This window comes from Kitasatospora sp. NPDC059408, from assembly GCF_042751525.1.
In the GTDB taxonomy this organism is placed as follows: domain Bacteria; phylum Actinomycetota; class Actinomycetes; order Streptomycetales; family Streptomycetaceae; genus Kitasatospora.
The window spans coordinates 55,896-150,596 of the sequence record NZ_JBHYWI010000012.1 but is presented as its reverse complement, the minus strand read 5'-3'; the positions used below and the strand labels follow the sequence as shown (position 1 = coordinate 150,596).

81 protein-coding genes and 2 pseudogenes (1 of these 83 cut by a window edge) are annotated in these 94,701 nt (G+C 74.2%); 58 read left to right on the top strand and 25 right to left on the bottom strand.

The window, feature by feature from the left end:
* Positions 1-125 precede the first annotated feature (125 nt).
* Complete coding sequence (locus tag ACFXDE_RS11320) at positions 126-2,066, bottom strand: helix-turn-helix domain-containing protein (protein WP_380493100.1); 1,941 nt, start codon at positions 2,064-2,066, stop codon at positions 126-128.
* Positions 2,067-2,410: 344 nt separating this feature from the next.
* Here ACFXDE_RS11320 and ACFXDE_RS11315 point away from each other — a divergent pair, with 344 nt between their 5' ends.
* Together ACFXDE_RS11315 and pabB are read left to right on the top strand one after the other, a co-directional pair.
* A complete protein-coding gene (locus ACFXDE_RS11315) occupies positions 2,411-3,028 on the top strand; it encodes a methyltransferase domain-containing protein (protein WP_380493108.1) in 618 nt (205 codons plus the stop codon).
* Complete coding sequence (gene pabB / locus ACFXDE_RS11310) at positions 3,025-5,133, top strand: aminodeoxychorismate synthase component I (RefSeq protein WP_380493098.1); 2,109 nt, start codon at positions 3,025-3,027, stop codon at positions 5,131-5,133. The genes ACFXDE_RS11315 and pabB overlap by 4 nt, the downstream gene beginning before the upstream one ends.
* 104 nt (positions 5,134-5,237) lie before the next feature.
* Here the strand turns inward: pabB and ACFXDE_RS11305 are convergent.
* Positions 5,238-6,071: pseudogene (locus tag ACFXDE_RS11305) on the bottom strand (helix-turn-helix transcriptional regulator); the annotation flags it as partial.
* Positions 6,072-6,179: 108 nt separating this feature from the next.
* On the opposite strand from ACFXDE_RS11305, the gene ACFXDE_RS11300 reads away from it, so the two are divergent.
* Positions 6,180-7,664, top strand: a complete 1,485-nt coding sequence (locus tag ACFXDE_RS11300) for an MFS transporter (protein WP_380493096.1) — start codon at positions 6,180-6,182, stop codon at positions 7,662-7,664.
* A 145-nt stretch (positions 7,665-7,809) separates the two neighbouring features.
* Here ACFXDE_RS11300 and ACFXDE_RS11295 read toward each other — a convergent pair whose 3' ends face one another.
* Positions 7,810-8,769, bottom strand: a complete 960-nt coding sequence (locus ACFXDE_RS11295; RefSeq protein WP_380493094.1) for a pirin family protein — start codon at positions 8,767-8,769, stop codon at positions 7,810-7,812.
* A 94-nt stretch (positions 8,770-8,863) separates the two neighbouring features.
* Positions 8,864-9,547, bottom strand: coding sequence for a ribulose-phosphate 3-epimerase (gene rpe, locus ACFXDE_RS11290; protein ID WP_380444613.1), 684 nt, complete (start codon positions 9,545-9,547; stop codon positions 8,864-8,866).
* A gap of 208 nt (positions 9,548-9,755) precedes the next feature.
* On the opposite strand from rpe, the gene ACFXDE_RS11285 reads away from it, so the two are divergent.
* Entirely contained in the window at positions 9,756-10,610 is an 855-nt protein-coding gene (locus tag ACFXDE_RS11285) for a hypothetical protein (protein WP_380493092.1), read from the top strand.
* Here the strand turns inward: ACFXDE_RS11285 and ACFXDE_RS11280 are convergent.
* The 4 genes from ACFXDE_RS11280 to ACFXDE_RS11265 form a co-directional block, all read right to left on the bottom strand.
* Positions 10,600-11,292, bottom strand: coding sequence for a C39 family peptidase (locus ACFXDE_RS11280; protein ID WP_380493090.1), 693 nt, complete (start codon positions 11,290-11,292; stop codon positions 10,600-10,602). The genes ACFXDE_RS11285 and ACFXDE_RS11280 overlap by 11 nt on opposite strands.
* 102 nt (positions 11,293-11,394) lie before the next feature.
* Entirely contained in the window at positions 11,395-12,381 is a 987-nt protein-coding gene (locus tag ACFXDE_RS11275; RefSeq protein ID WP_380493088.1) for an aldo/keto reductase, read from the bottom strand.
* 100 nt (positions 12,382-12,481) lie between these two features.
* A complete protein-coding gene (locus tag ACFXDE_RS11270; protein ID WP_380493086.1) occupies positions 12,482-13,300 on the bottom strand; it encodes an ABC transporter permease in 819 nt (272 codons plus the stop codon).
* Entirely contained in the window at positions 13,300-14,280 is a 981-nt protein-coding gene (locus tag ACFXDE_RS11265) for an ATP-binding cassette domain-containing protein (protein ID WP_380493084.1), read from the bottom strand. Before ACFXDE_RS11265 ends, ACFXDE_RS11270 begins: the two co-directional genes overlap by 1 nt.
* A gap of 106 nt (positions 14,281-14,386) precedes the next feature.
* Here ACFXDE_RS11265 and ACFXDE_RS11260 point away from each other — a divergent pair, with 106 nt between their 5' ends.
* The 4 genes from ACFXDE_RS11260 to ACFXDE_RS11245 all read left to right on the top strand — a co-directional run bounded on the left by ACFXDE_RS11260 (position 14,387) and on the right by ACFXDE_RS11245 (position 18,743).
* Entirely contained in the window at positions 14,387-15,136 is a 750-nt protein-coding gene (locus ACFXDE_RS11260; protein WP_380493082.1) for a TetR/AcrR family transcriptional regulator, read from the top strand.
* A gap of 233 nt (positions 15,137-15,369) precedes the next feature.
* Complete coding sequence (locus ACFXDE_RS11255; RefSeq protein ID WP_380493081.1) at positions 15,370-16,884, top strand: glycosyl hydrolase family 18 protein; 1,515 nt, start codon at positions 15,370-15,372, stop codon at positions 16,882-16,884.
* A gap of 159 nt (positions 16,885-17,043) precedes the next feature.
* Complete coding sequence (locus tag ACFXDE_RS11250) at positions 17,044-18,189, top strand: serine hydrolase domain-containing protein (protein WP_380493079.1); 1,146 nt, start codon at positions 17,044-17,046, stop codon at positions 18,187-18,189.
* The gene (locus ACFXDE_RS11245; protein ID WP_380493077.1) at positions 18,186-18,743 is read left to right on the top strand and encodes a hypothetical protein; all 558 of its coding nucleotides are present in this window, start codon (positions 18,186-18,188) and stop codon (positions 18,741-18,743) included. The genes ACFXDE_RS11250 and ACFXDE_RS11245 overlap by 4 nt, the downstream gene beginning before the upstream one ends.
* Before the next feature lie 87 nt (positions 18,744-18,830).
* Here the strand turns inward: ACFXDE_RS11245 and ACFXDE_RS11240 are convergent, their stop codons facing one another.
* Positions 18,831-20,213, bottom strand: coding sequence for an alpha/beta fold hydrolase (locus tag ACFXDE_RS11240; protein ID WP_380493075.1), 1,383 nt, complete (start codon positions 20,211-20,213; stop codon positions 18,831-18,833).
* Positions 20,214-20,371: 158 nt separating this feature from the next.
* Here ACFXDE_RS11240 and ACFXDE_RS11235 point away from each other — a divergent pair, with 158 nt between their 5' ends.
* A complete protein-coding gene (locus tag ACFXDE_RS11235) occupies positions 20,372-21,364 on the top strand; it encodes an ArsR/SmtB family transcription factor (protein ID WP_380444630.1) in 993 nt (330 codons plus the stop codon).
* A 42-nt stretch (positions 21,365-21,406) separates the two neighbouring features.
* Here the strand turns inward: ACFXDE_RS11235 and ACFXDE_RS11230 are convergent, their stop codons facing one another.
* Positions 21,407-22,216 carry an alpha/beta fold hydrolase gene (locus tag ACFXDE_RS11230; protein WP_380444632.1) on the bottom strand — a complete coding sequence of 270 codons (810 nt, stop codon included), beginning with the start codon at positions 22,214-22,216 and terminating at the stop codon, positions 21,407-21,409.
* A 263-nt stretch (positions 22,217-22,479) separates the two neighbouring features.
* On the opposite strand from ACFXDE_RS11230, the gene ACFXDE_RS11225 reads away from it, so the two are divergent.
* The gene (locus ACFXDE_RS11225) at positions 22,480-23,250 is read left to right on the top strand and encodes a hypothetical protein (protein WP_380493073.1); all 771 of its coding nucleotides are present in this window, start codon (positions 22,480-22,482) and stop codon (positions 23,248-23,250) included.
* 60 nt (positions 23,251-23,310) lie between these two features.
* On the opposite strand, the gene ACFXDE_RS11220 is transcribed toward ACFXDE_RS11225, so the two are convergent.
* Positions 23,311-23,907 (bottom strand): DUF2867 domain-containing protein, encoded by a 597-nt coding sequence (locus tag ACFXDE_RS11220; RefSeq protein ID WP_380493071.1) that lies wholly within the window; start codon positions 23,905-23,907, stop codon positions 23,311-23,313.
* 132 nt (positions 23,908-24,039) lie between these two features.
* Between ACFXDE_RS11220 and ACFXDE_RS11215 the strand changes: the two genes are divergently transcribed.
* The 11 genes from ACFXDE_RS11215 (at position 24,040) to ACFXDE_RS11165 (ending at position 32,971) form a co-directional block, all read left to right on the top strand.
* Positions 24,040-24,597, top strand: a complete 558-nt coding sequence (locus tag ACFXDE_RS11215) for a TetR/AcrR family transcriptional regulator (RefSeq protein ID WP_380493069.1) — start codon at positions 24,040-24,042, stop codon at positions 24,595-24,597.
* A gap of 96 nt (positions 24,598-24,693) precedes the next feature.
* Entirely contained in the window at positions 24,694-25,587 is an 894-nt protein-coding gene (locus ACFXDE_RS11210; protein WP_380493067.1) for an aminoglycoside phosphotransferase family protein, read from the top strand.
* Between the two features lie 192 nt (positions 25,588-25,779).
* Positions 25,780-26,106, top strand: a complete 327-nt coding sequence (locus tag ACFXDE_RS11205; RefSeq protein WP_380493066.1) for a hypothetical protein — start codon at positions 25,780-25,782, stop codon at positions 26,104-26,106.
* Between the two features lie 157 nt (positions 26,107-26,263).
* A complete protein-coding gene (locus ACFXDE_RS11200; RefSeq protein ID WP_380493064.1) occupies positions 26,264-26,893 on the top strand; it encodes an alpha/beta hydrolase in 630 nt (209 codons plus the stop codon).
* A gap of 165 nt (positions 26,894-27,058) precedes the next feature.
* On the top strand, positions 27,059-27,685 hold the full coding sequence (locus ACFXDE_RS11195; RefSeq protein WP_380493063.1) for a hypothetical protein: 627 nt from the start codon (positions 27,059-27,061) through the stop codon (positions 27,683-27,685).
* A 76-nt stretch (positions 27,686-27,761) separates the two neighbouring features.
* Positions 27,762-28,118: a DUF6204 family protein gene (locus ACFXDE_RS11190; RefSeq protein WP_380493061.1), complete on the top strand. Its 357-nt coding sequence runs from the start codon at positions 27,762-27,764 to the stop codon at positions 28,116-28,118.
* A 71-nt stretch (positions 28,119-28,189) separates the two neighbouring features.
* Positions 28,190-28,705, top strand: a complete 516-nt coding sequence (locus ACFXDE_RS11185; protein ID WP_380493059.1) for a MarR family winged helix-turn-helix transcriptional regulator — start codon at positions 28,190-28,192, stop codon at positions 28,703-28,705.
* A gap of 83 nt (positions 28,706-28,788) precedes the next feature.
* On the top strand, positions 28,789-31,032 hold the full coding sequence (locus ACFXDE_RS11180) for a hypothetical protein (RefSeq protein WP_380493057.1): 2,244 nt from the start codon (positions 28,789-28,791) through the stop codon (positions 31,030-31,032).
* Positions 31,033-31,262: 230 nt separating this feature from the next.
* Positions 31,263-31,961: a class I SAM-dependent methyltransferase gene (locus ACFXDE_RS11175; protein WP_380493056.1), complete on the top strand. Its 699-nt coding sequence runs from the start codon at positions 31,263-31,265 to the stop codon at positions 31,959-31,961.
* A gap of 105 nt (positions 31,962-32,066) precedes the next feature.
* On the top strand, positions 32,067-32,387 hold the full coding sequence (locus tag ACFXDE_RS11170) for a sulfurtransferase TusA family protein (RefSeq protein ID WP_380493054.1): 321 nt from the start codon (positions 32,067-32,069) through the stop codon (positions 32,385-32,387).
* A gap of 98 nt (positions 32,388-32,485) precedes the next feature.
* Positions 32,486-32,971: a hypothetical protein gene (locus tag ACFXDE_RS11165; protein ID WP_380493052.1), complete on the top strand. Its 486-nt coding sequence runs from the start codon at positions 32,486-32,488 to the stop codon at positions 32,969-32,971.
* Between the two features lie 112 nt (positions 32,972-33,083).
* Here ACFXDE_RS11165 and ACFXDE_RS11160 read toward each other — a convergent pair whose 3' ends face one another.
* The 3 genes from ACFXDE_RS11160 to def form a co-directional block, all read right to left on the bottom strand.
* Positions 33,084-34,517, bottom strand: coding sequence for an RsmB/NOP family class I SAM-dependent RNA methyltransferase (locus ACFXDE_RS11160; protein WP_380444654.1), 1,434 nt, complete (start codon positions 34,515-34,517; stop codon positions 33,084-33,086).
* A gap of 138 nt (positions 34,518-34,655) precedes the next feature.
* Positions 34,656-35,594: a methionyl-tRNA formyltransferase gene (fmt, locus tag ACFXDE_RS11155; protein WP_380493050.1), complete on the bottom strand. Its 939-nt coding sequence runs from the start codon at positions 35,592-35,594 to the stop codon at positions 34,656-34,658.
* Positions 35,595-35,636: 42 nt separating this feature from the next.
* Complete coding sequence (gene def, locus ACFXDE_RS11150; protein WP_380444658.1) at positions 35,637-36,182, bottom strand: peptide deformylase; 546 nt, start codon at positions 36,180-36,182, stop codon at positions 35,637-35,639.
* A gap of 345 nt (positions 36,183-36,527) precedes the next feature.
* On the opposite strand from def, the pseudogene ACFXDE_RS11145 reads away from it, so the two are divergent.
* Positions 36,528-36,998, top strand: a pseudogene (locus tag ACFXDE_RS11145) (hypothetical protein); the annotation flags it as partial.
* 378 nt (positions 36,999-37,376) lie between these two features.
* Here the strand turns inward: ACFXDE_RS11145 and ACFXDE_RS11140 are convergent.
* Positions 37,377-39,464, bottom strand: coding sequence for a primosomal protein N' (locus ACFXDE_RS11140; RefSeq protein ID WP_380444660.1), 2,088 nt, complete (start codon positions 39,462-39,464; stop codon positions 37,377-37,379).
* A gap of 979 nt (positions 39,465-40,443) precedes the next feature.
* Between ACFXDE_RS11140 and ACFXDE_RS11135 the strand changes: the two genes are divergently transcribed.
* From ACFXDE_RS11135 to ACFXDE_RS11035, 21 genes are all read left to right on the top strand, one after another.
* The gene (locus ACFXDE_RS11135) at positions 40,444-41,871 is read left to right on the top strand and encodes a sugar transferase (protein ID WP_380444987.1); all 1,428 of its coding nucleotides are present in this window, start codon (positions 40,444-40,446) and stop codon (positions 41,869-41,871) included.
* Positions 41,872-41,974: 103 nt separating this feature from the next.
* Positions 41,975-43,312, top strand: a complete 1,338-nt coding sequence (locus ACFXDE_RS11130; RefSeq protein WP_380493047.1) for a nucleotide sugar dehydrogenase — start codon at positions 41,975-41,977, stop codon at positions 43,310-43,312.
* Positions 43,302-44,567, top strand: coding sequence for a glycosyltransferase family 4 protein (locus ACFXDE_RS11125; protein ID WP_380493045.1), 1,266 nt, complete (start codon positions 43,302-43,304; stop codon positions 44,565-44,567). Before ACFXDE_RS11130 ends, ACFXDE_RS11125 begins: the two co-directional genes overlap by 11 nt.
* Positions 44,564-45,928, top strand: a complete 1,365-nt coding sequence (locus tag ACFXDE_RS11120; RefSeq protein WP_380493043.1) for a Wzz/FepE/Etk N-terminal domain-containing protein — start codon at positions 44,564-44,566, stop codon at positions 45,926-45,928. The genes ACFXDE_RS11125 and ACFXDE_RS11120 overlap by 4 nt, the downstream gene beginning before the upstream one ends.
* Positions 45,925-47,460 (top strand): Wzz/FepE/Etk N-terminal domain-containing protein, encoded by a 1,536-nt coding sequence (locus ACFXDE_RS11115; RefSeq protein WP_380493041.1) that lies wholly within the window; start codon positions 45,925-45,927, stop codon positions 47,458-47,460. Before ACFXDE_RS11120 ends, ACFXDE_RS11115 begins: the two co-directional genes overlap by 4 nt.
* A 2-nt stretch (positions 47,461-47,462) precedes the next feature.
* The gene (gene asnB, locus ACFXDE_RS11110) at positions 47,463-49,370 is read left to right on the top strand and encodes an asparagine synthase (glutamine-hydrolyzing) (RefSeq protein WP_380444992.1); all 1,908 of its coding nucleotides are present in this window, start codon (positions 47,463-47,465) and stop codon (positions 49,368-49,370) included.
* A gap of 60 nt (positions 49,371-49,430) precedes the next feature.
* Positions 49,431-51,617, top strand: a complete 2,187-nt coding sequence (locus ACFXDE_RS11105; protein WP_380493039.1) for a bi-domain-containing oxidoreductase — start codon at positions 49,431-49,433, stop codon at positions 51,615-51,617.
* Positions 51,614-53,563 carry an alginate lyase family protein gene (locus ACFXDE_RS11100; RefSeq protein WP_380493037.1) on the top strand — a complete coding sequence of 650 codons (1,950 nt, stop codon included), beginning with the start codon at positions 51,614-51,616 and terminating at the stop codon, positions 53,561-53,563. The genes ACFXDE_RS11105 and ACFXDE_RS11100 overlap by 4 nt, the downstream gene beginning before the upstream one ends.
* Positions 53,564-53,573: 10 nt before the next feature.
* Positions 53,574-55,091: a right-handed parallel beta-helix repeat-containing protein gene (locus tag ACFXDE_RS11095; protein WP_380493035.1), complete on the top strand. Its 1,518-nt coding sequence runs from the start codon at positions 53,574-53,576 to the stop codon at positions 55,089-55,091.
* Positions 55,084-56,334, top strand: coding sequence for an O-antigen ligase domain-containing protein (locus ACFXDE_RS11090; protein ID WP_380493033.1), 1,251 nt, complete (start codon positions 55,084-55,086; stop codon positions 56,332-56,334). Before ACFXDE_RS11095 ends, ACFXDE_RS11090 begins: the two co-directional genes overlap by 8 nt.
* On the top strand, positions 56,334-57,608 hold the full coding sequence (locus ACFXDE_RS11085) for a glycosyltransferase (protein WP_380493031.1): 1,275 nt from the start codon (positions 56,334-56,336) through the stop codon (positions 57,606-57,608). Before ACFXDE_RS11090 ends, ACFXDE_RS11085 begins: the two co-directional genes overlap by 1 nt.
* A complete protein-coding gene (locus ACFXDE_RS11080) occupies positions 57,605-58,837 on the top strand; it encodes a methyltransferase domain-containing protein (protein ID WP_380493029.1) in 1,233 nt (410 codons plus the stop codon). Before ACFXDE_RS11085 ends, ACFXDE_RS11080 begins: the two co-directional genes overlap by 4 nt.
* Positions 58,834-59,637, top strand: a complete 804-nt coding sequence (locus ACFXDE_RS11075; RefSeq protein WP_380493027.1) for a glucose-1-phosphate cytidylyltransferase — start codon at positions 58,834-58,836, stop codon at positions 59,635-59,637. Before ACFXDE_RS11080 ends, ACFXDE_RS11075 begins: the two co-directional genes overlap by 4 nt.
* Complete coding sequence (locus ACFXDE_RS11070; RefSeq protein WP_380493025.1) at positions 59,634-60,296, top strand: PIG-L deacetylase family protein; 663 nt, start codon at positions 59,634-59,636, stop codon at positions 60,294-60,296. The genes ACFXDE_RS11075 and ACFXDE_RS11070 overlap by 4 nt, the downstream gene beginning before the upstream one ends.
* A gap of 4 nt (positions 60,297-60,300) precedes the next feature.
* The gene (locus ACFXDE_RS11065; RefSeq protein ID WP_380493023.1) at positions 60,301-61,326 is read left to right on the top strand and encodes an NAD-dependent epimerase/dehydratase family protein; all 1,026 of its coding nucleotides are present in this window, start codon (positions 60,301-60,303) and stop codon (positions 61,324-61,326) included.
* Positions 61,314-62,597 (top strand): DUF4910 domain-containing protein, encoded by a 1,284-nt coding sequence (locus ACFXDE_RS11060; RefSeq protein WP_380493021.1) that lies wholly within the window; start codon positions 61,314-61,316, stop codon positions 62,595-62,597. The genes ACFXDE_RS11065 and ACFXDE_RS11060 overlap by 13 nt, the downstream gene beginning before the upstream one ends.
* Before the next feature lie 5 nt (positions 62,598-62,602).
* Positions 62,603-63,940, top strand: coding sequence for a hypothetical protein (locus ACFXDE_RS11055; RefSeq protein ID WP_380493019.1), 1,338 nt, complete (start codon positions 62,603-62,605; stop codon positions 63,938-63,940).
* Entirely contained in the window at positions 63,937-64,884 is a 948-nt protein-coding gene (locus ACFXDE_RS11050) for a glycosyltransferase family 2 protein (protein WP_380493017.1), read from the top strand. The genes ACFXDE_RS11055 and ACFXDE_RS11050 overlap by 4 nt, the downstream gene beginning before the upstream one ends.
* A complete protein-coding gene (locus ACFXDE_RS11045) occupies positions 64,881-66,089 on the top strand; it encodes a polysaccharide pyruvyl transferase family protein (RefSeq protein ID WP_380493015.1) in 1,209 nt (402 codons plus the stop codon). Before ACFXDE_RS11050 ends, ACFXDE_RS11045 begins: the two co-directional genes overlap by 4 nt.
* Positions 66,086-66,637 carry a dTDP-4-dehydrorhamnose 3,5-epimerase family protein gene (locus ACFXDE_RS11040; RefSeq protein ID WP_380493013.1) on the top strand — a complete coding sequence of 184 codons (552 nt, stop codon included), beginning with the start codon at positions 66,086-66,088 and terminating at the stop codon, positions 66,635-66,637. The genes ACFXDE_RS11045 and ACFXDE_RS11040 overlap by 4 nt, the downstream gene beginning before the upstream one ends.
* Positions 66,638-66,644: 7 nt before the next feature.
* Entirely contained in the window at positions 66,645-67,988 is a 1,344-nt protein-coding gene (locus tag ACFXDE_RS11035) for a glutamate-1-semialdehyde 2,1-aminomutase (RefSeq protein ID WP_380493011.1), read from the top strand.
* Positions 67,989-67,995: 7 nt separating this feature from the next.
* On the opposite strand, the gene ACFXDE_RS11030 is transcribed toward ACFXDE_RS11035, so the two are convergent.
* From ACFXDE_RS11030 to ACFXDE_RS11020, 3 genes are all read right to left on the bottom strand, one after another.
* Positions 67,996-68,631, bottom strand: a complete 636-nt coding sequence (locus ACFXDE_RS11030) for a phosphatase PAP2 family protein (protein ID WP_380493009.1) — start codon at positions 68,629-68,631, stop codon at positions 67,996-67,998.
* Complete coding sequence (locus ACFXDE_RS11025) at positions 68,624-69,055, bottom strand: hypothetical protein (RefSeq protein ID WP_380493007.1); 432 nt, start codon at positions 69,053-69,055, stop codon at positions 68,624-68,626. Before ACFXDE_RS11025 ends, ACFXDE_RS11030 begins: the two co-directional genes overlap by 8 nt.
* Positions 69,056-69,240: 185 nt before the next feature.
* Positions 69,241-70,020 (bottom strand): hypothetical protein, encoded by a 780-nt coding sequence (locus ACFXDE_RS11020; protein ID WP_380493005.1) that lies wholly within the window; start codon positions 70,018-70,020, stop codon positions 69,241-69,243.
* A gap of 570 nt (positions 70,021-70,590) precedes the next feature.
* Between ACFXDE_RS11020 and ACFXDE_RS11015 the strand changes: the two genes are divergently transcribed.
* Positions 70,591-75,171 carry a polymorphic toxin-type HINT domain-containing protein gene (locus ACFXDE_RS11015; protein WP_380493003.1) on the top strand — a complete coding sequence of 1,527 codons (4,581 nt, stop codon included), beginning with the start codon at positions 70,591-70,593 and terminating at the stop codon, positions 75,169-75,171.
* On the top strand, positions 75,171-75,809 hold the full coding sequence (locus ACFXDE_RS11010) for a hypothetical protein (RefSeq protein WP_380493001.1): 639 nt from the start codon (positions 75,171-75,173) through the stop codon (positions 75,807-75,809). Before ACFXDE_RS11015 ends, ACFXDE_RS11010 begins: the two co-directional genes overlap by 1 nt.
* A 207-nt stretch (positions 75,810-76,016) precedes the next feature.
* Here the strand turns inward: ACFXDE_RS11010 and ACFXDE_RS11005 are convergent, their stop codons facing one another.
* Entirely contained in the window at positions 76,017-77,408 is a 1,392-nt protein-coding gene (locus tag ACFXDE_RS11005) for an amidase (RefSeq protein ID WP_380493000.1), read from the bottom strand.
* Positions 77,395-77,604 carry a hypothetical protein gene (locus ACFXDE_RS11000; protein WP_380437759.1) on the bottom strand — a complete coding sequence of 70 codons (210 nt, stop codon included), beginning with the start codon at positions 77,602-77,604 and terminating at the stop codon, positions 77,395-77,397. Before ACFXDE_RS11000 ends, ACFXDE_RS11005 begins: the two co-directional genes overlap by 14 nt.
* A gap of 326 nt (positions 77,605-77,930) precedes the next feature.
* Here ACFXDE_RS11000 and ACFXDE_RS10995 point away from each other — a divergent pair, with 326 nt between their 5' ends.
* The gene (locus tag ACFXDE_RS10995) at positions 77,931-78,245 is read left to right on the top strand and encodes a hypothetical protein (protein WP_380492999.1); all 315 of its coding nucleotides are present in this window, start codon (positions 77,931-77,933) and stop codon (positions 78,243-78,245) included.
* 53 nt (positions 78,246-78,298) lie between these two features.
* Complete coding sequence (locus ACFXDE_RS10990) at positions 78,299-79,024, top strand: hypothetical protein (RefSeq protein ID WP_380492998.1); 726 nt, start codon at positions 78,299-78,301, stop codon at positions 79,022-79,024.
* 10 nt (positions 79,025-79,034) lie between these two features.
* On the opposite strand, the gene ACFXDE_RS10985 is transcribed toward ACFXDE_RS10990, so the two are convergent.
* Positions 79,035-79,940 (bottom strand): LysR family transcriptional regulator, encoded by a 906-nt coding sequence (locus ACFXDE_RS10985; protein ID WP_380492996.1) that lies wholly within the window; start codon positions 79,938-79,940, stop codon positions 79,035-79,037.
* 502 nt (positions 79,941-80,442) lie between these two features.
* Here ACFXDE_RS10985 and ACFXDE_RS10980 point away from each other — a divergent pair.
* The 11 genes from ACFXDE_RS10980 to zapE all read left to right on the top strand — a co-directional run bounded on the left by ACFXDE_RS10980 (position 80,443) and on the right by zapE (position 91,328).
* Positions 80,443-81,063: a DUF4142 domain-containing protein gene (locus ACFXDE_RS10980; protein WP_380492994.1), complete on the top strand. Its 621-nt coding sequence runs from the start codon at positions 80,443-80,445 to the stop codon at positions 81,061-81,063.
* Between the two features lie 80 nt (positions 81,064-81,143).
* On the top strand, positions 81,144-82,622 hold the full coding sequence (locus ACFXDE_RS10975; protein WP_380492992.1) for a DUF1996 domain-containing protein: 1,479 nt from the start codon (positions 81,144-81,146) through the stop codon (positions 82,620-82,622).
* Positions 82,619-83,584 carry a hypothetical protein gene (locus ACFXDE_RS10970; protein WP_380492990.1) on the top strand — a complete coding sequence of 322 codons (966 nt, stop codon included), beginning with the start codon at positions 82,619-82,621 and terminating at the stop codon, positions 83,582-83,584. The genes ACFXDE_RS10975 and ACFXDE_RS10970 overlap by 4 nt, the downstream gene beginning before the upstream one ends.
* Positions 83,581-85,014 (top strand): NADH-ubiquinone oxidoreductase-F iron-sulfur binding region domain-containing protein, encoded by a 1,434-nt coding sequence (locus ACFXDE_RS10965; RefSeq protein WP_380492988.1) that lies wholly within the window; start codon positions 83,581-83,583, stop codon positions 85,012-85,014. The genes ACFXDE_RS10970 and ACFXDE_RS10965 overlap by 4 nt, the downstream gene beginning before the upstream one ends.
* Positions 85,015-85,127: 113 nt before the next feature.
* Positions 85,128-86,183 (top strand): SCO0930 family lipoprotein, encoded by a 1,056-nt coding sequence (locus tag ACFXDE_RS10960; RefSeq protein WP_380492986.1) that lies wholly within the window; start codon positions 85,128-85,130, stop codon positions 86,181-86,183.
* Positions 86,184-86,227: 44 nt separating this feature from the next.
* Positions 86,228-86,668, top strand: a complete 441-nt coding sequence (locus ACFXDE_RS10955; protein ID WP_380492984.1) for a hypothetical protein — start codon at positions 86,228-86,230, stop codon at positions 86,666-86,668.
* 539 nt (positions 86,669-87,207) lie between these two features.
* Positions 87,208-88,029, top strand: coding sequence for an RNA polymerase sigma factor (locus tag ACFXDE_RS10950; protein WP_380492982.1), 822 nt, complete (start codon positions 87,208-87,210; stop codon positions 88,027-88,029).
* Between the two features lie 203 nt (positions 88,030-88,232).
* On the top strand, positions 88,233-88,895 hold the full coding sequence (locus ACFXDE_RS10945; RefSeq protein ID WP_380492980.1) for a hypothetical protein: 663 nt from the start codon (positions 88,233-88,235) through the stop codon (positions 88,893-88,895).
* Positions 88,888-89,262, top strand: coding sequence for a hypothetical protein (locus ACFXDE_RS10940; protein ID WP_380492978.1), 375 nt, complete (start codon positions 88,888-88,890; stop codon positions 89,260-89,262). Before ACFXDE_RS10945 ends, ACFXDE_RS10940 begins: the two co-directional genes overlap by 8 nt.
* Before the next feature lie 132 nt (positions 89,263-89,394).
* On the top strand, positions 89,395-89,931 hold the full coding sequence (locus ACFXDE_RS10935) for a hypothetical protein (protein WP_380492976.1): 537 nt from the start codon (positions 89,395-89,397) through the stop codon (positions 89,929-89,931).
* A gap of 320 nt (positions 89,932-90,251) precedes the next feature.
* Entirely contained in the window at positions 90,252-91,328 is a 1,077-nt protein-coding gene (gene zapE, locus ACFXDE_RS10930; protein ID WP_380492974.1) for a cell division protein ZapE, read from the top strand.
* 59 nt (positions 91,329-91,387) lie between these two features.
* Here the strand turns inward: zapE and ACFXDE_RS10925 are convergent, their stop codons facing one another.
* From ACFXDE_RS10925 to ACFXDE_RS10910, 4 genes are all read right to left on the bottom strand, one after another.
* Entirely contained in the window at positions 91,388-92,101 is a 714-nt protein-coding gene (locus tag ACFXDE_RS10925; protein WP_380492972.1) for a hypothetical protein, read from the bottom strand.
* Positions 92,102-92,229: 128 nt separating this feature from the next.
* The gene (locus ACFXDE_RS10920; protein WP_380492970.1) at positions 92,230-93,054 is read right to left on the bottom strand and encodes a M55 family metallopeptidase; all 825 of its coding nucleotides are present in this window, start codon (positions 93,052-93,054) and stop codon (positions 92,230-92,232) included.
* A 110-nt stretch (positions 93,055-93,164) separates the two neighbouring features.
* Positions 93,165-94,022 carry a TIGR03943 family putative permease subunit gene (locus ACFXDE_RS10915; protein ID WP_380492968.1) on the bottom strand — a complete coding sequence of 286 codons (858 nt, stop codon included), beginning with the start codon at positions 94,020-94,022 and terminating at the stop codon, positions 93,165-93,167.
* Positions 94,019-94,701: the 3' portion of a permease gene (locus tag ACFXDE_RS10910; protein WP_380492966.1), read on the bottom strand. The gene runs 328 nt beyond the window's last position; the window shows 683 of its 1,011 coding nt (coding positions 329-1,011); the start codon falls outside the window, past its right edge — the gene reads right to left on this strand; its stop codon occupies positions 94,019-94,021. The genes ACFXDE_RS10915 and ACFXDE_RS10910 overlap by 4 nt, the downstream gene beginning before the upstream one ends.

The following is a 94,701-nucleotide window of genomic DNA, read 5'->3' as shown; positions in this document are numbered from 1 at the left end:
TGGCGGTCCGTCGGCCGCCCCCCGGCGCCCCCGGGAACCCCGCTCACACGCCCCCCCCCTAAACCGCCCCGCCGGCGGCGGGCGGGCCGGACCCCCCCCCCCCGCCGGCCGGACCCCCGCCCCCGCTACGGCGCCAGCACGGTGTCCCGCTGCCGCCACAGGACCTCCCGGGCCCTCAGCAGGCGCAGCGCGAGCTGGACTTCGAGCGTGCGTCCGGGCTGCTGCCAGGCTGGGCCCAGGAGTTCGGTGATCCGGTCCAGGCGGCGGGCCACCGTGTTGGGGTGGACGTGCAGGTCCTCGGCCGCCCGGGTGGGACTGCCACCCGAGGCGAAGTAGGCCTCCAGGGTGGCGATCAGACTGGTCGCGCGCTCGGTGTCGTGCTCCAGCAGCGGGCCGAGGAGCGAGGCCACGAACCCCTCGACGTCGTGGTCGTCGGAGAGCAGCAGCCCCAGGAAGCCGAGGTCGGCCATCGCCGCGGCGCTCCCCGTGCCGTCCAGCGCCGTCAGCGCGTCCAGGCAGCGCACCGCCTCCTGGTGCACCCTGGCGACCGACGCGAGCCCGGTGGCCGGACCGGCCGCGCCGACGGTGACGGGCTGCCGCAGCAGCGGGGAAAGCTCCTTGGAGACCGAACGGGCGGCGGCCGAGGCGTCCGTACCGGGCAGCAGCAGCACGACGCAGCCGTCGCGCACCGTCTTGAGCCCGGACCGCCGGTACGCGTACGACGCGGCCCACACCGCGGCCTTCCCGTGCTCGCCGCCCTCCGGCCGGGCCACCACGACGACATGCGGGCCCTCCGGGTCGATCCCGAACTGTCCTGCCTGATAGACGAGTTGACTCGAAGGCTGGAGGGGTGTCGCGAGCAGGACGTCGAAGAACTCGTCCCGTCCCGGCCCGGCCGTCGCGGGCACGCTGCGCTGCCCCACGAGTTGCAGCGCGACCGCCCGTCCGACGAAGGCGAGGAAGCTCTCCTCGTCGGGGCCGAGCGGTCGCGCGAACCGGGCCACCACCACCCCCAGGTCCTCGACGCCGGCACCGACCGGGGCCACCCAGACGTCCTGCGCCGGGCTCACCGGGGCCCTCGCCGCGTGCGCCTCCAGAGCCGCCCGGCCGGTCAGCACCTCGGCGAGGCCGGGCACCTCCCCGGTGGAGGAGAGCACCTGCCCGTGCGCGTCACCGACCGCGAGCGTGGCGCCCAGCACCTCCCCTGCCGTCCTGGCGACCACGTGCAGGTCGCAGCCGTTCAACACCTGGTCGGCCAGCCGGATCCGGGCGTCGGCCAGCTCACGGGTCCGCGCGATCGTGTCGCGCGCGCGGGCACCCGCCGACTCCAGCTCCGCGATCTCCAGCCGCGTGCGGTCCAGCAGCCTGGCCCGCTCCAGCGCCACCGCCGCGAAGTCCGCCAGGGAGCGCATCAGGCTGATCTCGTCGGGCGTGAAGTGCCGCACGACGCGGTCGGCGCCGTAGAGGGCGCCGATGGAGTCCGCCCCCACCTGGATCGGCACCGCGATCACCGCGCGCAGCCCTTCGGCGCGGACCACCTCGTCGATCTGCTCGCTGTGCGGGATCCGGTCGTCGTTCAGGTAGTCCGGCGACCAGAACGCGCCGCCCTGCCCCTGCGCCATCTGGCCGAGGCCGTGGTGCTCCTCGACCACCAGGCCCACGTTGAGCGTCGTGGTCTGGCCCTCCGAGCAGTGGACGTACGACCCGCCCCGGGGCAGCGGCAGGCTGATGTAGGCCATGTCGAAGCCCAGCAGCCGACGGGTCCGGCTGGTGATGACCTTCAGCAGGGTGTCCGGGTCGTACGGGGCGGTCATGTCGTGGATCATGTCCACCAGGGCCGCCGTGGCCGCCTCCCGTTGCCGGCGCTGGTCGAGCGAGGCGTGGATCCTCAGCCCCAGCCGGACGGCCCGTTCGAGCTCCGCGCGCCGGTCCGGTGGCATCCCCTCCCCGCCCGGATCCGCGGCGCGGTACAGCAATTCGTGGAAGCGGCCCAACGGCGCCTCCGCGGCGAGCAGTTCGAGAATCGCCAGGGCAGGCGCGTCCGCGAACCCGGAATCCAACGGCATGGTTCCCCCTCCACAGCCGGTGAAGATCATCTACACCGAGAGTAGGCGCCACGCAAGAGGGGGGTCAAGGCGCTGGCCTGCGATTTAACACGCCCGTAGTGACCGGGACACCGCACCGAACACGGCACGCTGTCACCCCGCCACCTTCCCGGAAGCGGCCGGCGAGGGGAACAATTCCAGGCGGGCACCGCGGGAGCGGTGCCCGCTCGCATGACAACGGGGGACATATGAATAGGCTCACGGACTACGGGCGTTCACTCGCCCGCAGCCGGGCCGCGCGGCTCCACGCCGACCGGCGCAACACCTTCACCCTGGCCGGGCGCGAATGGGACCTTTTGGACGAGGTGTTCGCGCCGCCTTTTTCGGTGTCGTCCGGGATCGCCCTGGAACTGCTCGGTCTGGGCGGGACGCCCGGAACGTCCGGGACACCCGAAACATCCGGCCCCGGCTCGTTCCTGGAGGTCGGCTGCGGCACCGGCATCATCGCCGTGTCCGCCGCACTGGCGGGCTGCGAACGCGTGACGGCCCTGGACATCAGCGAACCGGCCGTCCGGAACACCGTGATGAACGCCGAACGGCACGGCGTGGCGGACCGGCTGACCGTCGTGCACAGCGACCTCTTCGAGAACGTTCCGGCCGGCCGGAAGTTCGACACCGTCTATTGGCACTCCAATCTCGTACTGGCCCCGCCGGAATACCGGCACAAAACGATCCACGAACGCGCCTACGTGGACCCCGGTTACCGGGACCACCGCAGATTCCTGGCCGACGCCCCGTCATTCCTGACCGAGAACGGGAGAATCCTGCTGCATTTCAGCAATCGCGGGAACACCGCCCGACTGAATGCGATCGCCGCCGAAAACGGCCGGGAAGTCCGTGAACTCCGCAGCCTCCGGGTGCACGAAGGGGACGACCTGGTCGAGCACGTTCTCCTGGAGATCTCCGTCGCCGCACCGTCATGAGAACTCTACTCGTCGACAATTACGACTCCTTCACCTTCAACCTCTACCACTGCCTGGCCCGGGTGAACGGCTCCGAGCCGGTGGTGATCCGCAACGACGACCCGTCCTGGCACCTGTCCCGGCTCTCCGGGTTCGACAACGTCGTGCTCTCCCCCGGACCGGGCGATCCGGCCCGGGCGGCCGACTTCGGAATCTGCCGCGACATCGTCGAGCAGGGCGACATCCCGCTGCTCGGCATCTGCCTCGGCCACCAGGGGGCGGCGCTGCTGCACGGCGGCACCGTCACCCGCGCCCCGGAACCACGGCACGGCCGCACCTCGCCCGTCCTGCACGACGGCCGCGGCCTGTTCCACGGACTCCCGTCCCCGTTCGAGGCGGTGCGTTATCACTCACTGACCGTGTCCGAACTGCCGGACGAAATGGAGGCCGTCGCCCGGACGCCCGACGGCGTGCTGATGGGACACCGGCACCGGCACCGGCCGATCTGGGGACTGCAGTTCCACCCCGAGTCGGTCCTCACCCGGTTCGGCCATGAACTACTCGCCAACTTCACCCGGCTGAGCCGGGAGTGGCACGCGGCCCGGGGCACGGCGGTCCGCCCGTCGCCGCCTGCTCCCGCGCCGCGCCCGGCGGACCCGGCGGACCCGGCGGACCGGGGCGGCACCCGACGGCTCCGGGTCCTCGTGGACCGCCTCCGGACCGACTGGGTCGACGAGGTCGCGTTCCAGCGGCTCTTCGGCGCCGCCGACACCGCGTTCTGGCTGGACAGCAGCCGGTCGGACGGCGACGCTGGCCGGTTCTCCGTCCTCGGGGACGCCTCCGGCCCGCTCGCGCGGATCGCCGAGGCCGACGTCCGGAGCCGGACCGTCACCGTGCGCTCCGCCGCCGGCTCACGGACCGTCACCGGCGACTTCCTCGACTGGATCGACCGCGACCTCCGCGGCATCCGCACCGAACTCCCCCGCCTGCCCTTCGAGTTCGCGCTCGGCTGGGTGGGATACCTCGGGTACGAGCTGAAGGCCCAGTGCGGTGCCGGGGCGGCCCACCGGGCCGAGGACGCCGACGCCGCCATGGTGTTCGCCGATCGCGCGGTCGTCCTGGACCACCTCACCCGCACCACCTACCTGCTGGCGCTGGCGGAGGACGAGGACGAGGCCCCGGCCAGGTCCTGGCTGGAGACCACCGCACGGGCCCTGGCCTCCGTGGCCGGCCGCCCGGCCGCGGACCCCGTCCCACCCGCTCCGCGGTCCGCCGTCCGGCTGCGCCACGACCGCGACGCGTACCTGCGGCTGATCGGGTCCTGCCACGAGGAGATCGCCGCCGGAGAGACGTACGAGGTCTGCCTGACCAACGTCGCCGAGGCCGAGGACGACCTCGACCCGTGGGAGGGCTACCGCGTGCTGCGCCGCTTCAGCCCCGCCCCGTACGCGGCACTGCTCCGCTTCGGCCCGCTCGCGGTGCTCAGCACCTCGCCGGAGCGCTTCCTGCGCGTGGGGGCGGACGGCGTCGCGGAGTCCAAGCCGATCAAGGGCACCCGGCCGCGCGGCGCGACGCCCGAGGAGGACGCCGCGATCGTGGCGGGGCTGCGGGCGGACGAGAAGGACCGCGCGGAGAACCTGATGATCGTCGACCTGGTCCGCAACGACCTCGGGCGGCACGCCGAGATCGGCTCGGTCGAGGTCGCGGGCCTCTTCGACGTCGAGACCTACGCGACCGTCCACCAGCTGGTGAGCACGGTGCGGGCGCGGCTCCGGCGGGACCGCACCGCCGTGGACTGCGTGCGGGCCGCGTTCCCCGCCGGCTCGATGACCGGCGCCCCCAAGCTGCGGACCATGGAGGTCATCGACCGGCTGGAGGCCGGGCCGCGCGGCATCTACTCCGGCGCCATCGGCTACTTCTCGCTGTCCGGCGCGGCCGACCTGAGCGTCGCGATCCGCACGGCGGTCGTCACACCGGGGCGCGTGCGCTACGGGGTCGGCGGGGCGATCGTCGCACTGTCGGACCCGGAGGCCGAGTTCGAGGAGACGGCGGTCAAGTCGGCCCCGCTGCTCCGGCTGACCGGATCCGCGTTCCCCGGCCGCCGGCCGCCCTCGCCGCACGGCTGAGCCGGCGCGCCCCCGGGGTCGGGCGCGCCGCGGCCGGTGCGCCGTCCGGCGGCCAGCAGCGCGGCGGGGCCCGCCTCCCGGTACCGGCCGACCAGGTCCTCCAGCAGCCGCCTGGTCTCCGGGCCGTCGGGCGTGTGGATCCACATCTTCGTGTCGGGCGCGGAGGCCGTCGTGAACGCGTTGGTGATCACGCTCAGCCGCTCGCCGTCCACGCTCCAGAACGACTTGCGCCGGGTGTTCGACGCGGCGACCTCGTGCCTGGCCCACAGCTCGGCGAAGCGCGGGCTGGCCTCCCCGAGCTGCCGCACGAAGTCGCCCCAGTGCGGGTCCTTGAGCCGGTGGCCGAACTCGGCCCGCAGCTGGGCCACCATGACGGCCGTCTCGTTCTCCCACTCCACGAGCGGCTGGAGCCGCCGCTCGACCGTGAACAGGTGCCACAGCACGTTCCGCTCCCCCGGCGGCAGCAGCACGATCGCCGGATCGAGCGCCCCGTACGCGTCGTTGAACGCGAGCACGTCGTAACGCGCGGTCACGATGCAGGCCGGCAACGGGTTCAGCGCGTCCAGGATGGCCTGGTTCTCGGCCGGGTCGGCGAGCCGCGCCGAGGCGTCCAGCGGCACGGCCGGCACGGCCGCGAGCCGGTAGAGGTGACCGCGCTCGGCCCGGTCGAGCCGCAGCGTGCGCGCGATCGCGTCGAGCACCTGGACGCTCGGGTTGATCCGCCGCCCCTGCTCCAGCCAGGTGTACCAGGCCGCACCGATCCCCGAGAGCTCCGCGACCTCCTCGCGGCGCAGGCCTGGCGTGCGCCGCCGCGGGCCGGGTGACAGTCCGACGTCCTCGGGCTTGATGCGCTCGCGTCGGAGCCGCAGGAACGCGCCCAGCTCCGCGCGTCGCTGGGCCTCGGCGGTCGGAGGGGGGCCGTCGGTCGGTCGGGTCACCGCACGATTCTGCTGGACAACGGGCCGATCCGGGTAGCCGGGTACTCCCGGTTCCAGGATCACTGGATATCTGGTACCCCCCACGGGGCCGCCGGGATCATCGCTGCCATGACCGAGAAGACTCAGGAGCGGGCGGCAGCCGCCGCCCCGCCCACGCCCCCCGCAGAGCCGGAGACCGCGCTCCCGGCCCCCGACGCGGCCGCACAGACCCGCCGGAACAACCAGATGCTGGTGGTCCTGCTGGGTGCGGTCTTCATGGCCCTGCTCGACTCGACGATCGTCAACGTCGCCACCCCGACCATCCGGACCGACCTCGGCACCACGGGGTCCGCCCTCCAGCTGATCGTCTCCGGCTACACGATCGCGTACGCCACGCTGCTCGTCACCGGCGCCCGTCTCGGTGCCCGCAACGGCTTCCGGACGGTCTTCCTGGCCGGACTCGTCACGTTCACCGTGGCCTCGCTCGCCTGCGGACTGGCGCCCGACGAGGGCACCCTGATCGCTGCCCGGGTGGTCCAGGGCGTCGGCGCGGCGATGATGATGCCGCAGATCTACAGCCTGATCCAGCTGAAGTTCGAGGGCGCCGCCCGGGCCCGGGCGCTGAGCCTGTACGCGGCCACCATCGGCCTCGGCGTCGTGGTCGGCCAGGTCGCCGGCGGACTGCTGGTCAGCGCCGACCTGTTCGGTACGGGCTGGCGCCCGGTGTTCCTGATCAACGTGCCGGTCGGGGTGGTCCTGGTGGCCGCCGGGCTGCGCGTGCTGCCGAAGGGCCGGCCCGAGAACCCCAAGGGCCTCGACATCCCCGGGCTGATCACGCTGACCGCCGCGCTGTTGCTGCTGGTCATCCCGCTGGTGCTCGGCCACGAACAGCACTGGCCGGCCTGGATGGTGGTCTCCCTGGTCCTCTCCGTCCCGGTGTTCGCCGCGTTCGCGATCGTCGAGCGCTCGGTCGCGCGGCGTGGCGGTTCGCCGCTGATTCCCGGCCGGGTCCTGAAGACGCCCGGCCTGCTGCCCGGGGCCAGCGCGATGTTCCTCGCGATGGCCGGCTACGCGGGCTTCCTGTTCTCCTTCTCCCAGCACATGCAGTCGGGGCTCGGCGAGTCCGCCACCCGCACCGGCCTGACCTTCGCGCCGCTCGCGCTCGGCGTCGCCACCGGCAGCCTCACCTGGCAGAAGGTCCCGGCCCGGTGGCACCGCCGGATGATCGTCATCGCGTGCACCGTCACGGCCGTCGGCCACTTCGGCATCGGCTTCGCCGTGCGCTCGGGCGGGCACGGCGGCGTCGCGCTGCCGCTGCTGCAACTGGTGGTGGGCCTCGGCATGGGCTACATCACCAGCCCGCTGCTGACCGTCTCGCTGGCCCGGGTCGTCCCCGCCGACGCGTCGGACGCCAGCGGCGTGATGACCACCTCGGCCCAGATCGCCCAGGTCCTCGGCATCGCGACCTACGGCAGCGTGTTCCTGGGCACCGCCGACGGCCAGGGGGCGAACCCGTCGGCCCACGCCATGTTCGTCACCGCGATGCTGGTGGCTGCGGGCGCCCTGCTCAGCGCCGTCGCGTCGATGAAGCTGCCCCGCCCCCGGAAATCCTGAACCCAGCGGTCCCCGGGGGTCGTTGCCGCGCGAGCGGCCGATCCGGCCGGACCGCGGCGGGTTCGTGCGGAATGCTCGGCCGGGACTTCCCGTCCGAGCGTTTCGCATGCGCCCCCTGGGACCGGGACGGAACGGCCGGCCCGGCTCACCGCTCGCGCCCCCTGGGCTTCAACGGGGTGGCGGGCAGTTCCGGGGCGGGCAGGCGGTCGCCGGCGTAGCCGTGGACGGTGCCGAAGCGGTCGGTGGTCATCCAGTCGGCGCGGGCCCGGGCGATGTCCTCGGTGGAGCGGCCGATGAAGTTCCACCACATGACGATCTTCTCGTCGAAGGGCTCGCCGCCCAGCAGCAGGACGGCGGCGTCGGTGCGGGCGAGCAGCGGGAGTTCGGGGCGGCCGCAGCCCAGGTAGAGCATCGAGCCGGGTTCGACGCGGACGCCGTCGACGTCGACGCCGCCGGACATCGCGAGGACGGCGTACTCGAAGTCCGGGACCAGCGGAAGCCGGAGGTCCGCGCCGGCGGTGAGGGCGAGGTCGGCGCCGACGAGCGGGGTGTACGTGGTGCCGGGCGAGGTCGCGGTGTCCAGGGTGCCGAGGACGACGGTGGCGTTCAGGCCAGGGGCCGTGACGACCGGCAGGTCCGGGTGGTGCTCGAAGGCCGGGGCGGTGTGCCGGTGTGCGTCGGGCAGGGCCACCCAGAGCTGCGCGCCGTGCAGGTGGCGGGCGTGCGGGCGGGGGGACTCCTCAGAGTGAGAGATGGCCCGGCCGGAGGTCATCAGGCCCAGTTCGTACGGGCGGACGGTCTGCAGGCTGCCGAGGCTGTCGCGGTGCAGCACCTCGCTCTGGTGCAGCCAGCTGACCGTCTGCAGGCCCATGTGGGGGTGGGGCGGGACCTGCATGCCGGGCTCGTCGGCGATGTCGTCGGGGCCGTAGTGGTCGACGAAGCACCAGGCACCGACCATCCGGCGGCCCAGGTTGGGGAGCAGGCGCCGCACCACGGTGCTCTCGCCGAGGGGGACGCGGCGCCCGGTGAGGAGTTCCCTCACCGGGCCGCCGCCGGCCTCCCGGCCGCAGGCGGTCGGGACGGGCTTGCGGTCGAGGTTGCTCATGTGCGGGTCCACCACCGTACGGAGAGGGGCGATGAGAGACGTTCGTCAGTGATCGTCCCTCAGTGCACCCGGTATCCGCGCCCGCGACGCGGACTCAGTGCGCGCAGGCCCACCAGGCGTCGGTGGTGGCGGCGGTCGCCAGGTCGCGCAGCTTGCGGACGGCCTCGGCCGGGTCCTGCGCGCCGTAGACGGCCGAGCCCGCGACGAAGACGTCCGCGCCGGCCTCGGCGCAGCGCTCGATGGTGCTCGCGGACACGCCGCCGTCGACCTGGAGCCACAGTTCGAGGCCGTGCTTGGCGATCAGCTCCCGGGTGCGGCGGATCTTCGGCAGCATGATGTCCAGGAAGGCCTGGCCGCCGAAGCCGGGCTCGACGGTCATGATCAGCAGCATGTCGAGCTCGGGCAGCAGGTCCTCGTAGGGCTCGATCGGGGTGGCGGGCTTGAGGGCCATGGAGGCGCGGGCGCCCTTGGCGCGGATCTCGCGTGCGAGGCGGACGGGCGCGGCGGCGGCCTCGGCGTGGAAGGTGACCGAGCCGGCGCCGGCCTCGACGTACTGCGGGGCCCAGCGGTCCGGGTCCTCGATCATGAGGTGGCAGTCGAGCGGGATGTCGGTGGCGCGCGCGAGCGACTCGACGACGGGGACGCCCAGGGTGAGGTTGGGCACGAAGTGGTTGTCCATGACGTCGACGTGCAGCCAGTCCGAGCCCCGGACGGCCTCGGCCTCCTCGCCGAGACGGGCGAAGTCCGCGGACAGGATGCTGGGGTTGATCTGCGCCATTACCAATACCTTCACACGAGGGCTCGGGCGCCACCGTGCCGGGCACCCCGCCCCATCATCTCGCGCGCCGGCACCGGCCCGCGCACCGCGCGGTCGCCCGCGTGACCGTCATCACACCCGGGGCGGGGTTACCGCGGCCGCCGCCGTGGTCATCAGCACTGGAGCGACGCCCCGACCCGTCCCACCCCCGTTCAAGGAGGGTCTCCCGATGGCCGATCTCGTCCACCCCGCCCGTTCTCTCTGGTGGCTCTTCGAACCGGTGCACTCCCTCACGTACTTCTCGCCCGAGGGCCAGGCGGCCTTCGAGGCGGCCGGACTGCGGGGCGGGTGGCGCGGCTACTTCGCCGGCCGGGCCGCGCCGCTGGGCGCGGTGGACGCGCCGCCCGTGATCGCCGCCTTCTTCAGCTTCGCGCCGGCGGTCGTCGAGCGCGCGGTGCCCGAGGTGTGGAGGCACGCCGGCCCGGAGAAGGCCCTGGCCGCGCGGGCCGAGGGGTCGTCCGCGGCGCTGGCCCGGGTACTGGAGCACGTGGACCCGGCCCAGGTCGAGCTGGCCGCCGACGCGTTGGAGCGGGCGGCGGCACGGCTGGACTGCGCCGGGCGCGTCCTGGCCGCCGCCAACGCCGCGCTCCCCCGGCCGGCCGACCGCTACGGGCGGCTGTGGCAGGCCGCGACCGTCATGCGCGAGCACCGCGGCGACGGCCACGTCGCCGCGCTGGTCACGGCCGGGCTGGACGGCTGCGAGGCGCTCGTCGTCCGCTGCGCGCTGGACGTGCGGCGCGAGGACCTCCAGCCGCGGCGCGGGTGGACGGACGAGGAGTGGGAGGCCGCCGCGGAGCGGCTGGTCGAGCGGGGCTGGCTGACGGCGGACGGCGCGGTCACCGAGCTCGGCCGGATCCGGCACCAGTCCCTGGAGGCCGCGACCGACCTGGCCGCCGCCCGGGTGTGGGAGGACTACCCGCGCCGGGAACTCGACCGGCTGGCGGCCGCGTTGAAGCCGATCTCGGCGCTGTGTCGCGGCGAACTGCCGGTCGACCTGCTCGGGCTGCCGAGCATCAGGCCCTGACGCCCTCGGACTCACCGGGCTCACCGGGCTCACCGGGCGGGCCGGACGCACCGGACTCGCCCGGCGGGCCGAGGACGATCCCCCGTCCGGCGAAGAAGCGTCCGAAGTCCCGCCACGGCACGTGCGCGAAGGACTGCGACCCGCCCGGGAACCCGGACGGGTTGTGGATCACCAGCGCCGTGCTCGTGGCCCCCACCGCCAGCACCAGGTGCCCGCCGCGGCGGACCGGGTCCGGCCCCTCCGGCTCGCGGATCGACGGGTGCACCGACAGCATCGGCAGCCGCCCGCCGGCCACCTCGGCCGCGATCTCCCCGGGCGCCAACTCCCGCGCCTCGGCGGCCAGTCCCCACCGTTCCCGGACGTGGGTGGCGAACGGTACGTGGATCAGCCCGCGCAGGCCGTCGCCCTCCCGGACGTACGCGCCCGCCGCCTCGCACTCCCGGGCGAGCACGAGCGCCGGGGGCGCGAGGCCCCACCAGAAGTCGAGCGCCATCCGCAGGCAGGCCACCCCGCACAGCCGCCACGACCACCAGCCGTACTCCTCCGGCGTGGCCGCCCCGGACTGCCCCCACCGCGGATCGTCGGCGGCGTCCAGCGCCCCGCCGACGATCTCCCGCACGAGCTCCGCCGACTCCCACTGCGCGTAGTACGGCACGTCGTGCACAACCGCCTCGTCACCCATCCCCCGACGCTCTCACGCCCCACCGCCCCACGCGAGCGCCACACGCGAGGCCGCACCGTCCCGCCCCGGCCGCCACGACCGGGGCGGGACCGCGCCGAGCGCCTACCAGGCGTAGTCCTCCGGGGCCGGGCGGTGGCCCGGGAAGAGGTCGTCGAGGCGGTCGAGGGTCTTGCGGTCGAGTTCGACGTCCAGGGCCCGGATCGCCGAGTCGAGGTGCTCCTGGGTGCGCGGGCCGATGATCGGGGCGGTGACGGCCGGGCGGCCGAGGAGCCAGGCGAGGGCGAGCTCCGCGGGCTCGACGCCGAGTTCGTCGGCGAGGTCCTCGTAGGCCTGGATGCGGTCGCGGTGGGTGGCCAGGAGGTCGTCGGCGTGCGCGAGCGCGGCCCGCACGCGGGTGCCCTCGCGCTCCTTGCGCAGCACCCCGCCGAGCAGCCCGCTGCGCAGCGGGGACCACGGCAGGAGGCCGAGGCCGTAGTGCTGGAGGGCCGGCACGACCTCCAGTTCGACGGTGCGGTCGAGCAGGTTGTAGAGGGACTGCTCGCTGACCAGGCCGAGGAAGTGGCGGCTGCGGGCGGCCTCCTGGGCCTGGGCGACGTGCCAGCCGGCGAAGTTGCTGGAGCCGACGTAGATGATCTTGCCCTGGGCGACCAGGACCTCCATCGCCTGCCAGATCTCCTCCCAGGGCGTGTCCCGGTCGATGTGGTGCATCTGGTAGAGGTCGATGTGGTCGGTGTTCAGGCGCCGCAGGCTCGCCTCGACGGCCCGCCGGACGGCGAGCGCGGAGAGCTTGCCCTCGTTGGGCCAGTCCCCCATCGCGGCGTAGGCCTTGGTGGCGAGGACGGTCCGCTCCCGGCGCCCGCCGCCCTGCGCGAACCAGCGGCCGATGATCTCCTCGGTGCGGCCCTTGAGGTTGCCCTCGGGGTCGCGGCCGTAGGCGTTGGCGGTGTCGAAGAAGTTGATGCCCTGGTCGTGGGCGGCGTCCATGATGCGGTGGGCGTCGGACTCCTCGGTGTGCGGGCCGAAGTTCATGGTGCCCAGGCAGAGGCGGGAGACGGTCAGGCCGGTGCGGCCGAGGTGGGTGTACTCCATGGCGTCCACCTTCGGCCGCACCGGCACGGGTGTCCAGCACCTTCACCGGACCGGCGGGTCAGCACCCGCCCGTGCTCACACTCTCGGCGCCCGCGCCGCCTCAGCGCCCGTGGGTGGCGAACTTCCGTACGGCCAGCGGCATGCAGAGCACGAGCAGGACCGCGCTCCACAGCAGCGAGGCGAGCACGGCGTGCTGCATCGGCCACGCGTCGCCGGGCGCCGAGGGGTTGCCGAACAGGCTCCGGCTCGCCTCGACCACCGCGCTGATCGGGTTCCAGTCGGCGACGGTCCGCAGCCAGCCCGGCATGCCGCCGGTGGGCACGTACGCGTTGGTGATCATCGCCAACGGGAAGACGGCGACCGAGAGTTGACCGGCGGCCTCCTCCTTGCCGACGGCGAGTCCGAGGCACGTCCCCACCCACGTCATGACGAAGCGGAAGAGCAGCAGCAGCCCGAACGCCCCAGCCGCGTCCGCGAATCCGTGCCGGACGCGCCAGCCGGCGGCCAGCCCGACGGCCGCCAGCAGCGCGAGCACGACGGTGCTGACCAGCAGGTCGGCGAGGGTCTGGCCGAGCAGGAGGCCGGTGCGCGAGACGGGCATCAAGCGCAGCCGGTCGGTGACCCCGCGCCCGACGTCGCGGGCGGCGCCGACCATGGTGGGCATGATGCCGTTGGTGGCGACCATGGCGAACAGGCCGGGCATCAGGAACTCCCGGTAGTCGCCCCCGCCCGGCACCTGCATGGCGCTGCCGAAGACGTAGCCGAAGACCACCACCATGATCACCGGCACGCCCAGCGAGGCGGCCAACAGGCCCGGCGAGTGGCGGTAGTTGAGCAGGATGCGGAGCATCGACGTCCCGGTGTCGGCGATCAGCCGGGACGGTCCGGCGGCGACCGGGCCCGCGTACGTGGCGGTCATCAGGCGACCCTCCTCAGGTCGGTGGTGCGGGTGGCGGTGAGAGCGAGGAACACGTCGTCCAGCGAGGGCGCCCGGACCGCGACGTCCTCCGCGACGACGCCCTTCCCGTCCAACTCCCGCACCAGCGCCGGGAGCAGGACGTCGACGCCCGGCGGTGTCACCACCGTGACCAGGCGCTCGGCGACGTCCACCTGCGCGTCCCCGCCGGACAGCCGGGACAGCACGACGGCGGCGGAGCCGAGTTGGGAGGCGTCCGCGATGGTGACGGACACCCGGCTGCCGATCTGCGCCTTGAGCCGGGCCGGCGGGCCGGTGGCGATCGCGGCGCCGTGGTCGACGACGACGATGTCGTCGGCGAGCCGGTCGGCCTCCTCCAGGTACTGGGTGGTGAGCAGCACGGTGGTGCCGTCGTCGGCCAACTCCTTGACGGTGTCCCAGATCTCCTGGCGGCTGCGCGGGTCGAGCCCGGTGGTGGGCTCGTCGAGGAAGAGCACCGGCGGGCTGGTGACGAGGCTGGCGATCAGGTCGAGGCGCCGGCGCATGCCGCCGGAGTAGGTGCGCACGAGCCGGTCGCCGGCCTCGGCGAGGCCGAAGCGGTCGAGCAGTTCGTCGGCCCGGGCGCGCGCCCGGCGGCCGCCGAGGTGGTGCAGCCGGCCGAACAGGTGCAGGTTGTCGCGCCCGGTGATGCCCTCGTCGACGGCGGCGTGCTGCCCGGCCAGGCCGATCGCGCGCCGGACGGCCTCGGACTCGCGGGCGACGTCGAACCCGGCGACCCGGGCGGTGCCGCGGTCGGGGGCGACGAGGGTGGCGAGGACGCGGACGGCGGTGGTCTTGCCGGCGCCGTTGGGGCCGAGGAGGCCGCACACGGTGCCGGCCGGGACGGTGAGGTCGAGGCCGCGCAGGGCCTCGGTGGCGCCGAAGCGTTTCGCCACGCCCGCCATCTCGATGGCGGGCCCACGGTGGTCGGAGCGGTCGGACATGGCTGTCTCCACCCTTCTCTAGGTACAGCGTACGTAGAAGCGCGTGCGGGCTCATCGTACTACGTACGCCGTACGTATCTAAGATGGGTGAGCGAGGTGATCTTCAGTGCCGTCCAGCAACACCCCCGACAACCGCGACACCCCGGGCCGCGGCGAGCCCCCGACGCCCCCCGACGCGCCCGAACTGATCTGGCTGCGCCCCGAGCGCACCGGCCGCGGCCCCCGGCCCGCCCACAGCCGGGCGTCCATCGCCGCCGCCGCGATCGCCATCGCGGACGCCGAGGGCCTGGACGCCGCCTCGATGCGCCGCGTCGCCGCCGCCCTCGGCGCGGGCACGATGTCGCTCTACAACTACGTGCCGAAGAAGGAGCACCTCCTCGACCTGATGCTCGACGCGGCGGCCGGCGAGTACGACTTCGCCACCCTCGCCCCCACCGGCGACTGCCGCACCGACCTCGTCCGGCTCGGCCGCCGGCAGCTCGACCTGTGCCGCCGCCACCCCTGGCTGCCCGCCCTGGTCCTCGCCCGCCCCGGCATCGGCCCCAACGCGCTGCGCTACACCGACCACTACCTGGCCATCACCGCCCCGAGCGGCCGCAGCGGCGGCGACCGGATGGAAGCGATGGCCCTGTTCAACGGCTTCGTCTGCCAGTACGCCCAGTACGAGCGGACCGCGGCGGCCGGCGCCAAGTGGCAGGCGGAGCTGGCCGGTTACCTCACCCAGGCGGCGATGAGCGGCGAGTACCCGCACCTGGCACAGGCCTTCACCACCCCCGGCCCGCCCTCGGACCCGTCCACCGCCTTCGAGCGCTCACTGGATCGGGTGATCACCGCCATCCTGGCGCCGCCGTCGTAAAACGCTCGTAGCCCCTGCAGCCGCCGTACCTGCCGCGCCCACCACGGCGACAACGGCTCCGGGGCGCCCGCAAGGCCGGGTCGATCCGGGTACACAGTGTCGGCGACCCGTCAACCGGTTCAGCGGAAGTCCCTCGCCCCGCCCGGTTCCCCCATAGTCTGCACGGGTGCGGTCACGCCCGGCGCCGGTGCGGGCGTCCTCCGTGACGGCCGCCCCCGGAGGGAGAACACGTCATGAGCGAGCTGGTGCACCCGTCCGACCCCGGTCTCGACGGACGGGCCGTCGGCGCGGCCGAGCGGACCTACGCGCGGAACGGATTCGACCCGGCGACGACCGACGGCCGGCTGTCCCACACCCCCTGCCGGGTGGCCAAACCGGTGTTCAACTCCTACCGCCGCAACGGCTCCCAGGCCGTGTCCGGGTTCCTGGACACCTCGTGGGCCTACGACGCCCGCCTGACCGAAGCCCCCGACGACCCGGAAGGCCGTGCGGTCCAGGACGGCGGTCCGGGCGCCGACCTCGCCCGGCTCGACGCCGCACCCGGTGCGTTCGACGAGATCGTCCTCGGCCTCGTCGGGCTCGTCGGCGACCAGGGCGGCCTGGCCGCCGCCACCGCCCAGGCCGCCCTGGACTTCGGGATCCCCGACGCCGAGCGCGGCGCGGTGGTCTTCGTCGACCCGTGGAGCGCGGTCGCCGCCTACCAGGGGTACGGCTTCGCGGGCTGGGTCTCCAACGACTACCGGGACCTCTTCGACGAGCGGAAGGCGCAGGGACTGCTGGGTGCCGCACGGCGCCTCAAGGACCGCGACCCGGCCCTCGCCGTCGGCCTGCACGTCGGCGGCTGGGAGCTGGGCGAGGCGTTCCGCCGCCTCACGCCCGACCCCGCCGCGCGGAAGCGGTTCGCCCGGTCCGTGGTCGAACTCCTGGAACAGTTCCCCATGTTCTCCACCCTCCACCTCGACTGGCGCTGGCCCGGCCTCGGCAAGGAGGCCACCGACTACGCCGCGCTCGTCGGCGAGACCAGGTCGGCCCTGTCCGCCGCCGGCCTGCCCGCGACGATCGCCGTCGCGGTGCCCGCCGCCGTCGCCCAGCTCAAGGCGATGAACGTCCCCGTCCTGGTCGAGGAGGGCGCCGAGCGCTTCGACGTGATGTCCTTCGACGCCTTCGGCAGCCCCTGGTCCCCCGGCCTCGGACACCACGCGGCCCTGCACCACGACCCGGCGGGCCCCCTGGCGGACAGCATCGACGGGGCCGTCACGTACCTCCTCGACGAGGCCCGCGTGCGGTCCACCCGCATCCACCTCGGCTACGCCACCACCACGCGCAACGCCCGCCGGGCCCGGATCGACCGCGTCTCGCCCCTGAAGGGCCGGTACGACGCGGGCCCGGGCGAGGTCGTCGGGTCCTTCCGGCCCGGCGTGAGCCACTTCGCCGACGTGCTGCGCAACTTCCTGGACCTCGAACGCGGCCGGGGACGCAACGGCTTCGAGCTGTACACGGACACCACCGCCGACGCCGACTACCTCCACAGCGCCGACAGCGGCGTCTACGTCTCCCTCGACACCCCGCGCTCCGTCCGCGCCAAGGCCGAGTACGCCCGCGCGCGCAACCTCGGCGGCCTGTTCGCCGAGCACGCCGAGGCCGACCCCGGCCTGCTCACCAACGCCGCCCACGAGGGGCTGGGGCACATCGCGACCTCGACCGTCATCGACATGAAACCGCTCTACGTCACCGGCCGCAGCGCCTAGCACCGCACCGCCTGGCACCGCTGCCCAGCGGCGCCCGGCCCACGCACCGAGCCCCCCATCCGCCCCGCGCGCCCCACTCCCGACAAACCCGTCGCACCCGCACACCGTCTCCCGTACGGTGGATCCGTAGACGATCTTGGCCGTACGACGAGGGGCACCATGCAGCAGTACGAGGGTTGGGCCGACGAACGCTTCGGCCCCGTCGCGGACGAGTTCGCCCGCAACTTCGCCGAGTTCCCCGAGCTCGGTGCCGCCGTCACGGTCTACTCGGGCGGACGCAAGGTCGTCGAGCTGTGGGGCGGCACCGCCGACGAGCGCACCGGCCGGGCCTGGACGCGGGACACGGTCGTCCCGGTCTTCTCCGTCGCCAAGGGCGCCGTGAGCATCGCCGCGCACCTCCTCACGCAGCGCGGCCGGCTCGACCTCGACGCCCCGATCGCCCGCTACTGGCCGGAGTTCGCGCGGAACGGCAAGCAGGACATCACCACCCGCATGGTCCTCGGCCACCGGGCCGGTGTGCCCGCGCTCGACGCCGTGCTCCCGTTCGAGGAGATCGCCGCGTGGGCGCCGGTCGTCCGGGCGATCGAGGAACAGCCGCCGCTGTGGGAGCCGGGCACCACGTACGAGTACCACGGCCACGTGCTCGGCTTCGCGGTCGGCGAGGTGATCCGCCGGATCACCGGCCTCACCCCGGGCGCCTTCCTGCGCGAGGAGATCACCGGGCCGCTCGGCGGCCTGCCGGTCTGGATCGGCCTGCCGCAGGAGCAACTCCCGCACCTGGCACGGCTGGTGGAGGCCGACGGCCGCCGCCCGATGCCCGGCCCTGAGCACCTGCTCACCCGGATCGTGACGATGAACGGCGCCCTCGTCTTCCCCGGCCTCGACGCGCCGCACGGCTGGAACGACCCGGCCCTGCACGCGATCGAGCTGCCGGGCGCGGGCGCCGTCGCCTCCGCGACCGGCCTCGCGGCCCTGTACGCGGCGGCCGTCACCGGCCTCGACGGCGGCGAGCGCCTGCTGTCGCACGACACCGTGACCGACGCGGTGCGCGAAGTCTCCTCCGGCGCGGGCTTCCTGGGCTTCGACATGGGCGCCCGCTGGGGCTCCGGCGTCCTGCTGGACTCCCCCGCGTTCCGCCCGCTGTACGGCCCGCGGAGCTTCGGCAACGACGGCGCCGGCGGCCAGTTCGCCTTCGGCGACGACGAGTTCGGCATCGGCTTCGGGTACGTGGCGAACCGGATGATCGGCCACGGCGACGCCCGCGCCACCCGGCTGATCCAGGCGGTCCGCGGGTGCCTGGGGTGACGGCATTCCTCGCCGGGCTCACCGAGCTGGCCGCCACCGGCGGCCTCGGCCCGCTGCGCTACGACGCCCCGCTGCCCGAACTCGCCGCCCGCTACGGCGATCCGTACGACTGCGGGCGCGTCCACAAGGACACCCGCTGGCCGCACGCCTTCGGCTGGGGCGACGCGTGGACGGTGTTCTGCAGCTGCCGCCGGCTCCGCTCGCTCTCGCTCCCGGCCTGGCACGGCGAGCTCGAACTCCCGCTGCCTGATGGCGGGTTGCGCACGATCGACACGCACGTCACGGAATCCGCGCTGGTCGCCGCGCTCACCGCGGCCGGCTGCACGTGGGAGACGGTGACGTACGAGAACATCCCCGGCCAGCGCACCCTGGAGGTGGCGCCGGCCGAGGACGTCCGGGTCGCGTTCGTCCTCACGGAGGGCGGAGACTCCGATCGCGCCGGCGAACCGCCGTCCGAGGACTGGCTGTTGAACAAGGTCGGCCTGTGGGGCTACGACCACCCCGACTGCCCCGGGCCCGACCGCACCACGCCGGACGACGGCTGGGGCGCGTAGGGCGCGTCTTTCGGCTCGGGGCCCGACGACCGGCCCGGACCGTTCCGCCCCCGCGCGGAACGGTCCGGGATCCCCTGCCCCTGCGGCTCAGCCGCCGAGCAGGAAGTCGTACACCGCCTGCCGCCCGATGTCGCTGGCCGCCCGGGTCTGGACCCCGTGCGCCGCCCCGGGGACGACCACGACGCGCGCGTCGTGCGCCATCTCCGCCTCCCGGTACGTCCAGGCGAGCGGCGTGGACAGGTCGCGGTCGCCGCCGAGCAGCAGCACCGGCACGTTCGGCAGCCTGTGGTACTCCGACGGCGTCGCCGGCACCTCCTCCTGCGGCCAGTCCAGGCAGGTGAGCAGGGTGCCCGTCCCGGTCGCGGTGGCCGGGTCGAACGGCCAGGTGTCCTCGGGGGTCAGCTCGTCCCTCGCCTCGGCCAGTGCCGCCGCCCGTCCCTCGACCGGGGTGTCCGAGGTGCCCCACGGGAAGTGCCCGTCGGCGCACAGGGTGCTCGCGTGCAGGCCCTGGCTCAGGAACTCGGCGGGCGCCGCGTTGCCCTGGTGCGCGCCGTCGATGTAGCGCTGGAGCATGGCGGGCCGCCCGGCGGCGGCCTCGTGCAGCGCCTCCGGGACCCCGTGGTAGTCCGGGTCGACGAACTCGAAGCTGGTGATCGCGTCGAGCACGTCGGGCCCGTCGTGGTAGCGGCGGACCGTCTCCGCGAGGTCGGCGGCCGGGTCGGTGGTGCACCCGGTGGCCGCGCAGGCGGCGGTGAGCACCCGGGCGGTGGCCTTCAGCGGGACGGGGTCGAGCGGGTCGTAGCCCTGCTGCGGCACCACGGAGTCCAGCACCAGCCGGGCGACGTGCGCGGGGTGCGCCATCGCGTACCGCTCGGCGGTGAAGGTGCCGTACGAGACGCCGTCCAGCGTGAGGCGCTTGTCGCCGAGGGCGCGGCGCAGCCGGTCGATGTCGGCGACGGTGTCGGCGGTGCCGTAGAACCGCCGGTCCGGGCCGAGCGCGGCCGCGCAGTCGGTGACGGCCTTCGGGGTGGGCGGGGCGAGGTCGGAGGCGCCCATCTGCTCCTGGAGCTCCGGGCACCGGAGGGCGTTGCCGCCGGTGCCGCGCTGGTCGAACATCACCAGGCGGTAGTCCTTGAGGACCGGTGCCAGCCGGCCCACGATCCGGTTGACCAGCGGGACGCCGGGCTGGCCGGGACCGCCGGTGAGGAACAGCAGGTCGCCCTTGGGCGCGTCGGTGTTGCCGCCGACGGCGACCCGGAGGTCGAGGGTGCCCGGGGTGTCGCCGCCGTGGTCGAGCGGGACGGTGAGCGTGCCGCAGGTGAAGCCGGGGCTGCCCGCACAGGGCGCCTGCCCGGTGAGCCCGCCGCCCGCACCGCCCGGGGCGGCGACCGCCGGGGAGCCCAGCGTCGTCCCGGCGACCACCGCGACGGCGCCCAGCAGGGCGGCGACGCGGCCGCGCGTTCTCGTCATGTTCGTTCGTCCTTCCCCGTACCGGTTGTCGAGGACGAGCTTGTGCCGCGGGGGCACCGCGGCGCGACGATTCCTGCAAGGATTCGAGCAGGTTCGAAACGTCGGCCCCCGGAAGCGGCCCGGAGCCGGCGGAACCGTCCGACGGGGGAAGGACACCGATGATCACGCTCACCATCGACTCGACCGGCCTGGCCCGCTCGCGGTTCGTCGTCTCGCCGCTGCACGAAGCGGTCAACACGCTGATGTCCTCCGGGCTGACGTCCCGCACCGGCCCGTACGCCTGGGTGAGCCGCACCCGCCGGGTGCTGCGCCGGGAGCGGCTGGACCTGCTCGCCGGGCTGGCCCTGGACACGGACGGCGGCTACCTGCCCGACTTCCTGTCACCGCACCCGAGCGGCCCGGCGCCCGAGGTCGCGGAGCAGCTGGCGGCCGTCCGCGCCACGCCGCCGGAGCGCGTCCTCGGCGAGCTGCTGACCGTCCGGCACGGCCGCCCGGAGGCCGGTCTGACGGGCCGTCCGCTGCCGGAGGCCGTCGAGCGGGCGATCGATCGCGGCGCGAAGTACTTCGCGCACCGGGCGGCGGACGAACTGGGCCGCTACTGGGAGCTCGCGATCGCGCCGTACTGGCCGGACGCCCGCGCGGTCATCGACGCCGAGATCGACCGGCGGGGCCGCTTCCTCGCCCGGTACGGCACCGGGGCCCTGATCAACTCCCTCGCCCCGCAGCTCTCCTGGGCGCAGGGGCGGATCCGGCTGGAGAGCCGGCTCACGGTGGCGCTGCCGGCCCGGATGGTGCTGCTGATGCCGACGCTGGTGACCCGCGAGATCCACGTCATCCTGGATCCGATCGACGGCGTGCACCGCGCGCCGACGCTGATGTACCCGGTCGCGGACCGCCGGACGGCCCGCCTGGAGCCCAGCCCGGCCCTGGCCCAGCTGCTCGGCCCGACCCGGGCGGACCTGCTCGCCGCGCTGGTCGGCCCGGCCACGACGGCGGCGCTGGCGGACCGGCACTACCTGAGCCCGGGCACGGTCTCCTACCACCTGGGCGTGCTGCACCGGTCGGGGCTGGTGAGCCGGGTGCGCAGCGGCCGGGAGGTGCTGTACCGGCGCACGCCGCGCGGCGAGGAGCTGGCGGGGGCGCGCCCGTAGCACCTCGCCGTCCCCCGTCCCCCGTCCCCCGCAACAGGTGTGTCACAGCAGCGCCCGCGGGAGCACCACCCGCACCCACTCCTCCGGCTGCGACAGGTGCGGAGCGTGACCGGCGCCCTCGTACAGGTGGCGCTCCGCCTTCGACAGGGTGAGGTCGATCAGGTCCAGCACCTCGCCGAACATCGGCGCGCTGTCGTCGCTCTGCGTGAGCAGCGCCGGGTCGCCGTAGCGGGCGAGGCCGGTGAGGTCGAGGTCCAGGGCGTCCGGGTCGCGCAGCTCGTCCAGGTAGGTGGGCGCGTTGCGGATGTAGGTGTGCCGCACGGGCGCCGGCAGCTGCGACCACGCGCCGGGGCCGAAGGCGAGGGTGTCGACGTACAGTTCGGCCGCCGCGGCCGACTCGGCCTGCTCCAGCAGCTCGCGGACGGCGGCGATCCGGTCCGCGAAGGCCGTCCCGATCGGGCGCAGGTCCGGGTCGGCGAGCAGGATGCCGGTGCCGGGCGGCTCGTGGACGGCGATGCCCCGCAGGAGGTCGGGGCGGGCGGCGGCCAGCCGCAGGGTGACCAGCGCGCCGTAGGAGTCCCCGCCGACGAACGCCGGGGCGAGGCCGAGGCCCTGGATCAGGCCGGCCAGGTCGGCCGCGTCCTCGTGCACCGAGCCCTGGGTGAGCAGGTCCTCGCTGCGGCTGTGGCCCCGGCGGTCGTAGGTGACGACGGTGGTCGACCCGACCAGCCCGGGCACGACGTGCGCCCAGGTGTCGCCGTCGCTCCAGGAGCCGTGCACCAGGACGACGCCCGGCCCCTCGCCACGGGCCTCGTAGTGCAGCGAGACCCCGTTGACCCTGATCTCGGCCATCACGAGCCTCCCGGTTTCGGCGGTGCTCCCCCACCAGCCTGACACAACCGGCCTGCGGGGTCAGATCAGCGTTCCGGGACCGCTGCCGTCACCCGGCGTGACGACCGGCGGGCGGCCGCGGTCGTCGCGCTGGGTGACGGCCGACGGTCCGGGGAACTTCCGGCGCCGCCGCCGTCACCGTCCGCGCCATGCGCTACCTTGATCGACTGTCAGTCGGCCGACTGACCACTCCCTGCACACGCGTATTCGGGGGAATACCTGCCATGCGTTCTCTGCGCATATCCGTCGCCGCCGGCGTGCTCGTCCCGCTCGCCCTGCTCACCGCCGCCTGCGGGCCCAACGACGACAAGCCCGGCGGCACCACCGCCACCACGGCGGCCGCGTCCGCCTCCGCCGCGTCGACCACCGCCGCGTCGACCGCGGCCGCCACCGGCACCAAGGCCCCGGCCGCCGGCAAGGCCCTGACGCAGGACCAGCTCGTCAAGGCCCTGCTCACCACCGCCGACCTCAAGGCCGACGCACAGCGCTCGTCCCTCGGCCCGACCCGGCCCGACCACCGGCTCACCGCCGGGAAGCCCGCCTGCCAGCCCCTGCTCGACCTCGTCGACGACGGCAGCGCGGCCACCCCGTCGCCGTCCGCCACCGGCGTGTACTACGCGACCAACGGCCGCGAGTTCACCTTCGTCCAGCTCACCCAGCTCGGCGCCGGCCAGGCCGCGAAGGCGCTGACCGCCGCCGACGGCGCGCTCGCCGGGTGCGCGTCGTTCACCGCGACCGGCGCGGGCGGGGCCCCGGTGAAGGTCACCTTCGCCAAGGCCACCGCCCCGGCGGCCGGCGAGGCGACGCTCGCCCTCAACGCCACGTTCACCGCCGACGACTGCGCCAAGGTGCTCTGCGAGGCGCGCGGCTACGTCGTCACGCACACCGGGGACGTGCTGACCCTGGTCTCCGACTCCGCGCTCGCCGACCCGGGCCTGCCGGAGCAGGCGCTGGTCAAGAAGCAGCTCGACAAGGTGCAGGCCGCCGCCAAGTAGCGCCCGTGCCGCGTGCTGCGCGGGAAGTCGGCCGGCCCGACGTCCTGCGCAGCACGCCGGCTACCGCCGCTGCCCCGCCGTCTCCTCCCACCTGCGCCCGATCGACCGCACGAGCGCCGGGTACACCCCGATGTACCGGAACGGCTTGATGCCCAGCATGTACGCGGCACCGAGCCGGCCGTTGGGCTTCACCAGCACGGCCATCTGCCCGCGGTACCCGCCCGCGCCGTCCGGGACCCAGCCGAGGTGCAGCACGGCGTGCACCGTCCGGTTCGCCAGTTCGGCCGCCCACTCGTCGTGCAGCAGGTAGACGGACCGGAACGGCAGCGAGTCCGAGTCCGGCCCGCGCGGCGCCGCGAGCAGGTCCTCGGGCAGCCGGTCGCGGAGCGACCGCACCCGGCCGCCCACGCCACCTTCGGCGTCGTCCAGGTGCAGCAGGCGCCCGAGCTGCCACCGGATCGCGAAGAGCGCGCGGTACACCCGCGAGGAGCCGGCCTTCCCGGGCTCCTCCCCCTCGGTGAACTGACCCACCAGGTACGGGAGGTCGTCGGGCCCGCCCGGCGTGGGCAGCGCCCACACGTCCTCGACCCGGAAGTCCCCGGCGATCTCGTGGATCCGCCACGGGCGCGAGGTGTGCGCCGCGTTGGGGAGTCTCATGCGTCCGCCCCTTCGTCCGGGCGCCCGGTGCGGACGCCCTGTCTATACGATGCCGTATACAAGCAGGCTAGACCCGTTTATACGGCAACGTATAGACCGGGGTCGCGAGACGTCGCGTGATCGGAGACACCCGTGGCCAACCCCCGCACACCGCGCGAGGCGTGGATCGCCGAAGGCCTCCGGGCACTCGCCGCGGGCGGACCGGACGCCGTGCGCGTCGAGGTCCTCGCCCAGTCGCTGGGCGTCACCAAGGGCGGGTTCTACGGCTACTTCCGCAACCGGGACGGCCTCCTCGCCGAGATGCTCGACACCTGGGAGCACGCCGTCGCCGGTGACGTGATCGACGGGATCGAGCGCGACGGCGGCGACGCCCGGGCCAAGCTCACCCGCCTCCACGCGATCGCCTCCGCCCCCGGCGACCCGCTGACCGACATCTCCACCGAACTCGCCGTCCGCGACTGGGCCCGCCGCGACGACGCCGTCGCCGAACGCCTCCGCCGCATCGACAACCGGCGCATGGCCTACATGCGCACGCTCTACCGGGAGTTCTGCCCGGACGAGGCCGAGGTCGAGATGCGCTGCTTCATCACCCTCTCCCTCCGCATCGGCCGGCACTTCATCGCCGCCGACGAGGGCCCGCGCAGCCGCGAAGAGGTCTCCGCCCTGACCCGCGCGTGGCTCCTGAGCTGAGCGACGGCCCTACCACCCGGCGGCCACGCCCCGGGCACCCGGCGCCATACTGGACGATCACCGCACCCCCGCCCGACAGCGAAGCGAGGACGGCCCGTGGACGGTCACCCCATCGAGGAGCCGCTGGTGCGCGCCCTCCTCCGCGCCCAGCACCCGGACCTCGCCGGCCTGCCGCTGCAGCGCGTCCCGGGCGGCTGGAGCAACCAAGTGTGGCGCCTCGGGGAGCAGTTGGCCGTACGAATGCCGCGCACCCCGGACGCTCCCGCGCTGCTGCGCAAGGAGTGGCGGTGGCTGCCCGCGCTGACCGACCGGCTGCCGCTGCCGGTGCCCCGCCCGGTGCGGGCCGGGGAACCCTCCGAACGCTTCCCGCACCCGTGGACGATCGTCGAATGGGTCCCCGGCGAACCGCTCGACCGCGCCCCGATCGACCGCCCGGCCGACGCCGCCGCGCGGCTGGCCGCCTTCCTCCGGGCGCTGCACCGGCCGGCGCCCGCCGACGCCCCGGCCAACCCGCTGCGGGGAGTCGATCTCGCCGTGGTGGAAGGGGAGTTCGAGGAGCGCTTCCGCGCCATTGCCCCGACCGGCCTGGCCACCGCCGAGGTCCGGGCCGCCTGGGAGGACGCCCTCGCGGCCCCGGCCTGGGCCGGCCCGGCGGTGTGGCTGCACGGCGACCTCCACCCGGCCAACGCGGTCACCGCCGACGGCACGCTCGCCGGGGTGATCGACTTCGGCGACCTGTGCGCGGGCGACCCGGCCACCGACCTCTCCGCCGCCTGGCTCCTCCTGCCCGACGGCGCCCTCCCCGACTTCCGCCGCGGTTACCCCGACACCGACCCGGCAACGCTCCCCCGGGCCCGCGGCTGGGCGCTCCTGCGCGGCCTCTCCCTCGTCGACATCGGCCGCGCGGGCGAACGCGGCCTCCCCGGCGGCAAGGCGACGTGGGGCCCGGCCGGGCGCGCCGCCCTCCGCCGCGTCCTCGCGACCGACTGACCCAACTTCGGTACGACGCAAGCGGCTTGTCCGCCGCATGGCCGGACGCCACACCCCGGCCGTTCCGCCGACCGGGTGGGCGTCGCGCCGGATCAGTGTGCACGCGAAGGGTCGGCTCGTTCTGCTGTACATGCCCCCCTGCTTCTTCACGTGTTCCCCACCGCCCGCACACGCCGCCGTGCCGGGGCTCCCGTGGCCCTGATCGGCCGGGCCACGGCGGCCGTCCTCTCCCTGACGATCCTGCTCGTCCCCGCGGCCGTGACCGGCGGCCCGCACCCGCCCGAGATCGGGAGCGGGTGGTGGGAGGTCTCCGCGAACGCCGCGAACGTACGGCTCGACCACTCCGGCGGCGACACCGTGCTGGGCCTCGCCCACCACGGGGACCGCGTCGAGGTCGTGGACACCTGGACGTCGCCGCTCGGCGCCCGGTGGGCCCAGGTCATGGTCGTGCGCACGCGGGTCACCGGCTGGGTGCTGTGGTCGCTGCTCACCCACCACGACCCCGCCGCGGAACCGTAGAATCCGCCGACAGGCACCAGGAGGGATGCGCGTGTTCCGTAAGCAGCGGGGGCTTCGTTCCGCACAGTTGACGTCATGGCAGGGCGAGGGCTTCACGGGGTCCGTGAACGAGTCCGCGGCTTCCGCAGGCGGCGCCGGGGACACGCCCGGAGGCCCGGTGCGCGGGGTCGCACTGCTGCTGCCGGGCGGGTTCGTCCGCGGGCACGGAGGTCCGCTGCGGATCGCCGAACTCGGCCTGCGCGACCTGGCCGCCGGACTCGCCGAGCGCGGACGCACCCACGGCGTCGCCGTGCACCTGCTGCGCTACCGCCACAGCGGCTGGAACGGAGCGGACGCCGACACCGCCGTGGACACCCGCTGGGCGCTCGACGAGCTCGAACGCCGTTACGGGCCGGTCCCGGTGGTCCTGATCGGCAACTCGCTGGGCGGGCGCGCCGCGTTCTGGTGCGCCGGGCACCGGAACGTCACCGGCGTGGCCGGCATCGCGCCCTGGCTGCCCAGCGGGGACGGCATCGCCCAGCTCGCCGGGCGGCGCGTGCTGATCGTCCACGGCACCCGCGACCACAGCGAGGCGAGTGCGGCCGGGTCCCTGGAGTACGCCCTGCGGGCCCGCGAGGTGGTGCCGGACCTCGCCCGCTACGAGGTCCCGGGCGGCAGCCACTACCTCGTCCGGCAGGCCGCCGACGTCGGCGCGCTGACCGCGGACTTCACACTGGCGGCGCTCGACGCCGAGCCGGCCGCGATCGCCACCGGCAGGGTCTGCACCCCGCTGCCGTCGCAGGCCTGAGGGGCTACTGGTCGCCTACTCCAACCCTGCCGACCGGCAGGGATGATGACGGATATTCGGGCCGAGGATGTGCCGATCGGCACATGTCCCGGAGGGGGTGCGGCGGCCAGGCTTGGGGACATCAAAGCGGCGGCCGCAGGGGCCGCCGCAGGAGAGGAGCCAGCCATGTCCCGCACCCGCCTCCACCCCCGCGTACGCGTCCGCACCGCGATCGCCGCAGCCGCCGCGGCGCTCGCCGTCACCACCGTGACCGCCGCGGTCCCCGCCCAGGGCGCCGACGCGGCCCCGCACGCCCGTCCGGCGAGCGTCAGCGGATCCGGCCGCATCCTGTTCGACTACGCGCCCGACGACGAGATCCGGTTCACCATCGACGCCCGGGCCGTCCCGTTCAGCCGCCCGTTCCCCGACGTCCCCGCACTGGCGCACGGGCTGCCCACCGACGCCCGGGGCACCGTCACGATCTCCCACCGGGTCGCCGCCACCGGCCAGGTCGGCCACGCCGAGGCCGCGGTGGACTGCTTGGTCACCGGCGGCCCCGTCGCCACCCTGACGGCGATCGTCACCAGGTCCGACGTCCGGCCCGTCGGCGAGCGGATCGGCCTGAGCGTCTACGACAGCCACGGCAAGGGCAAGGACCGCCTCGGCTTCTCCTGGGGCGTGGTCAACACGGACCTGGATTCCGAGGGCCGCCCCCGGCCCGGCATAACCGGCACGTGCATGGCCCCGGCCCCGTTCAACCCGGTCGTCGAGGGCGGCTACCACGTCCACCACACCGAGCTGCCGACCCCGTGACCGGCCCGGTGCGCCACGGTCGGCGGCCCCCGGAAACCGGTGGCCGCCGACCGCCCGGCCTGCCTATCGTCGGAGGATGACCACTCGAACCTTCCGCATCATGGTGCGCGGCGTCTTCGACGGCCTGAGCCCCGAACAGCGCGCGGAGCTCCTCGCCGACGCCGCCCGGCACGACGTCCTGCACGCGGCCTTCACCCGCGAGGGCCACCTCGCCTACGACCTCACCGCACGGGCGGCCTTCACCTTCCGGTTCCTGGACTCCGGCGAGGAGGAAGCGGACATCCTCGCCGCGACCGAGCGCGCCGAGCAGGCCGCCGAGGCCTGGCTCAGCGAGCGCGGCTACGGCTTCAAGAACCTCCGCACCCAGGCCGAGGACCTCTCCCAGGCCCCCCTCGGCAAGCGCCGGCGCCGCGCCGCCGCCACCACCAACTAGCCCCCTCCCCCCTTCGCCATCTCCTTGACCGCTCAGCACCGGTATATACTTGAGCGCTCAAGGAGGTGGCAATGACAACCCCGCAGCCCGACACGCCGCAGTCCGACGCACCGAACGCCGACGCCCAGCAGCCCGACACACCGAACGCCGGCACCCCGACGCCCGACCCCCTGGACACGGCCCTGCGCCTGGTCCGCGCGCAGGCCACGCTGGTCAAGCGCTTCGACGCGAGCCTCAGCGGCCTGCACGGCGTGAGCCTCTCCGACTTCACGATGCTCCTGCGCCTCGGCGAGGCCCCCGGCGGCCGCATGCGCCGCGTCGACCTCGCCGAGGCCCTCGGCCTGACCGCCTCCGGCGTCACCCGCGGCCTCGCCCCACTCGAACGCATCGGCCTGGTCACCCGTGAGCCCGCCCCGCGCGACGCCCGCGTCGCCTACGCAGCCCTCACCCCGACCGGCCGCGAACGCCTCGCCGAGATGCGGACCACCGCCCGCCAGGTCGCCGCCGACGTCTTCGCCCAGTGGCCCGCGGGCGACCTCACCACCCTCGCCACCCTCCTCGGCCCCCTCACAGGCTCCCTCCGCTAACGCCCGCACGGAAACACCTGAGGAAGCACGCCCACGCGGAAACCCGAGTGCGCCGCCCGACGCGGCTCTGGGATCATGCCCAAATGGCGCAGCACCTCGAACCCCTCGTGGTCCGGCACACGCACCGGATCCCCGTCCCCGCCGGCACCCCCGTCCCCGCCGGGGGCCAAGGGGCCGACGCGGCACGGCAGTTCGACGCCGCGCTGATGTCCGTGGGCTTCAAGCTGTCGGCGGGCCTGCTGGAGCACCTGTCCGAGCTGCCCGCGGCCACCGTCGTCGACACGGCCGCCCGCACGCTGGACACCGTCCGTGCGATGGTCGGCGACCACGTCACGCACAACGCCTACTTCATCGACTTCCCGGCCAACGTCCCGGACACCTTCGACTTCTGGACGCGGTGCATAGCCGAGGCGCTCGCCGACGACGCCACCCGCGAGAACACGATCGCCCAGCTGCGGACCGGCGTGGTCGACCTCCTGACCCTCCCCACCTACGGCAACTACCGCCACACCTACGCCGAGTTGCTCGCCGCCCACGACGAGCTGATCGCCGCCGCGGGCGACCGCCTCACCGTCCTGCACCCGGGCAACCCCCTGGCCGACGAGGTCACCGCCCTCTACCTGGCCCTGGCCGGCAGCACCACCCCGCTCGGTGAGGAGGCCCTGGCCGACCTGCGCACGCTCGCCGCACACTGCGTCAACGGCCCCCAGCCCGAGGCGATCCCGGTCCGCGAGAACCGCGCCGTCGTCAACCTCGCCCGCCTCGACGCCGGCGCGGAGCTCCTCGTCGACACGGCCACCGACGTGCTGCGCCTCGCCTGCGCACTCTCCGACGGCGACGTGACGCTCGCCGAGCCCACCCGCTTCCGCTCGTTCTCCCGGCGCGTCCGCCGCACCCTGCTCACCGGCCTCGACACGGTCATCGCCGGGAACCCGGCCAAGCTGGCCGACATCACCGCCCACCGCGAGCAGTTCAAGCGCCTCGGCGAGCGCCTCCACCCCCACGAGTACCCGCGACTCCCGCACGCCGCCGACGCGTTCGCCGTGGCCCGCGGCGAGCAGGAGGCCCGCTCCTTCGAGAGCCGCATCGAGGAGCTCCTCAGCGCCGACGACGTGACGGGGGCCGTGCGAGTGCTCGCGTCCGCCCCCGGCAAGCTGTTCCGCGCCCTGGACCGGCTGCTGTGCGCGTGCCGCACCCAGGACGAGCTCGACACCGTCGTGTCCGCCGCCGAACGGGCCGCCCCGGACACCGCCGGCCGCGTCCTGCTCTCCGTCCGCGAGCACCTCCACAACCGCGCCGACGACGACCGCGCCGACCACACCCACACCCCCGACGCCTCCCGCGGGAGCACCGACCCCACACCCCCCACCCGCCGCGTCTTCGCCAACCGCCTCGGCCGCGCGTGGGTCACCGGCGACACCCGCCCGCCCCTGCCCGCCGCCGTGCGCAAGCACCTGATCGACGTCCTCGACGCCGAGCTGCGCCGCCGCCTGCCCACCCCCGGCCACCTGCTGATCGACCCGGCCGTCCTCGACGTCGCCCTGCCCCTCAGCGGCAAGGCGACCGCCTCCGGCCTCGGCGTGCTCCCGCGCGGCTCCCTCTCCCCCGTCGACGGCGAGCTCCTGCGCTTCTTCGTCCACTGGAAGCAGACCAGCCGCACCACCGACTTCGACCTGTCCGCGCTGCTCCTGGACGACGCCTACCAGACGATCACCTGGCTCTCCTACACCCAGCTCCGCGAAATCGAGGGCGAGCACTCCGGCGACATCACGGACGCCCCCGACGGCGCGTCCGAGTTCATCAACCTGCGCCTGGGCGCGGTCCGCGGCAGCTACATCGTGCCGCAGGTGAACGTCTACTCCGGCGAGGGCTTCGAGCAGGTCGAGGAGTCGTTCTTCGGCTACATGCTGCGCGAAGCCGAGCAGCAGGGCCTCCCCTTCGAACCGCGCACCGTCCGCATGAAGTCCGACCTGCGCGGTCCCGGCAAGGTCGCCCTCCCCCTCGCCTTCCTGCGCACCCCGGACGGCCGCTGGCACGCCAAGTGGCTGCACCTGTACCTCCAGGGCGACCCGGACGCCAACCGGGTCGAGGGCAACCGGGTCTCCGTCGCGACCCTGCTGCGCGGCATCGTCGAGCGCGACCACCTCACCGTCCGCTACCTCGCCGACCTCATGGGCGCCCCCACCACGACCCTGTGGAACACCGCTTCCCGCGCGACGCCCCCGCCCGGCCCGGTCACCTACATCGGCCTGGAACGCCCCGAGGGCCTGCACCCGGACTCGGTCGTCATCACCCCGGAAAACCTGCGCGACCTGATCCCCGCCTGACTGCTACGGTGATCCCCGGCGAGGCCATGGACGGGCTTCCTTCTCACTTCCCTGACCCTAGCCCGTCCGCTTTCCTCGCTCTCGACCTCACCGATGCCGGGGTGCCCACCACAGCACCCCGGCATCGTCGTTCCCCCACTCCTCGCCGCACACCCCACCCCCGGCCCTCCCCGCGCGACGACCTAGGCTGGACACGCACCACCGGCCCGGACCAGCGCGAGGGGCGCCCCATGACGCACGGCAGCGACGACGGCGAGGCGCTCGACCTCGCCGCCGCCCAACGCGAGCACTGGCAGCGGACGTACGGCACCCACCCGGGCATGTACGGCGAGCAGCCGTCCGACCCCGCGCGGCACGCCGCCCGTGTCTTCGCCGCCGCCGGGGCGCAGGAGGTGCTGGAGCTCGGCGCGGGCCACGGACGGGACGCGCTGTTCTTCGCCCGCGAGGGCTTCACCGTCCTCGCCGCCGACTTCAGCCCGACCGGCCTGGAGCAGCTCCGGGCCACGGCCGCCGCACGGCAGCTCGCCGACCGCGTCACCACCGCCGTCCACGACGTCCGCCGCCCGCTGCCGTTCCCCGACGCCTCCGTCGACGCCGTGTTCGCCCACATGCTGCTCTGCATGGCGCTGTCCACCGAGGAGATCCACGCGCTCGTCGCGGAGGTCCGCCGCGTGCTGCGCCCGGGCGGGACGTTCGTCTACACCGTCCGCCACACCGGTGACGCCCACTACGGCGCGGGCACCGGCCACGGCGACGACATCTGGGAACACGGCGGCTTCGCCGTGCACTACTTCCCGCGCGCCCTCGTCGACGCCCTCGCCAAGGGCTGGCACCTCGCCGAGGTGCACCCGTTCGACGAGGGGGACCTGCCCCGCCGCCTCTGGCGCGTCACCCAGCACAGGGCCGCCACACCGAACACCCCCACCTGACCACCCCACCTGACCACCCCACCTGACCACCCCGTCTGACCACCCCACCTGACCACCCCGCCAAAGCAGCCATCCCAAGCCCCCAACCCCCCCGGAGACCGCCCGATGACCACCGCCCAGCACCCCACCCCCGACCTGAGCATCGACGGCACCGGCCTGCTCTGCGTACAGCTGCTGCTGCGCCTGCGCGGCCGGATCTCCGGCCACCCGGCCGGCACGGTGGTCCACATCCACACCACGGACCCGGCGGCCCCGCTCGACCTCCCGGCCTGGTGCCACCTGACCGGTCACGAGTACCTCGGCCCGGTCCCGCACCCGGCCACCGACCGCGAGGTGTACGCCATCCGCCTCACCGCCGCCGCCCTCCCCACGCGCCCCGACCGCCCCTGGCACCCCGCGCCCGCCGACAGCGGGACGACTGGCTGACGACCGACGGTCGCGGCCCGCCCGCCATGCCGCCGACCCGACCGGTGTGCCACCATGGGGAAATCGAACGACCAAGCGCCATAGGGAGGTTGACCACCTTGGACGCGAATCCGGGCCCGATCCTCGACTGCCAGTGGCACGATCCTCAGGGCGACTGGCACCTGAGCGTCATCCGCAACGGGTCGGCGTGGGAGCTGTTCGCCGCCGCGCCCGTCCACTCGGAAACGATCCCCTTCGACGGCCCCGACGACGTCCGCCGCCTCGCCCAGGCACTGCTGGACCTTCCGGCCGAGCCCGAGCCGTACGAGTTCGAGTGGCACCTCTCGCGCACCGAGGACACCAGGCCCGGGGACGGGCACACCCTGTTCGCGACCTTCACGGTCGGGCTCGACCCGGCGGACGACCACCGCCCGTACCTCGCCTACCAGTCGTACTACCACCGGGGCCACTCGACCGCCCTCGGGCTGGAGGTGATCTGCGAGGACCCGCCGATCGACCGCCTCCGGGCCCAGGCGCACGCCCTCCTCACGAGCCTCCCGCAGCCGCAGCCGCTCCCGCCGCACCACACCCGCCGGACACCCTGAGCCGACGGCCGCGAACAGGGCCCACCGGCCGGGAAAACGCGAGCGCCGCACGCCCGCCGAAGCGGTCGTGCGGCGCCGGAGGCTCGCGCGGGAGAGCGCGGGAGAGACGGAGTCAGGCCGTCCGCCGCAGCAGCGCCAGGTACATCGCGTCCGTCCCGTGCAGGTGCGGCCAGAGCTGCACGTCCGGGCCGTCCCCGAGCGCGGGCACGCCGGGCAGCAGCGGCCGGGCGTCGATCCACTCGACGCGGCCGCCCTCCGCGCGCAGCACGTCGTCGACGACGGCCCGCGTTTCGGCGAGGTGCGGCGAGCACGTCGCGTACCCGACGACGCCGCCCACCCGGGTGGCCTCGATGGCCGAGCGCAGCAGGTCCCGCTGGAGCGGCCCGAACGCGGCGACGTCCGCGGGGCGCCGCCGCCACCGCGCCTCCGGCCGGCGGCGCAGCGCGCCGAGCCCGGAGCAGGGCACGTCCACGAGGACGCGGTCGAAGCCGCCGGAGCGCCAGGCCGGCCGCGTCCCGTCGGCCGCGATCACGGTGTACGGGCCGGGGTTGCCCTCCAGCGCCCGCGCCACCAGCCGGGCCCGGTGCGGCTGCTTCTCGCTGGCGACGAGGGCCGCGCCGCGCTCGGCGGCGAGGGCGCCGAGCAGTGCGGCCTTGCCGCCGGGGCCGGCGCAGCCGTCGAGCCACAGCCGGTCGGGGCCGTCCAGCGGAGCGGCGGCGAGGGCGAGGGCGACCAGCTGGCTGCCCTCGTCCTGCACACCGGCCCGGTTCTCCCGGACGGCGTCCAGCGAGCCCGGGTCGCCGCCCTCGGCGAGCCGCAGCGCGAACGGGGACCAGCGGCCGGGCTCGGCCTCCGGCAGGGCGTCGGCGAGTTCGCCGACGGCGACCCGTCCGGGCCGGGCGACGAGCGTGACCTCGGGCCGCTCGTTGTCGGCGCGCAGCAGGTCCTCGATCGCGGCGCGCCCGGAGGCGTCCGGCTGCCAGCGGCCGAGGGAGTCCCAGAGCGCGGAGACGACCCAGCGCGGGTGCGAGTGGACGACGGCGAGGTGGTCCTCGGCGTCCTGGTCGTACGGCGGGGCGACCTGCTCGATCCAGGCGTCGAGGTCGCGGGCGCTGATCCGGCGCAGGACGGCGTTGACGAACTTCGCCTTGCCGTCGCCGAGCACGACGCGGGCGAGCTCGACGGTGGCCGAGACGGCCGCGTGGCTCGGGATGCGGGTGGCGAGCAGCTGGTGGGCGCCGAGCGAGAGCACGTCGAGCACCGGCGGGTCGACCTTGCTCAGCGGCCGGTCGATGCAGGCGGCGATGATCGCGTCGTAGGTGCCCTGGAGGCGCAGGGTGCCGTAGACGAGCTCGGTGGCGAGGGCGGCGTCGCGCCGCTCCATGCCCTTCTGCTCGGCCTCGCGGAGCAGCGACGGCAGGATCAGGTTGGCGTAGGCGTCGCGCTCGTCGACGGCGCGCAGGGCGCGGAAGGCGACGATCCGCGCCGGGTCCTTCTTGGGCCGGCGGTGCGGACGGGGGGCGCGGTTGGCGCTGGGGGTGCTCACAGGTGCCTCAAAGTGCTGCGGTGGTTATCAGCTGCGGTGGTTGTCAGTTGCGGTGGTTATCAGCTGCGGTGGTTGTCAGCTGCGGTGGTTGTCGGACGAACAGTCGAACAGTAACGCCAAACCGGGTACCCCGGCCTCTCAGCCCCCGAAGCGCTCCCCGGCCTCCAGGCGCGCCCCGCGCGCCCAGTCCGCGGCCCGCATCTCCTTCTTGCCCTGCGGACGGACCTCGCCGAGCTCGATGTCGTGGCTGCCGGTGCCGACCCGGACGCTGTTCTTGCCCACCATGGCGACCTCGCCCGGCGCGAGCCCGGTCTCCCCGGGCAGGAGCTTGACCGGCCCGGTCACCTTGAGGCGCTCGCCGCGGAACTCCGTCCAGGCGCCGGGTGCCGGGGCGCAGCCGCGCACGACGCGGTCGATGCGCAGGGCGGGGTGGGTCCAGTCGATGCGGGCGTCCTCGACGGAGATCTTCGGGGCGAGCGTGACGCCCTCGGCCGGCTGCGGCACGGCGTGCAGGGAGCCGTCCGCGATGCCGTCCATGGTGGCGGCGAGCAGGCGCGCGCCGGACAGCGACAGCCGGGTCAGGAGCTCGCCGCTGGTGTCGGCCGGGCGGACCTCCTCGGTGATCACGCCGAAGACCGGGCCGGAGTCGAGGCCCTGCTCGATCAGGAAGGTGGACGCGCCGGTGACCTCGTCGCCGGCGAGCACCGCGTGCTGGACCGGGGCGGCGCCGCGCCACGCGGGCAGCAGCGAGAAGTGCAGGTTGACCCACCCGTGCTTGGGGATCTCCAGGGCGCCGGGGCGCAGCAGGGCACCGTAGGCGACCACCGGGCAGCAGTCGGGGGCGAGTTCGGTGAGCCGGGCGACGAAGTCCGGGTCGCTGGGCTTCGCCGGCTTGAGGACCTCGATCCCCGCCTCCTCGGCGCGCTGGGCGACGGGGCTGGCGACCAGCTTGCGGCCGCGCCCGGCGGGGGCGTCGGGGCGGGTGACCACCGCGACGACCTCGTGCCGGTCGGAGGCGAGCAGGGCGTCCAGGGCGGGAACGGCGACCTCGGGGGTGCCGGCGAAGACGAGACGCATCAAGTGCCTTTCTGAAAACGGGGATTCAGGCCAGTGGGGAGCTCAGCGCGCGGCGCCGAAGGTGCTGTGCGGGGAGACCTTGACGACCGGCGCCGGCCCGGTGCCCCACTCCGCCTCCCGGATCGCCCTGAGCGCGGCCTTGCGCTGCTCGGTGTCGAGCCGGTCGATGAAGATGATCCCGTCGAGGTGGTCGGTCTCGTGCTGGATGCAGCGGGCGAGCAGCTGGGTGCCCTCCAGGGTGACCGGGTCGCCGTACATGTTGAAGCCCTTGGCGACGACACCGTACGCGCGCTTGGTGTCGTAGCGCAGGCCCGGCAGGGAGAGGCAGCCCTCGGGGCCGTCCTGCTCGTCCTCGCTCAGCGACAGGTCCGGGTTGATCAGGTGCCCGGTGACGCCGTCCACGTGGTAGGTGAACACCCGCAGGGAGACGCCGAGTTGGGGTGCGGCGAGGCCGGCCCCGGGGGCGTCGAGCATGGTGTCGGTGAGGTCCCCGACGAGCTTGCGCAGCTCCTTGTCGAAGGTGGTCACCGGCTGGGCGGTGGCGCGCAGGACGGGGTCTCCGAAGAGACGGATCGGCTGGATCGCCACGGGGCGCGGGCTCCTGTCCGTAGGGGCGCGGGGCTGGGACAACGGCTGGTTCACCGGCAAGTCTATGCAACCCCTCCGTGCGGCCCGGCCGGCCACCCGTCCCCCGTCCTCCGTCGTCCCGCCCCACGCACCCCGCAGGCCTCACGCACCTCATCGGGCGCTCCCGCACCGCCCGCCGGGCCCGTCCCGTGCCACCCACACCCGTGACTGGCATATCCCGAGTCCGCTCGGCGGCGTTACCCCGGCCCCCGCTTCGGCGTTGGTCAAGTGAGATTGACCGGGGCCGGGGCGCACGGGACACGGCGCTCCGGCCGAGCTGACCGTACGGAAGGTGGCACGTAGGCCATGGCCGAGCAGATCAACCACGACGCCCGGGCGCGGGCGAGCCTGCACCTGCTGGTGCGGGACATCGAGCGGGTGAGGCGCCAGGTCGACGCGCTGCGGACCCTCACCGCCCAACTGGGCAACGTCTACCGCCCGCGCCGCCCCAGCACCTCGGCCGGGTTCGTGGTGTACGGCCGGGCGCCCGCGCCGACCGTGCGCCTGGCACAGGAGCTGCGGGAGAGCGTGGAGACGCTGGTGGCGGCGGCGGTCGAGTTCGACCGGGCACTGGGCTTCTCCTGGGACTCGGTCGGGTCGGCCCTCGGCGTCACCAAGCAGGCGGTGCACCGGCGGTACGGGATGCGCCGGCCGACCAGCGAACTGCTGGCCGCGAGCGGCGCCGTCCCGGGCCCGAGCCGCCCGGACCGCTCCGAGGAGCTGCCCGCCCCCGCCGAGCGCAGCGGCCTGGCCGCGACCGTCCCGGCGGCCCGCCAGGGCGGCCTGGACCGCAGTGCACTGGAGCGCGCCGGCACGGACCGCCCCACCGTGGACCGCAGCGCCATCGACCGGACGCCCCTGGACCGGACGCCGATCGATCGCGGCGTCCCCGACCGTTCCCCCGCCGAGCGCTCCCCGATCGACCGCACCGGCATCCCCCTGCGCGGCTGACCCCTCCCTCCCGAGGGCCCCCGGGGCGGGGTGGCCCACTCACCCCGCCCCCGCACGAGACGGAGCCGGGCCGCCCCCCGGCACCCGAGCAGCGAACCACCGCCACCACCCGGCGCCCGAACGGAGCCACCACCCAGCGCCCGAGCAGGCAACCGCCGCCACCACCACCCGGCGCCCGAACGGAGCACCACCGCTACCCGCCCGTCACCCGATGTCCAGCGGATCCACCCGCACCCGCACCGCCTCCGGTGTCCGCAGCGCGATCCGCGCGATCTGCGCCGCCTTCAGCGCCGCCGCCAGCGCCGCCCCCTGCCCGGGCGGCACGCGCAGCAGCGCGCGCTCCTGCTCCTCGCCGCGCAGCGCCGGCACGGGCACCGGCCCGAGGACGTCCGCGCCCTCCGGCAGCCGGATCAGCCCGAGCAGGTCGGCGACCGCCGCCGGGCTCCCCGCGACCGAGGCCATCCGGGAGACCGGTGGGAAGTGCAGCTGGGCCCGCTCGTCCCGCTCCAGCCCGGCGTGCCCGAGCGGGTCCCACCGCACCAGGGCCTGCACCGGCCGCGCGGACGGCTCGGCGGCGACGACGACCGTCCCGCCCTCCGTCGACGGCCGGACGAGCGCGGCGGCCGCCAGCCACAGCCGCAGCGTCTCCTCGCCGGCCCGCAGGTCGGGGCGGCTCAGCAGCGCCCAGCCGTCCAGCAGGAGCGCGGCGCCGTAGCCGGTGCCGCCCTCGACCACCGGTTCGGCGCCGGGGGTGGAGATCACCAGCGAGGCCTCGTCGGGCACGGTGGCGAGCACCGCGTCCCGCCCGGAGGTCCGCACCGGGATGCGCGGGAACGCCTTCCCGAGTTCCTCGGCCGTCCGCCGCGCGCCGACCACCTGGGCCCGTAGCCGGAAGGAACCGCACTCGGTGCAGTGCCAGTCGTTCTCCGGCTCTCCGCACCACGCGCAGCACAGCGCGGCGTCCGCCGACGGCGCCTCCAGCGGCCCCTCGCACCGCCGGCAGCGCGCGGGCGTCCGGCAGCGCCCGCAGGCGAGCCGGGGCACGTAGCCGCGCCGGGGCACCTGGATGAGCACCGGGTGCCCGGCCGCGAGCGCCTCGCGCGCGGCCTCCCAGGCCACCGACGGCAGCCGGGCGGCCTGCGCGGCGGCGTCCCGGTGCTGGTCCTGGTCGGTGACGGTCCGCACGCGCGGCGCGACCTGCCGGACGGTCTCCCGGTCGGCGACCAGCGGCCGCGCCCACCCGGTACTGACCAGCTGCGCGCCCTCGACCGTCACGGCGTGCCCGCCGAGCAGCACGGCCGCGCCCTCCTCGGCGGCCCGCAGCAGCGCGACCTCGCGGACGTGCGGGTGCGGGGCGCGCGGGTCGCTGTGGCTGCTGTCGCCGTCCGACCAGACCACGACCAGCCCGAGGTCGCGCACCGGCGCGAACATCGTGGCGCGGGTGCCGATGACGGCGTGCACCGAGCCGCGGCTCACCGCGAGCCAGCGCCGGTAGCGCTCGCGCGGACCGGCCTCCGCCTCCAGGGCGACGTGCATGCCCTCGCCGAGCAGCTCGGTGAGCGCCCGGTCCACCCGCGCCACCGAGCGGCCGTCCGGCAGGACGACCAGCGCGCCGCGCCCGCCCGCCAGCGTCGCCGCGACGGCCCGGGCGATCTCGTACGGCCAGCCGGGCCCGGGCAGCGCCGACCAGACGGCCCGCGGCGCACCGCCGCCGGCCAGCGCGGCGAGGAAGTCGGGCCCGGCCGGGTAGCGCTGCCAGCCGCCGGGGGCGGGCGCCGCCGGGCGCGGGCGCGGCGGCGGGGAGTCCTCCGCCTCGGCCTTGGCGTGCCGGGGCGGGATCGCCAGCTGGAGGACGTCCGCCAGCGTGCCCGCGTACCGGTCGGCGACGGTCCGGCACAGGCGCAGGAGCTGCGGGGTGAGGACGGGCTCGGGCGAGAGCACCTGGGCGAGCGGCGCGAGCGGGCCGGGGAAGTCGCTCTTCTCCAACCGCGCCACGATGAACCCGTCGTGCAGCTCCCCGCCCTCGCGCTGCCCCTTGACGACGCGCGCGCCGAACCGGACCCGCACCCGGACGCCGGGAAGGGCCTCCTCGGCCATCGCGGCCGGGACCTCGTAGTCGAAGAACTTGTCGATGGTCAGCACGCCCTTGTCGACCACGACCCGGGCCACCGGCAGGTGCTCGGCCCGCTTCGCGCCGCGCCACGTCCGCGGCTTGGCCTTGCGGACCGTCTCCCGGATGAACGCCAGCTGCTCCGGCTCGGCGCCCCCGTTCTCCCCTGTTGTGCTGCTCATCGCTCCCAAGTACTACCAGGTCACACCGACAGGACGCGCAGAAGCGGGGGGGCCCCCCCCCCCGGGGCGGGGGGGGGCCCCCCCCGGGGCCCCCCCCCCCACCGCGGTCGTGCCGGAGACGCCCGGCACGGTTCGGTGAGTGATCACGGAGGCTCCTGGCGGGTGGGGGAAGGGGCGGCGGCGGCCGGTTGTCCGGAATCGATCGGTCCGTCCGCCGGTTCCCCGGCGTCGTCGAACGCCGCTTCGAACGGCCCGATCCCCGGTACGGCCTGGTCATCCGCCGCGGCGGGACCTCGGGCCCATGTCCTGAACGCGCTGTCGGTGGCCACGACGGGAGGCCTCCGGATCATCGCGCGTGAGGGCTCTGCGTATCCCCGTCGTCACAGGTCACCCCGTACGCCGGCGGCTCCGGGGCGCCCTCCGGTGGTCACCGCCCGGTAGATCAAGATTCAGCTCTCGTGCACGTGTTTCACACATCCCCCACTTTGGGTGCCCCCGATGCTCTACATTGATGTCCACTTCGCTCGGTTCGACGCGGGGCGACGATCGATGATTCACGGGTCCGGCGCTGCGCATGGCCGGTAGTCGCGTCCCGGCGGCAGCCGTGGGGGCGGTGAATTCCCGGCGCCCGGAAATCGGGCTTCGAGTGTGGAGAGCGACCGCCGGCGGATTCCCGTCCATTTCGGGATTCCGGCAGGACGTATGGGTCCGTCGGTGCTTTTTGGGGGATGTACACGTAGCGCTGCAGGAGTCGATTTCGCCATGCCCGGGAGCGGGACCTCCCGGCGGTAGGAACAGCGCGGCACGGGAGGCGGCGGGGCCTCCCGAAGGGGAGGAATCAGGTGCGGGAGGCGCGAGCCTCCCGGGGGGAGGAATCGTGTGGAGCGAGCACGTCGAACCCACTGGTGACCTGGAAGGGGCTGTCGAGCAGGGGGAGGGGGAATTAGTCCGCCCGTTCCAGGCGGTGCGGGGGCGCCCGGTGAACGGGAGGATCGGGCGGCCCGAGAGTGACTGGGAGCAGCAGTACCGCCGTACGGTGATCATCGGCGACACCGTGACCACCGCCTTCGTGGTGGCGGCGATCGGCGGGTTCTTCGGGGTCAGGGACGCGGCCAACTGGCACGAGAAGTGGGGGATCCTCGCCTTCGGCACCGAACTCCTGGTGCTCGCGGCGCTGGCGACGACCCGGTCGTGGGCGCCGGCCGTGCTCGGCCAAGGGGCCGAGGAGTTCCGCCGGCTCGGACGCGCGCTGTTCGCGGCGGCCGTCGTCCTGTCGCTCGGCGGGATCGCCCTCACCTCGACCAACATCAAGCTCTGGATCTTCGTCGCGATCCCGGCGATCACGGGCGTCACCATGACCGAGCGGTACCTGCTGCGCCTGTGGCTGCACAAGCAGCGGAAAGAAGGGCGGTGCCTGCGCCCGGTGCTGGCCGCCGGGAGCCCGGCCACCATGCGCGACCTGATCGCCCGGACCCGCAAGTTCCCGCACCTCGGCTGGCGGGTGGAGGCGGTCTGCACGCCGTACGCCCTCGGGCTGGGCGGTGACCGGCTGGACGGCGTGCCGGTCGTGGGCCGGCTGACGGACGTGGCCAACCACGTCCGCCGCGACGGCTACCGGGTCGTCGCCGTCACCCCGGACCCGTACTGGACGCCGGACCGGCTGCAGCGGCTGGCCTGGAAGCTCGAAGGCAGCGACGCCGAGATGGTCGTGGCCCCCGTGCTGATGGAGGTTGCCGGACCGCGGCTGCACGTCGACGCGGTGCTCGGGATCCCGATGCTGCGGGTCAGCATGCCGACCTTCACGGGGGGCCGGCGGGCCGTCAAGGAGGTCGTCGACCGGCTGGGCGCCGCTGTCCTGCTGGTCCTGTTCGCGCCGCTGATGCTGCTCGTCGGGCTGCTCGTGCTGGCGGACAGCCGGGGCGGGGCGTTCTACCGCCAGCACCGGGTCGGCAAGGACGGCCGCGAGTTCACCCTGGTCAAGTTCCGCACCATGGTGGCCGGGGCGGACCGGGCGAGGGCTGCGCTGGCCGACCGCAACGAGGGCGCCGGCCTGCTGTTCAAGCTCCGCCGGGACCCGCGGGTGACCCGGGTCGGCGGGGTGCTGCGCCGCTACTCGCTCGACGAGCTGCCGCAGCTGCTCAACGTGCTCACCGGGTCGATGTCGCTGGTCGGCCCGCGGCCCCCGCTGCCGGAGGAGTCCGCCGCGTACGGACCGGACATCCGGCGGCGACTGCTCGTCAAGCCCGGGCTCACCGGCCTGTGGCAGATCAGCGGGCGCAGCGACCTGCCGTGGGAGGAGGCGGTGCGGCTGGACCTGCGGTACGTGGAGGACTGGTCGCTGGCCCTGGACACGGTGATCTTGTGGAAGACCCTGCGGGCGGTGCTCCAGGGGCAGGGGGCGTACTAGCCGCCAGGGGCCCCGCACGACGCGACAACGCACGGCACGACAACGCACGGCACGGCACGTGGACGGCAGGCCGGATCGGCCTGCCCGAGGGGAGGAACGGGTCATGAGGGTCAGCGTCCTGGGGCTCGGCTACGTGGGCTGCGTGTCGGCCGCGTGCCTGGCCAGTCTGGGGCACGAGGTCATCGGCGTGGACGTCAACCAGGTGAAGGTCGACCTGGTCAACGACGGCAAGGCCCCGGTGGTCGAGGAGCGGATCGGCGACCTGATCGCCGAGATGGTGCGGACCGGGGCGCTGCGCGCCACCACCGACGTCCGCGAGGCGGTCCTGGGCAGCGAGGTGTCGCTGGTCTGCGTGGGCACGCCGTCGGAGCCCAACGGCGGCCTGTGCACCACGTACCTGGAGCGGGTCGCCGAGCAGATCGGCGCCGTGGTGGCCGAGCGGGGCGGGCGGGGTGGGCGGCACACCGTCGTGTTCCGCAGCACCATGCTCCCGGGCACCTGCCTGAACCTGCTGGTGCCCATCCTGGAGAAGCACGCCGGCGGCACGGCCGGGACGGACTTCGGGGTCGCGGTGAACCCGGAGTTCCTGCGCGAGGGCACGAGCGTGCGGGACTTCTTCGACCCGCCGAAGACCGTCATCGGCGAGCTCGACCCGGCGAGCGGGGACGTGGTCGCGGCGCTGTACGAGGAGCTGCCCGGCGAGGTGTTCCGGGTGCCGGTCCCGACGGCCGAGGCGATCAAGTACGCGGACAACGCGTTCCACGGCCTCAAGATCGGCTTCGCCAACGAGTTCGGCGCGGTGTGCCAGGCGCTCGGGGTGGACTCGCACCAGGTGATGGACGTGTTCCTGGCCGATCGCAAGCTCAACATCAGCCCCGCCTACCTGCGGCCCGGCTTCGCCTTCGGCGGCTCCTGCCTGCCCAAGGATCTGCGCAGCCTGGTCCACGCGGCACGGCGCGCCGACGTCTCGGTGCCGATCCTCTCCCACGTGCTGGCCTCCAACGCCGACCACCTCCAGCGCGCGGTGGAGCTGGTCGAGCGCACCGGCAAGCGCCGGGTCGGCCTGTTCGGCCTGTCCTTCAAGCCCGGCACCGACGACCTCCGCGAGAGCCCGCTCGTCGAGCTGGCCGAGCGGCTCTTCGGCAAGGGCTACGACCTGCGGATCTACGACCCCAACGTGAACCTCTCCCGGCTGCTCGGCGCGAACCGCGAGTACATCGAGACCCGGCTGCCGCACCTCGCGCAGCTGCTCGCCCAGTCCGTCGACGAGGTGCTCGACCACGCCGAGGTGTGCGTGGTCGGGACGAAGGACCCCGCGGTGCTGTCCGCGCTGCCGCACGGCGGCGCCGACGGTGACGGCCCGGCGATCGTCGACCTCGTCCGCCTGCCCGACGCCGAGGCGCGCCGGGCCGAGCCGGGGTACGCGGGCCTTGCCTGGTGACGCGGCCGGCGGCGACGGGCGGGGCCGTCGCGCGCTGGTCCTGGTGGAGAACCTGTCGGTGCCGTTCGACCGGCGGGTGTGGCAGGAGTGCACGACGCTGCGCGACGCGGGCTGGACGGTGCACGTCATCTGTCCGCAGGGCACCAAGCGGGACACCGAGCCGGAGGCGGAGATCGACGGGGTGCGGATCCACCGCTACCCGTTGCGCGCGGCCACCGGCGGACCGGCCGGCTACCTGCGGGAGTACGGAACGGCGCTGTGGCACACGGCCCGGCTGGCCCGCAAGGTCGGCCCGGTCCACGTCGTCCACGCCTGCAACCCGCCCGACCTGCTGTTCCTGCCGGCCCTGTGGCTGAAGCGGCGCGGCGCGCGGTTCGTCTTCGACCAGCACGACCTCGTGCCCGAGCTGTACCTGTCCCGGTTCGACCGCGGCGAGGACCTGCTCTACCGCGGAGTGCGCGCACTGGAACGGCTGACCTACCGGGCCGCGGACGTCGTGCTCGCGACGAACGAGAGCTACCGGGACGTCGCGCTGCGCCGCGGCGGTCTGCGGCCGGAGGACGTGTTCGTGGTGCGCAGCGCGCCCGACACCGAGCGGTTCCGGCCGGTGGAGCCCGAGCCGGAGCTGAAGCGCGGCAAGCCCCATCTGCTGTGCTACCTCGGCGTGATGGGCCCGCAGGACGGCGTCGACTACGCCCTGCGGGCGCTCGCGAAGCTGCGCGACGACCTCGGGCGGACCGACTGGCACGCGGTGTTCGTCGGCGGTGGCGACACCTTCGACGAGATGGTGGCGCTGTCCCGGCGGCTCGGGCTCGCGGAGCAGGTGGAGTTCACCGGGCGCGTCCCGGACGCCGACCTGGTGCGCTACCTGTCCAGTGCGGACGTGTGCCTCTCGCCCGACCCGCGCAATCCGCTCAACGACGTGTCGACCATGAACAAGGTCCTGGAGTACATGGTCATGGGCCGGCCGATCGTCTCGTTCGACCTGCGGGAGGCACGGGTCTCCGCCGGTGACGCCGCCGTCTACGCGCCCGCGAACGACGAGGCCGAGTTCGCCCGGCTCGTCGCGCTGCTGATGGACGATCCGGAGAAGCGGGCCTGGATGGGCAAGCTCGGCCAGGAACGGATCAACGGGCCGCTCGCCTGGCGCAACTCCCAGCGCGCGCTGCTCGACGCCTACGCCGCCGCCTGCCGCCCGCTCGTGAACGGCAGCCGCACCCCGGGCCGTCGGGCAGGGAGAAGGCCTCGGCGTTGAGCGACGAAACGATACGCCTGGTCACGGTCGGCCGGATCCTCCGACGGCGGTGGCGGCTCCTGGCCGTCCTCGCCGTGGTGGGTGCGCTCGTCGGGTACGGCACGTCCCTGCTGTTCCCGCCGCGCTACACGACGTCGGCGTCGGTCCTGCTGCCGGGGGTGTGGCAGGACCGCGAGCTGCTGACGCAGGCCCAGATCGCGACCAGTTCGGTGGTGGTCGACCGGGCGGCCGCCACCCTGGGCTGGACCGGCGTCACCGGCACCAAGCTCCAGGACCGGGTGAGCGCCACGGCGTCGGACGGGAACATCATCAAGATCTCGGGCACGGCCGAGACCCCGGAGCGCGCGCAGCAGCTCTCCGACCAGGTGGCCCATCAGTTCGTCGCGTTCGCCTCGCACGTCGCGGGCGACAGCACCGACCCCGAGGCGGCGCAGCCCGAGGCGCTGCGCCAGCTCGTGCTGCAGGCCGGCCGCAACATCAGCGACCTCGCCGCCGCGGCCGGTCCGGGGCAGACCGTGGACAGCGTGTCGACCCGTACCGAGCTGGCGAAGCTGCGCACCGCCCTGCAGGACGCCATCAAGAAGCTGGACCAGGTCGACCCGGCCGCCAACAAGGCCAACATGGTCGTCATGGGGTCGGCGCCCCGGCCGTCCGGCGAGGCGCCGCCGACGAGGATTCAGCTCGTCGCCGCCGGGGCGCTGCTGTTCTTCCTGGTCGCGCTGGTCGGCCACCTCGCCGCCGGGCGGACGAGCCGCCGGCTGCGCACCGGACCGGAGATCGCCGCGGCGCTGGGCTCGGTGCTCCTCGGTGCCGTCGACGTCCCCGGTGACCGGTCCGCCCACCGGGCCGACGGCCGTGGCCCCCGGGCCCTGGTCCGCCGGCTGCTGGGCACGGACGTCCGGTGGGACCTGCCGGCCCCGCGCGTCTCCGGCGACGAGGCCGGCCGGCAGCTCCGCTACCGGCGGGTGTGCGCCCGCCTGCGGGACCGACTGCCGTCCCCCGGGCGGCTGCTGGTCGTCGTCCCGGAGGGCGACGAGACGGCCCGCCGGGCCGCCGGGCAGCTCGTCGCAGAGGCAGCGGGCGATCCCGTGCTGCGGGCGGTGGACGTGTCGGTCTCCCGGCCGCTGGTGTCGGACCACGACGGCGAGTCCGGCGCCGTGGTCGTGCTCAGCGCGGGCGACTGGACCGCGGGGGAGCTCGCCGACGTCGCCGGGGCGTGCGCGGACGCCGGCCACGAGGTCGTCGGCGTCGTCGTCGCCGAGCCGGTCCTGGCCCGAGCAGGGCGCTCCGCCGACCGCCACCCGGAGGGTGCCGTGCCGGTGCTCGCCGTCGGCGACGACGCGAGAAGGGGCCCGGAGTGACGACGAGTACGACGCCGGAGCCGTCGGCCCCCGCCCCGCTGCTGGATCTGCAGTCGCTGGTGGTCGCGGTGCGCAGGCGCCGCCGACTGTGGTGCGTCATGGCGCTGCTCGGGCTGCTGGCCGGTGCGGCGGTGGCCGTCCTGCGGCCGCCCGCGCCGAGCGCGACGGTCAAGGTGCTGGTCGCCCACCAGGCGGACCAGCCGAACGACCCCGGGACGCTGATCCGCACCGACGCCGCGCTGCTCCAGACCACGGGCATCGCGGGCAAGGCCCTGCAGGCCCTCGGATCCGCGGAGAAGCCCGAGGACTTCATGCGGGACTACGCGGGTGCCGGCCTGACCAACAACCTCCTGCAGATCAACGTGACGGGCACGAGCGACGCGGAGGCGGTGGCCCGGGCCAAGGCGCTGGCCGACGCGTTCGTCGCGGACCACGTCCGGCGGATCCAGGAGGCCGCGGACGCCGAGGCCAAGGCCTACCTCGACCAGCGCGACCGGCTGCGCGAGGAACTCGCCCAGGTCAACAAGTCGATCGGGGAGGCCTCGCAGCAGAACGACCCGAAGACGGCGGCGAGCCGGGAGTCGCTCGACACCAGCCGGTCCGAACTCATGTCGCGGATCGCCGACTTCAGTCAGCGCGCCGCGGAGGCGGGCGTGGGCACGCCCCGGCTCGTCGCCGGCACGCAGATCGTGGACGCCCCGCGCGCGGTGCGGCAGTCGCTGCCCAAGACCGCCGCCACCGACGCCGCCCTCGGGCTCGTCCTCGGACTCGTCCTCGGGCTCGCGGTGGCCGCGGTCGGCGCGGTGGTGGCGGACCGCCCGGTGTTGCGCCGGGAGATCGCGGCGAACCTCGGTGCCTCGGTCATCGCGGAGCTGCGCGGCGTGCCCCGCAGGTCCGTCGGGCGGTGGCAGCGTCGGCGGACCAGGGCGGCCAGGACCCGGCTCACCGCGACCCTGGCCCGCAGCGTGCGCGGCTCGGCGGACGCCGTGTCGCTGCTGGAACTCGGCTGCGCGCGCACCACGAGCGTGATCGCCCTGGACCTCGCCGGCGAACTGGCGTCGGAGGAGGAGGGGCCGGTGGTCGTCGTCGACGGGCTGCCCGGCCCGCAGCTCGCCAAGCGCCGCGCCAGGCCGGGGGATCCGACCGTCGTCGTCGGCGGGCGCGCCGGGGCCGTGCCGCCCGAGGAGCGCCGGCTCGGCGTCGGCTCGGTGGCGCCCGGCACGGCGTGGACCGACCTCCGCCACCTCGGCACCCGGACGGTGCTCGTGGTGCGGGCCGGGCACGGCAGTGCCGCCTGGCTGCACACCGTGGCCCGGCAGCTCGCGGACCAGGGCATCCCGGTGATCGGGGTGGTGCTGATCGACCCCGACCCGCGGGACCGGACCGACGGCACCCTCTGGGACGGGCCGCACGCCGCGCCGCGCGGCCGGCGAGCCCGCCCGCCCAGGCGCGATGGGACCGGCCGCCGGCGCACGGAACGACAACCGACGAGGACCGCACCGGTCCCGGACAACGACCAGGAGGCGGGCTAGACATGTGCGGCATCGCGGGAACGTACCGGTGGCCGGACGGGAAGGCCGTGACCGACCTGCTCACCGACACCCTCGCCCACCGGGGCCCGGACGGGGCCGGCCGCTACGGCCACCCGGTCGGCGACGGCGACGTGCAGCTCGGGCACCGCCGGCTGGCCATCGTCGACCTCTCCGAGACCGGCGCCCAGCCGATGGTCTCGGACGGCCTCGTCCTGACGTACAACGGCGAGCTGTACAACGCGCCCGAGCTGCGCGCCGAACTGGCCGCCGCCGGCGTGCGCTTCCGCGGGACCTCCGACACGGAGGTGCTGCTGGAGGCCTGGCGGCGCTGGGGCACCGACTGCCTGCCCCGGCTGCGCGGCATGTTCGCGTTCGGGATCTTCGACGAGCGGACCGGCGAGCTGGTGCTCGTCCGCGACCAGCTCGGCATCAAGCCGCTGTTCCTGGTCCGGCGCGGCGGGGGCCTGGTGTTCGCCTCCGAGCTCAAGGCGCTGGCCGCCGCCACCGGCGGGTCGCTGGAGGTGGACCACGCGGCGCTGGTGGCCTCCCTGCTCTACTACTGGGTGCCGGACTCGCGGTGCGCCTTCCGCGAGGCCGAGAAGCTGCCGCCGGGCAGCTGGCTCCGGTGCAGGCCCGACGGCCGGGTCGAGCGCGGCCGGTACTGGAACCTGCGGGACGTCGCCGCCGAGGGCCGGGAGCGGGCCCTGGCCGGCGAGCGGCCGGACCTCGCCGCCATCGTCGAGGAGTCGACCCGGCGTCACCTGCTCTCCGACGTGCCGGTGGCGACGTTCCTCTCCGGCGGGCTGGACTCCAGCTACCTGACCGCGCTGGCCGCCCGCGACCGGCCCGGCATCTCGGCCTACACGATCGGCTTCCGCGCCGAGGACGCCAGGTTCGAGGCCATGCCCGACGACCTCCGCTACGCCCGGCAGGTGGCCGGGCGGTTCGGCGTCGACCTGCACGAGATCGAGATCGCCCCGGACGTGCTCGACCTGCTGCCGAGGATGACGTACCACCTGGACGAGCCGATCGGCGACCCGGCCGCGATCAACACCTACCTGATCTGCTCGGCCGCCCGGGAGGCCGGGGTCAAGGTGATGCTCTCGGGGATGGGCGCCGACGAGCTGTTCGCCGGCTACCGCAAGCACCTGGCCAACCGGCTCGCGCTGCGCTACCAGCGCGTCCCGCGGCCCCTGCGGCGCGGACTGTCCGCGGCCGTGGACCGGCTTCCGGTCGCCACGGCCACCCGGGGGTTCCGCTCGGTGCGGTTCGCGAAGCGGTTCCTCTCCTTCGCCGACCTGCCGGAGGAGACGGCGTTCCGGCGCAGCTACACGATGTACGACCGGGCCGAGCTGCTCGCCCTCGTCGACCCGGACCTGGCCGGGACGGTCGACGACGTGCTGACCGAGCACGCGGACGTCTACGGGGACAACGACCTCGACGACTTCGTCAACCGCATGTGCCTGGGGGACGCGCGGATGTTCCTGCCGGGCCTGAACCTCGCCTACACGGACCGGTCGAGCATGGCCGCGTCCACCGAGGTGCGGGTGCCGTACGTGGACGTCGAGGTGGTGCGGGCGGCGTTCGCGGTGCCCGGTGACCGCAAGATCGTCGGACGGCAGGGCAAGGCCGTGCTCAAGGAGGCGGCCACCTCCGTCCTGCCCCGGGAGATCGTGTACCGGCCCAAGGGCCTGTTCAGCGCGCCGCTGCGGGCCTGGATGAGCCGGGACCTGGCGCCGCTGGTGCGCGAGGTGGTGAACGACGGCGTGCTCGTCCGGTCGGGGTTCCTGCGCCGGGACGCGCTGGCGCGGCTCGTCGCCGCGGACGCCGCCGGGCAGCAGGACTACTCCAAGCACCTGTGGCACGTGCTGACCCTCGAGTACTGGTACCGCGGCGCGACCTCCGGCTGAGGCCGCGGCCGGAATGCGACGACGTGACGACGTGACGACATGGGAACAAGGGGACTTCGGGTGAAACAGGTCGTGCAGAACTACAAGAGCGGCGAGCTGTCGGTGCTCGACGTGCCGGTGCCGGGCTGCAAGCCGGGCGGAGTGCTGGTCCGCAGCGCCTTCTCGCTGATCTCCACCGGCACCGAGCTCATGAAGGTCTCCGAGGCCGGGATGTCGATGCTGGGCAAGGCCCGCTCCCGGCCGGACCAGGTGGCCAAGGTCATGCAGAGCGTGGCCACCAACGGACTGCCCGCCACCTACCGCAAGGTGATGGGCAAGCTGGACTCCTACACGCCGCTGGGCTACTCGCTGTGCGGCGTGGTCGAGCAGGTCGGCGCCGGGGTCGACGACGTGAAGGCCGGCGACCTGGTGGCCTGCGCGGGCAACGAGCACGCGCTGCACGCCGAGCTGAACTGGGTGCCGAAGAACCTCTACGTCCCGGTGCCGGACGGCCTCGCGCCGCGGCACGCGGCCTTCGGCACCGTCGGGTCGATCGCGCTGCAGGGCGTGCGCCAGGGCGAGCCGCAGCTCGGCGAGGTGGCGCTGGTCATCGGGCTCGGGCTGATCGGGCAGCTGGTGGTGCAGCTGCTCACCGCCGCGGGGGTGCGCGTCGTCGGGGCCGACCCTGACCCGGCGCGCTGCGAACTCGCTGCGCGCCTGGGCGCCGTGGCCTGCGGCGATCCCGCCTCCGCGGCCGTGGCGGGCGCCGTCGCCGAGCTGACCGGCGGTCACGGCGTGGACCAGGTGTACCTGGCGGCCGGCGGCGGCAGCAACCAGCCCGTCGAGCTGGCCGCCGCGCTGGCCAGGGACCGGGGCCGGGTCGTCGACATCGGCAAGTGCCGGCTGGACCTGCCCTGGAACGCGTACTACGAGAAGGAGCTCGACGTCCGGTTCTCCCGCTCGTACGGCCCCGGGCGCTACGACCCGGAGTACGAGCTGGAGGGGCGGGACTACCCGATCGGCTACGTGCGCTGGACCGAGCGCCGCAACCTCGCGTGCTTCCTCGACCTCGTCGCCCGGGGCCGCGTCGACGTGGAGCCGCTGATCTCCCACATCGCCGACTTCGGCGACGCCGTCGAGACGTACCGGCGCCTGAAGGACGGCGAGTTGAAGGCCGTGGCCGTGCTCTTCCGGTACCCCGGGCCCGAGGGGGAGGGAACGGCGGAGGCCCCGGTGATGGCGGTGCCGGAGGTGCGCGTCGAGACCAGGGCACCCGCGCCGTCCCGTCCCGTCAACACGCCGGTGCGGCTGGCGTTCGTCGGCGCGGGGAACTACGCGACGTCGATGCTGCTGCCGCACCTGGCCGGGCGCGACGGCGTCGCGCTGTCCACGGTCGTCACCACGACGGCGCTCTCGGCGGCCAACGCGCAGCGGAAGTTCGGCTTCGCCCGGGCGACCACCGATCTGGACGGCGTGCTCGGGGACCCGTCCATCGACGCCGTGTTCGTGGTCACCCGGCACAGCTCGCACGCCGAACTGACCCGGCGGGCGCTGCTGGCCGGCAAGGCGGTGTTCGTGGAGAAGCCGCTGGCCCTCACCGAGGACGACCTGGCGGGCGTGCTCGCGGCCGTGACGGAGTCCGGCAACGACCGGCTGCAGGTGGGCTTCAACCGCCGGTTCTCGCCGCTGCTGCGCGAGGCCAAGGCCCGGTTCGGCGCGCGGAGCGGCCCGGCGAGCCTGCGCTACCTGGTCAACGCGGGCCGCCTGCAGCACGGCAGCTGGTACCTCCAGCAGGGCACCGAGGGCTCCCGGTTCGCCGGCGAGGGCGGGCACTTCATCGACACGGCGAGCTGGCTGCTGGAGGCCGACCCGGTCTCGGTGTACGCGGTGGCCTCGGCCGGCAACGAGGACCTCCAGGTCGTGCTGCGCTACCCGGACGGCTCCACGGCCACCATCAGCTACGTCACCACCGGCGCGTCCGGCTTCCCCAAGGAGACGCTGGACCTCGTCGCGGACGGCAAGGTGCTGAAGCTCGACGACTTCGTCCGCGCCTCGGTGTACGGGGGCAAGCGGTGGGTCAGTTCGCGGCTGCCGAAGGCCAGGGACAAGGGCCAGTCCAACGAGCTGGCCGCGTTCGTCCGGGCGGTGCGGACCGGCGGGCCGATGCCGGTGCCGCTGGAGTCGCTGGTCGCCACCACGGCGGCCACCCTCGCCGTGCAGACCGGCCTGGCCGGCGGCGTGCCGGTGGCGCTGGAGCGGGCACGATGACGATGAGCGCGGGCTGGTACCTGCGGCGGCTGTCCCGGATGGGGCCGCGGGAGGTCGGCGGCCGGGCGGGCGACGCGGTGCGCAGGCGGCGGTGGCGCTCGGAGCCGCCGCCCTGCCCGGAGGTCACCGGCGCCCGGTTCACCGCCGTCCTGCCCGCCGGGGCGATCGCCGCGGTGCCGGCGGAGGCCGCGAAGCGACTCGTCGCCGAGGCGGACCGGCTGATGGACGGGTACGCCGAGTTCTTCGGGGTGGACCGCGACGACCTGGCCGACCCGGACTGGTGGCGCGACCCGAAGACCGGGCGCCGGGCCCCGGCCGGCTACGCCTTCGACGTGCCCTACCGCGACGAGGACGCGGTCGGGGACATCAAGCAGATCTGGGAGCCCTCCCGGCACCAGTACCTGACCGTGCTCGCCGCCGCCTACGCCCTCACCGGGAACGAGCGCTACGCCGAGCGCGTGGCCGCGCACCTTCGGTCGTGGTGGGCGGCCAACCCGCCGCTGCGCGGCGTGCACTGGATCAGCGGCATCGAGCTGGGCATCCGGCTGCTGTCCTGGGTGTGGATCCGCCGGCTGCTCGACGGCTGGCCGGGCGCGGCCGGGCTGTTCGAGGGCAACCCGGTGGCGCTGGAGCAGATCTGGCACCACCAGCGCTGGCTGGCCGCCTTCCCCAGCCGGGGGTCCTCGGCCAACAACCACGTCATCGCCGAGGCCGCCGGGCAGTTCGCCGCGGCCTGCGCGTTCGGCTGGTTCCCGGCCTCGGAGCGCTGGCGGTCCGGCGCGCTGCGCTCGCTGGAGCGGCACCTGCGCGGCAACACCTTCCCGTCCGGCCTCAACCGCGAGCTGGCGACCGAGTACCACGGGCTCGTCCTGGAGCTGGGCCTCGCCGCGCTGGCCGAGGCGGACGCCGCCGCCGTGCCCGTCCCGGCGTCCGTCCGGCTGGTCCTGCTGCGGATGACCGACGCCCTCGCGGCCGTCGTGGACAACCGGCTGCGGCCGCCGCGCCAGGGCGACGCGGACGACGGGTACGGCCTGGTCCTGGACGGCCCCGGCACCGACCGCTGGGCCTCGCTGCTGGCCACCGGGGACGCCGTGTTCGGCCGGCTCGCCTGGTGGCCGGCGGTGACCGGCGGCGACGTGCGCACCCCGCTGCTGGCCGCGCTGATCCGCCCGTACGGGAAGAGCGGAGCCGTCACCCGCCCGGCACGCCGGCCCGGCCACTTCGCCGACGCCGGTATGACCATCCTGCGCGGCCCGGGGGAGATCTGGTGCCGCTGCGACGGCGGTCCGCACGGCTTCCTGTCCATCGCCGCGCACGCCCACGCGGACGCGCTGTCCGTGGAGGTCCGGCACGACGGCGTGGAGGTGCTCGCCGACCCCGGGACGTTCTGCTACCACGGACAGCCCGAGTGGCGGAGCTACTTCCGCTCGACCCTGGGCCACAACACCCTGGAGCTGGACGGCGGCGACCAGTCCGTCTCCGGCGGCCCGTTCCTGTGGACCCGGCACGCCCGCAGCCGCGTCCTGGCCGCGGACACGTTCAACGGGAGCGTGGCCCGCTGGAGCGCCGAACACGACGGCTACCAGGACTCGGTGCACCGCCGCCGGGTGGAGCTGACCGCCGCCACCCGGGAGCTGCGGGTGGTCGACGAGGTGCGCGGCCCGCGCCGGGCCGTGCGTCTGGCCTTCCACCTCGGCCCGGCGATCACTGCCGACCTGACGGGGCACCGGGCCCTGCTCACCTGGACCCGGGACGGCGAGGGCCGTTCCGCGGTGCTCGACCTGCCCGGACAGCTGTCCTGGCGGGCACACCGCGGCGAGACCGACCCGCCGCTGGGCTGGTACTCGGCCGGCTTCGGGCGCAAGGAGCCCGCGACCACGCTCGTCGGCACCGGATTCGCCGACGGCACCGGGCGGTTCACCACCGTGCTCGGATTCCGGGACTGAGGGGGGAGGGGTGGGGATCAAGAAGCGGCACTGGGGGGCGCCGGCGCTGGTCCTGTTGCTGGCGACCGGCTGTACGAGCGGCGGCTCGGACACCTCGCCGCAGCCGACCGCCACGCCCTCCGGCTCCGTGGCCGCGGCCCAGGTGTGCGCCCACCCCGGGGAAGGTCCGGCCGCCGCGCCCGCGGGCGCGGTGACGGTCGACCCCGCGGTGGTCGGCGACCTGACGGCGAAGACCAAGAGCAGCCCCCCGCACACCACGTTCTGGCTCCAGCCGGGGACGCACAAGCTCGAAGCGGACCGGTACGCCCAGGTCGTCCCGAAGGAGGGGGACACCTACCTCGGAGCACCGGGCGCGGTGCTCGACGGCGTGAAGACCAACCAGTACGCGTTCGGCGGCGACGCCGCGGGCGTCACGATCCGCTACCTGACCGTGCAGGGCTTCAACGCGCCGCAGAACGAGGGCGTGGTCAACCACGACTCGGCCGACGGGTGGGTCATCGAGCACGCGACGATCCGCGACAACTCCGGCGCCGGACTGATGGCCGGAGCCCACCAGCAGGTCCGCGCCAACTGCCTCCAGAACAACGGGCAGTACGGCATGAACGCGTACAAGTCCGGTGCCCCCGTCGGCGGCCTGGTGGTCGAGGGCAACGAGATCACGGGCAACGACACCGACCAGTGGGAGCAGCGCCAGCCGGGCTGCGGCTGCACCGGGGGCGTCAAGTTCTGGGCCGTCAACGGCGCCGACGTGCGCGGCAACTGGGTGCACGACAACCGCGGCCCCGGGCTGTGGGCGGACACCAACAACAACGACTTCCGCATCGAGGACAACGTCCTGGAGGCCAACGACGGTGCCGCGCTGATCTACGAGACCAGCTACAACGCCGTCATCCGCAACAACACGATCCGGCGCAACGACGTCGTCGAGGGCCGCCGCTCCGCCGACCGCGGCGACGATTTCCCGTACGCGACCGTCTACCTCTCGGAGTCCGGCGGCGAACCGCGGATCCCCGCCCGCACCGACAGGATCGAGATCTACGGGAACGTCCTGGAGGACAACTGGTCCGGGATCACCCTGTGGGAGAACGCCGACCGCTTCTGCAACAGCCCGGCCAACACCTCCTCCGGCGACTGCACGCTCCTGGCGAAGAACACCGCCCGCTGCGCCCAGCCGGCGATCGCCACCGCGCCGCTCCACGACGACTGCCGGTGGAAGACCCAGCGGGTCGACATCCACGGCAACCGCTTCGTGCTGCACCCGTCCGCCGTCGGCTGCACGGTCAAGTGCGGCCGCATGGCGGTGCTGGCCAACTACGGCACCTACCCGGACTGGTCGCCGTACAAGGGGCAGTCGGTCGCCGAGGCGATCACCGGTGGCCAGCAGAACCGCTGGCACGACAACGCCTACCTCGGACCGTGGAGCTTCGTCGCCCACGACCCGAGCCGCACGCTCGACTTCGGGCAGTGGCAGGGTGAGCCCTACCAGCAGGACACGGGCAGCACCTACCAACCCCAGGCCGGTGGTTGAGGTGACCCGGGACCTCACGCACGCCGGGCCGCAGGGCGGCCCGGCGACGCCCAGGGCCGTCGGCGCGGTCTGGGCGCTGCTGATCCTCAACACGCTCGGCTCCGCCGGCGCGCAGACCGTCATCCCGCTGCCGCGCTCCCTCATCCAGATGGTCACCATGGGCTCGCTGGTGTCCGCGTTCGCGCTGGCGCTCGTCCTCGACCTCCGGCTGCGGATCCGGCCCAGCGCCTACCTGTTCCTGCTGACCGTGCTGCTGGTGCTGAGCGTGATCTCCAGCGCGCACCTGGAGTCCGGCTTCGGCGCGCTGTTCCGCTGCTTCCGGCTGGCGCTCTTCGTCGGCACGCTGTGGCTGCTCAGCCGGTGGTGGGACGGCGGCGAGACGTTCGTCCGCCACCACATCCGGGCGTACTCCGCGGTGCTCGCCTCGGTGGCCGCCGGCCTGGTCGTCTCACCGGGCGCGGCGATGCCCGAGCTCTACGGCGGACGGCTGGTCGGCGCGCTGTGGCCGCTGACCCCGCCGCAGATCGGCCAGTACGCGGCGGTGATCATCGGGCTCACCGTGCTGCTCCTCCTGGGCGGGCGGACCACCAGGGGCAGCGCGGCGGCCGTCATCGTGCCCTCCTTCGTCCTGCTCGCGCTGACCCACACCCGGACGGCCACACTCGGCCTGATCCTCGGGCTGGCCCTGGCGATCGGCTCGCTCGTCCTGACCAGCGCCGCCGCCCGCCGGTTCTTCACCCGGGCGGTGCTGTGCGCCGCCGTGGCCGCCGTGGCGCTCGGCTCCCTGCTCCAGGCGTGGTTCCTGCGCGGTCAGAGCCAGGAGAACTTCTCCAGCCTCACCGGCCGGGCCAAGGTCTGGGACGCCCTGCTCGCGGCGCCCCGGACGACGACGGAGCAACTGTTCGGCGCCGGACTGGGCGACAAGTCCTTCGGCGGGCTGCCGATCGACAACAGCTGGCTGGCCGTCTACAACGAACAGGGCCTGGCGGGCGTCGCGATCGTGGCGGCGATCATCATCGTGCTGGGCGGCGTCGCGCTGCTGCGCCCGCCCTCGCTGGCGCGGGCCTGCGCGATCTTCCTGATCGGCTACTGCGCGATCGCCTCCTACACCGAGGCCGGGTTGGGCGACGCCTCGCCGTACCTGCTCCACCTGACCGTGGCCGCCGGGCTGCTGGCCGCACCCGCCCCGGTTGAACTCCCAAGACCCGTACTGCACCGAGCCCAGAGATCGGAGGTGACCTGATGCACGTCCTCGTGGTGCACAACCGCTACTCCTCGGCGCAGCCGAGCGGGGAGAACAAGGTCGTCGACCAGGAGGTGGGGCTGCTGCGCGGGGCCGGCCACCGGGTCGAGCTGTTCGAGCGGCGCAGTGACGACATCGGGGCCCGGTCCCTGCCGGGCAAGGTCGCGGTGCCGCTGCTGGTGCCGTGGAACCCGGCGGTCCGCGCGGAGCTCGCCGCCCGGCTGCGCCGCGAGCGGCCGGACGTGGTGCACGTCCACAACGTCTTCCCGCTGCTGTCGCCCGCGGTGCTGGCCGCCTGCGCCGACGCCGGCGTGCCGGCCGTCGCGACGCTGCACAACTACACCCAGGTGTGCCCGCCGGGCACGCTGCAGCGGGACGGGCGGCCGTGCACCGAGTGCGTCGGGGGGTCGCCGCTGCCCGCCGTCCGGCACGGGTGCTACCGCGGCTCCCGGCTGGCGACGGTGCCGCTGGCGGTGAGCCTGGCGGTCAACCGGCGGCGGTGGTGGTCCGGCGTGGAGCAGTTCTTCTGCATCTCGGCGGCGCAGCGCGACGTCCTGGTGCGGGCCGGCCTGCCGTCCGGACGGCTGGCGGTGAAGCACAACTTCGTGCCCGAGCCGGGCGTTCGGCGCACGGGCGCCGGTGAGCACGTGCTCTACCTCGGCCGGCTCGCGGAGGCCAAGGGTGTGCGGCTGCTCATGGCCGCGTGGGACGCGATCGCCGCCGACGGCGGCGTGGGCGTGCCGCTGGTGATCGCCGGCGCGGGGCCGCTGGAGCCGGAGGTGGCGGCGTGGGCGGCGGGCCGGGAGGACGTGCGGTTCGCCGGCCTGTACGACACGGCGGAGTGCCGGGAGGCCGTCGCGCGGTCGGTGGCCGTGGTGGCGCCCTCGACGTGGCTGGAGGCGTTCGGCCTGGTGGTCGTGGAGGCGATGGCGGCCGGGGTCCCGGTCGTCGCCGCGGGGCACGGCGCCTTCGTCGAACTCGTGGAGGACGGCGTGACCGGGCTGCTGCACGAGCCCGGCGACGCGGCCTCGCTCGCGACCGGCCTGCGCCGGATCACGGCCGAGCCGGCGCGCAACCGGGAGATGGGACTGGCGGCCCGGCGCCGTTACGAGCAGGGGTTCAGCCCGGCCGTCGGGCTGGAGCGCCTGGTGGAGGGGTACCGCACCGCGATCGCGGGTCGGTCCGGCGGCGCCGAGGGCGCGCCGCCGCAGGGAACGGACAACGCAGGCCCGCGACGGGGATCCCGCGCGGGCAGGAGTGGGGGCAATAGATGACATGCCGACTGTGCGGATCGGGGGCGCTGACGAGCGTCGTCGACCTGGGGGCGACACCGCCGTGCGAGAGCTTCCTCGCCGCGGACGAACTGGACCGGCCGGAACCGACGTACCCGCTGCATCTGCGGGTCTGCACCGAGTGCTGGCTCGCGCAGATTCCGCCGCTGATCACGCCGGAGGAAACGTTCACGCAGTACGCGTACTTCTCCTCCTACTCGACCTCCTGGGTGGAGCACGCGCGGACGTTCGTCGACGGCGCCGCCCAGCGCGTGGGCCTCGGCCCCGACGCCTTCGTGGTCGAGGTCGCGAGCAACGACGGCTACCTGCTCCGGCACGTGGTGGAGCGGGGGATCCGCTGCCTCGGCATCGAACCCTCGGTCAACGTCGGCGCCGCGGCGCGCGACGCGGGCGTGCCCACGCTCACCGCGTTCCTCGACCAGGCCACCGGCACGGCCGTCCGCGCCGAACACGGCCCGGCGGACCTGGTCGTGGCGAACAACGTGTACGCGCACATCCCCGACGTGGTCGGCTTCACCAAGGGTCTGCGCGCCCTGGTCGCCGACGACGGCTGGGTCTCCATCGAGGTGCAGCACCTGCTGACCCTGATCGAGGAGAACCAGTACGACACGATCTACCACGAGCACTTCCAGTACTACACGGTCGCGTCCGCGACCCGGGCGCTCGCGAGCGGCGGACTCGCGCTCGTGGACGTCGAGCTGCTGCCCACCCACGGCGGCTCGATCCGGCTGTGGGCCCGGCCGGTGGAGGCGGCCGGCGAGCCGACGCGGCGGGTCGCCGAGGCGCTGGACCGGGAGAAGGCCGCCGGGCTCCAGGAACTGTCCGGCTACACCGAGTTCTCCGCCCGGGTGGCCAAGGTGCGCCGGGACCTCCTGCGCTTCCTCGTCGACGCGGCCGAGCGCGGCGAGACGGTCGTCGGCTACGGCGCCCCGGGCAAGGGCAACACCCTGCTCAACCACTGCGGCGTCCGGCCCGACCTGCTCCCGTACACGGTCGACCGCAACCCCTACAAGCACGGCAGGTTCACCCCGGGCACCCGCATCCCGATCCTGGCGCCCGAGCGGATCGCGGCCGACCGGCCCGACTACGTCCTCGTCCTCCCGTGGAACCTGCGCGACGAGCTGGTCGAGCAACTGTCCTTCGTCCACGAGTGGGGCGGCCGGCTGGTCTTCCCCATCCCGGAACTCAGCATCGTCGAGGTGAAGCGGTGAAGGTCGTCCTGTTCTGCGGAGGTTACGGGCTGCGCATGCGCAGCGGAGCGTCCGACGACGTGCCCAAGCCGATGGCGATGGTCGGTCCGCGGCCGCTGATCTGGCACGTCATGCGCTACTACGCCTACTTCGGGCACACGGAGTTCATCCTGTGCCTCGGGTACGGGGCCCACCACATCAAGAACTTCTTCCTCAACTACGAAGAGACCACGTCCAACGACTTCGTGCTGCGCAACGGGAAGACCGAGCTGCTGTCCACCGACATATCGTCCTGGACGATCACCTTCGCGCAGACCGGCATCGAGTCGCCGATCGGCGAGCGGCTGCGCCGGGTGCGCCACCACCTGGACGGCGACGAGATGTTCCTCGCCAACTACGCCGACGTGCTCACCGACGCCCCGCTGCCCGAGATGATCGAGCGGTTCTCCCGGCGCGACGCCGGCGCGTCGATGATGGTGGTGCCGCCGCAGTCCTCCTTCCACTGCGTGGACCTGGGCGAGGACGGCCTGGTGGGGGGCATCACCGCGGTGAGCGACATGCCGCTGTGGGAGAACGGCGGCTACTTCGTGCTCCGCCAGGAGGTCTTCGACCACATCCCGGAGAACGGCGACCTGGTCGCCGACGGCTGCGCCCGACTCGCCAAGCAGGGGCGGCTGGTGGCGCACCAGCACCGCGGCTTCTGGAAGCCGACCGACACGGTGAAGGAGCGGGCCGCGCTCGACCTCGCCTACGCCCGGGGCGACCGCCCGTGGGCCGTGTGGGAACGGGACGGCGCGAACACCGTGGGAGCCAAGGCGTGATCCGGCTCGGCGCGGGGCGCCTGGACCGGATCGTCGCCGTGGGGGCGCACTGCGACGACATCGCCATCGGCGCCGGCGGCACGCTGCTGACGATGTGCCTCGCGCGGCCGGGCATCCAGGTGGACGCGCTGGTCCTCTCCGGCGGCGGCAGCGAGCGCGAGCAGGAGGAACAGGCCGCGCTCGCCGCCTTCTGCCCGGGCGCCGACCTGCGCCTGACCGTCCTCAAGCTGCCGGACGGCCGGCTGCCCGCGCACTGGGACGAGGCCAAGGCCGCCGTCGAGGAACTGCGCGGGCGGACCGAGCCCGACCTCATCCTCGCCCCGCGCACCGACGACGCCCACCAGGACCACCGCGGCCTGGCACAACTGCTGACCACCGCGTTCCGCGACCACCTCGTGCTCGGCTACGAGATCGTCAAGTGGGACGGCGACCTCGGCCGGCCCACCGCCTACCAGCCGCTCACCCCGGAGACCGCGGAACAGAAGGTGCGGCTGCTGCAGGAGCACTACCCTTCGCAACGGCACCGCCCCTGGTACGACCGCGAGGCCTTCCTCGGGCTCGCGCGGATCCGCGGCATCGAATGCCACGCGCGCTACGCCGAGGCCTTCGCCACCACCAAACTCACGCTCGACCTCGGCACTCTCAACCTGGGGGGTTGAACCCATGCGCGTACTGCTGACCGGACACCAGGGCTACCTGGGCACCGTGATGGCCCCGGTCCTCGCCGCCGCCGGGCACGAGGTCGTCGGCCTCGACGCCGGCCTGTTCGCCGACTGCGTCCTCGGCCCGAAGCCCGCCGACCCGCCGGGAACGCGGGTCGACCTGCGCGACGTCACCGCCGACCACGTCGCCGGCGTGGACGCCGTGATCCACCTGGCCGCGCTGTCCAACGACCCGCTGGGCTCGCTCGCGCCGGACCTCACCTACGACATCAACCACCACGCCTCCGTCCGGCTGGCGAAGCTGGCCCGCGACGCCGGAGTACGCCGCTTCCTGTACGCCTCCACCTGTTCCGTCTACGGCGCCGCCGGCGGCGACGAGCTGGTGTCCGAGGACGCCCCGCTGCGCCCGGTGACGCCGTACGCGGAGTCCAAGGTGCGGGTGGAGGACGACCTGCACGCCCTGGCCGACGGCGACTTCAGCCCGGTGTACATGCGCAACGCCACCGCCTTCGGCTACTCGCCCCGGCTGCGCGCCGACATCGTGCTGAACAACCTGGTGGGCCACGCGCTCCTGTCCGGCGAGGTGCTGGTGCTCTCCGACGGCACGCCCTGGCGCCCGCTGGTCCACGCCGCCGACATCGCCCGCGCCTTCGCGGCCGCGCTGACCGCGCCGCGCGAAGCGGTGCACGACCGGGCGTTCAACATCGGCAGCGAGGTGAACAACGTCACCGTCGCCGAGATCGCGGAGCAGGTCGCCGAGGCGGTGACCGGCGCGCAGGTGGTGATCACCGGCGAGAACGGCGCCGACCCGCGGTCGTACCGGGTGGACTTCTCGCGGTTCCGCACTGCGCTGCCCGGCTTCGACTGCGAGTGGACGGTGAAGCAGGGCGCGCTCGAACTCGCCGACGCCTACCGCACGTTCGGGCTCACCCGGGAGGACTTCGAGCGACGCTTCACCCGGCTGGCCGTGCTGCGCGAGGCGTCCTCCGCCGGGGCCGTCGACGAGACCCTGCGGTGGCGCCGGTGACCGGGCTCGGCGAGGAGATGCACGCACTGGTGGAGCGGCTGTACCCGCTCTGCCGGAGCATCACCGGCGACGGCGTGCGTGCCACCCTGGACATCGTCGGCGAGTACGTTCCGCTCCAGGTGCACGAGGTCCCGACCGGGACGCAGGTGCTCGACTGGACGGTGCCGCAGGAGTGGAACATCCGGGACGCCTACGTCGCCGACGCCGCGGGCAACCGGGTCGTCGACTTCACCGCGTCCAGCCTGCACGTGCTCGGCTACAGCGTGCCGGTGGCGGCGACCATGCCGTTGTCCGAACTGCGCGGACACCTGCACACCCTGCCGGACCACCCGGCCTGGGTGCCGTACCGCACCAGCTACTACGCGCCGGACTGGGGCTTCTGCCTGTCCCAGGAGACCCTGGACGGGCTGCCGGACGGCGACTACGAGGTGCGCATCGACTCCACCCTCGCGGACGGCCACCTCACCTACGCCGAGCACGTCGTCCCCGGGCAGGTCGCCGACGAGGTGATCGTCTCCTGCCACGTCTGCCACCCCGCGCTGGCCAACGACAACATGGCGGGCGTCGCGGTGGCGACCTATCTGGCACGGGAGTTGGCGGAGCGGAGCCCGTACTACACCTACCGCTTCATCTACGCGCCCGGCACGATCGGGGCGATCACCTGGCTGGCCCGCAACGCGGAGCGGATCGAGCGGGTCAAGCACGGGCTGGTGCTGGCCTGCGCGGGCGACCGGGGACGGCTGACGTACAAGCAGAGCCGGCGCGGCGACGCGGAGATCGACCGGGTGCTGCGGCACGTGCTGCGCACCTCCGAACGGCCGCACGACGTCGTCGAGTTCACCCCGTACGGCTACGACGAGCGGCAGTACTGCTCGCCCGGGTTCGACCTCGGCGTCGGCTCGCTGAGCCGGACCCCGTACGCCGGCTACCCCGAGTACCACACCTCGGCGGACAACCCGGACTTCGTCTCCCCGGAGGCGCTGGCGGACACGCTCGCCGTCTGCCGCGAGGCCTTCGCCGTGCTCGACCGCAACCGGCGCTACGTCAACCTCAGCCCGTACGGCGAACCGCAGTTGGGGCGGCGCGGACTGTACGAGTCCCTCGGCGGGCGCAGCGACGCCAAGCAGGCCCAGATGGCGATGCTGTGGGTGCTCAGCCTCTCCGACGGCGAGCACGGCCTGCTGGACGTCGCCGAGCGCTCCGGGCTGCCCTTCGACGCGGTCGCCGCCGCGGCCGACGCCCTGTGCGGCGCCGGTCTGATCAAGGCGTGACGCGGATGACCACCGAGGGGGTGAGGACGACGACCCCGGCCGGCCCGGCCGGGGAACCGGGGCGGACCGGGCAGGCGGCCGAGCAGGCCCGGCCCGCCAGGCGGGGCGTGCTCGGCCGGGTGTCCTGGGGGCTGGCCGACCAGGCGGTCACCAGCATGATCAACTTCGCGGTGGGCATCTACGTCGCCCGGGAGCTGGGGGTGCACGCGTTCGGCGTGTTCAGCCTGGCCTGGCTGACCTACGGCGTGGTGCTCAACGTCTCCCGCGGGCTGGCCACCGACCCGCTGATGGTGCGGTTCAGCGGCGTGCCGGAGGCGACCTGGCGCGCCGGTGCGGCCCGATCGTCCGGCGCCGCGCTCGCCGTCGGCGCCACCCTCGGCGCCGTCTGCCTGCTGGTCGGGCTCGGCCTCGGCGGCGACGTGGGGCCCGCGTTCGCGAGCCTCGGCGCCGCCCTGCCGGCGCTCCTGCTCCAGGATGCCCGGCGGTTCGCGTTCTTCGCGGCCGGCACCGGGCGGAAGGCCTTCGCCAACGACCTGGTGCAGGGCATCGCACTCGTCCCGGCCATGGTCGTGGCGGCCCGGGTGGGCACCGTGCCCGCCTTCCTGCTGGCCTGGGGCGCCGCCGCCGCGGCCGCCGCCGGATACGGCTTCCTCCAGTCCGGCGTCCGGCCCCGGGTGACCGAAGCCCGCGGCTGGCTGCGCGAGCAGCGCGACCTCGGCAGCCGCTACCTGGTCGAGAACGTCAGCCTCAGCGGCGCCGGCCAGCTGCGGGCGTACGGGCTCGGCGCGATCGTCGGGGTCGGCGCGGTCGGTGCCGTCCGGGGCGCCGAACTCCTCCAGGGACCGTTCCTCGCCCTGCTGATGGGGCTCTCCCTGGTCACCGTGGCGGAGGCGGCCCGGGTCCTGCGGCGGACGCCCGAGCGGCTCGGCCGGTTCTGCTTCCTGCTGGGCGGAGGGCAGGCCGGCGCCGCGCTGCTGTGGGGCTCGGCCCTGCTGCTGATGCCCGACCGGGCCGGACAGTTCGTCCTCGGCGACGTCTGGCACTCCGCCTCCCGGCTCATCCTGCCGGCCACCCTCGGCGTCGCGGGCGCCGGCCTCGGCAGCGGCGCGGCCGCCGGGCTGCGCGCCCTCGCCGCGGCCCGGCGCAGCCTGCGCTGCCAGCTGTTCGCCTCCGCCTGCTACCTCGGCGGCGGGCTCGGCGGCGCCGCCGCGGCCGGCACGGTCGGCTCCGCCTGGGGCGTCGCCGGCGCGACCGCCTGCGGCGCCGCCGTCTGGTGGCTCCAACTGCGCGCCGCCCTGCGCGAGCACCACCGCACCCCGATCCCCGAAGTGAGGACCCCTTGACCGCCGTTCCCCGGCTGAGCATCGGCCTGCCCGTCTACAACGGCGAGGAGTACCTCGCCGAGTCGCTCGACGCCCTCCTCGGACAGACCTACGAGGACTTCGAGCTCGTCATCTCCGACAACGCGTCGACCGACGGCACCCAGGACATCTGCCGCACGTACGCCGCGAAGGACCCCCGGATCCGCTACCTGCGCCTGCCCCGGAACATCGGCGCCGCGCCGAACCACAACCACGTCTTCACCGAGTGCCGCGGCGAACTCTTCAAGTGGGCCTCGCACGACGACCTGTACGCCCGGGACCTCCTGCTGCGCTGCGTGGAGGCGCTGGACGAACGGCCGGACGTCATCCTCGCCCACTCCGGCCAGGCCGTCATCGACGGCGACGGCCAGGTGAAGGTGCCCTACGAGTACGGGCTCGCCACCGACTCGCCGCACGCGCCCGAGCGCTTCCGCAGCCTGCTGTTCGAGCCCGGCGGCGACGACTTCTACGGGGTGATGCGGGCCGACGTGCTGCGCCGGGTGAAGCCGCACGACAGCTACCACCACGCGGACCGCACGTTCGTCGCCGAGATCACCCTGCACGGGCGCTTCCACCAGGTGCCGGAGCTGCTGTACTTCCGCCGCGACCACCCCACCCGCGCGGAACGGGCGAACCCCTCCAAGCGCTCCCGGTGCGTCAACCTGGACCCGCGCCGCGCCGGGCCGCTGCACCCGACGCCCCGGCTGCTCGCCGAGTACGTCTGGGGCTTCGCCTCGGCCGTCCGGCGGGCGCCGCTGTCGGCCGCCGACCGGCGCGCCTGCTACGGCCACCTGGCCGCCTGGATGACCAGCCGGGTCCGGCCCGGCGCCGGCGAGCGGGTCGAGGACCGCGCTCCGGCCGACCCGGCGCTGCTCACGGTCTCCGTCGACGCCCTCGTGGCCGGACGCGAGGGGCGGCGGGCATGACCCCCGTGCGGGTCGGGGTCTTCGGCCTGCTCGGCTCCGGCAACCTCGGCAACGACGGGTCGCTCGAAGCCGTGCTCGGCCACCTGCGCACCGAGCACCCGGAGGCCGCCGTCGACGCGCTGTGCGGCGGGCCCGAGGCCGTCACGGCCCGCTACCGGATCCCCGCGACGCGGCTGCACTGGTACCGCGGGGAGTACCGGACCGCCTCCCGGGCGGGCGCGGTCGCGGCGAAGGGCCTCGGCAAACTCGTCGACGCCGTCCGCACCGCCGCGTGGGTGCGCCGGCACGACGTGGTGATCGTGCCGGGCATGGGCGTCCTGGAGGCCACGCTGCCGCTGCGGCCGTGGGGCTTCCCGTACGCGCTGTTCCTGCTCTGCGCGTCCGGCCGGCTCTTCGGCACCCGGGTGGCGCTGGTCGGCGTCGGCGCCGCGCCCATCGCCGACCGGCCCACCCGGGCGCTGGTGCGCTGGTCGGCGCGCCTCGCCGCGTACCGGTCGTACCGGGACGAGCTGTCCCGCGACGCGATGCGGGCGATGGGCGTGGACACCGCGCGGGACGCGGTCCACCCGGACCTCGCCTTCGCCCTGCCGACGCCGGCCGCCCCCTCGTCCGGTGTGCCCGGCGTGGTCTGCGTCGGCGTCATGGACTTCCACGGCGGCAACGACGACCGGGCCAGGGCCGAGGAGATCCACCGGCGCTACCTCGACGGGACGACCCGCTTCGTCCGCACCCTGGTCGAGGAGGGCAGGCCGGTCCGGCTGCTCACCGGCGACGACGTCGACGCGACGGTGGTCGCCGCGATCCTCGAAGCCGTCGACTCGCCGCTGGTCACCGCCGCCCGGACGGCCTCGCTGGCCGACCTGATGGAGGAGGCGGCGGCCGCCGAGGCCGTGGTGGCGACCAGGTACCACAACCTCGTCTGCGCCCTGAAGGCCGGCACGCCGACGCTCGCCCTGAGCTACGCGGCCAAGAGCGACGCGCTCATGGAGCAGATGGGGCTCGGCACGTACCGCCACCCGGCGCGCGAGGTCGACGCCGACCGGCTGACCGAGCAGTTCCGGGAGCTGGAGAAGCGCTCGGCGGAGCTGCGCCAGATCCTCGCCGAGCGGAACCTGGCCGTGGCCCGGCGCCTCGACGACCAGTTCGGCGAGCTGACCAGGGTCCTCTTCCCGAGGACCGACCACGTTGTGAGGGAGGCGCCGTGAAGGCGACCCAAGTCCCGGCGGTCGCCGGCGCGTACCTGTTCGAGCCGACGCCGTACGCCGACGAACGCGGCTTCTTCTGCCGCACCTTCGACGCCGACGTGATCCGTTCGGTGGGCCTCGACCCGGACGCCTTCGTCCAGCACAGCGTCTCCCGCTCGGTCGGCGGCGTCCTGCGCGGGCTGCACCTGCGCTCCGGCGCCGGCGAGGCCAAGCTGGTGCGCTGCTCGTACGGGCGGGTCTTCGACGTCGTCGTGGACCTGCGGCCGGACTCGCCGACCTACCGGAACCAGGCCCACTTCGAGCTGTCCGGCGAGACGCAGGCGAGCGTCTACATCCCGGCGGGGTGCGCGCACGGCTTCCAGGCGCTGACGGAGACCACCGACGTCTCGTACCTGATCGACCGCCCGCACGACCCGGCCGAGGACGTGACGATCGCCTTCGACGATCCGGAGCTCGCCATCCCCTGGCCGCTGCCGCCCACGTCGATGTCCAAGCGGGACCGGGAGGCGCCGAGCCTCGCCGAGGTCCTGCGCCGGAACGAGAGCTGAGGACCGCGTGGACACCGAAGTCATCGAACCCGCCGAAGAGTTCGCCCTGCCCCGGTCGCGGGCGGCGAACGAGAAGCTGCACGCCCTGATCCCCGGGGGCGCGCACACCTACGCCAAGGGCGACGACCAGTACCCCGAGCACCTCGCCCCGGTGATCAGCCACGGCCGCGGCGCCCACGTGTGGGACGTCGACGGCAACCGCTACGTCGAGTACGGCTCCGGCCTGCGCTCGGTCAGCCTCGGCCACGCCCACCCGCGCGTACTGGAGGCGGTCCGGCGGGAACTGGACCGCGGCAGCAACTTCGTCCGCCCGTCCGTCGTGGAGGCCCAGGCCGCGGAACGCTTCCTGGAGACCGTGCCGACCGCCGAGATGGTCAAGTTCGCGAAGAACGGCTCCGACGTCACCACCGCGGCGGTGCGGCTCGCCCGTGCCGTCACCGGGCGCCCGCGGGTGGCCATCTGCGGCGACCACCCGTTCTTCTCCGTCGACGACTGGTTCATCGGCACCACGCCGATGTCCGCCGGGATCCCGGCGGCGATCACCGACCTCACCGTGGCGTTCCCCTACGGCGACCTGGCCGCGACGGAGGAACTGCTCACCCGGTACCGGGGCGAGGTCGCCTGCCTGGTCCTCGAACCCGCCGGACACGCCGAGCCGCCGCCCGGGTACCTCGCCGGCCTGCGCGAACTGGCCGACCGGCACGGCTGCGTGCTGGTCTTCGACGAGATGATCACCGGCTTCCGCTGGTCCGAGGCGGGCGCCCAGGGCCTCTACGGCGTCGTGCCCGACCTCTCCACCTTCGGCAAGGCTCTGGGCAACGGCTTCGCCGTCTCCGCGCTCGCCGGGCGGCGGGACCTGATGGAGTGGGGCGGGCTGCGCCACACCGGCGACCGGGTGTTCCTGCTGTCCACCACGCACGGCGCGGAGACGCACTCGCTCGCCGCCGCGATGGCCGTCCAGACCACCTACGTCGAGGAGGGCGTCACAGCCCGGCTGCACGCCCTCGGCGAGCGGCTGGCCGGCGGGGTCCGCGAGGCCGCCGCGGGCATGGGCGTCGGCGACCACGTCGTCGTCCGGGGCCGGGCCAGCAACCTGGTCTTCGCCACCCTCGACGAGAACCGGGAGCCCTCGCAGCAGTACCGCACCCTGTTCCTGCGCCAACTCCTCGCGGGGGGCGTCCTGGCCCCCTCGTTCGTGGTGAGCAGCGCGCTCGGCGACGCCGACATCGACCGCACCGTGGCCGTGGTGGCCGGGGCCTGTGCCGTCTACCGCAAGGCACTCGACACCGGCGACCCCACCCCCTGGATGGGCGGGCGGCCGGTGAAACCCGTCTTCCGCCGCCTGGTGTGACACGGCGTCACGGACGGCTCCGGCGGAGCTGGTCGGCTGTTCGGTCGACCAGCCACGCCGTCGCCGGCACCACCGCCAGTGCGGTGCACCAGCCGCCGAGGACGTCGGTCGGGTAGTGCGCGCCCAGCGCGACCTGCGCCCACCCCATGACGGCGCCCGCGACCAGCGCCGCGGCGAACACGAACAGGGTGCCGGCCGCCCTGCGGGTCGCCACCATCGCCACCGCGAGGGCGAGCGACGTGGCGAAGGCGGTGTGCCCGCTCGGGTAGGACAGGTTGTCGCCGTGGATGGTGCGCCCCGCCAGGTGTTTGAGCAGCGTCGCCGTTCCCACGGCCGCACCGACGCCGACAATGACGAACACAGCCGCGCGCGGACGCCGGAGCAGCAGGCAGCCCGCCACGACCGGCACGACCAGGGCCGCGGCTCCGACCGGCTCGCCCAGCGAATCCATGGCCAGGGCGACGGACCGCCACGGCGGCTCCACCCCGTACAACGCCCCCGCGATGCGCGCGTCCACCCCGCCGGGCTCGCTCGCGCCGGCGTAGCGGACGCCGAGCGCGGCGACCACCAGCGCCGCGAGGACCGCCACGATCGCGACGGCGGCGGAGCGCCGGTGCCCCGGCAGGAGGCGCGGTTCAGTCATCGGTCCCGCAGTTCTCCTCGTCCCGGAGGTCGGCGAGGCGCGGATCGTCCAGGAGCTGCCTCAACTCCGCGCGGGGAAGGCCCAGATGGCCCGCCGCATGGCGCTCGGCACCGGCCCAGCAGAACGCCGCGCGGATCTCCTCCTCCCAGCCCTCCGGATCCCGCTCCCGTCGTGCGGCGAGCTCCGCGACGCGCGCGTCCCGGACCGCGAGCGCTTCGTCGACGAGCTGCTCACGCACGTCCGGGCGCTCGCGCACGGTCTTCGCGGCCCACCAGTAGGGCCGGTCCTCCTCGGGCCGCACGTCCTCGTACACGGCGGCCAGTCCCAGCAGTTCGATCGGATTGTCCGCCCAGAAGGTGAACCCGTCCTTCTCGGCGAGCCAGGCGTCCAGCCCCTCCTCGTCCTCCTCGTCGGCGAGCTTCACCGTCAGGTGGTACCCCTGACGGCGAAGGAGCTGGAGGCATGTCTCCCAGACATTGGCGTGACTTCCCAGTGAGGCCATGCGGCCACACTAGCGAGCCCGTGGCCGACGCTGGGCGACTCCGTCCGAAGCGGCCTCCGGCGCCTGGCCCGGCGCCGGCCGCCGAGCCGCCCCGGCCGGGCCTTCCGTCAGACGGGGACGTTCTTGATGACCGCCCCGGTCAGCGGCGAGAGCCGGTCGGACAGTGCGCCGAAGTCCGCGGTCCGGCCGTCGGACCACTGGGCCATGCCGACGAGCATCCCGTTCCCGTAGGACGCGAAGTTCTGCACGAGGCCGCTGTCGGCCGGCAGTTGGCGCAGGCCCGAGTCCTTGGGCGGGACCTGGACGGCGACCTGGTACGACGCGGGGTCGGAGGCCAGCACGTTGATGAGGTGCACGCACTCCATCGGGTCCTTCATGGTGAACAGCGCCAGGTCGTACTGGTTGCCGTCGGCGTCCTTGTACAGCGCCAGGTCGACGCCTACACAGCCGTGCCCCTGCGTGATCAGCCCGGCGAGGGTCGGCGCCACGGTGTCGGCGCCGGTGCAGCTCGGGTTCGCCACCTTCGCCACCAACGTGTACCCCTGCACCTGCGCCGGGAAGACGGACAGCGGGATCGCCGAAGCCGGAGCACCGGCCGACGCCGTCGCCGCGTGCGCCGAGGGGGCGGACGCGGTCGTCGCGGCCGGCGCGGGGGCGGGCGCGGCGGCCGGTGCCCGGTCCGACGGCCGGAGCACGTACGCCGTCGCGCCGGCGGCCACCAGGAGGGCGGCGGCCGCGGGAAGGACCAGCCGCCGCGAGCGCCGCGGCTTCGTCTGCCGGGCCTGCCGCGCCCGTTCGGCGGCACTCGGCTCCCGCACCGCGTTTTTCTTCTCGAACTCCCGGACGAACTCGTCCCACAGGTCGTCACCGGATTCACGCTTAGTCACAGCGCCAGACCTTAGTGATCACCGCCGACGCTGGGAAGTCGGGCGCCCGGCGCCGGTGCCGCAGCGGCACCGGGCAGAGGAAACGTCACCGAACCGTGATGGTCGGGGGACGGGATCCCAGGTTCTCGAACATCCTTAATGTCCGTCTTCGGAATGACGGATTTCGGGCGGTTCGGCCGCGTTTCCCGTACCGGACGTGACGGCGGATCAGGATTTCGCCGGGCCGCGGACATGCTTTGACGTACCGGATTTCCTGTCGATAACGTCCACTTGATCTTCACTTTACCGGCTCGGGGGCGCTGGTTCGTCGCCCGGGTGCGTCTTCTTCCGGGAGTCCCTGTGCGTACCGTCCGCAGACCGGCCCGGCCCCGTGGCGGGGCCCCGGCCGGGCCCTCGGCGGCAGCGCCGGGCCGGTGTTCGGTGAACTTCCTCCTCCGCGCGGCCACGTCGCGCCGCGTCGAACGAATCCTCCTCCTCCCCCCGCAGAACTTCCGGCCCGTCGATGCGTGACCGCGGCCGGCCAGGCGGCACTCCGGTGCCCGAAACACGAAGAGAGATGACGAAGCTCCCATGAGGATGTCACCGACATCACGGGCCCGATCACGGCTCGCGGCCGGGTTCGTGGCCGGCAGCCTGCTGACCGGGCTGCTGACGATTCCGGCCGTGGCGGCCGACACGCCGCCGGCCACCGCCGCCAACCCGGACCGGCTGAAGGCCGTCGCGGCCTGGCAGGCCGGCGGACCGGCCGTACGGCACGCGGCCGAGATCGCACTGACCGGTGGTGGCGACGACCTGACGGCGTTCGTGACCAAGGGCCAGGCGGTCGCGGCCGACCAGGACCAGAAGGCACAGATCGAGGCACTCGTCGCGGCCTCCGGCCCCGGCGTGCGCGAGGCCGGGCAGGCCGCGCTGAAGGGCTCGGCCGCCGACCTGAAGAAGTTCCTCGACCAGGGCGCCAAGAAGGCCTTCGAGGACGACCAGCGGGTCCGGCTGTCGCAGATCATGGCGGCCGGCGGGCCGGGTGTGAAGGCCGCGGCAGCCAAGGCCATGGACGGCACGCTGACCGACGTCAACCAGTTCCTCAACGAGGGCCAGTTCAAGGCGCGGGACGACGACGACCGCGTCCACCTGTCGCAGTTGATGGCCTCGGGCGGGCCGGAGGTGAAGAAGGCCGCCAACACCGCCCTCAACGGATCGATGGACGACGTCCAGCAGTTCCTGCAGTACGGCTACCAGACGGCGGCCGCGCACGACCAGGAGACCCTGACCGTCTCCCAGCTGGCCGACCTGACGAAGAACGCCTCCGCCCAGGCCGGACAGCAGGCCCGGACGGCCGTGGACGCGGCGGGCAAGGCGCTGGACGCCACCAGGCTGGCCAAGGAGGCCTCCGAGAAGGCCGCCGCCGAGACCAAGGCCGCGCAGGGTGCGGCCGGGCAGGCGTCCAACGCCGCCGGCCGCGCGGCGGACGCCGCGAGCCGCGCCGCCGCTGCCGCCCAGACCGCCTCGAAGGCGGCGAAGGCCGCCAACGAGGCCTCCCGGCAGGCCGCCAGCGCCGCCGCCGACGCCGCGTCGGCCGCGACGAAGGCCGGCAACGCCGCCACCAGGGCGCTGGCCGCCGCCGCCAACGCGGCGAGCGATGCCGGGCAGGCGGACGCGGCCCGCGCGGCCGCCGTCACCGCCCGCAACGCCGCCGGTGACGCCCGCACCGCGGGCGAGGCCAGTGCGTGGGCCGGCCGGGCCGCGGCGCAGGCGGGAGTCGCGGCGCAGGCCGCGGCGTCGGCCGGAGAGAACGCCTCCGCGGCCGCCCAGGCCGCCGCCGAGGCCGCCGAGTACTCCGGGGTGTCCGCCGACGACGCCGCCCGGGCCCGCCTCGCGGCGGCCCGCGCCCAGAGCGCCGCCGCCGAGGCCAAGCGTGCCGCCAACGCCACCGTCGCCATCGCCAACGAGGCCGCCGTCGCGGCCGGGGACGCCCAGCGCGCCGCCAACGAGGCCGCCGCCCACGCCGAAGCCGCGGCCGCCGCGGCGGAGGAGGCGGCCAGGCACGCCGGTGAGGCGGCCACCGCCGCCAACGTCGCGCAGGCGGCCGCCACCGCGGCCGACGCCGCCGCCAACTCGGCCGCGAACTCGGCCGCGCAGGCCCACAAGGTCACCAACATCGCCCGCGCCACCGACAAGGAGCGCCTCGACGCCCAGCAGGCCGCCGAGATGGCCGCCGCCGACGAGGCCTCGCGCGACGCGGACCAGAAGGCGAAGACGGCGGCCTGGGAGTCCGGCAAGGCGACGCAGTTCGCCGCGGGCACCGACCAGCTGATCAAGGACGCCCAGGCACCGGGCACCGACGCCAAGACCGCCCTGCTCAAGGGCCGTCAGGCCGCGCTGCGGCTGCTGGACTCGGCCGGCCCGTGGACGAAGGCCGCCGCCCAGAGCGCTCTGGAGGGCGACGACTACGCCGTCCAGGCCTTCCTGGCCACCGACCTGACGGTGGCCCGGGACCGCGACGACCGCACCAGCGTCATGGCGATCGCCAAGACGCCCGGCAAGCTGGAGAAGCGCCTCGCCGCAGAGGCCGCCTCGGTGGGTACGCCGGACCAGGTCCGGGCGTTCCTGGCGACCGGGCAGTACCCGGGCAAGGACGACGACGACCGCGTCCAGCTGTCCCAGATCATGGCCGCCGGCGGACCGGGCGTGAAGGCCGCGGCGGGCAAGGCCCTGGACGGCACGATCGACGACGTCCGGGCCTTCCTGGCCACCGGTCAGTTCAAGGCCCGCGACGACGACAACCGCGTCCTGGTGACCCAGGCCCTGGCCGGCGGAGGCCAGGAGGTCAAGGCGGCCGCCCAGGCCGTCCTGTCCGGCCCCGCCGACCGCCTCGTCCCGTTCCTGCAGACCGGCCTGCCCAAGGCCCAGCAGCGCGACGCGATGACCGCGGCCCACGTGGCCACCGTCGCGTCCTACCTGGCCACCATCGACGGCTCGGTCGCCCAGGCCCGCCAGTACGCGGCGCAGGCCGCCCAGGCCTCCGCCACCGCCCGCGGCGCCGCCAACGAGGCCGCGGGCTACGCCAACCAGGCCAGCCAGTCCGCCCAGTCCGCCCAGGGCTTCGCCAACCAGGCCGCCCAGTCCGCGCAGGCCGCCCAGGCCTCCGCGGCGCAGGCCGCCCAGTACGCCCAGCAGGCCCAGGCGTCCGCCGCCTCCGCCGGTGTCGCGGCCGACCGCGCCGTCGCCTCGGCCGCCGAGGCCACCGGTTACGCGGCCCAGGCGAGCCAGTTCGCGGCCGACGCCAAGACCGCGTCCGACCAGGCGAAGGCCTCGGCCGCCGCCGCTGCCAAGAGCAGGGACGACGCGTACGCGGCCGCCAGGGAGGCCGCGCAGCTGATCATGTCGAAGCAGCAGGCCGACGCGGCCGGCGGAAAGCTGCAGAGCGACACGGCCGTCGTCGACGACAACGGCCGCGTCTCCTACATCGAGTCCGTGCCCCGCGGGGACCTCCAGAAGGAGGTCGTCAAGAGCAACGAAGCACGCTGCGGCAAGGGACAGACGGGAACCCTCGCGGACCTGTGGACCGATGAGAACTTCTACACGAACGCCGCCGGAGTCAGGGTCTGCGACGTCACGTACACCATCAGGGTCACCGGCACCATCGACTACATCCTGAAGACCTGCCCCGAAGCGGGCCTGTCGATCGCCGCCTGCATGGGGAAGTACAGCGTCTGGGACACCCTCCTCGTCGGCAGCGACCAGCTGAACAAGTCGGAGATCACCACCACCGTCGCCATGACGCAGAAGGACTTCGACAAGATCAACGTCACCTGCCAGCGGGGCGTCTGCGGATCACCGACCGTCAACGCCTTCACCCTCTTCGCGGGCGACTTCATCGCGTGCTTCAAGGACCCGGGATTCAACTCCCACTGTGCCTGGGCCGCGTCCAACTTCATCCCCTTCGGCACCCTCGCCAAGGGCGCGAAGGGCATCGTCGCGTTCCGCTTCGCCCTCGAAACCGGCGTCGGGATCGAGGACGCCAAGCTCGCCCTCCAGGCGACGCTCAACGGCTACAGCGACGCGATCACCAGCAAACTGCTCCGCGCCGCCGACGCCGTGTCCGCCTTCCGCAACACCTTCAAGAACGGCGTCGGCACCAAGGAGGCCCTTGAGGCGCTGAGCAAGACCCCCGACATCGACCCGGCCCTCGTCCGCCAGCTGAACGACGAGTACAAGTCCGTGCAGTACGTCTACGAGACGTGCGAGGTCAACAGCTTCCCCGCGGGCACCCGCGTCCTGCTGGCCGACGGCTCGTACCGGGCCATCAGCGAGATCCGGACCGGTGACCGGGTGCTCACGGCCGACCCGGCGGTCGGGGGACTGCACCCGCAGCCGGTGACCGCCACCTACGCCCACACCACGCGGCGCCTGGTGGACATGGCCCTCGCGGACGGCAGCACGCTCTCCACCACGGCCGGTCACCGCTTCTACACCGAGCAGGCCGGCTGGACCCTCGCCTCGGCCCTGCGCCCGGGAGACCGCCTGCGGGCCTCGGACAATGCCCCGCAGACCGTCACCGGCATCACCGACCGGACCGGGCAGGCACCGGAAGCCGTCTACGACCTGACGGTCGACGGACCGCACACCTTCTTCGTGCGCACCGGTGGCGGCCAGGAGCCCGACCTGCTCGTCCACAACTGCCTCTACCTGCTCAACGACGAGGCGAAGGACCCGGGGCTGCACACCATCAAGGACCATGTCGCCGGGGGCCCCTACACGAACAACCTCGGGACGGTCAGCGGCACCGACGCGATCCGCGCGCAGCTCAAGGCCGAGACCGACGGATACACCGGGGTGTTCAAGGACCTCGCCACCGCGGAAGAAGCGCTCAAGCAGGCGTGGCTGACGGACGGGGCGAAGCAGTACGGGCAGGCCAAGCGACTCGGCAAGAGCGAGTTCAAGTTCACCGCGGACGTGTCCGTCCTCGATGCCAACGGCGACAAGCTGACCTCCCTCGGCGAGGTCTACCAGCGGGGAGGCAACGGCGTGACCACCCCCTCCAGCACGAAGGTCGAGGTCCGGGTCAAGATCGACTACACCGAAGGCCCGACCAAGCACCCCAAGGGCTGGTACGTGACCTCCATCTTCCCGCTCCCGCGCAGGGGCGTCTGATGACGGAACGGTACGGCGGCGCGGCCGACTTCGGCTTCTCCCTCCTGGCCGAGGCGTTCCACGCACACTGGCGCAGCGAGGGCGAGGACGTCGAGGTCCTGGCGGACTACCTCGCCCGCAACCCTTCCTGGGTCGCCGAGTCGGTCCTCGTGGACGCCCTGCGGCTGGAGTCCGCCGACCTGCCCGCGTGGCAGATCGAGGCCCTCTGGTCGATGGGCACCCATCCCTTCCACGACCTCCGCAGGGAGGGCCACGACGGCCGTGACTGGCTCGGATTGATCGTCCGGCTCGGCCGGGAGCGGCTCGCCGCCGAGGGCGGCGCCAGCGACGAGCGCGTGCCGCCCAGTCCCTACGGGCACGCGGCGGGAGCCGTCCTGGACGAGATCCTGCTGGTCTCCGCCGGGATCACCGAGGGGGCGATGCATGCGCCCGGAGGGTACGTCCCCGGCATCGTGCCCGCCCTCGACGAGGTCGCGGCGCGGGTCTGCCCCGACCTGGCGTTCCGCCTCCTGCTGCGCGCGCTCGCCAAGGTCGGCCCCGTGGTCGCGCGGGAGCAGTACGACCGGTACGTGGCCCTCGGGCGGCAATTCGAGTACGGCGAGCTCCTGGTGGAGGGCCATGCACACCTGATGTCCTGACACCACACGACGACGGCGCGCAGCCGGTGTACGACGCACCGGCTGCGCGCCGTCGCGCTGCCCCTGCCCTGATCCCCCTGGGCCCAAGTGCCCGAGGCCCGAGCGCGCTGTCGGCCGGCGGCGCGTGGGCACCCCTTAAGGCTCAGTGATTGCGTTTAAGGGGTGCCTCGGCGTCGAGCGGAGCTCCGCCCGGTCCGGACGCCGCCCTCAGGACACCGTGGTGAGCTCCCGGGTGGGCTGGGTCTGCTCGTAGGCGTGACCGACGCGCAGGAGCGTGCGCTCCCCGAGGGGCCGGCCGAGCAGTTGCAGGCCGATCGGCAGGCCCTCGGTGTCCTGGCCGGCCGGGACGGTCAGGGCGGGCACCCCGGTGATGTTGGCGGGGGCGGAGAGGCGCACGTAGGCGTCGGAGACGCTCTCGACCGTGCCGTCGGACCAGGTGACCGTCTCCTGGCCGGCCCGCACCGCGGTCGTCGGGACCGTCGGGGCGGCGATCACGTCGACCGTCTCCAGCAGGCCGGCCCATTCCTCCCGCATCATGGTCCGGGCGCGCTGGGCCCGCAGGTAGTCCCCGGCGCTCATCAACTCGCCGGCCTCCAGCAGGATGCGGACGTCCGCCCCGTACAACTCCGGTGCGGTGCGCAGGGTGCGCTCGTGGTAGGCGGCGGCCTCCGGCACCATCAGGCCCCACTGGGTGGCCTGGATGTAGCGGGTCATCGGGATGTCGACCTCGACGAGCCGTGCGCCGAGGTCCTCCAGGTGCTCGACGGCGTGCCGGACGGCGGTCTCCACCTGCGGGTCGACGTGGTCGAAGTAGTAGGTGCGCGGCACGCCGACGCGCAGGCCCGTCAGGTCCGTGCCCGTGCCGGGCCGGTAATCCTCGGCGGGCAGGGACAGCGAGGCGGGGTCGCGCGGGTCGTGCCCGGCGAGGGCGGTCAGGACCAGGGCCGCGTCCCCGACGGTGCGGGTGATCGGGCCGACGTGGTCCAGCGACCAGGACAGGGACGTGACGCCGTGGCGGGGAACGAGACCGTAGGTCGGCTTGAGGCCGACGACCCCGTTGAGCGCGGCGGGCACCCGGATCGACCCGCCGGTGTCGGTCCCCAGGGCGAAGGTCGCCGCGCCCGACGCGACGGCGACGGCGGACCCGCCGCTGGAGCCGCCGGCGACCCGGCCGTGGTCCCGGGCGTTGCGGGTCTGCGGGGTGGTCAGGCCGAACGCGAACTCGTGCGTGTGGGTCTTGCCGACCAGCACCGCGCCGGCCCCCGTCAACCGGGCGGCGACCGTGCTGTCGGCCGGCGCGCGATGGTCGGTGCGGACCCGGGAGCTGGCCGTGGTGGCCATGCCCGCGACGTCGATCAGGTCCTTGAGCCCCATGGGGATGCCGTGCAACGGCCCCCGGTAGCGGCCTTGCGCCGCTTCGCGCTCGGCCTCGCGCGCCGCCCGGCGAGCCTGCTCCGCTGCGACCGTGACGTAGGCGCCGAGGTCGGGCTCCACCTGCTCGATGCGGTCGAGGACCGAGTCCACCAGCTCGACGGGGGACAGCCGGCGGGACCGGATGGCGTCCGCGGCGGCGGTGAGGGAGAGCTCATACGGCTGCATCGGGCCGCCCTCCTTCCGCGCGGTAGGCGCCTGCCGGCGGGGTGTCCCCGAAGTCCAGCTCCCGGAGGGTCGCGACGACGGAGTGGATGTGGTTCGCGGTGGCCGCGACCGCGGCGTGACGATCGGCGGGCAGCGGCAGCCCGGCACGGTCGGCCCAGCGGGCCGCCTCCGGTGGTGTGAGTTCGGCTGCGGGCATGGCGGACGCTCCTCCTGGCCGGTGGGGCGGCGAAGCGCTCCCACATCAAAAGCTAATGTTTTGCGTTAGTGACTGTAGACCCTCCCGCCGCCTTAAAGCAAACGCGTTGCGTTTGCCGGACGGAGTCCGACGCCCCGAGGCGCGGGTGCCCTGGGGCCTGGAGAGGGAAGCGCCGGCGTACCGCCTTCCGGGGGACGGGAAGCGTCGGAGAAGGGCCGTTCGAGCGAGGTCCCACGTCTTCGCGCATCCGGACGGTGAGACTGGCAGCGCTGGAAGCCGGGGGGAGCTCACCGTTCAGGTTCACCGTTCAGAAGGAGACGAGTCCTGTGAAGAACTTCCGAAGGGCGCTGGCCACCGGCGCCGCCGTGGTGGCCCTGTGCATCGGATTCCCGGCCAACGCCCACGCCACGGACGGGACGTTCACCTACATCAGCGACAACCAGGAGCACTCCCTGGACAACCCGGGCAACGGCCGGTGCTATGAGCTCGGCGGCGACGTCACCGAGCTGTACAACGACACCGACGCGGAGGCGACCGTGTTCGGCGACGCCGGCTGCCAGGACGCGGTCGACACCGTCGGCCCGGGTGGTGCCAGCGCCGGAGGCGGCGTCGGCTCGGTCCGTTTCACCGCGGCCCGGTAGCCGACGCCGCCCGCGTCGTGGTGCATGATGGCCATGATCACTGGGGGGGTGTCATGGCGCTGTTCCCGCCGAAGTGCCCGGTCGGGCCGGACGAGCGGGTCTGGATCGAGGAGTCCATGGCCTGGCTGGCGGCCGAGTTCGGGCGCGGGGTGCTGGAGCGTGCTCCGGTGCTGCCGACCGCCGAGTTCTTCCCGGGGCCGTACGCGGGCTCCGACGCCGACATCCGGGGCCTGATCGCCCAGCTCTGCGGGTACCTGGACGTGGCGCCCAACCGGCTGACGATCGAGATCGAGCCGGACGACGGCGAGGGCGCCATGGTCGCCGGCCTCGGGCTCGCTCACAGGTCGCGCTCGGCCGCCGGGCACTACCGGCGCGAGAACGGGCGGCCGGTGATCGCCGTCGCGCAGCGCCAGGCCGCCCGTCCGGTCGCCCTGGTCGCCACCATCGCGCACGAGCTGGGGCACGTCCGCCTCCTCGACGAGCGGCGCGTCTCCACCGAACGGCGCGACCACGAGCCGCTCACCGACCTGCTGACGGTGCACTTCGGCCTCGGCGTCTTCACGGCCAACTCCGCGTTCGACTTCCGGCAGGGCAAGCAGGGCTGGTCGTCCTCGCGGCTCGGCTACCTGAGCGAGCGGATGCTCGGCTACGCCCTGGCCTGCTACGCCTACCGGCGCGGTGAGAGCAAGCCCGCCTGGGCCCGGCATCTGGACACCAACCCGCGGGCCTACCTCAAGCAGGGCCTCCGCTACCTGCAGCGGAATCCGCCGCGCGTGTGATCGAGGGGGATCACGCCTCCGCGGTCGCCCGGGCGGTGCTGTCCCGCAGGACCAGCAGCAGCATCTGCTCGTACGCGGTGAGGGGCCGGGCCAGCGTCGAGCCGGCCGTCACGGTCCGGTGTCCGGGCGCCGGGTGGATCCGCAGTTCGGCCAGGACGCCGTGCCGGAGCTCCAGTCGGACGGACCGGCGCGCCACCAGCCCGACCCCGAGGCCGATCCGTACGGCCTCCTTGATGCCGTCGGTGCCCCAGAGCTCCAGCGTCCGGGCGCCGGACAGTTCCCAGGCGTGCAGGAGGTCCGTCAGCTGACGGCGGGTGTCCGAGCCGGCCTCGCGCAGCAGGAACGTTTCGTCCGCCAGGTCGGTGGGCGTGACGTTCCGTCCGGCCAGCGGATGACCGGCCGGGCAGGCGAGCAGCATGTCGTCGTCGGCGAGGCGCTCCGACCGGTAGCGCCCGGGAGGCAGCGGGCCGCCGCTCAGCGCGACGCCGATCCGGCCCTCCTCCAGCGCGGTCGCCAGCCGGTCGGCGCCGTCGACGACGAGGCCGAAGCGCACCTCGGGCGCCCGGTGCCGCAGTTCGAGCAGGACGGACGGCAGGAAGTGCGCGGCGACGGTGCTCGTGCTGCCGATCACCAGCGGGTCCTCCAGCAGGAGTGCCGCGGCCTGGACCGCCGCGACGGCCTGGTCGGCGAGCGCGAGCACCTCCTTGGACTGCGCGAGCAGGACCTCACCGGCCAGCGTCGGGCGGATCTTCGGGCCGGACCGGTCGACCAGCTGGGTGCGCAGGGCTATTTCCAGGTTCTGTACCTGTTTCGAGACGGACGACTGGCTCAGGAACAGGACCTGGCTCGCCGCCGAGAAGCCGCCGCATTCGATGACCTTGGCGAACACCGCCAGTTGATTGAGGTTCAGTCGCACATGGCCTCGCTCGCGTCCGGACGGAAAGGGGGGACACCAGGCCGGTGCGGCGCCCTGGGGTACCGACCGGTACGGCAATCTACCGCCTCCCGGGCCCCGCGCCACAGTGGCCTTCCGCACATGGTTCGCACATGCTGACGGATTGTCGAACAAGCGTCGGGAATGGCGCTCCGGTGCGGCGTCCCGGCGCGCTCGGGGTAAAGGATGAGCAAAGTCGCGGGACGGATCCCCGGGTTCGGCCTCTTTCCACGGTGACCGGCCCGCAAGCGGCCGGTGGTTCCCGGGAGGTTCCGCGGTGCGGTCGCCGCCGAACCGTCCGCCCGGTGACGGTGAACGGAATCCCGGCGCGATGAGGAAGCCGATGTCATCTTCGAGGAAGAAACGCGAACCCGGAACGGCGGTTTACGGAATACCCGGGGCGACCAGACTTCCGCGGTGGTTCGCCACCCTGCTCGTGATCGTGGCCGTGCTGTTCACGGGTACGGCCCTGGCGGTTCCGATCGTGCGATCGGCAGGCTCGTACCGCACCGCCGCGCGGGCGGACCCGTCCCCGGTCGCGGTGGCGACCCTGCAGACGGCGTCCGGGCCGCTGACACCGCTCGACCGGGACTTCGTCAAACGGGTCCGGCTGGCCGGGCTGTGGGAGATCCCCGCAGGCCGGATGGCCGTCGCCAAGGGCGGCACGCCCGAGGTCAGGACCGCGGGACAGCACCTGATCGACGGGCACACGGATCTGGACCGGGCCGTGGTGGACGTCGCGAGGACCCTCGGCCTGGGCCTGCCCGACGAGCCCTCCGACCAGCAGAAGGCGTGGCTGAAACAGCTGGACGACGCCCAGGGGCCCGATTTCGACCGGCTGTTCGCGAACATCGTGCGCAACGCCCACGGCCAGGTCTTCGCGGTGGTCGCCCAGGTGCGCGCCGGGACCCAGAATTCCACCGTCCGCGATCTCGCGACCACGGCGAATTCCACCGTGCTCGACCACATGACGGTCCTGGAGAACACCGGGCTGGTGAAATTCGGCGACCTTTCCGGACCGCCGTCCGGCACGTCCGCTCCGAGTCAGGGCCCGAGCCAGGGCCCGAGCCCGGCGCCGAGTTCCGGGCCGGCGACGCAGCACTAGAAACCCTGCCCGGACACCGCGGCAGCACAACGCTTTCCACGGCCTGCCAGGCAGGCCCGATCCCGTTTCGAGGATGCGACATGAGGATTCACAAACGCGGCAAGGCCAGGCGGAAGGCGTTCGCCCTCCTGCTGGCCGGGATATTGGCGGTCACCGGCGCTTCGGCGCTCGCGGCGGCCGCGTTCGCCGGGCAGCGGCCGTCGCGGTCGCAGGGGGCCGCTGCCCAGCAGGCCGGGGCCCGGCCGGGCACGGTCGCCTGCGCGGACGTCGGCACGGCCCTGGCCTCGGTGCCGGAGAGCGCGCAGCAGGACGTCGACCAGGACCTCGCCGACCTCGACGTCCAGGTGGCGGACGCGTACCGCAGCCTCGCCGAGCCGGGCTCCGGCGGCGGTGAGCAGCAGGTCATGGGCGAGCTGGCCGGGAAGCGGACGGCGACCCTGCGCAAGCTCGTCGCGAGCGCGGGCCCGGACTCCGGCCTGCCCGAGGACGTCTCCGGACTGGCGACCTGCGCGATCCGGCGCGACCTGGTGGTCGATTCCTCCGCACAGGACTACGCCCCCGACGGCGGGAGCGGCGACGGCGGGCAGAACGGCGCGGCCGGACAGAACGGCGTCACCGGACAGAACGGAGCGGCCGGGCAGAACGGCGCGGCCGGGCCGAGGAACCTGTCGAGCGGCGGACGGTCCGCCCTGGGGCGCGGTTTCGTCGACATCAGGACCGTCACCCCGAACACCGCCAGGCCCACCCGCACCGGGCCGGCCACCGGCACCTTCACCTCGGAGTGCGGGCTCAACGAGAACCGCCACCTCAACCCCGACAACGTGATCGTGGCGCCCGGGGTCAGCAACGGCGCCCACCACATGCACGACTACGTCGGGAACCTCGTCACGGACGCGTTCTCCACCAACGGCAGGCTCGCCAACGCCGGCACCACCTGCTCCAACGGGGACCAGTCGGCCTACTACTGGCCGGTGCTGCGGGTCCTCGACGGTCAGGCGGAGAAGGACGCGAGGGCGCCGGGCGGCGGGAAGGACCGCAACGTCGGACGCATCCTCCAGCCCGCCGAGGTCGGGATCACCTACGACTCCGCCGCCGGGAACAGGGTCCAGCCGATGACCCGCTTCCTGCGGATCATCACCGGCGACGCCAAGGCGCTCACCAACGGCCCGGCCAACGCCCACGCCTCGTGGAGCTGCACCGGCTTCGAGGACCGCCAGCTCGCCGACAAGTACCCGATCTGCCCGGACGGCAGCCGGGTCGTCCGGACCCTGAAGTTCCCCGACTGCTGGGACGGCCGGAACACCGACAGCGCCAACCACCGCACCCACACCGCCTTTTCGCGGGCGGACGGCAGCTGCCCGCGGAACTTCCGGGCGATCCCCCGGCTGACCCAGCGCATCGCCTACGACGTGCCGACCGGCGTGCGCTTCGCCGTCGACACCTTCCCCGAGCAGCTCCACAACCCGATCACGGACCACGGGGACTTCATCAACGTGATGTCCCGGGACCTGCTGGACCAGATGGCGACCTGCATCAACGAGGGGCGTCGCTGCGGATGACCCACACCAGCCCGGAGGGCTCAGCAATGTCGACGGAGGACGGCCGCCTGGCCTGGCACTCGGCCGCCGGACCGGCGCCGGTGGGCCGGCCGCGCCGGGCGGGGCACGCGGGCCGCTCGGGCCACGCGAGCCGCACGGGCCGCGCCGACCGGACGCGCCAGGCGCGCCGCGCCGCCGTCGGGGAGCGGACGCCGGACGGGACCGCCGAAGGCCGGCCCGAGCCCGGTGGCCCGGTCACACACCGGGCGTGGCGGTTCCTCCCGCTGCTGGCGGCGGGGCTCGGGCTGACGGCCGTGATGGTGAACGGCGCGCTGCAGGCGTTCCTCGGCGTGGCCGCCGGGGTCATCACCCTGGTGTCCTTCACCTCCGCCGTCCTGTGGGGGCTCACGGCGACGGACCGGCTGCTGCTGTACCCGGTCCACCGGCTGGCCGCCCAGACGATCCACCGGGCGATGGGCGTCGCCGGAGTGGTATTCCTCGTCCTGCACGTGTGGATGAACCTGATCCAGGACCGGATCGGCGCGCTCGCGGCCTTCGTCCCGTTCGCCGACCCGCACCGGCCGGTGGTCCTGGGCCTGGGGGCCCTGGCCGGCTACCTGCTCCTGGCCGTCGCCCTCGCCGGGGCCGCCCGCGGGCTGCTGGCCAGGACCGGTGCGGCGCGCCGGTGGCGGATCGTCCACATGTGCGCCTACCCGGCGTGGGGCGCCGCGCTCTACCACGGGCTGCACGCGGGCCGGCTGCCCGCCTCGTGGGTCTCCGTCCTCTACGGCGTGGCCGTGGTCGGCGTGATCATCGCCCTCGGGCTGCGGCTGGTCTTCCGGGACGGCGGCAACAAGCGCAGGCCCGGCGCACCCGTCCGTCCGCTCGGTCCCCTCCGTCCGGGCGGCCCCGGCCGGACGGAGGGGGCGGCGGGCCGACCGCAGGGCGGCGCCGGCGCCGGACGGCGGTGGCGGGACGGATGAGCGGCGCACCGATCGCCTGGCTCGGCCGGCCGGTCCTGTTCGCGGGCCTGGAGCGGGACGAGCGCCTGGACCACCGCGCCCACCTGGTCGTCCACGGCGGGATGCCCGCGCTGCCGGCCGACGAGCTGGCCGACCTCGCCGAGAACGTCGACCTGCGCGGACGGGGCGGGGCCGGCTTCCCGTTCGCCCGCAAGCTCCGGGCCGTCGTCAAGGCCGCCGCCCGCCGCCGCACGCGTCCGGTCGTGGTCGTCAACGGCACGGAAGGAGAACCGAGTTGCCTGAAGGACGCCGCGCTCCTGCTGCGCACGCCGCACCTCGTCCTGGACGGGGCGCTGCTGGCGGCAGAGGCCCTGGACGCGGAGCAGGTGACGGTCGGCGTCACCCGGGCCGACACCGAGCAGTCGCTGCGCAGGGCGCTGGCCGAGCGGCGGACCACCCGGCTGCCGGTCTCCGTCGCCCGGCTCCCCGAGCGGTTCGTCTCGGGCGAGGGGAGCGCGCTGGCCCGCGGCATCACCAGCGGGATCGCCCTCCCGCGCGGCGGCGGCGTCCGGACCAGCGACAGCGGGGTCAGGGGAGTGCCGACCCTGCTGTCGAACGCCGAGACCTACGCGCAGCTCGCGGTCGCGGCCCGCCTCGGGGCGCTGCCGTACCGCGAGGTCGGCACGCCGTCGGAGCCCGGGACGGTCCTGCTGACCCTCGCCGGCTCGCGGGTGGTGGAGACGCCCACCGGCGTCCCGCTCGGCGAGCTGCTCGCGATGTTCGGCCTGGACGTCGGGCAGGGCGTCCTGACCGGCGGTTACCACGGCACGTGGCTGACCCCGGTGGCCGCCGCCGCGGCCGAGGTGTCGCGCGAGTCGCTCCGGAGCCTCGGCGGGGCCCTGGGCGCCGGCGCGATCCTGCCGCTGCCGCACACGACGTGCCCGCTGGGCGAGGCGCTCCGGGTCGCCCGCTGGCTGGCCGATGAGACGGCCGGCCAGTGCGGGCCGTGCTACCTCGGGCTGCCCGCGCTGGTCAGAGCACTGGAGGAGGTGGTGCGGGGCGGCCGGGCCGCCCTGGACGCGGTCGAGACCCGGATGCGGGCGGTCACCGGACGGGGGGCGTGCAGTCACCCCGACGCCGCCTCCCGGTTCGTGGCCTCGGCCCTGGAGGTCTTCGACGAGGACCTCCAACTGCACACACACCGGTACGGCTGCGGCCGCCCCGTCCAGGGTGTGCTCCCGATGCCGGCCGTGGAGAGCGCCGGAAGCATCGTCGTGGACTGGACGCTCTGCGAGGCCCACGGGCTGTGCACGAGCGTCCTGCCCGAGGTCATCAGCCTGGAGGCGGACGGATTCCCCGCCGCCGGCGTGATGCCCGTCCCGCCGCAGTTGCTGCAGCAGGCGGCCAGGGCGGTCGACCGGTGTCCCGCGCTGGCGCTGCGGATCCAGTGAGCCGCCGCCTGGCCCGAGGCCCGCGTGCGCCTCCGCCACTCCCGGACCCATGCGCTCCGGGCTCGCAATTCCCCGAAACACCAGGCTCCACCGATGGAAAGGCAAGGAATACCTTGACGACGACAACGAAGCGGTACGGCCTGGTGGCGCTCTGCCTCCTCCTGGCCGGCCTCGTGCTCATGGCGGCCTTCGGGAACGGCAGCGGCAACGCCTACCCGTCCGCCGGGCCCACCGACCCCGGGCAGCTGGCCGGTGCGACGGCGCCGGCTCCGGCCGGGGCCTACGGCTCCTACGGCGACTACGGGGCGTCCGCCTCCGCCTCGCCCTCGTCGGCCGGCAGCGGCTCGCCCGGCGGGCAGTTGGCCGTCCGGGTGGACGAGAAGCTGGGCTCCGTCCTGACGGACGGCCAGGGCTTCACGCTCTACCGGTTCGACAAGGACTCGGCCAGGCCGCCGATGTCGAACTGCTCCGGCGGGTGTGCCACCACCTGGCCGCCCGTCATCAAGGACGCGAGCACCATGGCCGGCACCGGCATCGACTCGGCCAAGCTCGGTGAGATCGTCCGGGCCGACGGCACGCACCAGCTGACGGTCGGCGGCTGGCCGGCCTACCGCTACGCGCAGGACAGCGCGCCCGGCGACACCAAGGGCGAGGGCGTGGGCGGCACCTGGCACGCCCTGGCGCCGGACGGGTCGAAGGCCACCGGCGCGGGTGCCCAGGCGACCCCGTCGGCGACGGCCACGGCCACGACGGCGCCCACCGCCACCGCCGCCCCGACGCCGCAGCCGACCCAGCAGCCCCCGGCCGGACTGCAGCTCTCGATCTTCGCCCACCCGCAGCTCGGCCCGATCATGGTGGACGCCAACGGCCGTACCCTGTACCACTTCGGGAAGGACACCGCCTGGCCCATGCGCTCCAACTGCGAGGGTGACTGCCTGAAGACGTGGATGCCCGCGGCGCCCGTGGACCCGGCCAAGATCCAGGGTGTGGACCCGAAGCTCGTCGGCAAGATGCAGCGCCCGGACGGCACCTGGCAGCTGAGCATCAACTGCACGCCCGCGTACGTCTACTCGGGCGACAAGGGCTACGGCGACGCCCTCGGCAACGGCATGGCCGGGGGCCTCTGGACGGCCATCAACCCGCAGGGCAAGCCGGCGACGGGCAAGTGAGGATCCCGGGCGTCGCCCTCGGGCCGGCCGGGAACAGCCGGCGCGTGCGCACCGCGCTCCAATGGGCCGCGCTGATCCTCCTGCTCGCGCTCGGGTCCGTCGAACTCCTCTGGGGCAACGGCGGGTTGGCCGGAGCCGCGCAGACGGTGCCGTCGGCGCCGACGGCCGGCCCCGGCGGGAACTCCGTGGAGGCCCTGGCCCGGCGGATCGGCTGCACGGCCGAGATCACCACCGACGCGGCGGACCTGCGCCAGGGCCTGTGCACCTCCGGTGACGAGGAGATCTGGATCGCCACCTTCCCGACGCCGCGCGCCAAGGACGCCTGGATCGAGGAGGCCAAGGCGTACGGGGGTTCGTACCTCGTGGGCGACGCGTGGGTGGTCGTGCTGTCCGACACCACCGCGGACCTCCTGCACGGGCTGCTCGGCGGCACGGTCGTCGACGGCGCCGACCACACCGGGCACGCACACACGGGAGGTGGGTGACCGGCGACAACAGCGAACGACAGGGCGAGGGTTCCCACCGGTGTCGGGCCGGTGGGAACCCTCGCCCCGTTGTTCACCGGTTCGACACGTGTGCCAAGCCGCATTCGGCGCACGACAACTGGCACAGTGTCATGAATCCGTCGGGGCAGGCCCGTTCACTCATGCGAATGCCGTATGACCTTTTCTGTTATCCGTGGCCGCCGCGCTTGACGAGACCTCGCCACGGTGCCGGGGGGCGCCGCCGCGCGTCATCGGGGCGGCTCCGGCGCCACCCCGGGCGCGTCCGCCGCCCCGCACACGGATTTCCCCCATTCGGATCCGGAATCACCGGCCGCGCGGAGGTTTTCGGACAGTTGCCCGGAAACCCGTGGGACTGGTGTGCTGTGGCCCTTCCCGCCACACCGTCCCGACGGCCCCGGCACCGGACCGCCGTCGCGTCCTTCGTCCGGGCGGTTCCCCCGTGCGGGCCCCTGCTGCCGCCACACCGGCCGGGCCCGCGGAATCCCCGCCGGACGAAGGCCACAGCCGAGGAGGACCAGGTGACCCTGCTGACCAGCACCCGCGAACCGGGACTGAGCGACCTGAGCGACGCCGAACTCGCGGAGGTGCTCACCGTGCCGGCCCCGGCCGGCGGTTCGCGCATCAGGGAAGTCATGGCCGAGGTGTTCACCCGGCACCACGGCGCCGTGCTCGCCTACGCCCGCCGCTTCTGCCGCGACCAGCAGACGGCCCAGGACCTCGCCGCCGAGGCCTACGCCAGCACCTACCAGTCCGTGGCCCGCGGCCGCGGCCCGCGCCACGCCTGGCGCCCCTACCTCCAGGCCTGCGTCCGGCGCACCGCCATGGAGTGGAGCGCCCAGACCCGGGACCGCATCGTCCTGGCCGCCGACTTCCACACGTGGGCGGAGTGCCTGGCCGACGAGGCCGGGACCGACGACGCGCTGCTCGCGGCCGAGGAGACGGCCCTGATAGCCGGCGCCTACCGCGCCCTGCCCGAGCGGTGGCAGGTGCTGCTGTGGTTCTTCGTCGTGGAGGGCGAGTCGGCCGCCACCGTCGCCCAGCGGATGAGCATGACCCCGAGCGGTGTGCGCTCCCTCGCGGCCCGCGCCCGCGCGGGGCTGCGCGAGGCCTACCTGAGCGCGCACGAGGGCGAGGGGGCCGGGAAGGAGTGCCGGTACTTCACGTCGGTGCTGACCGGCGACGCCCGCCGGCCGGGCCGCCGCCGGGGCCGCGAGCTGGCCCGCCACCTGCGCGAGTGCCCCGGCTGCGGACGGGTCGCCGAACAGTTCCGCCGCGCCAACTCCAGCCTCGGGACGTCGACCCTGGTGCCGCTCCGGGCCGTGCCGGTGAGCGCGCGCTGAGCCCGGTACAGGCACGTCGCCGCCAGGAGGCCCGAGGAGGCCGGCGGCACCCCCGGGGCCCGCAAAAGGAGTGTGAGGCCACTCGCCGCGCGTGTTGTACTTGGCGCATGGGGGGTGACGACGGCCGGATGCGCTTGCGGGTGACGAGCCATCCCGTCGCCGCTCCCGGAACCCGGCTCAGCCGGATCCTGAGCGCCGGTCCGATGCTCCGCAACACGTGCGTGTACCCGCCCGACCACCAGGTCGGGTACCTGAACGCGAGCCGCGCCGATCTGCTCCGGCTCGGCGCCCTGTTCCGCGTCGCCGCGACGAGTCCGCACAGCGCGGTGCACGTCCCGGTCCCGCCGGATGCCCGATCGATGACCTTCGGGGACCGCGACACCCATCCGCTGCCGGTGCTCCTGGCTCGTGATGACACCGAACTGCGGCCCTCCGACTGGCCCGAACTACGGCGCCGGATGCGTCGCGCCCCGGTGCCCTTGAGCGTGACCGCCCCGGCGGCGCGACCGCCCGACCGCCCCGACGACGTCCGCCGCCGAGCCGATCGTCACCCCGCCCGCTTCACCGAGCACGCCGCGACGATCGTCATCACCGCCCGTGCGGAACTCCTGTTCTGGATGGGCGACTGGCTCACCGCCGTCGGCGACCGCGTGGCCCGGGACAGCCGCGTCCACCAGCACGGCGAGAGCCTTCTCGGCGACATGGTCGGCTTCTTCGACCCCGAGGGCACGAACCGGCCCATGCACGCGTTCTGCGTGGTCGCCGTCGAGCCGATCTTCCACCGGGCCCGCTGGCGGGAGCAGGCGGCCCACGGAGGTGACCACGGCGAACCCGTCGGCGGTGGGCGACAATCGTCGGGTGACTGAAGCCGGCGTCGTCCACGTCTTCCTCTCCCGCGGTCGGTTCCCGTCGTTCGAGGACATCCGCGACCACGTCGACCCGGAGTGGTCGGAGAACGGGGGCGCGACGCCGTCCGCCTTCATGGCGGAGGCCGGCATCGCCGAGCTCGAACCGATGTGCGTCGAAGCCGTTCACGCCCGGGACGAGGGCCACTGCGCGCCCGTCGTGCCCGAGGTGCTCCTGCGCGGGGCCTCGTACGCCGACCAGTGGCTGTCACAGGTGGAGTCCACCGAGCCGGCCGACGCCGCGATCTGCGTCTTCGCCCCCAACGTCGTCACCACCCCGCACGGCACCGCTCTGCACTACCTCGGCCGGTTCACGTACCGGGCCTGAACACCTCCCGGGCGCGCTGTCGCTCTGGTGCACCAGAACGCTCAGGTGCACCAGAACAGGAACGGTTTGCAGCCAGGTGTGGCCGGCGGGGTGGTCGGGTGCTGGGTGGGGGAGGGCTGGGGAGCGGGGCCGGTGTTCGGCGTGGTCGTGCTGGGGGCCGGCTTCGCGGGCGGGTCCGCCGGGGGAGGGGGCGCGGCGGCGGACGTGGGCGGGCCGGAGGGGGACGCCGCGGCGGACGTGGTGCTGCTGGACGGCTTCGGCCGGGTGCTGGAAGCCGACGGCTGCGGGCGGGCGGTGGCCGCGGCCGTGGTGGCCGATGCCGGTGCGGCCGGGGCGGCCGGGATCGGCGCGTTGTTCTGCGACGGTGACCCGGTGCCGGCGGAGGCCGGGGTCACCGCACCGTCCGAGTTGCCGCCGGCCAGCAGCACGGTGGCCAGCCCGCAGACCACCACCCCGGCCGCCGACACCGCCAGGACCCGGCCCCGCGCCCGGCCGGCCCGCCGCCGGGCCGACCGTCGTGCCGACTGGCGCGACGGCGCGGTGGACGGGACCTCGACCGGCCGGGTGGGTTCCCGGCCCGCACCCTCCCCGGTCGTGGCCTCGGCGGCCCGGCCGCAGCCGGGGCAGGAGAGCGCGCCGTTGAGGTGGCGTCGGCAGGGGGTGCAGTAACTCATGGGATCTTTTCCGTAGGCGCGGCATGACCGGGATCCCGGCGGTGACTGCCATGCCGCCCACAGGCCGGACCGGATCGGATCGGGATGCGAGCGTACGCAGACCGGACCGCTTTGCGACACCCGGCCGACGCGAGACTTCTGCGGGGGTCGGGTGTCGTTCGTGTGAGGGCGTGTTCGTCCGAGCGCATTGCGTGGGAGCGCTCCGGCGTATTGCGTGGGAGCGCCCCCGCCCCCGGTCCACGCGGCGCGCCCCACGACCATGGAGGTGTGGCCGACGATCTTGCTGATACCGGTGCCCTGCTAGGGTCCGGACCCGTGACGGACAGGGTGCAGAAGCAGTACGAGGCGATGCGCGGACACTTCCAGCGGGCAGCCGGGCAGCACGGATTCACGCTCGACCCCGCCCAGGAGCTCCCGGTCGAGCGACTCAGCCGACTGGCCGGCGAACTGGCCCACCCGGCCTGGCGGCTGCGCCGCAGTCCGCGGCACCTCTACCTCTGGGGCCCGGTCGGTCGCGGCAAGAGCTGGCTGGTGAACACCTTCCTCGACGGGCTGGCGACCCCGCGCAAGCGGCGGCTGCACTTCCACGACTTCTTCCGCCGGCTGCACGAGGGCGTGGCCCACGGCACGGAGAACCGGCCCGCGGACGGCGCGGCGGTGGACCGGGCCGTGGACGAGCTCCTCGGAGACTGCCGGATCCTCGTCTTCGACGAGTTCCACGCCCACGACGCGGGTGACGCGATGCTGGTCGCCCGTCTCCTCCGCACCCTGCTGGAGCGGCGGATCACGCTCGTCACCACCTCCAACTACCCGCCCGCCGGCCTGATGCCCGACCCGCTGTACCACCACCTCTTCGAGCCGACGATCAGGCTGATCGAGGAGCGGATGGACGTGCTGGACGTCTCCGGACCCGTCGACTTCCGACAGCGGCCCCGGGCGGACGGCGGCCACGGCTTCGCCCTCGGCGCCCGTCTCCACCCCGGTGACGAGACGTCGGCCGGTCTGACCCCGCCCCGGCCCGAGGAAGCGGGTCCGGTCGCCGCCCACCACCGTGAGCTGCCGGCCCGGGCGGTTCGCGACGACCACGTGTGGTTCGGCTTCGAGGAGCTGTGCGAGGGCCTCACCGCCGTCGCCGACTACCTCGCGCTCGCCGACCGCTTCCCCACCGTCGTCCTCGACGGCGTCATCCCGCTCACCGAGGCCTCCCCCGACGGCCGTCGGCGCTTCGCCAACCTGGTCGACGTCTGCTGCGACCGCGACGTCCGCCTGGTCCTGATCGGAGCCGACCCGCTCGTCGGCCTCTCCCCGGACTCCACCCTCATGCGCGACCTCGACCGCACCGCCAGCCGCCTCGCCCTCCTCCGCGATCCGGCTCGGGAAGCCGCCCGCTGAGCGACCTCGGGCCACGCTGGAGCCGAGGCGTGAGCGTCGCGTTCGCGCAGAAAGATCGGCTACCGCTCGTGCAGCCAGATCCGCAAGGGGCCCAGCGGCTCGAAGCCGTGGCGGACGGCTGCCGCCAGGTCGTCGCCGTGCTCGTAGCCGACCACCGGCAGGGTGGGGAACAACCGGGTCACGGCGTCCAGCACGACCGGCCAGGCCGCGTCGGGGCCGCCGTTCGGTGCGAAGACGTTGGAGACTCCGACCACCTCGTCGCTGCGGCTCGCCACCGCCCCGGCGACCACCCGGCCGTCGGTCGAACGGGCGGCGAGCACCGAGGTGGCGGGGTCGTCCAGCAGCTCGGGCCGGAAGAGGTCCGCGTCGCCGCCCCCGTCGTCCCACGCGAGTGCCCAGGCGCGCAACGCGTCCGGGTCGGCCACCACGTCCCAGGCGAGATCCGGGGCCACGGCGGGGGCGCCGGCCGGGCGGTGGATCCACTGCGCCTCGAACAGGACCCGGAAGCCGGCCGCCGTCAGATCGAGGTCGGCGAAGCTGTCCTTGACGGAGGCGCCGGGTGCGGCGGTGTCGATCCGCGACACCAGCGCGGCCTCGTCGGCGCCCGGCGCCAGCGTCACCGCGTCCGGGTAGTAGACCGGTGTGCGGGACGGCGCGGACCAGGCGTGCGGGCCGAACTCGCCCGCCACGCCGTGGGATCGGCCCATCGCCGCGCACCACTCGGCGTTGTTGCGGGCGGCGGCCCGGACCAGGAAGCGTTCGGGAGTCGTCACGACTGCGGATCATGACGACTCCCCGCCCGGTCCGTCCAACGGTTTTCCGGCACTCCGACCCGGGGCCAGGGCGGGGCAGGCCGCGAGTCCTCTGCCCGGTCGCTTCGAGACGGCGGCGCGCGACAGGGCTACTCGGCGATTCCCCGGGTGAGCAACACGACGGTGACGAAAGCGCGGTAGAGGCGGACGGGGTCGTCATCGGTGATGTGCACGGTGAGGTCGTCGGCGCGGATCACGCCGGTGATCCAGGTCGCCATCTCGGCGAGGTCGGCGTTGCGGAAGCGGACGGCGAGGGTGGCGGGCAGGGCGATCGCGGGTGGTGCGGCGTCCCCGAGGTTCCGTACGGCGGTGTTGGCGCCGTCCCGGATCAACTCCCTCGCCTGCTCCGGGTGCAGGCTGTCGGCCGCGAACCGGGAGACCGAGGTCTTGACGACGACCGCCTCGGCGGCGGGGCAGAACGGTTCGAACTGCCCGGCGGTGACGTCGTCGCCGGTGATCAGCACGACCGGCACCCGGTGCCCGAGCGCGACCAGCGCGTTGATGCCCGCCTCCCCGGCCGCGATGCCGTTCAGCCGCACTTCGGCGATCGCGCGCGGGTTGTACGTGTGGGACAGCGTGGACGCCGCGCCGGACATCGAGCCGTGGTAGGAGACGAAGAAGACCGCGTCGAACGACGGGTCGAGACCCTGCATCATGTAGAGGGGCTTGTGCCGGCCCGACAGGTAGCGGGCGCGGCGCGCGAGGCGGTCCGGCCGGAGGTTGGACATCGCGGAGTGCGAGTCGTTGACCAGGAACTCGGTGGCCCCCGCGGCGGCGGCGCCCTCGATCGCCGCGTTGACCTCCTGTTCGAGCAACTCCCGGTAGTAGCCGTACTGGGAGCCCGTCGGCCGGCACTGCTCCCAGTCGACGATCCCCGCAGTGCCTTCCATGTCGGACGAGATGAAGATCTTCACGGGTGTTCTCCTCAAGGGCCGTGGCCACGCGGACGAGTCGGACCGCCGGACATCATCGCGTCCGGCGGGCGAACCCGAAAGGCGGCCCGGCGCCGCTGCGCGGTGTCCGGCTACCCGTCCGAAGGCGGGACGTCCCGGTACGGGGCGCGGGGCTGGGGGACGCCGTGCTGGTCGGAGACGTCGATCCGCGGGGCGGCGGTGGCCGATGTACCGGGGGTGGGGTGCCAGACGCCGGTGAGGTCCACCCAGCTGTCGGTGGCCGGGGGCGGGCCGTCGGCGTGCACCAGGACGCGCAGGCGGCGGGCGTCCGCCGCGCAGCAGCTGACGACCAGCCGGTTGAGGTACCACTCGCCCGGCTGCGCGCCGGGGGCGACGAAGCCGGTGAGCCGGACCTTGCGGTGCTCCAGGCTCCGCTGCGGGTCGTGGCTGCGGCCGATGAACTCGGTGAGCGACATCGGGGTGACCACGTCCGTCCACGTGTCACCGGTGGCTCCGGGCGTGCCGGCGGGCACGGGTGCGGCCAGCTGGGCGTAGCCGGCCTGGTCGACGACGGCGTCCGTGCCGTCGCGGGAGGCGCTGAACGAGCCCAGTGGGGGAGGGGCGAGGCAGAGCAGCAGGAGGGCGGGGACGGTCAGCAGCCACGCCACCCGCGGGCCGTGGTCGTGTCCGTGTCCGTGCCCGTGCCCGGAGTCGTGCCCTTCGTGCGTGGCGGGCCGGTGCCAGACGGCGTTGCCCTCGGCGTCCCGGCCGAAGCGCAGGACGGGTTCCCGGTGCCGCTCGGCCAGCCGGCGTGCGACGCCCGCGATGCCCAGTCCGACCAGGACGAGTCCCGAGCCGATGAGCGGAAGGCGCAGGCCCTCCTTGACGTACTGGAGGAACACGTCCCCGGCGAGGGTGATCCGCAGCAGTGCCGCGCCCACGAGCACGACGAGCAGGGACGGGGCGAGGCCCCGGAGCGTGGCCTTCACAGCGCGAGCCCTCCGATCACGATGCTGGTGCCGACGGCCACGACGAAGGTCGCGGAGGAGAAGCGGGCGGCGAACGCGCGGCCGAAGGCGCCGGACTGGAGCGCGACGAGTTTGAGGTCGACCATCGGGCCGACGACCATGAAGGCGAGCCTGGCGACCGGTGAGAAGCCGGTCAGCGAGGCGGCGACGAAGGCGTCCGCTTCGGAGCAGACCGCCAGCACCACGGCGAGGAACGCCAGGACCGGGACGCCCAGCCAGGGTTCGTCGGTGAAGACGCGCAGCACCGACGGCGGGACGAGGACGTTGAAGGTGGCGGCGGCCGCGGCGCCGACCACCAGGAAGCCGCCGGCCTGGAGGAAGTCGTGCTGGAAGCCGCGCCGGAACTCCTCCAGCGGGTTGCGCGAGCCGTCGCCGTGACCGGCCGGGCCCTTCGGGAGCCGTAGCCATTCCGGCCGGCCGAACGCCACCCAGAGCCAGCCCATCACGACCGCCGTCAGGAGCGAGGCGGCCAGGCGCGCCAGCACCATCTCCGGCATTCCGGGGAAGGCGATCGCGGTGGCGACGAGCACCACCGGGTTGATGGCCGGCGCGGAGAGCAGGAACGCCAGGGCCGCCGCCGGGGCGACTCCCCGTCTCATCAGGCTTCCGGCCACCGGGACGGACGCGCACTCGCACCCCG

Coding starts and splice junctions, on each gene's coding strand:
- ACFXDE_RS11295 (WP_380493094.1), bottom strand. CDS start 8,769: ATGAGCAACCTCGACCGCAAGCCCGTCCCGACCGCCTGCGGCCGGGAG.
- ACFXDE_RS11085 (WP_380493031.1), top strand. CDS start 56,334: ATGCACGTCCTCGTGGTGCACAACCGCTACTCCTCGGCGCAGCCGAGC.
- ACFXDE_RS10975 (WP_380492992.1), top strand. CDS start 81,144: ATGAGGATTCACAAACGCGGCAAGGCCAGGCGGAAGGCGTTCGCCCTC.
- ACFXDE_RS11220 (WP_380493071.1), bottom strand. CDS start 23,907: ATGAGACTCCCCAACGCGGCGCACACCTCGCGCCCGTGGCGGATCCAC.
- ACFXDE_RS11320 (WP_380493100.1), bottom strand. CDS start 2,066: ATGCCGTTGGATTCCGGGTTCGCGGACGCGCCTGCCCTGGCGATTCTC.
- ACFXDE_RS11100 (WP_380493037.1), top strand. CDS start 51,614: ATGACGATGAGCGCGGGCTGGTACCTGCGGCGGCTGTCCCGGATGGGG.
- ACFXDE_RS10970 (WP_380492990.1), top strand. CDS start 82,619: ATGACCCACACCAGCCCGGAGGGCTCAGCAATGTCGACGGAGGACGGC.
- ACFXDE_RS11280 (WP_380493090.1), bottom strand. CDS start 11,292: ATGGGTGACGAGGCGGTTGTGCACGACGTGCCGTACTACGCGCAGTGG.
- ACFXDE_RS11180 (WP_380493057.1), top strand. CDS start 28,789: ATGGCGCAGCACCTCGAACCCCTCGTGGTCCGGCACACGCACCGGATC.
- ACFXDE_RS11005 (WP_380493000.1), bottom strand. CDS start 77,408: ATGCAGCCGTATGAGCTCTCCCTCACCGCCGCCGCGGACGCCATCCGG.
- ACFXDE_RS11080 (WP_380493029.1), top strand. CDS start 57,605: ATGACATGCCGACTGTGCGGATCGGGGGCGCTGACGAGCGTCGTCGAC.
- ACFXDE_RS11265 (WP_380493084.1), bottom strand. CDS start 14,280: ATGTCCGACCGCTCCGACCACCGTGGGCCCGCCATCGAGATGGCGGGC.
- ACFXDE_RS11300 (WP_380493096.1), top strand. CDS start 6,180: ATGACCGAGAAGACTCAGGAGCGGGCGGCAGCCGCCGCCCCGCCCACG.
- ACFXDE_RS11185 (WP_380493059.1), top strand. CDS start 28,190: ATGACAACCCCGCAGCCCGACACGCCGCAGTCCGACGCACCGAACGCC.
- ACFXDE_RS11045 (WP_380493015.1), top strand. CDS start 64,881: ATGACCCCCGTGCGGGTCGGGGTCTTCGGCCTGCTCGGCTCCGGCAAC.
- ACFXDE_RS11240 (WP_380493075.1), bottom strand. CDS start 20,213: ATGACGAGAACGCGCGGCCGCGTCGCCGCCCTGCTGGGCGCCGTCGCG.
- pabB (WP_380493098.1), top strand. CDS start 3,025: ATGAGAACTCTACTCGTCGACAATTACGACTCCTTCACCTTCAACCTC.
- ACFXDE_RS11195 (WP_380493063.1), top strand. CDS start 27,059: ATGTCCCGCACCCGCCTCCACCCCCGCGTACGCGTCCGCACCGCGATC.
- ACFXDE_RS11175 (WP_380493056.1), top strand. CDS start 31,263: ATGACGCACGGCAGCGACGACGGCGAGGCGCTCGACCTCGCCGCCGCC.
- ACFXDE_RS11170 (WP_380493054.1), top strand. CDS start 32,067: ATGACCACCGCCCAGCACCCCACCCCCGACCTGAGCATCGACGGCACC.
- ACFXDE_RS11010 (WP_380493001.1), top strand. CDS start 75,171: ATGACGGAACGGTACGGCGGCGCGGCCGACTTCGGCTTCTCCCTCCTG.
- ACFXDE_RS11140 (WP_380444660.1), bottom strand. CDS start 39,464: ATGAGCAGCACAACAGGGGAGAACGGGGGCGCCGAGCCGGAGCAGCTG.
- ACFXDE_RS11285 (WP_380493092.1), top strand. CDS start 9,756: ATGGCCGATCTCGTCCACCCCGCCCGTTCTCTCTGGTGGCTCTTCGAA.
- ACFXDE_RS11235 (WP_380444630.1), top strand. CDS start 20,372: ATGATCACGCTCACCATCGACTCGACCGGCCTGGCCCGCTCGCGGTTC.
- ACFXDE_RS11275 (WP_380493088.1), bottom strand. CDS start 12,381: ATGGAGTACACCCACCTCGGCCGCACCGGCCTGACCGTCTCCCGCCTC.
- ACFXDE_RS11255 (WP_380493081.1), top strand. CDS start 15,370: ATGAGCGAGCTGGTGCACCCGTCCGACCCCGGTCTCGACGGACGGGCC.
- ACFXDE_RS11230 (WP_380444632.1), bottom strand. CDS start 22,216: ATGGCCGAGATCAGGGTCAACGGGGTCTCGCTGCACTACGAGGCCCGT.
- ACFXDE_RS11250 (WP_380493079.1), top strand. CDS start 17,044: ATGCAGCAGTACGAGGGTTGGGCCGACGAACGCTTCGGCCCCGTCGCG.
- ACFXDE_RS10990 (WP_380492998.1), top strand. CDS start 78,299: ATGGCGCTGTTCCCGCCGAAGTGCCCGGTCGGGCCGGACGAGCGGGTC.
- ACFXDE_RS11015 (WP_380493003.1), top strand. CDS start 70,591: ATGAGGATGTCACCGACATCACGGGCCCGATCACGGCTCGCGGCCGGG.
- rpe (WP_380444613.1), bottom strand. CDS start 9,547: ATGGCGCAGATCAACCCCAGCATCCTGTCCGCGGACTTCGCCCGTCTC.
- fmt (WP_380493050.1), bottom strand. CDS start 35,594: ATGCGTCTCGTCTTCGCCGGCACCCCCGAGGTCGCCGTTCCCGCCCTG.
- ACFXDE_RS11065 (WP_380493023.1), top strand. CDS start 60,301: ATGCGCGTACTGCTGACCGGACACCAGGGCTACCTGGGCACCGTGATG.
- ACFXDE_RS10945 (WP_380492980.1), top strand. CDS start 88,233: ATGCTCCGCAACACGTGCGTGTACCCGCCCGACCACCAGGTCGGGTAC.
- ACFXDE_RS11130 (WP_380493047.1), top strand. CDS start 41,975: ATGAGGGTCAGCGTCCTGGGGCTCGGCTACGTGGGCTGCGTGTCGGCC.
- ACFXDE_RS11190 (WP_380493061.1), top strand. CDS start 27,762: ATGACCACTCGAACCTTCCGCATCATGGTGCGCGGCGTCTTCGACGGC.
- ACFXDE_RS11000 (WP_380437759.1), bottom strand. CDS start 77,604: ATGCCCGCAGCCGAACTCACACCACCGGAGGCGGCCCGCTGGGCCGAC.
- ACFXDE_RS11225 (WP_380493073.1), top strand. CDS start 22,480: ATGCGTTCTCTGCGCATATCCGTCGCCGCCGGCGTGCTCGTCCCGCTC.
- ACFXDE_RS11030 (WP_380493009.1), bottom strand. CDS start 68,631: ATGACTGAACCGCGCCTCCTGCCGGGGCACCGGCGCTCCGCCGCCGTC.
- ACFXDE_RS11055 (WP_380493019.1), top strand. CDS start 62,603: ATGACCACCGAGGGGGTGAGGACGACGACCCCGGCCGGCCCGGCCGGG.
- ACFXDE_RS10965 (WP_380492988.1), top strand. CDS start 83,581: ATGAGCGGCGCACCGATCGCCTGGCTCGGCCGGCCGGTCCTGTTCGCG.
- ACFXDE_RS11270 (WP_380493086.1), bottom strand. CDS start 13,300: ATGACCGCCACGTACGCGGGCCCGGTCGCCGCCGGACCGTCCCGGCTG.
- asnB (WP_380444992.1), top strand. CDS start 47,463: ATGTGCGGCATCGCGGGAACGTACCGGTGGCCGGACGGGAAGGCCGTG.